General features: G+C 40.1%; 99 protein-coding genes (1 of these 99 running past the window's edge). 48 read left to right on the forward strand and 51 right to left on the reverse strand.

The genetic code is table 11. The annotated features are described in order from the left end of the window. Positions 1–98 precede the first annotated feature (98 nt). From hemE to hemA, 8 genes are all read right to left on the reverse strand, one after another. On the reverse strand, positions 99–1,124 hold the full coding sequence (gene hemE / locus OC25_RS15880) for a uroporphyrinogen decarboxylase (protein ID WP_039477974.1): 1,026 nt from the start codon (positions 1,122–1,124) through the stop codon (positions 99–101). A 192-nt stretch (positions 1,125–1,316) separates the two neighbouring features. Beyond that, positions 1,317–1,832 (reverse strand): hypothetical protein, encoded by a 516-nt coding sequence (locus OC25_RS15885; protein ID WP_039477977.1) that lies wholly within the window; start codon positions 1,830–1,832, stop codon positions 1,317–1,319. Continuing rightward, complete coding sequence (locus OC25_RS15890; RefSeq protein WP_039477978.1) at positions 1,832–2,536, reverse strand: response regulator transcription factor; 705 nt, start codon at positions 2,534–2,536, stop codon at positions 1,832–1,834. The genes OC25_RS15885 and OC25_RS15890 overlap by 1 nt, the downstream gene beginning before the upstream one ends. An 8-nt stretch (positions 2,537–2,544) precedes the next feature. Then, entirely contained in the window at positions 2,545–3,411 is an 867-nt protein-coding gene (locus tag OC25_RS15895; RefSeq protein WP_039477979.1) for a sensor histidine kinase, read from the reverse strand. Positions 3,412–3,610: 199 nt separating this feature from the next. After that, positions 3,611–4,981, reverse strand: coding sequence for a glutamate-1-semialdehyde 2,1-aminomutase (hemL, locus tag OC25_RS15900; RefSeq protein ID WP_052266261.1), 1,371 nt, complete (start codon positions 4,979–4,981; stop codon positions 3,611–3,613). 146 nt (positions 4,982–5,127) lie between these two features. Continuing rightward, on the reverse strand, positions 5,128–6,096 hold the full coding sequence (gene hemB / locus OC25_RS15905; RefSeq protein WP_039477981.1) for a porphobilinogen synthase: 969 nt from the start codon (positions 6,094–6,096) through the stop codon (positions 5,128–5,130). A 221-nt stretch (positions 6,097–6,317) separates the two neighbouring features. Continuing rightward, positions 6,318–7,898, reverse strand: coding sequence for a hydroxymethylbilane synthase (gene hemC, locus OC25_RS15910; protein ID WP_209435606.1), 1,581 nt, complete (start codon positions 7,896–7,898; stop codon positions 6,318–6,320). Positions 7,899–8,222: 324 nt separating this feature from the next. Further along, positions 8,223–9,449 (reverse strand): glutamyl-tRNA reductase, encoded by a 1,227-nt coding sequence (hemA, locus tag OC25_RS15915; protein WP_039477987.1) that lies wholly within the window; start codon positions 9,447–9,449, stop codon positions 8,223–8,225. 385 nt (positions 9,450–9,834) lie between these two features. Here hemA and OC25_RS15920 point away from each other — a divergent pair, with 385 nt between their 5' ends. Together OC25_RS15920 and OC25_RS15925 are read left to right on the forward strand one after the other, a co-directional pair. Beyond that, positions 9,835–10,662, forward strand: coding sequence for an alpha/beta hydrolase family protein (locus OC25_RS15920; RefSeq protein ID WP_039477990.1), 828 nt, complete (start codon positions 9,835–9,837; stop codon positions 10,660–10,662). A 27-nt stretch (positions 10,663–10,689) separates the two neighbouring features. Then, positions 10,690–11,214, forward strand: a complete 525-nt coding sequence (locus OC25_RS15925) for a hypothetical protein (protein WP_039477994.1) — start codon at positions 10,690–10,692, stop codon at positions 11,212–11,214. Between the two features lie 14 nt (positions 11,215–11,228). Here OC25_RS15925 and OC25_RS15930 read toward each other — a convergent pair whose 3' ends face one another. The 6 genes from OC25_RS15930 to OC25_RS15955 form a co-directional block, all read right to left on the reverse strand. Further along, positions 11,229–12,503, reverse strand: coding sequence for a mechanosensitive ion channel family protein (locus tag OC25_RS15930; RefSeq protein WP_039477996.1), 1,275 nt, complete (start codon positions 12,501–12,503; stop codon positions 11,229–11,231). Positions 12,504–12,594: 91 nt separating this feature from the next. Beyond that, on the reverse strand, positions 12,595–14,574 hold the full coding sequence (gene ispG / locus OC25_RS15935; protein WP_082018622.1) for a (E)-4-hydroxy-3-methylbut-2-enyl-diphosphate synthase: 1,980 nt from the start codon (positions 14,572–14,574) through the stop codon (positions 12,595–12,597). A 348-nt stretch (positions 14,575–14,922) separates the two neighbouring features. After that, complete coding sequence (locus OC25_RS15940) at positions 14,923–15,537, reverse strand: RDD family protein (protein ID WP_039478000.1); 615 nt, start codon at positions 15,535–15,537, stop codon at positions 14,923–14,925. A gap of 131 nt (positions 15,538–15,668) precedes the next feature. After that, positions 15,669–16,655, reverse strand: a complete 987-nt coding sequence (locus OC25_RS15945; RefSeq protein WP_039478003.1) for a LiaF transmembrane domain-containing protein — start codon at positions 16,653–16,655, stop codon at positions 15,669–15,671. A gap of 5 nt (positions 16,656–16,660) precedes the next feature. Continuing rightward, on the reverse strand, positions 16,661–17,353 hold the full coding sequence (locus tag OC25_RS15950; RefSeq protein ID WP_167335403.1) for a PspC domain-containing protein: 693 nt from the start codon (positions 17,351–17,353) through the stop codon (positions 16,661–16,663). Between the two features lie 20 nt (positions 17,354–17,373). Continuing rightward, on the reverse strand, positions 17,374–18,063 hold the full coding sequence (locus OC25_RS15955; RefSeq protein ID WP_039478295.1) for an SDR family oxidoreductase: 690 nt from the start codon (positions 18,061–18,063) through the stop codon (positions 17,374–17,376). A 148-nt stretch (positions 18,064–18,211) separates the two neighbouring features. On the opposite strand from OC25_RS15955, the gene OC25_RS15960 reads away from it, so the two are divergent. The 7 genes from OC25_RS15960 to msrA all read left to right on the forward strand — a co-directional run bounded on the left by OC25_RS15960 (position 18,212) and on the right by msrA (position 23,143). Then, positions 18,212–18,946 carry an MlaE family ABC transporter permease gene (locus tag OC25_RS15960; protein ID WP_039478005.1) on the forward strand — a complete coding sequence of 245 codons (735 nt, stop codon included), beginning with the start codon at positions 18,212–18,214 and terminating at the stop codon, positions 18,944–18,946. Continuing rightward, positions 18,946–19,698: an ABC transporter ATP-binding protein gene (locus OC25_RS15965; RefSeq protein ID WP_039478008.1), complete on the forward strand. Its 753-nt coding sequence runs from the start codon at positions 18,946–18,948 to the stop codon at positions 19,696–19,698. Before OC25_RS15960 ends, OC25_RS15965 begins: the two co-directional genes overlap by 1 nt. Before the next feature lie 19 nt (positions 19,699–19,717). Then, positions 19,718–19,960 carry a type II toxin-antitoxin system VapB family antitoxin gene (gene vapB / locus OC25_RS15970; protein ID WP_039478010.1) on the forward strand — a complete coding sequence of 81 codons (243 nt, stop codon included), beginning with the start codon at positions 19,718–19,720 and terminating at the stop codon, positions 19,958–19,960. Beyond that, on the forward strand, positions 19,960–20,343 hold the full coding sequence (locus OC25_RS15975) for a type II toxin-antitoxin system VapC family toxin (protein WP_039478013.1): 384 nt from the start codon (positions 19,960–19,962) through the stop codon (positions 20,341–20,343). Before vapB ends, OC25_RS15975 begins: the two co-directional genes overlap by 1 nt. Positions 20,344–20,346: 3 nt before the next feature. Then, positions 20,347–21,228: an RsmD family RNA methyltransferase gene (locus tag OC25_RS15980; protein ID WP_039478016.1), complete on the forward strand. Its 882-nt coding sequence runs from the start codon at positions 20,347–20,349 to the stop codon at positions 21,226–21,228. Between the two features lie 97 nt (positions 21,229–21,325). Further along, entirely contained in the window at positions 21,326–22,375 is a 1,050-nt protein-coding gene (locus tag OC25_RS15985) for a hypothetical protein (RefSeq protein ID WP_039478018.1), read from the forward strand. Positions 22,376–22,600: 225 nt separating this feature from the next. Then, complete coding sequence (gene msrA / locus OC25_RS15990) at positions 22,601–23,143, forward strand: peptide-methionine (S)-S-oxide reductase MsrA (protein WP_039478021.1); 543 nt, start codon at positions 22,601–22,603, stop codon at positions 23,141–23,143. On the opposite strand, the gene OC25_RS15995 is transcribed toward msrA, so the two are convergent. From OC25_RS15995 to OC25_RS16015, 5 genes are all read right to left on the reverse strand, one after another. Further along, positions 23,144–24,232 (reverse strand): acyl-CoA dehydrogenase family protein, encoded by a 1,089-nt coding sequence (locus tag OC25_RS15995; protein ID WP_039478023.1) that lies wholly within the window; start codon positions 24,230–24,232, stop codon positions 23,144–23,146. A gap of 12 nt (positions 24,233–24,244) precedes the next feature. Continuing rightward, a complete protein-coding gene (gene pnuC, locus OC25_RS16000; RefSeq protein ID WP_039478026.1) occupies positions 24,245–24,871 on the reverse strand; it encodes a nicotinamide riboside transporter PnuC in 627 nt (208 codons plus the stop codon). 331 nt (positions 24,872–25,202) lie between these two features. Continuing rightward, on the reverse strand, positions 25,203–28,025 hold the full coding sequence (locus OC25_RS16005) for a DNA gyrase/topoisomerase IV subunit A (protein WP_039478029.1): 2,823 nt from the start codon (positions 28,023–28,025) through the stop codon (positions 25,203–25,205). A 584-nt stretch (positions 28,026–28,609) separates the two neighbouring features. After that, positions 28,610–30,295, reverse strand: a complete 1,686-nt coding sequence (locus OC25_RS16010) for a PNGase F N-terminal domain-containing protein (protein WP_039478031.1) — start codon at positions 30,293–30,295, stop codon at positions 28,610–28,612. Between the two features lie 390 nt (positions 30,296–30,685). Next, on the reverse strand, positions 30,686–31,174 hold the full coding sequence (locus OC25_RS16015) for a cytidine deaminase (protein WP_039478033.1): 489 nt from the start codon (positions 31,172–31,174) through the stop codon (positions 30,686–30,688). Between the two features lie 148 nt (positions 31,175–31,322). Between OC25_RS16015 and OC25_RS16020 the strand changes: the two genes are divergently transcribed. From OC25_RS16020 to OC25_RS16030, 3 genes are read left to right on the forward strand one after another with little or no spacing between them, the layout of a single operon-like run. Then, a complete protein-coding gene (locus tag OC25_RS16020) occupies positions 31,323–36,314 on the forward strand; it encodes a translocation/assembly module TamB domain-containing protein (RefSeq protein ID WP_039478298.1) in 4,992 nt (1,663 codons plus the stop codon). Beyond that, entirely contained in the window at positions 36,298–38,610 is a 2,313-nt protein-coding gene (gene tamL / locus OC25_RS16025) for a translocation and assembly module lipoprotein TamL (protein WP_039478035.1), read from the forward strand. The genes OC25_RS16020 and tamL overlap by 17 nt, the downstream gene beginning before the upstream one ends. A 7-nt stretch (positions 38,611–38,617) precedes the next feature. Further along, on the forward strand, positions 38,618–39,643 hold the full coding sequence (locus tag OC25_RS16030) for a YihY/virulence factor BrkB family protein (RefSeq protein ID WP_039478037.1): 1,026 nt from the start codon (positions 38,618–38,620) through the stop codon (positions 39,641–39,643). A gap of 196 nt (positions 39,644–39,839) precedes the next feature. Here OC25_RS16030 and OC25_RS16035 read toward each other — a convergent pair whose 3' ends face one another. Next, complete coding sequence (locus OC25_RS16035) at positions 39,840–41,711, reverse strand: DNA topoisomerase IV subunit B (RefSeq protein ID WP_039478039.1); 1,872 nt, start codon at positions 41,709–41,711, stop codon at positions 39,840–39,842. 386 nt (positions 41,712–42,097) lie between these two features. On the opposite strand from OC25_RS16035, the gene OC25_RS16040 reads away from it, so the two are divergent. The 5 genes from OC25_RS16040 to OC25_RS16060 all read left to right on the forward strand — a co-directional run bounded on the left by OC25_RS16040 (position 42,098) and on the right by OC25_RS16060 (position 47,924). Then, complete coding sequence (locus OC25_RS16040; protein WP_039478041.1) at positions 42,098–43,432, forward strand: APC family permease; 1,335 nt, start codon at positions 42,098–42,100, stop codon at positions 43,430–43,432. Positions 43,433–43,628: 196 nt separating this feature from the next. Then, positions 43,629–44,963, forward strand: a complete 1,335-nt coding sequence (locus OC25_RS16045) for an MFS transporter (protein ID WP_039478043.1) — start codon at positions 43,629–43,631, stop codon at positions 44,961–44,963. A 187-nt stretch (positions 44,964–45,150) separates the two neighbouring features. Next, entirely contained in the window at positions 45,151–46,446 is a 1,296-nt protein-coding gene (locus tag OC25_RS16050; RefSeq protein ID WP_039478045.1) for a DEAD/DEAH box helicase, read from the forward strand. A 111-nt stretch (positions 46,447–46,557) separates the two neighbouring features. Next, the gene (locus OC25_RS16055; protein ID WP_039478048.1) at positions 46,558–47,079 is read left to right on the forward strand and encodes a helix-turn-helix domain-containing protein; all 522 of its coding nucleotides are present in this window, start codon (positions 46,558–46,560) and stop codon (positions 47,077–47,079) included. Next, complete coding sequence (locus tag OC25_RS16060; protein WP_245222031.1) at positions 47,079–47,924, forward strand: IS3 family transposase; 846 nt, start codon at positions 47,079–47,081, stop codon at positions 47,922–47,924. The genes OC25_RS16055 and OC25_RS16060 overlap by 1 nt, the downstream gene beginning before the upstream one ends. 96 nt (positions 47,925–48,020) lie before the next feature. Here the strand turns inward: OC25_RS16060 and dapA are convergent, their stop codons facing one another. From dapA to OC25_RS16080, 4 genes are all read right to left on the reverse strand, one after another. Next, positions 48,021–48,908 (reverse strand): 4-hydroxy-tetrahydrodipicolinate synthase, encoded by an 888-nt coding sequence (dapA, locus tag OC25_RS16065; RefSeq protein ID WP_039478050.1) that lies wholly within the window; start codon positions 48,906–48,908, stop codon positions 48,021–48,023. 237 nt (positions 48,909–49,145) lie between these two features. After that, the gene (ligA, locus tag OC25_RS16070; protein ID WP_039478053.1) at positions 49,146–51,158 is read right to left on the reverse strand and encodes an NAD-dependent DNA ligase LigA; all 2,013 of its coding nucleotides are present in this window, start codon (positions 51,156–51,158) and stop codon (positions 49,146–49,148) included. A 117-nt stretch (positions 51,159–51,275) separates the two neighbouring features. Then, positions 51,276–52,466, reverse strand: a complete 1,191-nt coding sequence (locus OC25_RS16075) for an ATP-binding protein (RefSeq protein ID WP_039478056.1) — start codon at positions 52,464–52,466, stop codon at positions 51,276–51,278. Between the two features lie 89 nt (positions 52,467–52,555). After that, positions 52,556–53,227, reverse strand: coding sequence for an ACP phosphodiesterase (locus OC25_RS16080; RefSeq protein WP_039478058.1), 672 nt, complete (start codon positions 53,225–53,227; stop codon positions 52,556–52,558). Between the two features lie 119 nt (positions 53,228–53,346). Here OC25_RS16080 and OC25_RS16085 point away from each other — a divergent pair, with 119 nt between their 5' ends. Beyond that, a complete protein-coding gene (locus OC25_RS16085) occupies positions 53,347–54,639 on the forward strand; it encodes a patatin-like phospholipase family protein (RefSeq protein WP_039478060.1) in 1,293 nt (430 codons plus the stop codon). A gap of 61 nt (positions 54,640–54,700) precedes the next feature. Next, complete coding sequence (gene tyrS, locus OC25_RS16090) at positions 54,701–55,987, forward strand: tyrosine--tRNA ligase (RefSeq protein ID WP_039478063.1); 1,287 nt, start codon at positions 54,701–54,703, stop codon at positions 55,985–55,987. Between the two features lie 409 nt (positions 55,988–56,396). Here tyrS and OC25_RS16095 read toward each other — a convergent pair whose 3' ends face one another. After that, positions 56,397–57,605: a GTP-binding protein gene (locus tag OC25_RS16095; protein WP_039478064.1), complete on the reverse strand. Its 1,209-nt coding sequence runs from the start codon at positions 57,603–57,605 to the stop codon at positions 56,397–56,399. Positions 57,606–57,691: 86 nt separating this feature from the next. On the opposite strand from OC25_RS16095, the gene OC25_RS16100 reads away from it, so the two are divergent. The 8 genes from OC25_RS16100 to OC25_RS16130 are packed head-to-tail and all read left to right on the forward strand — an operon-like array spanning position 57,692 to position 61,880. Next, positions 57,692–58,087 (forward strand): MerC domain-containing protein, encoded by a 396-nt coding sequence (locus OC25_RS16100; protein ID WP_039478066.1) that lies wholly within the window; start codon positions 57,692–57,694, stop codon positions 58,085–58,087. A 19-nt stretch (positions 58,088–58,106) separates the two neighbouring features. Next, positions 58,107–58,271 (forward strand): hypothetical protein, encoded by a 165-nt coding sequence (locus OC25_RS27960; protein WP_156131496.1) that lies wholly within the window; start codon positions 58,107–58,109, stop codon positions 58,269–58,271. Further along, positions 58,264–58,890, forward strand: a complete 627-nt coding sequence (locus OC25_RS16105; RefSeq protein ID WP_039478069.1) for an ABC transporter ATP-binding protein — start codon at positions 58,264–58,266, stop codon at positions 58,888–58,890. Before OC25_RS27960 ends, OC25_RS16105 begins: the two co-directional genes overlap by 8 nt. After that, the gene (locus OC25_RS16110; RefSeq protein WP_039478072.1) at positions 58,890–60,098 is read left to right on the forward strand and encodes an ABC transporter permease; all 1,209 of its coding nucleotides are present in this window, start codon (positions 58,890–58,892) and stop codon (positions 60,096–60,098) included. Before OC25_RS16105 ends, OC25_RS16110 begins: the two co-directional genes overlap by 1 nt. Positions 60,099–60,100: 2 nt before the next feature. Beyond that, on the forward strand, positions 60,101–60,538 hold the full coding sequence (locus tag OC25_RS16115; protein WP_039478074.1) for a hypothetical protein: 438 nt from the start codon (positions 60,101–60,103) through the stop codon (positions 60,536–60,538). A 1-nt stretch (position 60,539) separates the two neighbouring features. Continuing rightward, positions 60,540–60,974: a hypothetical protein gene (locus OC25_RS26975; protein ID WP_052266250.1), complete on the forward strand. Its 435-nt coding sequence runs from the start codon at positions 60,540–60,542 to the stop codon at positions 60,972–60,974. Next, the gene (locus tag OC25_RS16125; RefSeq protein ID WP_039478076.1) at positions 60,971–61,423 is read left to right on the forward strand and encodes a hypothetical protein; all 453 of its coding nucleotides are present in this window, start codon (positions 60,971–60,973) and stop codon (positions 61,421–61,423) included. Before OC25_RS26975 ends, OC25_RS16125 begins: the two co-directional genes overlap by 4 nt. 19 nt (positions 61,424–61,442) lie before the next feature. Beyond that, entirely contained in the window at positions 61,443–61,880 is a 438-nt protein-coding gene (locus tag OC25_RS16130; RefSeq protein ID WP_039478079.1) for a Fur family transcriptional regulator, read from the forward strand. On the opposite strand, the gene OC25_RS16135 is transcribed toward OC25_RS16130, so the two are convergent. The 3 genes from OC25_RS16135 to OC25_RS16145 are packed head-to-tail and all read right to left on the reverse strand — an operon-like array spanning position 61,881 to position 65,679. Further along, positions 61,881–62,864 carry a LuxE/PaaK family acyltransferase gene (locus tag OC25_RS16135; RefSeq protein WP_039478081.1) on the reverse strand — a complete coding sequence of 328 codons (984 nt, stop codon included), beginning with the start codon at positions 62,862–62,864 and terminating at the stop codon, positions 61,881–61,883. 19 nt (positions 62,865–62,883) lie between these two features. After that, on the reverse strand, positions 62,884–63,243 hold the full coding sequence (locus tag OC25_RS16140; protein ID WP_039478083.1) for a hypothetical protein: 360 nt from the start codon (positions 63,241–63,243) through the stop codon (positions 62,884–62,886). A gap of 6 nt (positions 63,244–63,249) precedes the next feature. After that, complete coding sequence (locus tag OC25_RS16145) at positions 63,250–65,679, reverse strand: penicillin acylase family protein (protein WP_039478086.1); 2,430 nt, start codon at positions 65,677–65,679, stop codon at positions 63,250–63,252. Between the two features lie 195 nt (positions 65,680–65,874). On the opposite strand from OC25_RS16145, the gene OC25_RS16150 reads away from it, so the two are divergent. The 8 genes from OC25_RS16150 (at position 65,875) to OC25_RS26980 (ending at position 79,846) form a co-directional block, all read left to right on the forward strand. Then, positions 65,875–68,784, forward strand: coding sequence for a TonB-dependent receptor (locus OC25_RS16150; protein WP_039478088.1), 2,910 nt, complete (start codon positions 65,875–65,877; stop codon positions 68,782–68,784). Positions 68,785–69,024: 240 nt separating this feature from the next. Further along, positions 69,025–71,487 (forward strand): glycoside hydrolase family 31 protein, encoded by a 2,463-nt coding sequence (locus OC25_RS16155; protein ID WP_039478092.1) that lies wholly within the window; start codon positions 69,025–69,027, stop codon positions 71,485–71,487. A 61-nt stretch (positions 71,488–71,548) separates the two neighbouring features. Further along, positions 71,549–73,513 (forward strand): 1,4-alpha-glucan branching protein GlgB, encoded by a 1,965-nt coding sequence (glgB, locus tag OC25_RS16160; protein WP_039478095.1) that lies wholly within the window; start codon positions 71,549–71,551, stop codon positions 73,511–73,513. A gap of 702 nt (positions 73,514–74,215) precedes the next feature. After that, complete coding sequence (locus OC25_RS16170) at positions 74,216–76,312, forward strand: immunoglobulin domain-containing protein (protein WP_156131498.1); 2,097 nt, start codon at positions 74,216–74,218, stop codon at positions 76,310–76,312. A 29-nt stretch (positions 76,313–76,341) separates the two neighbouring features. Further along, positions 76,342–77,031, forward strand: a complete 690-nt coding sequence (locus OC25_RS16175) for a hypothetical protein (RefSeq protein WP_039478098.1) — start codon at positions 76,342–76,344, stop codon at positions 77,029–77,031. A gap of 30 nt (positions 77,032–77,061) precedes the next feature. Then, positions 77,062–78,006 carry a T9SS type B sorting domain-containing protein gene (locus OC25_RS16180; RefSeq protein WP_082018624.1) on the forward strand — a complete coding sequence of 315 codons (945 nt, stop codon included), beginning with the start codon at positions 77,062–77,064 and terminating at the stop codon, positions 78,004–78,006. 21 nt (positions 78,007–78,027) lie between these two features. Next, positions 78,028–79,008, forward strand: a complete 981-nt coding sequence (locus OC25_RS16185) for a PorP/SprF family type IX secretion system membrane protein (RefSeq protein WP_039478101.1) — start codon at positions 78,028–78,030, stop codon at positions 79,006–79,008. Between the two features lie 265 nt (positions 79,009–79,273). Continuing rightward, positions 79,274–79,846 (forward strand): Crp/Fnr family transcriptional regulator, encoded by a 573-nt coding sequence (locus tag OC25_RS26980; protein ID WP_167335404.1) that lies wholly within the window; start codon positions 79,274–79,276, stop codon positions 79,844–79,846. Positions 79,847–80,324: 478 nt separating this feature from the next. Here the strand turns inward: OC25_RS26980 and OC25_RS16195 are convergent, their stop codons facing one another. Further along, a complete protein-coding gene (locus OC25_RS16195) occupies positions 80,325–80,885 on the reverse strand; it encodes a 5' nucleotidase, NT5C type (RefSeq protein ID WP_039478112.1) in 561 nt (186 codons plus the stop codon). A 96-nt stretch (positions 80,886–80,981) separates the two neighbouring features. Here OC25_RS16195 and OC25_RS16200 point away from each other — a divergent pair, with 96 nt between their 5' ends. Further along, the gene (locus tag OC25_RS16200) at positions 80,982–81,731 is read left to right on the forward strand and encodes a DeoR/GlpR family DNA-binding transcription regulator (RefSeq protein ID WP_039478118.1); all 750 of its coding nucleotides are present in this window, start codon (positions 80,982–80,984) and stop codon (positions 81,729–81,731) included. A 149-nt stretch (positions 81,732–81,880) separates the two neighbouring features. On the opposite strand, the gene OC25_RS16205 is transcribed toward OC25_RS16200, so the two are convergent. From OC25_RS16205 to pfkA, 4 genes are all read right to left on the reverse strand, one after another. Further along, positions 81,881–83,104 (reverse strand): GAF domain-containing sensor histidine kinase, encoded by a 1,224-nt coding sequence (locus OC25_RS16205; protein WP_039478120.1) that lies wholly within the window; start codon positions 83,102–83,104, stop codon positions 81,881–81,883. A gap of 841 nt (positions 83,105–83,945) precedes the next feature. After that, positions 83,946–84,944 (reverse strand): type I glyceraldehyde-3-phosphate dehydrogenase, encoded by a 999-nt coding sequence (gene gap / locus OC25_RS16210; RefSeq protein WP_039478121.1) that lies wholly within the window; start codon positions 84,942–84,944, stop codon positions 83,946–83,948. An 8-nt stretch (positions 84,945–84,952) separates the two neighbouring features. Continuing rightward, entirely contained in the window at positions 84,953–85,795 is an 843-nt protein-coding gene (locus OC25_RS16215) for a hypothetical protein (protein ID WP_039478128.1), read from the reverse strand. Between the two features lies 1 nt (position 85,796). Further along, positions 85,797–86,783: a 6-phosphofructokinase gene (gene pfkA, locus OC25_RS16220; protein WP_039478134.1), complete on the reverse strand. Its 987-nt coding sequence runs from the start codon at positions 86,781–86,783 to the stop codon at positions 85,797–85,799. Between the two features lie 113 nt (positions 86,784–86,896). Here pfkA and OC25_RS16225 point away from each other — a divergent pair, with 113 nt between their 5' ends. Further along, the gene (locus OC25_RS16225) at positions 86,897–87,586 is read left to right on the forward strand and encodes an NUDIX hydrolase (protein ID WP_052266252.1); all 690 of its coding nucleotides are present in this window, start codon (positions 86,897–86,899) and stop codon (positions 87,584–87,586) included. A gap of 137 nt (positions 87,587–87,723) precedes the next feature. On the opposite strand, the gene OC25_RS16230 is transcribed toward OC25_RS16225, so the two are convergent. Continuing rightward, entirely contained in the window at positions 87,724–88,584 is an 861-nt protein-coding gene (locus OC25_RS16230; protein ID WP_039478141.1) for an N-acetylglucosamine kinase, read from the reverse strand. A gap of 222 nt (positions 88,585–88,806) precedes the next feature. On the opposite strand from OC25_RS16230, the gene OC25_RS16235 reads away from it, so the two are divergent. From OC25_RS16235 to OC25_RS16255, 5 genes are all read left to right on the forward strand, one after another. Then, positions 88,807–89,829 carry a threonine aldolase family protein gene (locus OC25_RS16235; RefSeq protein WP_039478144.1) on the forward strand — a complete coding sequence of 341 codons (1,023 nt, stop codon included), beginning with the start codon at positions 88,807–88,809 and terminating at the stop codon, positions 89,827–89,829. Positions 89,830–89,963: 134 nt separating this feature from the next. Then, positions 89,964–91,451 carry an acetyl-CoA carboxylase biotin carboxylase subunit gene (gene accC, locus OC25_RS16240; RefSeq protein ID WP_039478146.1) on the forward strand — a complete coding sequence of 496 codons (1,488 nt, stop codon included), beginning with the start codon at positions 89,964–89,966 and terminating at the stop codon, positions 91,449–91,451. Between the two features lie 167 nt (positions 91,452–91,618). Then, positions 91,619–92,203 carry a riboflavin synthase gene (locus OC25_RS16245; RefSeq protein ID WP_039478148.1) on the forward strand — a complete coding sequence of 195 codons (585 nt, stop codon included), beginning with the start codon at positions 91,619–91,621 and terminating at the stop codon, positions 92,201–92,203. A 167-nt stretch (positions 92,204–92,370) separates the two neighbouring features. Then, a complete protein-coding gene (locus OC25_RS16250; RefSeq protein WP_082018625.1) occupies positions 92,371–95,019 on the forward strand; it encodes a glycoside hydrolase family 78 protein in 2,649 nt (882 codons plus the stop codon). A gap of 179 nt (positions 95,020–95,198) precedes the next feature. Continuing rightward, positions 95,199–95,660, forward strand: coding sequence for a DUF4268 domain-containing protein (locus OC25_RS16255; RefSeq protein ID WP_039478149.1), 462 nt, complete (start codon positions 95,199–95,201; stop codon positions 95,658–95,660). On the opposite strand, the gene OC25_RS16260 is transcribed toward OC25_RS16255, so the two are convergent. Then, on the reverse strand, positions 95,657–96,805 hold the full coding sequence (locus OC25_RS16260; protein ID WP_039478151.1) for a tetratricopeptide repeat protein: 1,149 nt from the start codon (positions 96,803–96,805) through the stop codon (positions 95,657–95,659). The genes OC25_RS16255 and OC25_RS16260 overlap by 4 nt on opposite strands. Before the next feature lie 144 nt (positions 96,806–96,949). Here OC25_RS16260 and OC25_RS16265 point away from each other — a divergent pair, with 144 nt between their 5' ends. The 3 genes from OC25_RS16265 to OC25_RS26985 all read left to right on the forward strand — a co-directional run bounded on the left by OC25_RS16265 (position 96,950) and on the right by OC25_RS26985 (position 98,658). Beyond that, positions 96,950–97,246: a hypothetical protein gene (locus OC25_RS16265; RefSeq protein ID WP_039478153.1), complete on the forward strand. Its 297-nt coding sequence runs from the start codon at positions 96,950–96,952 to the stop codon at positions 97,244–97,246. A 12-nt stretch (positions 97,247–97,258) separates the two neighbouring features. Then, complete coding sequence (locus OC25_RS16270) at positions 97,259–97,846, forward strand: porin family protein (RefSeq protein ID WP_039478154.1); 588 nt, start codon at positions 97,259–97,261, stop codon at positions 97,844–97,846. Between the two features lie 71 nt (positions 97,847–97,917). Then, entirely contained in the window at positions 97,918–98,658 is a 741-nt protein-coding gene (locus OC25_RS26985) for a DUF6794 domain-containing protein (RefSeq protein WP_156131499.1), read from the forward strand. A 41-nt stretch (positions 98,659–98,699) separates the two neighbouring features. Here the strand turns inward: OC25_RS26985 and OC25_RS16280 are convergent, their stop codons facing one another. The 5 genes from OC25_RS16280 to OC25_RS16300 all read right to left on the reverse strand — a co-directional run bounded on the left by OC25_RS16280 (position 98,700) and on the right by OC25_RS16300 (position 101,910). Continuing rightward, on the reverse strand, positions 98,700–99,623 hold the full coding sequence (locus tag OC25_RS16280; protein WP_039478156.1) for a YihY/virulence factor BrkB family protein: 924 nt from the start codon (positions 99,621–99,623) through the stop codon (positions 98,700–98,702). A gap of 74 nt (positions 99,624–99,697) precedes the next feature. Beyond that, positions 99,698–100,096 (reverse strand): META domain-containing protein, encoded by a 399-nt coding sequence (locus OC25_RS16285; RefSeq protein WP_039478162.1) that lies wholly within the window; start codon positions 100,094–100,096, stop codon positions 99,698–99,700. Positions 100,097–100,151: 55 nt separating this feature from the next. After that, positions 100,152–100,676 (reverse strand): GNAT family N-acetyltransferase, encoded by a 525-nt coding sequence (locus OC25_RS16290; RefSeq protein WP_039478163.1) that lies wholly within the window; start codon positions 100,674–100,676, stop codon positions 100,152–100,154. Positions 100,677–100,779: 103 nt separating this feature from the next. Further along, positions 100,780–101,322, reverse strand: a complete 543-nt coding sequence (locus OC25_RS16295) for a DUF4199 domain-containing protein (RefSeq protein WP_039478165.1) — start codon at positions 101,320–101,322, stop codon at positions 100,780–100,782. 114 nt (positions 101,323–101,436) lie between these two features. After that, positions 101,437–101,910 (reverse strand): LuxR C-terminal-related transcriptional regulator, encoded by a 474-nt coding sequence (locus OC25_RS16300; RefSeq protein WP_039478166.1) that lies wholly within the window; start codon positions 101,908–101,910, stop codon positions 101,437–101,439. A 181-nt stretch (positions 101,911–102,091) separates the two neighbouring features. On the opposite strand from OC25_RS16300, the gene OC25_RS16305 reads away from it, so the two are divergent. Further along, a complete protein-coding gene (locus OC25_RS16305) occupies positions 102,092–102,886 on the forward strand; it encodes a hypothetical protein (RefSeq protein WP_039478168.1) in 795 nt (264 codons plus the stop codon). 32 nt (positions 102,887–102,918) lie between these two features. Continuing rightward, on the forward strand, positions 102,919–103,662 hold the full coding sequence (locus tag OC25_RS16310) for a hypothetical protein (protein ID WP_039478170.1): 744 nt from the start codon (positions 102,919–102,921) through the stop codon (positions 103,660–103,662). Positions 103,663–103,721: 59 nt separating this feature from the next. On the opposite strand, the gene OC25_RS16315 is transcribed toward OC25_RS16310, so the two are convergent. The 5 genes from OC25_RS16315 to OC25_RS16335 all read right to left on the reverse strand — a co-directional run bounded on the left by OC25_RS16315 (position 103,722) and on the right by OC25_RS16335 (position 106,619). Further along, positions 103,722–104,330, reverse strand: coding sequence for an alpha-ketoglutarate-dependent dioxygenase AlkB family protein (locus tag OC25_RS16315; protein ID WP_039478171.1), 609 nt, complete (start codon positions 104,328–104,330; stop codon positions 103,722–103,724). Positions 104,331–104,336: 6 nt separating this feature from the next. Next, positions 104,337–105,185 carry a methylated-DNA--[protein]-cysteine S-methyltransferase gene (locus OC25_RS16320; protein ID WP_039478172.1) on the reverse strand — a complete coding sequence of 283 codons (849 nt, stop codon included), beginning with the start codon at positions 105,183–105,185 and terminating at the stop codon, positions 104,337–104,339. Positions 105,186–105,317: 132 nt separating this feature from the next. Continuing rightward, positions 105,318–105,857 carry a MepB family protein gene (locus tag OC25_RS16325; protein WP_039478174.1) on the reverse strand — a complete coding sequence of 180 codons (540 nt, stop codon included), beginning with the start codon at positions 105,855–105,857 and terminating at the stop codon, positions 105,318–105,320. Between the two features lie 10 nt (positions 105,858–105,867). Next, positions 105,868–106,206 (reverse strand): avidin-fold protein, encoded by a 339-nt coding sequence (locus OC25_RS16330; protein ID WP_039478175.1) that lies wholly within the window; start codon positions 106,204–106,206, stop codon positions 105,868–105,870. Between the two features lie 47 nt (positions 106,207–106,253). After that, positions 106,254–106,619, reverse strand: coding sequence for a hypothetical protein (locus tag OC25_RS16335; RefSeq protein ID WP_039478177.1), 366 nt, complete (start codon positions 106,617–106,619; stop codon positions 106,254–106,256). Between the two features lie 244 nt (positions 106,620–106,863). Between OC25_RS16335 and OC25_RS16340 the strand changes: the two genes are divergently transcribed. Next, positions 106,864–107,211 carry a single-stranded DNA-binding protein gene (locus tag OC25_RS16340; RefSeq protein WP_039478179.1) on the forward strand — a complete coding sequence of 116 codons (348 nt, stop codon included), beginning with the start codon at positions 106,864–106,866 and terminating at the stop codon, positions 107,209–107,211. Positions 107,212–107,256: 45 nt separating this feature from the next. On the opposite strand, the gene OC25_RS16345 is transcribed toward OC25_RS16340, so the two are convergent. The 6 genes from OC25_RS16345 to OC25_RS16370 all read right to left on the reverse strand — a co-directional run. Further along, complete coding sequence (locus OC25_RS16345) at positions 107,257–109,311, reverse strand: TonB-dependent receptor (protein WP_052266254.1); 2,055 nt, start codon at positions 109,309–109,311, stop codon at positions 107,257–107,259. An 81-nt stretch (positions 109,312–109,392) separates the two neighbouring features. Next, positions 109,393–110,715, reverse strand: a complete 1,323-nt coding sequence (locus tag OC25_RS16350) for a PQQ-dependent sugar dehydrogenase (RefSeq protein ID WP_039478182.1) — start codon at positions 110,713–110,715, stop codon at positions 109,393–109,395. 317 nt (positions 110,716–111,032) lie between these two features. Beyond that, entirely contained in the window at positions 111,033–111,596 is a 564-nt protein-coding gene (locus OC25_RS16355) for a hypothetical protein (RefSeq protein ID WP_143009608.1), read from the reverse strand. Between the two features lie 31 nt (positions 111,597–111,627). Beyond that, positions 111,628–112,719 (reverse strand): tetratricopeptide repeat protein, encoded by a 1,092-nt coding sequence (locus OC25_RS16360; RefSeq protein ID WP_039478185.1) that lies wholly within the window; start codon positions 112,717–112,719, stop codon positions 111,628–111,630. Positions 112,720–112,846: 127 nt separating this feature from the next. Further along, positions 112,847–114,193 carry an ankyrin repeat domain-containing protein gene (locus OC25_RS16365; protein WP_245222029.1) on the reverse strand — a complete coding sequence of 449 codons (1,347 nt, stop codon included), beginning with the start codon at positions 114,191–114,193 and terminating at the stop codon, positions 112,847–112,849. A gap of 8 nt (positions 114,194–114,201) precedes the next feature. Next, positions 114,202–115,343 carry the 3' portion of an ankyrin repeat domain-containing protein gene (locus OC25_RS16370; protein WP_052266255.1) on the reverse strand. The gene runs 94 nt beyond the window's last position, so the window shows 1,142 of its 1,236 coding nt (coding positions 95–1,236); the start codon falls outside the window, past its right edge — the gene reads right to left on this strand; its stop codon occupies positions 114,202–114,204.

Consider the following 115,343-nt stretch of genomic DNA (forward strand, 5'->3'; position numbering starts at 1 on the left):
CGTCATGCTGAACTTGTTTCAGCATCTCATTCTAAAAGAGACCATGAAATAAATCCGATAGTTATCGGATCAGAGTGACGCATTTATAAGTAATTTGGTTAGTACCTAAACTCCTTCACTACCTCAATCGCATATTTTACATTATCGAAAGGAATATCAGGCATAATGCCATGACCCAAGTTAAAGATAAAGCCTTCGGTACCGCGCATACGCTCGAATAATTTGTGAATCTGCGCTTTAATCACCGCTTTATCCGCATATAAAATGTGTGGGTCTAAATTACCTTGTACGGCAATACCTTTTGGTAAAGCATTTTTAATATTCAATAAATCAGCATTCCAGTCAACCGAAATTACATCTGGCTTAGCTTCGGCCATAATTGGGGCAAAAACCGAACTGCCTTTACAGAAAGAAATAACCGGAATGTCTTTTCTGTTTAAGTTGGCAATAATTTCCTGAATGTAACGGTGCGAAAACTCCTGATAATCGTTCCATGATAAAGCCAAAGCCCAGCTGTCGAAAATTTGAAGTGCATTTACACCAGCAGCAATCTGCAGGTTAAGATAATCGGCAGTTACTTTGGCAATTTTAGCCAAAAGTTTGTGCGCCAGCTCAGGCTGGTTGTGTATAAAAAGCTTGGTTAACTTAAAATCTTTAGATGAACCACCTTCAATTAAATAGCTCATTACGGTAAAAGGAGCACCGGCAAAACCGATTAACGGAATCCTGTTATCCAAACGTTGCTGAATCACTTTAATCGCATCAGCTACATATTGTAATTCGCTTAAACAATCTACATTCAGGTTTTCGATATCCTGAGCGGTACGTACCGGGTTGGCAAATTTTGGTCCAACGCCCTGGGTAAAACTTAAGTCGCCACCCATGGCCTCGCCTGTTACCAAAATATCACAGAATAAAATTGCAGCATCAATATCCAGTAAATCAACAGGCAACATCGTTACATCTGCAGCAATTTCTGGGGTTTTACACATCTCTAAAAAAGAGTATTTGTTTTTAATCTCCCAATATTGCGGCATAAAACGGCCTGCCTGGCGCATCATCCACACGGGTGGACGTTCTGTTTGTTTTGAAAATGCTGCGTCTAAAAATAAATTATTCTTCATGATTTGTATTTGGTACTTCATTTATCGTCATGCTGAATTTATTTCAGCATCTCTGTTTAGCTAGATCCTGAAATCGCTCAGGATGACGATTGAGCTAAAATTTTAATTTTGCAAAGGTATAAATAAAAAAAAAACGAAGTACCTTTTTATTGCTAAACTGGCGCTTCGTTGTTCAAAATGACAATAGTCCTATTATATTTTGCTGATTTCCTTTTCTATTTTTACAATAATATCTTTCGACCTTTGTGTTTCGGCCAGTTCTTTGGCTAATTTGGTATAAGCTTCAGCCCTTTCCCTGTCTTTTTTACGCAGTGCCAGGTTAGCCAGATGAATCAGCACATAAGCTTTCTCATTCTTTCCTCCTATCGGAAAACGGCTGGCCAATTGAAAGTGATACTCGGCTTTATCCCAGTCTTGTTCTTTCAATGCCATGTTGCCTTGCATAAATTCGTAGTAACCTCTGCGGCTTTTGGCTAAACGTTCTGGTTTGGTTACTTCGGCCAGCAAGACTTTGGTTTTACCAAATTCGTTGTTTTTGAAATGCTTCGAAGCCATTAAAACAGAACTGTGTTTAAAGTGGCTCCATATCACAAAGGCCAGTAAAAGTGCAGAAAGTGCTGCTAACTGGTATTGATGGTAAAAAACACAAACCAAACCTGCCAGCAGAAAAACTGCCATTAAAGCATACCTGCCGTTATTATTGTACATTAATGACTATCGGTAAATTTATAACCTACCCCACGGATAGAGTGAAAATAAACTGGATTTTTTTGATCCGGTTCAAAATACTTACGGAAAGTTAAAATGAAGTTATCGATCGTTCTGGTTGAAGGATAAACATCATAATTCCATACGGTTTCTAAAATCTGCTCTCTCGAAACGGCATCGTTTTTACGCTCAATTAAGAGTTTCAACAACATGGTTTCTTTTTTGGTTAACGGTGTAATGGTACCATCATCGTGTTTCAATTCAAAAGAGTTAAAATAGATGGTTTTATCGCCAATTTTGTAAGAGTTTAATTCTTTTAAATCGTCAGATTTTAAACTGCGTTTAACCAAAATACCCACACGAAGAATCAATTCTTCTAAGTTAAATGGTTTAACCAAATAATCGTCGGCTCCTTTTTTTAGCCCTAAAACACGGTCTTCTGAAGTGTTTTTAGCTGTTAAAAACATAATCGGAACTTCTGCATTTTCTAAACGTATGGTTTCGCAAACCTGGAAGCCATCCATTTCGGGTAGCATTACATCTAATACGATCAGATTAAAACGTTCTTCTTTAAATACTTTAAGAGCGGTTTTGCCATCTTTAACGGCATGAACTTTATATCCTTCAAGTTCGAGGTTTAATTTAATAGCATCTAACAAGTGATCCTCGTCTTCTACCAATAGAATTCTTAATTTTTGTGACATAATTGAGATTAACTAAATGTTACTTCAAAAATACTTCCCTGGGGCAGATTGTCTTTTACTGTAATATCTGCATCATGGTATTGTAAAACCTCTTTCACAATAAACAAGCCTAAACCTGTTCCTTTCGCTTTTCTGACATTCTCGTTACCAACGCGGTAAAACTTATCAAATATCAACATTTTTTCGGCATCTGAAATACCTGGCCCTTTATCCATTACACTGAGGTGAATATGCCCGTCCATTTCGTTTAAATGCACATTTATCTCATCGCAAGGGTTAGAATACTTAACCGCATTTTCGATTAAATTGGTCACTACTGACGATAAGGCAAATTTGTCACCCACAAGCTGCAAATTTGGCTGAATTTTAGCATTAATGATCTGCTCACAGCCGCACGAGTGTACTTGTAAACGGTCGGTAATTTTAGCCACCAGCTCCGAAAAGTTAAATGGCTCTTTTGGGAAACTATACGAACGGTTTTCGATCTTGGTTGCCAGCAGCATATTCTCGACCAAATCATCCAAACGTTCAATATCTTTTAACGAATTATTGAGCAAAGAAACCTGTCTGGCTTTATCCAAATCGCGCTTAACAATGGTTTGTATAGAAAGCTTAATGGCTGCCAGCGGCGATTTTAACTCGTGTGTAATCGACATGAGGAAATTTTGCTGCTGTTCCCGCAACTTATCTTCACGTTTTAAGGATTGGTGTAAAAAATAACCACCAAAGCATAACAAAAATAAAAATACCGACCCCTCGCCCATAATCATTGTCATGCGGCTTGGTTGCAAACGCACCACCAAAGTACCCCACGAAATGAGCTGAATTAATGCGTAAAGCAGTAATGCGTAAAATATGATTATAGATTTCTTCATTTATTCCTTCGGATTGATTCCACAGATTTGTTTGATTACACCGATTTGTTCTTCTTACCAACCATAGCAAATAGCATTAAGATTGCCCGCCTATAATCAGCAGGCTTTGTCGTTCCTCTTCGCAATGACGGTTCCCGAACAACCTCTCTGTTCTCTATGAAAACTCTGCGTTCTCTGTGGTTAAACAATAAAGCCTCTTTTATTTCTTAAACACTAAATCTAAAGCCTCAAATATTGCACGTTTCGCTTTCTCCAGCTCAATCTTGGTATGTGCTGAAGATACGAAACCAACTTCATATCCCGATGGGCCTAAATAAATTCCGCGGTTTAATAATTCGCGATGCATAATTTTAAATTTCTCCATGCTGCCCGCGTCAATATCATCGGCCGACTGGATTTTATCTTTATCAGTAAAGGCAAACCAAAAGATAGAACCAATGGTAAACACTTTAAATTTATAGTTACGCGCAGTGGCAAAACGTTGAATGCTGGCCACAAATTCCTGTGCTTTGTTATTTAAATCTTTATAGAAGCCAGATTTGCTCAGCTCGGTCAAAGTAGCAATTCCTGCCGCCATGGCTACGGGATTACCAGATAAAGTTCCGGCCTGGTAAACACCTCCATCAGGAGAAATATGTGCCATAATTTCGGCACGTGCACCATACATACCCACAGGTAAACCACCGCCAATAATTTTTCCGTAAGTTACAATATCAGGGGTAATGCCATAATGTGCAGCAGCACCTTCAAAACCAACCCTGAATCCGGTAATTACTTCATCAAAAATTAAAAGCGAACCATTATCGGTACAAATTTTACGCAAGAATTGGATATATTCTTCATCCTGCATAATTAAGCCGTTATTGGCCGGAATACCTTCAATAATTACTGCAGCAATCTGATCTTTAAACTGCTCAAAAGCCTGTTCAATGGCTGTTTTGTCATTCAACGGAACAACGATGGTTTCTTCAGCAAAAGATTTAGGTACCCCTGCCGATGAAGTTTCGCCAAAGGTTACCAGGCCCGAACCAGCCTTTACCAGCAACGAATCGCTGTGACCATGGTAGCAACCTTCGAACTTTAAAATTTTATCGCGACCGGTAAAACCACGGGCCAAACGAATGGCCGACATTACGGCCTCGGTACCTGAGCTGGTAAAACGGATTTTTTCTACAAAACGGTTGTTTTTGATAATCAACTCTGCCAGTTCATTTTCTAAAGCCGTAGGTGCACCAAAGCTCATACCATTCTGCATTACTTCGGTTACTTTCTCTCTGATTTTCGGATTATTGTGTCCTAAAATCAGTGGCCCCCAGCTGCCGCAGAAATCGATAAACTGATTGCCATCGGCATCCCAGATAAAGCAGCCATCACCTTTCTCGATGAAAAGCGGTGTGCCATAAACAGATTTAAAAGCCCTTACAGGCGAGTTTACCCCACCCGGGAAATACGTTTTTGATTTTTCGTACAATTCGGCAGATTTTACCCTCGAAATATCAGGTTTGCTGCCCGTATTTACCGGAATATCGGCTTCGTTACCTGAAAACATTTTTTTTAATGAATCTAACATCTTTTTAAGGTATAAGGTAAAAGGCTTAAGGTTTAAGGCAAAAGCCAAAAACTTATAAAGCACCAGGTACCTATGTATTATTTATAAAAATGGAAATATGGGATTTGCAGGAAAACCTTAAGCCTTAAACCCTCAACCTTCCACCTCTATAGCCAATTATTATTTAAAATATCTTTAATGTGGTAAGTAGTAATAATACTTGCTCCGGCTCTTGCGAAGGCGTGCATGGTTTCCATAACCACTTTTTGTTCGTCAATCCAACCGCGTTCGGCTGCTGCTTTTACCATCGAGTATTCGCCCGAAACATTGTAAACGGCAATTGGTAAATTGGTGTCTTGTTTTAAGCGCTGAATGATGTCGAGATAGGCTAATCCGGGTTTTACCATTAAAACATCGGCTCCTTCCTGCTCATCTAATTGCGCTTCGCGTAAAGCTTCCAACGGGTTTCTGAAATCCATCTGGTATGCTTTTCTGTCGCCTTTGCTTGGCGCACAATCGGCAGCCTCTCTGAAAGGGCCATAATAAGCAGAAGCAAACTTGGTTGCGTGGCTCATGATAGCAGCATTTACAAAACCATTTTCATCTAAAAGATTGCGCATGGCAGCAATCCTTCCATCCATCATATCCGAAGGCGCAAACATATCAGCACCAGCCTCTGCATGCGTTAAGGCCATTTTGGCAATCACTTCAACCGTTTTATCGTTCTGCACGTAATCGTTCTCCAAAATGCCGCAGTGCCCATGCGTGGTGTACGAACACACACAAACATCGGTTACAACATATAAATCTTCGCCAAATTGTTTTTTAAGCTCACGAACTGCAGTTGGTACAAGCGAATGATCGTGATAAGCCGATTTGGCATCAGCCGACTTTTCGTCGCCAACCCCAAATAACATAATTTTGTTGAGCCCTTTTTTTAATCCGGCTTCTACATCTTGCACCAGGGTATCAACCGAATAATGGTTAACACCTGGCATGGCATCAATAGCATGGGTAACATTTTTACCAGGCACCACAAAATAAGGGTACACAAACATATCTTTTGATAACCGGGTTTCGGCCACCATCTCTCTCACTAATGGATTTTTTCTTAATCTACGCGGACGATGTAACATTTTTTGTATTATTAGTATCAAGTATCATGATTTTAGTATCAAGACCTGAATATTTTATTGTATTTAGTATCAAGACTTGAGATTCGGGTATCAAGACTTGAGTATCTTTTTACTCCCTTGCGGGATGCTCAAACGGATCTTTGGATGATATTTGGATAAATTATTACAGAATAAAAATCTTTTAGCTTAAAAAACCTTACACCCTATACCTCAAACCCTTCCTATCTCATCTCTATCCCAAACACCGCTTCGGCCAATCCAATTTCATCGGGCGAATAAGGCAAAGCATATTTCACCCCCATTTCGTCGAATTTCTTACCAGTAGAGTTACCAATGGCAATTACCTGCTGACCAGGCTCCAATAAATTATCGGCGAAATAAGCATCCACGTTCGATGGGCTGGTAAAAATCAGCACATCGGCATAGCTCTGGTCGATATCATCTTCAATTACCGTTTCGTAAATCGGTAAGTCGATAATTTTAGCATCTGCCGGCAACGACTTCTGGATTGATTGTAGTGAATCCTGTGCACGTGGGAATAAAATTTGCTGTCCGCCAACCAATTTTGCAAAATCTTCAGCAACTTCGGTAATATCGCCACTTGCACCAACAAAATCGGCAAAATGGTTAAACTTACGTAAAGCATCTTCTGAGCCTCTGCCTACCACACCAAACTTGGTTTTCTTTGGCAGCACTGGTTTCAGGTTGAAAAAGTATTCGACACTGTTTCGGCTGCTGAAGAAAATCCAATCTACATGACGCAGAATAAACTGATCTAAAACGGTAACAATCGGGAACGTACGGATTAATGAACGTCCTTCAATTTCAATATCATTATTTTCTAATGCACGGCGGAAATAACTGTGTTCGCCAATTTCGCGGGAAATGAAAACCTTTGCCGGTTTTTTTCTTTCTGCATTGAACTTGGCCACAATTTTTTCGGCCAGGCCTTCTGTTGTTTCGGCACGTAAAAACAAACGTTCAGGAAAATGATCGGCAGTTTCGGCCTTTGCAGTCCACACTTCAAACTGGCCGTTTTCCTTTTTACAGTAACAGCCCAAAGGCATGTGACAGCCCCCTTCAAAAAGATTTAGTACTTTACGTTCAACGCCCACTTCTTCGGCAGTAGCCGGATCGTGCAGTTTTTGTAATGCATCGAAAAGTTCGGTATCATTTTCCCTGATCTGAATGGCCAGGGCACCTTGTGCAGGTGCAGGTATAAATTCGGTAGTTTCGAGTTCTTCGATGTGTAAATCGCTTACATCCAAACCTAAGCGCTTTACACCGGCCTTAGCAATTAAAATCGCATCATAATCCTCATCGCGCAGTTTACCAATGCGGGTAGGCACGTTTCCGCGCAGATCTTCTACTTCTAAATCCGGACGTAAACCCAAAAGCTGGGCTTTACGGCGGTTAGATGAAGTACCTACCATGGCACCTTTTTTAAGCGATAGTTTCTGCGAAACATCTACACAATCTTTTAAAATTAACAGATACTCGCTCGCTTCTTCGCGTGGAGGCAAAGCCGCAATGGTTAATCCTTCAGGGTGTGTTGTAGGCAAATCTTTAAGGCAGTGTACAGCCAGATCAATTGTTCCGGCCAAAAGCTCTTCTTCCAGTTCTTTGGTAAAAAAACCTTTGCCTTCCAATTTGTCCAATCTTAAATTCAGGATTTTATCGCCCTGCGTTTTAATGATTTTTATCTCTGCTTCTATTCCAATAGCTGCCAATTCATTTTGAATATGATTAGCCTGCCATAAAGCCAGGTCGCTACCGCGTGTTCCGATGGTTAATTTCTTCACTATTAAGATTAAATGAGCTGCAAATTTAAATTAAATAGTGGTTTATACCATGATTTGTTTAAAAATGAGACAGTGAGGTTACAGAGGGCGTAATTAAGGGGATTTCTATGACATTAGGTGATAAGCTTTGTCATTCTGAGTATAGCCGTGGTGTAAGATGTTACCATCTTACACTTAATCAATTTAATCAATTGTATTGAAAAACTTATTTACAATGAGATTCTTCACTGTGTTCAGAATGACAGCAAAGGGAAAATAGTAACAATAAAAAACAAATAGCTTTGCGCTCTTTGCGCCTTGGCTTTGCGTACTTTGCGGTTAAATTTAAGATTGATTAACCAGAATTTCTTTGGCCATAACCATTGGTACACTGATGTATTTTTTCTCCATGTAGTTCATTACACGTTCTAAAACCTCGCGTGATGCTTCATCCATCTGACTAATTTCTTCGGCAAAAATACCATTGATAGCGGTGTTTTTGATTTCTTTAATCTTTCTGGGCACCTCTTGCATGGCAATTTCGATGCGGCGTTGTTTTAAAACTGAGAAAAACTCGGTGATGTTGTTGCTGATAATATCTTCGGCGTGAACAAGTTCGTTATAACGCTCCTGGATATTTTTACGGGCCACTTCTTTTAAAGATTCGACCTCGATATAATGAACCGGGTTGTTGTGGATTACCGCAGGGGCAACATCGTTAGGTATAGCTAAATCTACAATTACTTTTTTACTGGTATCGCCGTTAAGCAATTTAGCATAAAGTTTTTCGTCGATAATGGCCTCAGTAGCACCTGTACAGGTAATAATTACATCAAATCCTTCTTTAAAATCTTCGAGCGCAGTAAGTGGATAGGCTTTACCGTTTAACTCTTCGGCCAACGACTCGGCTTTAGACAAAGTACGGTTGAAAACAGAAAAATTAGAGTATTTATGTTTATTCAGGTATTTGGCAATATTCTGATTGGTTTCGCCGGCGCCAATAATTAAAACACGCGAGTTACCACACATGTTTAACTCTTTTAACTTGCGGTAAGCCAATGATACCACCGAAACCGGATTTTTTGAAATATTGGTATGGGTATAAACTTCTTTGGCCGTCTTAACCACGCGATCCATAATCATACGCATGTAATCGCCTGTAAAACCAGCATCGCGACAGTTCTCGTAAGCCCTGCGGATTTGCGCCAGAATTTCCTTTTCGCCAACCACCAAACTCTCTAAAGAGCAAGAGGTTCTTAATAAATGGTTAAAGGCTTCTTCGTTTTCGTAAACAGTTACATTATCCAGGAAACGCTCCATAAACTCAGGCGGCAAGCCCATGTCTAAAACAGTAAGAAACCTGGTTACAAATTCTTTGTCGGTTTTTTCTTTAGTCAGAAAAACAAACTCTACACGGTTGCAAGTACCGATATAAAAAATTTCGCTTACCGGAAGCTCTGATTGAATATTCTTCAACCTGCTATCCAGACTCTGATCACATATAACTAACTTCCCTAAAGATTTCAGGTCGATGTGGTGATGCGTAAAAGCTATTACTTTTAAATATTCCAATTGCTCCGTTATTAACTATTATCGGGATACAAAAGTAACATGGTTGGTGCATGTCAGCGTCATTAATCTGTAATTTACATTAATTTAGAACGGCTCTAAATAGCTATACAGCGCTGACAATCCTTTTAAAGACCTTAAAAACAAGGCCAGATTTTAAACTTTCAATTCCGTTCTGGCTGGTTTCCAACCCATTTGATCCACTTATTGATATTACGGATTTAGAACTAAATGGTTGCCTGCCCAAGTATTTTAATCTTTAACTTTGTTAATACGGGATTTATTGTGATGCAAAAAATGAAAATAACAGGCAAAACCCGGTACTTTCAAAAACGGACAACAAAATCTTAATTTGCAGGTTTATATTTTATATCAATACCTAAAAACGATGATTACACAAAACGATTTTAGCCTTAGCGGAGCCGATGGAAAACTAATTATTGGCGACATTACTTTCGACGAAAAAAATCCGAACACGCCCATTATCCTTTTTGTACATGGCTTTAAAGGCTTTAAAGATTGGGGCGCACACAACCTGGTGGCCAGGCATTTTGCCAGCAATGGTTACCGGTATATCAAATTTAATTTATCGCATAGTGGCGTACCAACCGATCATCCAAAGGATGTGACCGATCTCGAAACTTTTGCCAGCAATACCGTATCGAAAGAGCTGTTTGATGTAAATGCTGTGCTCGATTACATAGAAAAAGCTTACGGGGCCGACACTAAGGTGAATTTAATTGGCCATAGTCGCGGTGGAGGCTTATCGATTATTGAAGCAGCCAACGATTTAAGAATTAATAAACTGATTACCTGGAGTGCCATTGCTGATTTTAGCAGCCTTTGGAAAAAAGAGCAGGAAGCGGAGTGGAAAAAGAATGGAAAAATCTTTGTAACCAATGCAAGAACCAAAGAGCAAATGCCGTTAAATGTAAGCCTGTTAAAAGATTTTGAGGAAAACGCGGCTACACTAAATATTTTAGAAGCTGCCAAACGGGTTAATATTCCCTGGTTAATTGTGCAGGGCGATGATGATGTAAATGTTCCGTTTGAAACTGCACAGCAACTTGCAGATGCCAACCCGGCGAGCAGACTGGTAAAAATTGAAGGTGCCAACCATGTTTATGGCGCATCGCAACCTTATAGCGGTGAAAGTTTACCGCCACATTTGTTTAAAGTTTGCGAGAAGGTTTTGATGTTTTTGGAGGAAGCGTAAATTACTTATCTTGAGCCATTATATTTTATGGCTCAAGATCGAATTAACCTTTCAGATTCCAACAAAACGATATTAAAGCAGGCCACAATTGCCTTAACTTTATTTTCATGTCTGATTATTTTTCTGGATAGTAATTTTTCTCCGGTAAAATCAAAGTCAGAATTTATTAATGATTTTTGGGGTGGTCGTTCAAGCAACGGAAGGACATATATTTTCAACGCTCAAACTCCAACTAAGACATACAAAATCCCGGCCCTGCTTTTCAATGAGACAAACCATAACGACTCATTGTTAATTTACAGATCAAAAATAACAGGTTTTATCCTGTATTACGGTCTAAAGAAACCTAATAAGATCATTATCTGCAAATCCCGTCTAATTAACGAAGAATTATTGGGCCTGATTACTACAATCATTGGCATTGTGATTGCGACAATACTTTACTTCAACAAAAAATTAGCACAAAACACCACCCTACAGGGAATTTTGGTCTTTTTAATTATTATTTCATTGATTTTCTTACGAAATTACTTCGGCAGGAATTATTTTTAGCGTATCAGCCAATATTAATCATCCCCTCTCCTCACCAAATTACGCATATCGCTGCCACTTGGGCTTTGGAAAATTTCGAGGTCGAAATAAGGTACAGCAGCCAGCAAATGATCGAAGATATCGGCTGCTACTTCTTCAAATTTCTTGAGGCCTTTCTCTTTCGAAAACACATAAATTTCGATGGGAAGGCCATTTTCTGTAGCCTGTAACTGCCTCACCATAAAGGTTAAATCGGTATTGATGTATGGGTTGCTTTGCAGGTATTTTTCGGCATAAACCCTAAAAGTACCTATATTAGTCATGTGGCGACCGTTTACCAGGTTATTCGGATTTACAGTATGCTCGGCATTAAAAGTAGCGATGTGTTGCTGGGTTTCTTTTAAATAATCTTTTAAAAAATCGATACTCTGCAAGCGCCCGATCAGTTCTTCGTCGCAAAATTTAATACTCGAAATTTTAATGTTAATGTGCCGTTTAATCCTCCGCCCTTCGCTTTCTTCCATGGCCCGCCAGTTTTTAAACGATTCGCTTACAATAGCATAACTCGGCACAATGGTTACGGTTTTATCCCAGTTGCGCACCTTAATGGTAGTTAAATTAATTTCGGTTACCTCGCCATCGGCACCATATTTTTCGACGGTAATCCAATCGCCCACCCGAACCAGATCAATAGCACTCATTTGAACAGAAGCTACGAAACCTAAAATCGGATCGCGGAAAACGAGGATAAAAACTGCGGTAACTGCACCAAAACCACCAAAAATATACAATGGCGATTCGTTTAACAGAATGGACAGGATAAGTACGAAACCTACGATGTAAAAAACAATTTTAGCTACCTGCTTATAACTCCTGATGGGTTTATCGGCATACTTTTTTGATGATTCCATAATAGAAACCACCGCATTGAGAAAAGCATTTACCGCAAACATGACGGCCAAAACCATGTAGATTTTAGCAAAAATGAGTGCATAAAAAAGCCAGTTCTTAAAATAAACAAATACATGAGGAACGGCATTGTAAATGATATAAGCGCCAAAAATTAAAGCAAAAGCCCTGAATACCCTAAATTCGAATAAAGCTTTTTGCCAGTCGGATTTGGTTTTTGCACTTTTAACCACGCCAATAAAAATTTGCCTGGTTAAGAAAATAGTGATGAATAAAAACAATACTACCCCGATAATGCCTATGAAAAAATAGGCATACACCAGCTCGTTGCCTGAAAGGCCTTTGCCACTGAGCCAGTTTCGAAGTTCGTTAAAAAGAGAATGAAACTCGGGAATATTCATCAAGGCAATTTAGTATTTATTGGGCAGAAAATTAAATGATGATAGTGGGCCTTATTGTGGTCTGTGAGGACACAGACCTCGGCGCAAAAAATTAGTTTTTCTCTACCCAGTTGCCGTCACCTTTAATGATATCGATCAATTCATCTAAGGCATAAGCCGTAGTTACATTTTTCTTTACCACTTCTTTACCGCGATATAAGGTAATTTTATCGGGTCCGGTGCCTACATAACCATAATCGGCATCGGCCATTTCGCCAGGTCCGTTTACGATACAGCCCATAATACCGATTTTAATGCCTTTCAAATGGTCGGTACGCGAACGAATGAGTTGTGTGGTTTCCTGCAGATCGAAAAGTGTACGACCACAGCTTGGGCACGAAATATATTCGGTTTTACTGATACGGGTACGCGTAGCCTGTAAAATACCAAAACTTGTTGAATTGATCAGTGCAAGATTTTGTCCTTGCGCATCAATCCAAACCCCATCACCGAAACCATCGGTAAGCAAAGCGCCTAAATCGGTTGCAGCATAAAGCATTAAATTATCGGCATCTGCATCCTCATAGCTTCGTTTAATGATTACGGGAACCTGAATATTTTGTGCTTGCAGGGCTGTAAAAAATGTACGCTGTTCGGCCATGCCATGTACAGCTGATGTCTTTAAAATTAAAACAACATTAGGTTGCAATGTTTGAAGGTTGGAAGGTTGGAAAGTTCCGGCATCTACCTCAACAAAGTTTAACAGTTCGTCCTTAATCTCTGCCTGGACAAATTCTTCAAGTGAAAATAAGGGATGGCAGTTATTTTTGTCTTGCAGTTTTAACCAGGTTGAGTAATTGTACACCTGTTTTAAATTGCCTGGAAAAGAAAAAGAAGGCAGATTATCGCCCAAATAAGCTAAATCGCATGCCTGATCGGCCAAATTGTATTTATCTAAACCTGCACTGTAATTGTAACCTACAGCACTTAAGAAATAAGGATCTTTTAAATTTTCTTTCGAAACATCGATCATCACTACCGGATGATGATGCCCGCCAATGTGCTGTACAGGGGCAGTAACGCGGCGGTTGTACTCGTAAGGAGAATAAGTTTGGCGCTGAGCGCTAAGCGTAGGGCGTAGACTGGTCGACTCCGGACTCCCGACTTCTGACTTCTGACTCCTCAAAGTATACCGATCTGCTAAAGCTTTGGCTACGGGAGCTTCAAATTCGGGATCTTCGGTTAAAGAAACGCGAATGGTATCGCCTAAACCATCTTCAAGCAAGGTACCAATACCAACAGCCGATTTAATGCGGCCATCTTCGCCATCGCCCGCTTCGGTTACACCCAGGTGCAAAGGATAATTCATGCCCTCTTTAGCCATGGTTTCGACCAGCAAACGATAAGCCTGCACCATTACCTGCGTGTTACTGGCTTTCATAGAAATAACCAGATTATAATAATTCTGGTCTTCGCACATGCGGATAAACTCCATTGCCGATTCGACCATTCCACGAGGTGTATCCCCGTAATGGCTCATAATCCGGTCGGAGAGCGAGCCATGATTGGTGCCAATGCGCATAGCCGTACCGTATTCTTTACAGATTTTAACCAGCGGGATAAACTTCTTGTAAATCCGGCTCAGCTCGGCATTGTAAGCGTCTTGTGTATACTCTATGTTTTCGAATTTCTTTTTATCTGCGTAATTACCTGGGTTTACGCGCACTTTTTCTACAATCCGCGCAGCCATTTCGGCAGCATTGGGTGTAAAATGGATATCGGCAATTAAAGGCACATTATAGCCCCTGTAACGCAGCTCTTTCTTGATATTGGCCAGGTTTTCGGCTTCTTTAATGCTTGGTGCGGTAATACGAACATACTCGCAACCCGACTCAACCATGCGGATTGTTTGCTCAACCGTGGCCAGAGTGTCCATGGTATCAGTAGTCGTCATCGATTGGATACGAATGGGATTGTGACCGCCTAAAGCGATATCGCCGATATTTACCTCGCGGGTTAAATACCTCGAATAAGTTGTTAAACTATTGCAATATCCTCCTGCCAAATCGTGTTTTGCCAATATTTTTTCCATTTGCATGCAAAGATAAGGATTGTACGTAGGTTTTAATGTTGGAAAGTTGTAATTAAATCAACCGGATTATAAAGACAAAATTATTTTTTTTGGAAATGAAAGCGCAGTATCATTTGGCAAATACGGCCCCGCTCCCGCTTCTGCCGATGAAAAAACCTGCATCTCGCTTTGATCGGGTTTATTTTTTAACGCTGGGTGGGTTTGGCCACTTTGCACCGCCCTAAGTTTCATAAACGGGATGGAAGCGGCATACTTTGGCTGTAGGCCTGAGTGTTGTGGAAGGATAGCCAAAGATATAGCGAACAGCCCGGCTAACAGTAACAGGACTACTGCACCTGCTTTTCTAATCTAAATCAACCTGTCTTTTATTACCAAAGTATTGGCTGCAATATCATGCCAGCACTGGTTTTTCTTATTCAAAAAGCTATAGAGGTAGCCAAAAAACACCGGAATTACCGATAAGATTTTAGATAAATTACGGACCAAAGAAATACCAAAAGATACCCGGCTCCCATCCATACGTGTTACTTTAATGTTCAACAGTTTTTTGCCTATGGTAGCCTGGCTTTGCGTTGCCTCGGCAATGCTGCCATAAATGAGTTTAACCAAAAATATAATTGGAAAAGGAATTAAAAAAGCCATAATCCGCTGGTCTTTCCCCTCGATAAAAATATAACTGGTTAAAATAATGACGGTATAGAAGCCGAAAATGATGAAATGATCGATTACCGAGGCCAACAAACGTTGATCAAAAGCAGCAAAATACTGCGGGGCGGTTCGCTGGTAGCTGAAACCCAAAAGCTCACGCAATTCGGGAATCGCGTGAGCTTCTTTATAGTCATCCATCCCTGGTTTACGGATAAATGTATTTGCTTTAATGTCTAAATCTTTAAGTTCGGTTAAGCTATAAGGCCCTTGCGGCTTACCATTAACTACAACTACATATTCTTTATCAGGATTCATTTAAAATCAGGATTGTTGGTTTTTTAGAATTGCAAGGTTAGGTTTTTTTTAAAAGATTTCTACTAACGAATTTCGGCCTTACGCCTTAAACCCTACACCTTCTACCTTCAATCCCTCTACCTTCCGTCTCCCTAATATCTGCTCACCTCAAAGTTACTCAATCCGCCATCTAAATTGATAAAGATTTTTTTCGTCGAGGCTTTATAGTTAGCAGTCTCGTAAACACCATCGCTCAGTTTTATAAATCCATCGAAATCTTTAGCCGATAAACCGGTTTTGGTTTTAATTCTGCAACCCGAGTTGGTTGGCACTTTAATTTTCACATCAGCAACGCCCGATTTTACTACCACGTCGGTAATTGGCAACAAATCGCCAAAAGTAATGTCAAGGGCTGCAGCACCGCCATCAAAACGGAAAGTACGTACTTTATAATCTTTGAAATCAAAGTTAGCTTCGCCTGCGCCCAGTTTCATGATCACATCCCAGTTAGCGGCTTTGTTTAATTTAAAGTTCACATCGTTACCACCATCGCCAAAATTCCATTTACCTTTTTTATCGTCCATTTTGAAGGTAAGCACGGTAGCACTATCAGTCAGTACTTTTTTTAGCGAAAAGTTACCATGTTTTTTGGTAATATCTGCATTAATCAGTTCGGGTGTTTCGCCATCCAGGTTAAACGAAATCCCACCTCCCGAAATATTTAAAACCGTTTTCTTCGCATTATCGGCCTCAACAAAAGGTTCGCTCAGTTTTAACTGGTTAAAAGCAGTATCACTATCGTTGTCATGGTCGTTATCATCATTGTTGTCATTATCATTTAGATTAATGTCAACGTCTTTCTTAAATTGATGGCCCCACCAGTTGCCCCTTTCGGGCACTTGCTGTCCTTTATAAAACAGGAACGATAAAGCAACTACTAAAACCGCAATCGAAATGATGCTTCCGGTTTGTGAATTATTTTTGTTGAACAGGATATTTACACCTGCTATGATTAGGAATATTGGCCAAAAGCTCCAGACACTGCGCCAGTAAAAATCAATAATATTAAAGTTTTCGAGTAGCAGTACACCGCCAATAAAAAGCAGTAAAATACCCCACATTAATCTATCTAGTTTCATTTTGTTTATGCTTGAGGGTTCGTGGTTGTTGAATTATCGTCTTTGTTAACAGGGCTTTCGGGCGTTGGCTCCACAATGGTTTCAGCGAAATCGGCCTTCTTTTGCTGCTCTGCTTCCTGCTGGGTTTGAAAAGCTGCCCAATCGTTTTTTCTTTTTGATTTGGCAATAACAGCAATACCCAATCCAATGAATACTAATGGCCACATGAATTTAAACAGGTTGCGAAAGCTGAACCAATAGGGTATAAAATCCAGTTCGCGCATCAGAAAAAAGCAACCTATTACCAGTAAAATCAATCCGCCAATGGTGCGACCGGTATCGTTCGATTTGTTAAAGCCGCTAAAATCGGCACGAGTTTCGAACGGTGTTTTTTGTGCATTATCAACCGGCTGTGTCCAGTTGGTGTTGCCCGAACCTACAGGACCTGTAAACTGGTCACCCGTACCAAAAGGTGCACCAGGGTTTTGTTTGTTAAAAAAATCATTAAATTTTGAGAATCTTGCTGCCGGATCAGGATTAACCGGAACAATAATCCACATCACTATATAGGCTATTAAGCCACCTCCAGCCATAAATATAGCCGATAGTGCAAACAATAATCTGATTATGGTAACCTCTACCTGCATATAATCTGCAAGTCCCGAAGCTACACCGGCAATCATCTTATCGTGGTCGTTTCTAAAAAGCTTCTTTTCCATAACGTTGTTCATTTTTGTGTTTAAAAATCGAGCGGCGTAATCAAAACCTCATCTACGTTTACCCCTTTACTTAAGTTTAAAATGGTAAATAATGTTTCTGCAATATCTTCTGGCTGTACAAATTTTTCGTCAGGGATGCTTGTTCCTTCCCATGAAGCTGTTTTTGTAGAACCGGGCAAAAACGCAGTAACTTTAACGTTGTGAGGGGCTAACTCTTGCCGCAATACATGATTAAGACTTAACATCGCTGCTTTTGTTACACTATAGCTGCCACCATTTTTTACAGGTGCTTTGCTGGCCACCGAACAAATGTTAAATATATGGCCACGGCCTTCGGTACGCATCTTTTTACCAAAAAATTTACTGGTATAGTAGCCTGCATTTACATTTAGATTTTGCTGCTTTTCAAAGGTTTCATCAGCCTCATCCAACATACTTCCTGGTAAAAAGGTACCCACGTTGTTTACCAGTACATCGATAAACCCTGCTTCTTCATCAACCTGGTTTAAAAATTGATATACACTCGTTTTAACCGAAAAATCGACCGAATAAATGGCTATGCTTCGCCCGGTAATAAATAATTCATCGCGCAGGGCTTCGAGTTCGTTTACGCTTCGTGCTGCAAGCACCAAATCGTAACCATTTTCCCATAATTTAATGGCTATTGCCCTGCCAATTCCTTTAGTTGCACCGGTTATTACAGCTTTCATGTTTTTGTGGTTTAATTTTTGTTGACAAAAAACCATATTTATATTTAAAAGCACGAATATTTTTACAATTAGCAAAGAGCGACAACTTTTTTATCGTTTCTTTGTAGTAGTATAATAATGATCATTAAAATTAAGCAACACCTACGGAATGAATTTTACCAATTTCGGCAGATACATCCTGCTATTAAAGTCTGTATTCAGAAAGCCGGAAAAGCTGAAAATATACCTTAAAGAGATCGCCAAACAGATGGATTATGTTGGCGTCGGTTCACTGGGGCTTATTGCCATCATCTCTACCTTTATTGGTGCAGTTATGACTTTACAGATTGCTTTCCAGCTGGTTAGCGATTTTATCCCTAAAACCATTATTGGTTCGGTAAACCGCGATTCGAGTATCTTAGAGTTAAGTCCAACCATTAGTGCTATTGTTCTTGCCGGTAAAATCGGCTCGGCTATTTCATCAGAAATTGGCTCGATGCGTGTAACCGAGCAGATTGATGCCTTAGAAATTATGGGTATCAACGCACCAGGCTACCTCATCTTACCAAAAATAATCTCAGGAATAACCATGGTACCTATGCTGGTTATCATTTCAATGTTTTTAAGCATTACCGGTGGTTATATTGGCGGTTCAGTTTCTGGCGCTGTAACACCTGCAGAGTATATTCAGGGTATTACTACCGATTTTAACCCTTATACCATTACTGTGGCACTGGTTAAAGCATTTGTGTTTGGTTTTATTATTACTTCGGTACCTGCTTACGAAGGTTTTTACGTGCGTGGTGGTGCTTTAGAAGTTTCGCAGGCCAGTACAAGAGCCGTTGTAATTAGCTGTATTTCTATTTTAGCTTGCGATTATATCGTGACCCAATTGTTATTGTAATGATCGAAATTAAAGATATTTATAAATCGTTCTCTGGAAATGAAGTGTTAAAAGGCATTTCCGGCAAGTTTGAAGAAGGCGTAACCAACCTGATCATCGGAGGTTCTGGCTCAGGAAAAACTACCTTACTGAAATGTATGGTAGGCTTGCACCAGCCCGATTCGGGATCGGTATTGTATGATGGTCGTGATTTTACCCCCATGACCTACGAGCAAAGGATTGATGTGCGTAAAGAAATCGGGATGTTGTTTCAGGGATCGGCCCTTTTCGATAGTATGACTGTTGAAGAAAACATTATGTTCCCGCTGAATATGTTTACCGACCAGAGCCGTAAAGAGAAAATAGAACGCGTAAATTTCTGCCTGGAAAGGGTTAACCTGGCTGGTAAAAACAAATTGTTCCCGGCTGAGCTATCTGGAGGAATGAAAAAACGTGTGGGTATTGCCCGTGCCATTTCTATGAATCCTAAATATTTGTTTTGTGATGAACCCAACTCGGGTTTAGATCCAAAAACCTCTATTGTAATTGATGAGCTAATCAAGGAATTAACGGAAGAATATAAAACAACTACTATTGTGGTAACGCACGATATGAACTCGGTAATGGGCATTGGCGATTACATTTTGTTTTTGCACGAAGGAAAAAAATTCTGGGAAGGCAGCAACAAAGAAATTGCACATACCGACATTAAAGAGCTGAATGACTTTGTGTTTGCCAGCCGCTTTATGAAAGCAGCAAAAGATAAGTTTTAAAAAATTTGTATCTTTGGGCATGACTGCGGCCACGAAAAATATCATTCATAAATTGGAAACCTTACCAGATAGCATGGTAAATGAGGTAGAAGATTTTATTGATTTTTTAAAAGCCAAACATGCCAAAAGCTTTCCTAAAGCTGATGAAGAAGAGGATAAAATAGTTGAAGAGCCAAAAGTTTTATATGGTGCAGCAAAGGGCCTTTTTGTGATTCCTAAAGATTTTAATGCCCCTTTAGACGATCTCAAAGATTATATGTAATGCATTTTTTAATTGATACGCACATATTTATATCATTAATTAATGAGGATAGTAATCTAGATGAACGCACAATTAAAGCTATAGAAATACCAAGCAATCAAAAATTGATTAGTATAGTAAGTCTTTGGGAAATAGTCATAAAAATTAACATCGGAAAACTTAATGTTACCAGAAACTTGCAAGAAATGTACGATTTGATTGAAAAATCAGAAATTTCTGTTCTTGGTATTCAAAAGAAGGATCTTGATATTTACATGCGGTTGCCGCTAATCCATAAAGATCCCTTTGATAGATTAATCATTTCTCAGGCATTGGCAAATGATTTAACTGTGATTACTGATGATCAATACATCAGAAATTACCCAAATTTAAAGTTATTTTAATACATGATACAATTACTAGCCCCCACCCACTGGAAAGATTACGAACTGATTGATTGCGGGGATTTTGAAAAATTAGAACGTTTTGGCAATGTGATTTTAATCCGTCCTGAACCGCAGGCCGTATGGAAAAAAACCTTGTCAGAACAAGAATGGCGCAAAACTGCCAACATTACCTTTAAAGGCCGCTCGGCTACCTCAGGAGAATGGGTTAAGAAAAACCTTTCCATCCCCGATCGCTGGCACGTAGAATATAAAAACAACGAAGTGGCCATTAAACTCCGTTTAGGCTTAACTTCTTTTAAACACGTTGGGGTTTTCCCTGAACAGGCTGTAAACTGGGATTTTATTTCTTCATCTATTAAAAAGTTTAAAACACCACAGCCTAAAGTATTAAACCTTTTCGCCTATACAGGTGCAGCCTCGCTAATTGCCAATGCGGCAGGCGCAGAAACCACACACGTTGATTCGATTAAACAAGTGGTTACCTGGGCCAATGAAAACCAGGAGCTTTCGGGTTTGAAAGATACCCGCTGGATGGTAGAAGATGCCCTGAAGTTTGTAAAAAAAGAACTTAAAAGAGGCAAAAAATATAATGGCATTATCCTCGATCCACCTGCTTATGGCCACGGCCCTAACGGCGAAAAATGGAAACTGGAAGACCATATACAGGAAATGATGCAGGATGTGGTACAACTTTTAGACGAAAAGGAACATTTCCTGATCCTGAATACCTATTCTTTAGGTTTCTCATCTGTAATTGTAGAAAACCTGATCCGCACTTCGTTTCCAAAGGTGAAGAACCTCGAAACCGGCGAACTTTATTTACAAGCCACCGCAGGTGTAAAATTACCACTGGGTGTTTTTGGTAAATTCTGCAATGTGTAAATGTTAATTACTTTATTTTAAACTACCAGATTTCCATCTTACTTTCATCCCAAACAGATTCGGAAAACTGTCTAAACTTTAACTACTTTAATAATCTATGAAATTCCCACAATTAGCGGGCACACTAATACTTGGTTTCGCCGCAATCAGCCTATTTGCCAACTGTAATTCTGATGGCAAAAGCAGCAGCAGTATCGGCAAAATATTTTCTTCCGATTCGACGAAGAAAAAAACCGACTCGACAGAAAATGTAATGAAACCTGTTGACCCGAAATTATACGATTCTTTAGCTAAAAAACTGGCTAACGGCGATACTACAGGCAAATGGCCGGTAAAAAACCAACCCTATCCTTTAGCGGGTGCCATTTTACCATTTAAACGTATTGTGGTTTATTACGGTAATCTTCACTCTAAAAAGATGGGCGCCTTAGGCGAATATGCACCAAAAGAAATGTGGTCGCGCTTAAATGCCGAGGTTAAACATTGGGAAAAAGCAGACCCATCTACACCTGTACAACCAGGCTTACACTATATTGCTGCTGTAGCCAGCGGTACACCAGGTAAAGATGGCAAGTACATTAACAGGATGGGTAACAAACAGATTGATTCTGTATTGAAAATTGCTAAAATGCAACCCAATACCATTGTGTTTTTAGATTTACAGGTGGCATTGAGTAATATCAAAGCCGAATTGCCACACATCGAAAAATACCTGGAGTTACCTTATGTACATTTAGGTATCGATCCTGAGTTTTCGATGAAAGATGGTTCATTACCGGGCAAAAAAATCGGAACTTATGATGCAGCAGATATCAACTATGTATCAGGTTACCTTGCTGATATTGTTAAAAAACACAATTTACCGCCAAAAGTATTTACCGTTCACCGTTTTACCAAGAAGATGGTAACCAACTCGCAAAACATCAAATTGCGCCCTGAGGTACAGATTGTAATGCACATGGATGGATGGGGTGAACCGGAGTTAAAGAAAGGTACCTACCGACACTTTATCCAAAGCGAGCCGGTACAGTTTACAGGTTTCAAACTGTTTTACAAAAACGACCTGAAAAAAGCACCAAACAAGTTAATGACTCCCGAAGAGTTATTAAAACTTACACCAAAACCGATTTACATCCAGTATCAATAAGTAAAATATTACAAAAGGCCCGTAAAATTACGGGCCTTTTGCTTAAACAGCTTTTTTGATGAAATAATCCATTATTTGCAGCGTTTTTTATCAGGTTTGTTGACATATGACAACACATGGTTAAAACTTTCAGGAATATTCGGTAGTCAACTGTAATTAATATCAAAAAATATCGTTTTTTTGATTCAATTAATTAGTCGACTAGATTTTACAACAGGTTAGGATATGCAAACAGCAACATTTGGTGGAGGCTGCTTTTGGTGCACTGAAGCCGTATTTCAGGCCCTGAGTGGAGTAAGCAAGGTTACATCTGGCTATATGGGGGGCGATTTAAAGCATCCGACATATATGGAAATCTGCAATGGCGATACCGGACATGCAGAGGTAATTCAGATCATTTTTGATGAAAACGTTATTTCTTTTGACGAGCTTTTATTTATTTTTTTTAAAACCCACAATCCCACTACACCAAACAGGCAAGGCAACGATGTGGGTTCGCAATATCGTTCGGTAATCTTTTACGAAAATGCTGAGCAAAAAACACAGGTAGAGCAAATTATAGCAGCTTTAAGCCTGCAAAACATTTTTGATAAACCCATAATTACCGAGGTGGTACCCGCAGCTGAATTTTATGAGGCTGAAGATTATCATCAGAATTACTTTAACGATAACCAGGGAAAACCTTACTGTTCTTTTGTAATACAACCTAAATTAAACAAGTTTGCACAAGATTTCAGAAATAAAATTAAACCTGAGCTGCTCGAATAATTAAATCTCGAAAGTAAGCAACCCGTGTTGGCTGGCCGTGTGAATATCTCTCCATACCCGATTAATCTCCGATCCTTTTTTGGCCGCCTCTAAACCACAATACGGAAACAAAATACCTGCATTACGCCAACAGGCATGAGCCAATTTACGACTGATTGCACTGACTTTGCTTAGCCTGGCATCGTTTATTTGACCATTGTCTGTTAACTCGGCCCAGGATTCATCAAATGCTGTATAGAATTGCTCACGCAGCGTTTGTACCTCTTTTTTGCACCGGTTTAACTCGGTTGTAAAGAACTGTATTTGTGGATCGCTAAACCTTCGCATACTGGAGCGCGAATGGAATGATTTTTCTACCAATTTAATAAAATGATTGGTCATACCCAGGCTGTTTACCGTTAAGGTAGTTTCGGCAAGTTGTAAAAAGGGGTAATCAAAACCCGAATCTGCTACCAAGATATCTTTATTGATGGTAAAGGTTCTGTTCTCTGGTACATCAAGGTTTTTTACTTCAAAAGCATGACTACCGGTGGCTATTAAACCAAAGTAAGACCAGCCTGGTAAAATATTAACTTCGGCCTTTTTGAGTATAAATGATTTGATTACGGGTTCTCCGTTTTCATCCAGAATATCATCGCCGTTTTCGGTTTTGAGGGTGCAATTGGCAGTAAACATGGTAGCATGTAATGCACCACTGGCATAATTCCATTGTCCGCTTACACGATAACCTGTTTCGGTTTTAACCGCCTCGCCGCCTACTGCCCCACTCCCGGCAAAACAAACTTCCCTGTCTGCAAAAATTTCAGCTGCCAGTTGTGGATTTAAAAAGCCTGCAAAACAACCGGCACCGGCACATAAGGTAACGGTCCAGCCAAGACTGCCATCAGCTTCTGCAAGTTGTTCTTCTAAACGCAGGATTTCGGGCAACTTTTTATTAGCACCGCCATAAACTTCTGGTACAAAAAGTTTAAACCAGTTTTCCTGGTAGGCCAGTGCTAATATTTCGGGATGCAGCTTGCCCATTTCTTCTGAAATGGCTGCATATTCGGCCACTTTTTCCTGCCAGTTAAGGGTTAAGGTATCTTCCATTATGCTGACAGTTTAAGATTGGGCCAATTTGAGCCTGCTTTTATCGATAATTTTCTTCCAATCGAAAAAGCCGAAAATAGCTACTGTAAATAAAAATGTGGTTAAACAAGCCATTAATGGCAGCTTTTTATGGAACAATAACGGAATAGCTACAATGTTGGAAATGTTAAGAAAAATCCAGTTTTCTATTTTACGTTTGGCCAGTAACCACATACCCGCCCAGGCAGTAGCTGATACAAAAGCATCGAAAAGTGGTACGTCCGAATCTGTAAAATACCTTAATACCAGATACAGCACCCCAAAACCAATTACTGAAATAAGCACAGCAATGGTTAATTCATTGTTACTTGACCACGATACCTGATTTTCGGCATCCTGTTTTCTTTTCTTCCAGATGATCCAGCCATATACGCTCATTACCAGATAATAAATATTTAAAAGCACCTCAGCATATAATTTAACGTCTAGCGATAAAAACATCCACAATAGAACAGAAATTATACCTGTTGGATATAACCAAATGCTGTTCTTTTTGGCCAATAAAACTTCGGAGACCCCGAACCCCAGAGCCAACCACTGGATTAATGAGGTGTGTGCAATCTGCTCCTGAAAAAGCTTAAACCAATCCTGAAAATTCATTTAAAAATAATTGAAAACTGTTTTCGGGGCGAAACAGCATGGTAAAGCTAACCTCCTTCCTACGTCGGTATTATCCGCATCAGGTACATTAAAGGTAGAAGGTTGATGGTGTAGGGTTTAAGGTTAATAACCCTATACCTTAAGCCTTTTACCTTAAACCTCTAAATGGGTGTAATCTCAGCAAACTGGTTGTAAAAGAATTTTAAACCAGTAAGCACCCCTTTGAGCAAGGCAAATATAGGTTTAAAAACGGAAGGTTTTATGAAAAGGAGAAAAGTTGTCAACTTTAATAGCCAGAGGGCAAAAAAGTTGACAACTTTAGTAAATATGGTTAAAACAAACCAATTTGCCCCTTATCATCAATATCGATGTCATCGGGATTGGTAATTTCGAAGTCTACCTTTTTTACAGGTTTATCTTCAGTTTTTTCTTCAGCTTTTGGTGCTTCCTTTTTGGCTTGTTCTGTCGCAGGTTTTTCTGTTTTAGGGGCAGGAGCTTCGGTACGTTCGAATTTTGGTTTTACCTTCTCTGCAACAGGCTCATCGGCCGCCTTTTGCGTTGCTTCTCCAGATTCGTTCGTTTCTTCACCTGCTTCTCCTTCTACATTACCTTCGTTATCATCCTCAGCTGCTGTTTCTTCCACCTCTTCCTCTTCAATCTCCGGTTCTTCTAAAACTACCTTTTGCACATCGTGTGGCGATAAACGGTTACCGTTAGCCTTTAAACCTTTAACATCGATCAACTCGGCCAGTACCAAATCAAGGGTTTCCGGAACCTGCGTTTTACCTTTTAACACGTCGACAATAATTTTAGCAGCCGGGTTAGCGGTTAAGTACAATAATTTCGACTTTGGCTCCTCGCTGATGAAGATTGTTTTCTTGCCATTAGCCTGCAATTCGAATGCAAAACGCTTGATAAAATAGTTCTGTGCTTTACCTTCAAAATGAACTGCGGCAAAAGTCTTTTCGGGATCAAACTTCTGGATCAGCAACAAATTATCGTCAAAGTGGTTGGTTAAATCGAAAGAACTCAACTCGTAGTAACCATCTTTGTGTACCTGTAAAATACGGTCATCGCCATCAAACTCGCCGAGGTATTTACCGCGACCATCAACATTCAGGCGTTTTAACAAATCATCATACCAGATTTTAAGTCCAGATAAGGTAGAAACCCCTTTGCTTTTTAGAATGATCTTTTTAACCGGATATTTCGATACAATATTACCCTGCGAGCCACGACCTTTAATGGCTACTTCGGCAAAATCAAGATCAAACTGTAGCTTACGTAATTTAGAATGCGGTTTTAAGGCTACATTGATTACTTCGGCCTCTCCGTTCGGGTTAGCAGTAAAATACAGCACTTTCGAACCTTTTGATCCTTTGGTTAAATCGTATTCCTTATCGCGGGTTACCCCCACAACCGAAAATCTTTTAATGTACGATGTTCCGCTGGCACCATCTTTATAAACCATGTTATAAACGGTACGCTCGTCGTTTTTCTTAAATACCTGAACATGGATAATGCCTTTACCCACAAAGGTCTTGTCGGCTACTTTGGTAATGATACATTTACCATCTTCGCGGAAAACAATAATTTCATCAATATCCGAGCAATCGGCTACAAATTCATCTTTACGTAAACCCGAGCCCACAAAACCATCGGTACGGTTTACATATAATTTTACGTTGGCCAAAGCAACTTTCGAAGCTTCAACGCGATCAAACAAGCGGATTTCTGTCTTACGCTCGCGCCCTTTTCCGTATTTATCTTTTAGTTTCTGAAACCAGGCAATGGCGTAATCGGTAAGGTGTTTTAAATGGTTTTTAACCACTTTAATTTCATCCTCCAGGTTTTTCATCTGCTCATCGGCCTTTTTCACATCAAAACGGGTGATGCTACTCATTGGCTTATCGATCAGTTTCTTGAAATCTTCGGGCAGGATTTCGCGGTAAAGCGATGGCTTAAAAGGATCAAACAACATGTGCAATACCTCAACCACCGTTTCGAAATTGCTCGAATTTTCGTACTCAGGGTTTTTATACATCCCCTCCTGAATAAATATTTTTAACAGGGAGCTGAAGAAAATTTTCTCCTGCAATTCGTGCAGGCGGATTTCGAGCTCTTTTTTAAGTAAGCCCTTGGTGTGTTTGGTATTTTCGATCAGGATATCGTTCACACTTAAGAAGTGTGGCTTATCTCCCTGAATGATACAAGTATTGGGTGATATGGAAACTTCACAAGCCGTAAAAGCATAAAGTGCATCGATGGTTACATCGGGCGAAATACCCGGTGCCAGGTGCACTACAATTTCTACGTTGGCTGCCGTGTTATCCTCAATTTTCTTGATTTTGATTTTGCCTTTATCGTTGGCCGATAAAATACTATCGATAACCGAACCAGTGGTAGTACTGAAAGGCACCTCACTGATGACCAAAGTTTTCTTATCCTTTTCGGTAATTTTTGCCCTTACCCGGATTTTACCACCTCGCTGACCTTCGTTATAATTCGAAAAATCGGCCATACCGCCCGTAAAAAAATCGGGCATAATGTTAGGGCGTACCCCTTTCAGTGCTTCTATCGATGCATCAAGCAACTCGATAAAATTGTGCGGCATTACTTTGGTGGCTAAACCTACGGCGATACCTTCCGCACCCTGAGCCAGCAAAAGCGGAAATTTAACTGGTAAGGTAATGGGCTCATTGTTACGTCCATCGTAACTTAACTGCCATTCGGTAGTATCTGGATTGAACACCACTTCATTGGCAAATTTCGATAAACGCGCTTCGATATAACGGGGTGCAGCAGCACTGTCGCCTGTAACCGGATCTCCCCAGTTTCCCTGCATATCAATCAGCAGGTCTTTTTGCCCGATTTGTACCATCGCATCGCCGATAGAAGCATCGCCATGCGGGTGGTATTTCATGGTGTTACCAATTACGTTGGCAGCCTTGTTAAAGCGTCCGTCATCCATCTCTTTTAGCGAGTGCATGATACGGCGCTGTACGGGCTTTAATCCATCGTTAATGTGTGGAACCGCCCTGTCTAGAATTACATAAGACGCATAATCGAGAAACCAGTTTTCGTATAAACCGTTAATTGGCGTTATGGTATGTTTGTGTTCTTCGTTGATGTTTGGGTCTAGTTCTTCACTCATTTATATACAAAAATTGGCAGCCGTAAATATAATAAAAATGATGGCACAGAGAGAAGAGAGGTTATTCACATTTTGAAGTGGAAATATGTTTTTATTGATTTGGAAAGCAGGGTTCCGTACGTTTTATGAAGTGTTTCCTCCGGCTTTCCGATCCGATCTTTTTTGCCCTACCCCCCATCCCCCGGCCCAAAAAAGGATCTCCCCTTCAATCCGGTTTAGAAAAAATAGTCCTGAGGTACTATTAAGGGTTGCAAAATGCCGGGAAATTCCTCGCAACCTAACATTCGCAAAAACCCTGTCACGTTAACCATAAGGAATATAATGTCATTGTAGCTTAAATGTCTTATATGGTAAAAACATTAACGCAGGTGCATTTATAATTAATACTTATACAATTATAATTAACGCATGTGCATTTATAATTAACGTAGGTGCATTTATAATTAACGCATATGCATTTATAATTAATGCAGGTGAATTTATAATTAACGCAGGTGCATTTATAATTAACGCAGGTGCATGATCCTATCGGCTGGTGTTCCACCAGCCGACTAAAGAAACATACCTACGCACAGTAACTTATATTATTCCGTACCCAACAACACTCCCGACACATTCCAGGCGCTTGAGCTCGAACCTTCGGGCTTACCCATCGGGATGGTAACTTTAATGGTATGCTGCCCTGCTTTTAAATCGCCGAGACTAATCCAGTTGGGGTTGGTAACCGTTCCGGGGCACCAGTTAGAACGGCTCAGATCGGATGATGATAGTCCGGTTTCAAAATTGCCGGAGGCTGGGTTCGATAAACGGTACGAACCGCAATCTTGTCGCCATGGGGTAAAGGCAAAAGCCTCTTTATCATCCAGCCATATCGTGTTTTTCCTTGGCACAAATTCATCGCCATTTCCCCAGCCTCCATGGCCAGTGGTAATGTAACGTAATCTGGCATCTTTAAGATCTTTATCCAGGGTAAAAGAAACCTCTAACCCCTTTTCGCTGCTAAACATGGTGGCGTATTCTTGTCCGGCCATTTCCATTACGTTAGTAGAATTGAACAATGGCATAATAACTTCTTTTTTGCCTTCGCCACGACCACCATTATGCAGCGTGAGGTTCATCGAAACCTTATGCCCGCCTTTATCGTAATTACCAATAAAAACAGCTACCCAGGCTTCTTTTCCGTTTACCAGAGGAAAAAGCTCTGAAATATCCTGACGGTAGTATACTTTCTCTGCCCAGTTTTTATCTTTTAGTTTTAAAGTATTGTATTTACCCACGCCAAAAGGGGTAAAAAAGCGCATCAGTTCAATTACCGGGCTATAATTGGCTGTAGCTACAACCCCCTGGTATTGCTTTCCGTTTCCATTATCGTAAACAGGCAGTTCTTTAACTGAATTTTTCAGGGCATCCATCAGGCTGATGGTTTTATCTGTCGGGATTACAAAAACAGAGCCCGTTCTGTCGTAAGCATCGCCGTTTGATTGCTCCGTTAAATCGACAAAAACATTTGGACTGCCGGTGTATGCCGGAAATTTAACCTTACGTGCAATCACTGTTCCACCTGCAAAGCGGAAAATAGAATCGGTTGATTGTGGTTTATCAACAAAATTGATGGTTTCATTATTAAACACACTTAAGGTGGTAAACCTGCTTTTCCACAACAAATCTTTATAGGTTAAACCATCGCTCAGGTTTGTGCTTATTTTGGCTAAATCAATAGTATTTACATTTTTTACTGCTTCTATTTTAGTAGCAGTGACATAACTGCTGCCATTGCGCACCTGCTCTAACACCAAACCCAGATTTTGGCCTAAAGCAGTGGGTGCAGCTTTAATGCCGGCATCAGTAGTATACCATAAATCGATGCGGTTGGAGTTAACAACCGTAGTTGCTTTTTTACAGGCATAACCCAATATCACTTTGGTATCGGTACTGTATTCAAAAACCTGCTTCCCAATAGCGGAGCTATCAACCGTTGCAATCTGATTGCCCGCACTTAAATTGGCTACCTGATATAAAAGTAGTGTTGGTTTGGTTACCAGGCTTTGCTCGTAGGGATATTTGGCCTTATTATCAAGAATGCCGGCGTTACTGATTAAATTCTGTTTGGCATCAGCAACGACCACCGTGGCATTCCGGTCTTCTTTGGGCTTGCCATCAGCAGAGCGGAAATAAGTAATTTTATAAGTTGCGTTACTTTTGAGTACGCCCTGGGCCTGCAGGTTAAAAGAAATAAAAGCCGAAAAAATGAGGAGGTATAAATGTTTCATTGTGGTTAAAAAACCAAATATAGCGAATAAAAGTCGGAGGCCCGGGGTCGGAAGTCGGAAGAAAGCGTTGTGCAGTGATTTAGCGGGCATGACCCGCTGTAACATTTAAGGTTTTAGGTAAAACACTTTGTTAACTAAACCCGACAGAGCGATTAGCCCGCAGTGAAGTGCAACGAAACGAGGACTAAAAGTGATGGCGGGACGAAAGCACCTATGAAATACAGACCGTTCATTTTCAAAAAATATCAAATCTACACGATAGGATAAGATGGTACGACGAAGCCAACCTGTGAGAGGCGGGCAATCTATTTTGCTCATAGGTGTTTAAATGAAGATTGCTTCATCCAATGAAAAATTGGCTTCGCAATGACGACCACTGAGCATTTCCACCTAACGCTCCAACCGGTCTTCTGCAAAAGCAAAGGGCAATAAACTCTTTACGCTCGGCACCTTCAATATTTCTCCGTTTAAACAATAAAAAATCACCTCAATAGGCCTCCCCTGTTTGCGTTCAAACTCTATCATAACCTGTAAACAGCCACCGCAGGAAGTAACGGGTTTTAGAATTTCGAAATGATCGGTCTGCGCGGTAATAGCCATACTTTCGATCACTGCATCAGGATATTTAGCACCGATAGCAAAAAGTGCTACCCGTTCGGCACAAAGCCCCGATGGATAAGCCAGGTTTTCCTGGTTGCTACCCAAAATGATTTCGCCCGAAGCCAGGCGGATTGCTGTGCCTACCCTGAACTTAGAGTAAGGCGAATAGGAAGTGGCTAAAGCCTGCTCGGCCTGTTTACATAATAGCTGATCTTTTTCTATTAATTCATCAATACCGCTGTATTGTTCAAAAGATATATTTAGATTTATTGAATTCATTTTAAACTGTTTATTGCACCGCCCATGTTAAATTTTTATAGCGGGCGAACAATTTAAGTTATTTTTTGTATTAATTAGTAAAACGCCGTTTAAATTAATTTAAATGGCCATGCTTTTGGCTATTAACAAACACCAAACACACACCGTTTTGAACAAATACGTCCGCAAAAGTCTCAAAATTTTACTATGGTTCATTGCCTCCATTATTATATTGGTGGTGGGTTTAGCACTGTCTTTAAATATTCCAGCTGTTCAAAACTTTGTTAAGGATAAGGCCATCAACTACCTTAAAACCAAAACCAAAACTGAGGTTAGTCTCGAAAGCATTAAAATTGCACTACCTAAAGATGTTGTACTAAATAAGTTCTACCTCGAAGACCGTAAAGGCGATACCCTCTTATATGCCGAAAAACTGGCAGTTGATATCAGCTTATTTAAACTCTTAAAAAATACCGTTGAAGTAAATAATATTGAGCTAAAAAGTGTGCGGGCCAATGTAAAACGGATTAATCCGGATACTACATTTAATTTTTCCTTTTTGGTTGATGCCTTTGCCAGCGACCAGAAAAAACCTGAGGAAAAAGTTAAAAAAGATACCACTTCAACCCTAAAATTCTCGGTGGATAAGGTTTCATTTGAAGATATAGGCCTCACTTACCGCGATGATGTGGCCGGCAATGATGTGAAACTTTACCTCGGCGCTTTTAAAACCAAAATCAAAGATTTCGACCTTGCTAACCAGCACTATGTTATTAAAGAACTGAGCTTAAACAATACTTCTTTACGCTATCTGCAACAAAAACCCTTAACCCAGCTGGTACAGCACATTACCAATAGTGTAGATAGTACAGAGAAAAAACAGGGTAAGCTGCCTTTAATAGAAGTGCAGAATTTTGTTTTTAGCAAGGTAAAAGTCAATTACGACGATCAGATTTCGACTACTAAAGCAGTTGCTGATGTAAACGATCTCGGCCTGGTTAACCTCAAAGTTGATTTAACCAACAGCCAGTACGCGGTTGATGATGCACATTTAAATCAATCGAACATCCTGTTTGCCTTTAAACCTGCACCCAGCAACGATTTAAAAAAAGTAAAGGATACAGTTTTGCCTGAAAAATCGACCCTTGGGCTCATCATTAAAAACATTAGTCTGGCCGATAACGACGTACAGTTCGATAACCTTGGCGCTAAACCTGCACCAAAGGGCATGGATTTTAACCACCTCAAAATTGCCGGATTAAGTTTGGGTGCCAGCAATGTAACTTATAGTGCAGCCGGCATAAAAGCCAATGTTAAAAATGGTTCGTTAAAAGAAAAAAGTGGTTTTGTATTAAACGAGCTCAAAGGCGATGCGGTGTACAATGACAAACAGATTAAGCTGAGTAATTTTATCCTCAAAACCCCCAATACCACCATTGATAATGCTACCGAGCTTAATTTTACTTCGATGGATGACCTCACCAAACATCCGGAAAGGGTAAAACTTAACCTGGCCTTTAAAAACACTACCATTGGTTTAAAAGATGCGGGCTATTTCAGCAATGCGATTCCAGCCAATTACCGCAATGAAAAAATAAAACTCAATGCTGATGTTAACGGTTATTTAAACAACCTGAATATTCCGCGTTTACAAATCAGCGGCTTAAAAAATACCCAGATTGATATTAGTGGTAAAGCAAAAGGGTTACCTGATATTAAGAAAACCTTTCTCGATTTAAACATTAAGAAACTGCATGTTACCAAAAGCGACATCCTGGTGGCTGTTCCTAAAAAGTCACTCCCTCCTACCATTGAGCTGCCCAATGTAATTGATGCTAAAGGTAATTTTAAGGGATCGATGACCGATTTTAATACCAACCTGAACATCCTGACGGATATGGGAGGCGCCAATGTTGTGGCCGGGATGAAAGGCCCTAAAGGCAAAGAAAGTTACCAGGCCGATATTAGCCTGAACAATTTTAATGTTGGCCGCCTGTTAAAAATGCAGCCAAAACTCGGTCGTGTTTCAGCAAAAGCCCGGGTAGCAGGTACAGGTCTTGATCCAAAAAAAATCAATGCAAAATTTAATGCCAGGGTACTCAATGCCTACTACAATAAATACACTTACCGCAACTTAAATGTGGCCGGCACCTATGCCAACCAGAATATAGCGGTAAAAAGCAGCATGCCCGATAGCAATGCCAACTTCGCCCTCGATGCAAAGGTTAACCTGGCTGGTAAATACCCTGCTGTAAAAGCCGATTTGAATTTAAAACAGGTTAACCTGCAGGCTTTAAACTTTAGTCCGACTGTTTTAAGTGCAGCAGGTATGGTTAAAGTAGATCTGGCAACTGCCGATGCCGATTATTTAAATGGCTCGGTTGATGTTACCGGGCTGCAGGTGGTTAAAGATAAGCAGCGGATTAATGTAGATACCATTTCCGTACGCGCCAAAACTACAGCCACAGAAAATGAACTCACCCTAAATTCGGAAATTTTATCGGCTAAAATTGATGGCAAATACCAGCTGACCAAGGTGAGCAGTGCCATTATCAACGAAATCAATAAATATTATGCTTTCGGTACCGTTACCAAAGTTCCCGACCAGCGTTTAAGGTTTTTTGTACGTGTTTACGATTCTAAACTGCTAAAGAGTTTTGTGCCCGAGTTAACCGTATTTAAACAATCGCAGTTTTATGGTTTAATTGATACCCAAAAAGACAGCCTGCAGATTAAGGGTAATTTCCCACAGGTGGTTTATGGCGATTTTAAGGTAGACACTACAGTTTTAAACATCAATAACGACAACAATAAACTTGATTACAGTTTAACGGTAAAAAGTTTACAAAGCCCGTCTATTGCACTTTTCAACACAGAAGTGAGTGGTAATGCAGCCAACAATAATTTGGGCGTAAATATTTTCTTACGCGACAGGCAGCGTAAAAACAAATATGTAATTGGTGGTAATTTCCAATCGATTAACAAGGATTTTAAATTCACCCTCGATCCGCAGAAACTCCTGCTCGATTACCAGAAATGGGTGGTTTCGCAAGATAATTACATCCAGTTTGGTGCATCAGGCATTTTGGTTAACCAGTTTCAAATCAGCAACAGTGGCCAGTCGCTATCTATCAACAGCAACCCTACCGAGCCCAATGCACCTTTGGCGGTTGAGTTTAAAGATTTCCAGCTGGAAACGCTCACTAAATTTGCCGAAACCGATACCACTTTGGTGGGCGGCCGCTTAAACGGTACAGCCAATGTGAAAGACCTGTCTTCTACACCAAAATTTGAAGCCAACCTGACTATCGATCAGCTGCGTTACCAAAAAGACGAGTTGGGCACTTTGCGTTTAGCCGTAAACAACAATACCGAGAATGCATTTGAAGTGAATGTAGCCTTAACTGGGGTACACGAATTGCGGGCCAATGGTTTTTATTACACGGCTCCTCAAAGCGCACTGGATCTGACCGTAAATATCGATAAGATTGAAATGAAAAACATCGAGAGTTTATCTGCAGGTCAGCTTAAACGGGGCACAGGTACCTTAACCGGTGCACTAACGGTTAAAGGGGCATTAACAGCACCTAAAATTCTGGGCGATTTAACCTTCAACAATGCCGGCTTTAATGTGGCCTATGTAAACTCTTATTTCCGGATGCCGAACGAAAAGATTTCCTTTACCAATGAAGGGATCAGCTTTAACAATTTTACCTTAATTGATTCTTTAAATCAGAAAGCCACCATTAACGGAAAAGTTTACACCAGCGATTTTAAAAACTACCGTTTCGGCCTGGATATTAAAACCGATAATTTCAGGGCACTGAATTCGACCGCAGCCGATAACGATATGATTTATGGAACGGTTTTCTTAACCAGCGATATTAAAGTGCGTGGCGACCTGAACCAGCCTGATGTAAATATGAACATTAGGGTAAACAAGGGAACCAAATTTTTCTTTGCCCTGCCTGCAAACGATCCTTCCATCATCGATCAGGAAGGTATAGTTCAGTTCATTGACGAAGATGCACCACCGTTTAATGGCAAAAAACCACTGAAAGTAGATAGCATCAGCAAAGCACCCATTAAAGGCTTAAATTTAGTTGCAGCAGTAAAAATCGACCCTGAAGCAGAACTCAATGTGGTGGTAGATCCGGCCAGTGGCGATAACCTGAACGTTAAAGGTGATGCCGATTTAAACGTTACCATGGACCCTAGCGGTAAAATCAGCATGACAGGCCGCTACGAAATTGTAGATGGTTCGTACAACCTTACCCTTGCTGTAGTTAAAAAAGAATTTAAACTGGTTAAGGGCAGTACCATTATCTGGACGGGCGAACCAACTTCGGCCACCGCCAACATTACAGCCTTGTACGAAGTAAATGCTGCTCCTATCGATTTGCTTAATCAGCCAGACCTTTACGAAGCCAGAACCAAATTACCTTTTCAGGTTTATTTAATGATGAAAGGCGAATTGCTAAAACCTACCATTTCATTTAAACTCGATTTACCTGAAAACGAACGTGGTGCCTTGAGCGGTCAGGTGTACACCAAGCTAATTAATGTAAACCGCGATGAAAGCGAGTTGAACAAACAGGTATTTGCCTTACTGGCTTTAAACCGGTTTATAGCCAACAATCCGTTCCAGAGTTTGGCTGGTGGTGGCGGTGGGGTTTCTACCCTTGCGCGTTCGAGTGTGAGCAAGCTCTTAACCGAACAGCTCAATAATTTAACCTCCGATTTAATCCAGGGGGTTGACCTCAACTTCGGGGTTAACTCATCAGAAGATTATTCTACAGGTTCAATGCAGCAAAAAACCGACTTAGAAGTCGGCTTATCTAAAAAGCTGCTGAACGATCGCCTAACCGTTACCGTAGGTAGTTCGTTTGCGCTTGAAGGGCCGCAGGCGCCGGGCGAAAAATCGACCAATATAGCCGGAAACGTGAATGTAGAATATGCGCTTTCTGCCGATGGCCGCTACCGCTTGAGGGCTTATCGCCGCAACCAGAACGATGTTATTGTACAGGGTCAGATTATCGAAACCGGACTTGGATTTACCTTGGTGGTAGATTACAATAAATTTAGAGAGATTTTCCAGAAGAAACGAATCAGAAGAATAAGAAACATTGAACAGAAAGCACAGGATGAAAAAACTAACTAGACCGCTTTTATTTGTATTGGCCTGTTTAGTTTGGGCTTGCAGCAGTACCAAATCGTTAAAACCAGGACAGATTTTGTACACGGGTGCCGAAGTAAAGATCAATCCCGATTCTTCGGGCAAAATTGATAACGAAAAGCAGATTAAAAACGACCTTGAAGCTAAAACAAGGCCGCGTCCGAACAGTTCTATTTTAGGCATCAAATTTAAACTTGGCCTTTACAATCTTGCTGGTGAACCTAAAAAGCCAAAAGGTTTCAGGAACTGGCTGCGCAGAAAAGGCGAAGCACCAGTACTGCTGAACGATGTAAAACTGAAATACAACAACGATGTTTTAACCAGCTACCTCATTAGCGAAGGCTACCTGCAAGCCAACGTTACCGGCGATACGGTGGTGAAAGAGAAAAAAGGTAAAGCCATTTATACGGCAGTTACCGGGCAGCGCTATAAAATCAATAAAGTAACTTTCCCACCAGATACGGGTATACTAACCAAAAATATCAACGCCAACAAAGATAAAACCTTGTTAAAAGTTGGCGACTTTTACGATATTGATACCTATAAAAACGAGCGCATCAGGATTGATAACGATCTGAAAGAAATCGGTTATTTTTATTTCAGTCCAGATTATTTAATTATACAGGTTGACAGTACTATTGGCAAAAACCTGGTTAATATCAGGGTAAAAGTAAAAGACATTGCGCCAGATGCCGCACTAAAACCCTATACCATCAAAAATATTAATATCTACCCTAATTATACCTTGAGGAGAGATAGTGCACTAAGAAGACTAAAACCACAGGTTTACAATGATTTTAATATCTACGATAACCGCAACACCTTTAAACCCAAACTTTTCGATCGGCTGGTATTCTTTCAAAAAGGGGAACCTTACAACCGTAAAGACCATAACCAGTCGTTAAACCGGATGGTAAATGTGGGTGCATTTCAGGATGTGCGGGCTGAATTTTTACCTGTAGATAGTTTCAGGAATAATCAGCTTGATCTGAATATTTATTTAACCCCCTTAAAGAAAAACTCGCTTACCTTCTCCGTTACCGGAACCAGTAAATCGAATAATTTTGTGGGTTCTGAGGTTAAGGTTACCCAAACCACCCGTAACCTGTTCAGAAATGCCGAGCAACTCGATGTAAGTGTGAGTGGTGGTTTTGAAACCCAAACTAAAGGAACCTCACTGGGCAAAAATTCACTGTCATTTACAGCCGAAGGAAAGCTAACCTTTCCGCGGTTAATTGTTCCTTTTTACAAACCGAACAGCACCAATGCTTTTATTCCCAAAACCATTACTTCGCTTTCGTACCAAATGCTAAACAGGGGTTCTGAATATACCTTGCATGCGATAAAAGGCGAATACGGATATAACTTTAAAGAAAACCAGTACAAGGAGCACAATTTTAACCCGATTTCTATAAGTTATGTATCTACAAGTTTTCCTTCTGATACCACCGAGCAGCGAATATATGCGCAAAATCCGCTACTAAGATCCACTTTAGAGAATCAATTCATCGTAGGTAGCAACTACAATTTCACCTACACCAACCAGATGGAAGATAGCCGCCGGAATAACACTTACTTCTACGGTGCTTTAGAAACCGGTGGAAACGTTTGGGGATTATTTACGTCAAAAAATAACGAAGGAAAAAGAACCATTTTTAATATCCCGCTAACGCAGTTTATCAGAGCAGAGGCCGATTTAAGGGATTATTATAAGATTAACAAAAATCTGATCTGGGCCAACAGGTTAAATTTAGGTTATGGTTTCGCTTATGGCAATAGCACCTCACTACCTTTTGTAAGACAGTTTTTTGCAGGCGGCAGTAACGATGTCAGGGCCTTCCCTGCCCGTACTTTAGGACCAGGTACCTATAAAGTTCCGGATGATGCTATTTTTGCTGATCAGGGTGGAGATATTAAGTTAATGCTTAACTCTGAGCTGCGCTTTAAAATTGTGAGTATCTTCTATGGCGCGTTATTTGTTGATGCAGGTAATATCTGGCTTAGGAAAGAAGACCTGGGGGAACCCGGCAAACCTGAAACCGCCAGACTTGGTTCTGGCTTTAAACTGAAGAATGCGTTTAACGAACTTGCTGTGGGTACAGGAGCGGGTTTACGGGTCGATGCCAGCATTTTCGTGGTGCGCCTGGATGTAGCCTTCCCGGTACGTAAACCTTATTTACCAGAAGGGCAACGTTGGGTATTTAACGACATCGATTTTGGAAATAAAGACTGGCGCAGACAAAATTTAATTTTTAATATTGGGATAGGATATCCGTTCTAGTTTTTAGATGAAAAGAGTAAGAGTATTACATAAGATCAAATATTTTTTCGTTGCCATTTATCACCTCTTTATAGCTGCAGGTAAAGGCTTTATGGAAGATCGGGTAATGAAATTGAGTGCTTCATTGGCATATTACACTATCTTTTCGCTTACACCACTCATTATTATTGTACTCTCGGCTGCCACGTTGTTTTTTGGCGACAAAATGCAAACAAGAGACAAATTTTTTGTGGAAGTTACCGAATTGGTTGGAAAGCCGGCAGCTACCCAGATACAGGGCTTTGTTGATCATGCGAATAAAACCGGGCAATCTACCATCGGTTTAATTATCGGTATCGGCACCTTAATTATTGGTGCTACTGCTATCTTTATCGAAATACAAGACAGCATTAACCTCATCTGGAAAGTTAAGGCCATGCCCAAAAAGGGCTGGATCAAAATGCTCACCAACCGGTTACTCTCCTTCTCGCTCATTGTATCCATGGGTTTCCTGCTCCTGGTTTCACTCGTAATTAACAGTATTGTAGTTGGGCTTGGCGATAAACTGGTTTCGTTGATTTCGGAAAGTAAGGTAGAAGATGTGATTCCGGTTGCTAATGATACCATGGCCCTGATCATTTACATTTTAAACAATGCGCTAACACTTTTGGCGGTAACAGCGGTATTTACCATTATTTTTAAGGTGCTACCCGATGTAAACATCAAATGGAAATCGGCCATTATTGGCGCATTATTTACTGCAGTGTTGTTTAGTCTGGGCAAATATTTAATCGGTATTTACATCGAAAAAGGAAGTACCGTTTCTGCATTTGGAGCAGCAGGTTCTATTATCATTATCTTGTTGTGGATTTATTACACTTCTATTATCCTCTATTTTGGCGCAGAATTTACACAGGCTTACGCTGAAAAGTTTGATGGCGGTATTTCACCCAGTAAGTATGCGGTATTTACCAAAATTACCATTGTAGAAAAGAAAGTAGATGTTTTGCCACCTCAACATCCTGAAGATACCGTTAACCTGCCGAAAGATTAAAAGTGAATGGTATAATGGCTAAGCTGGTCGGTGCGACACCAACCAGTAGAATGTCTTTATTTAGATTATCCTATCGGTTGGTGTCGCACCGACCGAAACAGGGAACAAATAAGCAGCTAGTCTGGTTGGTGCGACACCAACCAGTAAGGAACGTCCATAACTAAAAAGTCGGGCTTTTAAAACCCGACTCCTTATATTATGCTACTTCTTCTGTAATTACCTTCGGCTCTTCTGCCACCTCATCCTTCTCTATACGCAGGTTCCGGATAATATGCTGCTGCCTGTCTGGTGTATTTTTACCCATGTAATATTCTAAAAGGCTTTTAATGGTCTGATCTTTCAAAATCACAGGATCGAGCCTGATATCTTTTCCGATAAACAAGCCAAACTCATCCGGAGAAATCTCTCCCAGCCCTTTAAATCGGGTAATTTCTGGTTTATTACCCAATTTCTCTATCGCATTTTTACGCTCTTCGTCGCTATAGCAATAAATCGTTTCCTTTTTATTACGCACCCTGAAAAGTGGTGTTTGCAAAATATAAACATGACCTGCTTTTACCAGATCAGGGAAAAACTGCAGGAAGAAAGTCATCATCAGCAAACGGATGTGCATACCATCCACGTCGGCATCTGTAGCGATAACAATATTGTTGTAGTGCAAGCCATCTAAACCGTCTTCAATATTTAAAGCATGTTGCAAAAGGTTAAACTCCTCGTTTTCGTACACCACTTTTTTGGTCAGCTCGTAACAGTTTAGCGGTTTACCCTTTAAACTAAATACAGCCTGGGTATCCACATCACGCGATTTAGTAATCGAACCCGAAGCCGAATCACCCTCGGTAATAAACAAGGTAGTTTCGTAACGTTTTTCGTGCGTGCTGTTAAAGTGTACCTTGCAATCACGCAGTTTTTTATTGTGTAACGAAGCCTTTTTAGCCCTGTCATTAGCCAGTTTTTTAATACCCGCAATATCTTTACGCTCACGCTCCGACTGCATAATCCTTTTTAACAAGGCATCGGCAACATCAGGATTTTTGTGCAGATAATCATCCAGTTCTTTTTTTACAAAGTCGTTAATAAAAGTAGCTACAGAAGGTCCTTCAGGCCCCATGTTCTGAGAACCCAGTTTGGTTTTAGTCTGCGATTCGAATACGGGCTCCTGCACACGGATAGAAATAGCGGCAATAATCGACGAACGCACATCCGAAGCATCAAATTCTTTCTTAAAAAACTCACGAACGGTTTTCACCACTGCCGCCCTGAAAGCCGCCTGGTGCGTTCCGCCCTGTGTAGTATGCTGGCCGTTAACAAACGAATGGTAATCTTCGCCATATTGCTGACCATGGGTCATCGCAATTTCGATATCGGGTCCAACCATGTGGATGATCGGGTACCTGATTTCTTCGGGCTTATTAAATTTAGAAAGCAGATCGTAAAGACCTCTTTCCGAAAAATATTTCTGGTTATTGAAATTTACGGTTAAGCCTGTGTTTAAGAAAACGTAGTTCCAAACCATGCTTTCCACAAAATCAGGGATATAATGGTAATTTCTGAAAATACTTTCGTCAGGGTAAAAAGTAATGGCTGTACCATTGCGCTGTGTAGTATCAATTACCGGATTTTCGATAACAATTTCGCCTTTAGAAAATTCTACTTTCTTGGTTTTTCCATCGCGGTACGATTGAACGGTAAAGCTGGTCGACAATGCATTTACTGCTTTGGTACCCACTCCATTTAAACCTACCGATTTTTGGAAGGCATTACTATCGTATTTACCCCCGGTATTGATTTTACTTACGCAATCGATTACTTTACCCAATGGAATACCACGACCATAATCGCGTACGTTTACCTTTTGCTCAGAAAGTGTAATCTCAATGGTTTTTCCGGTTCCCATCACAAACTCATCAATAGAGTTATCTACAATTTCCTTTAACAAAACATAAATACCATCATCCTGTGCAGAGCCATCACCAAGTTTTCCGATATACATACCCGGACGTAACCTGATGTGCTCTTTCCAATCCAATGAGCGGATACTGTCGTCGTTATAAATTACTTCTGCCATAATGTCTTATCTGTTTATCAATTGAAAACCAATTCAGGTTTATGTCGTAACAAAGCCCGGTGGCTCAGTTACCTTTTAATCAAATTGATAATTGTTGTAGGAATAAATCTGATGCTGTTTTACAGTTTTCAAAAATATTATACAATAATAGATTTATTCTGTGAGGCAAGCAAAAGAAAGTTTCAACATACAAACAATGGAGCAAATGCTTTAGTCGATGGTCAATAGTTTGATAGTTAATAGCCTATTTGCGAAAAAAATGTGTTACAAAATGATTATTAAAAGGTATTGTATTATTATCCAGCCATTAACTATTAACCATCAACTAATATACCTCTCACCTATTACATAATTCCCTATCTTCATCCCACATTAACAAGTTATTCATGCAACAGAAAAAGCAGCTTTCGCTATTCGATTTATCCATGATTGTGGTAAGTCTGGTTATTGGTATGGGGGTTTTCCGCACGCCGGTAAATGTGGCCGCCAAAGCACAAATTCCGGAGTTGTTTTACCTTGCCTGGTTTATAGGTGGTTTTGTGGCCTTTTGTGGGGCATTAACCTATGCAGAAATCGGCTCGCGTTTTCCGGTAACAGGTGGTTATTACAAAATATTCTCAGCGGCCTACCATCCATCCATCGCCTTTGCCATTAATTGTATTGTGATTATTTCGAGTGCGGCATCGGTGGCGGCCATATCTATTATTGGGGCAGAATACCTGAGTAAGATTATTCTGCCACCGGCCATACAAAACGAAACCTACAGGGTGGCCATAGCCATTACTACCATTCTGGTGTTCTATTTTATTAATCTCCTCGGTTTAAAAGCCAGTTCGAAAACCCAGAATGTATTAACGGTTATTAAAATCGGGATGATTTTAACACTCATTTGCGCCGTGTTTTTTGGTGGAAGCACCCAAACTGCCCTGCCCGTTTTTAAAACTACCAGTGGTGCATTACCCAACTGGGCCGATTATGGCAAAGCTCTGGGACTTTGTTTAATTGCCGTTTCATTCTCTTACGCAGGTTATGCGCAAACCATCAATTTTGGTGGCGAAGTTAAAGAACCTAAAAAGGTAATCCCACGGGCAATTATTATTGGTTTAACCATTATTGTTATCCTCTATCTCGCCATTAATTACGTGTATGTTAAGGTTATTGGGTTCGAAGAATTGAAATCGGCAGAAAGTATTGCAGCCATATTGGCCGCTAAAATATTTGGACCAGCAGGTTTTAATGCCCTTTCGGTAATTATTTTTTTTTCGGTAATGGGTTATGTTAACGTAAACCTGTTGAGCAATCCCCGGGCCATGTTTGCCATGGGCGAAGAAGGTGCACTACCCAAAGTTTTTAGCAGCATGAATAAAAAAACAGAGGTAATTACCTTAAGTTTAACCGTTTTTACGGTTATTGCAGTGGTGATTATCTTTTACGCCAAAACCTTTGATAAGATTTTAAACTACACCATATTTTTAGAAAGCATCAGTATGGCAAGTTCTGCAGCCACTATTTTTATCCTGCGCAAAAGAACTGCACATCTTGATAAAAAAACCATCTATACTGTTCCTTTATATCCTATATTGCCTATTATATTTATTGCAGCTTATACTTTTGTGGCACTCAGCATTTATGCCGACGATCCCAATGCTGCACTAAATGGTTTATATATTTTTATTGGCTTTCTGGGAATCTATTTTATCGGAAGGTTATTTAAAAAATAAAACTATATATTTATTTGAAAAGCAGTTACAGTGCTATTCGGTTACAATAGTCCCGCCATTCGTTACAATCTTTTTGGCCCTTTCACTACGTTCGGGGCAAAAAAGGATTTCCACTGCTGTCGGGTTTAATATCGTAAGGCAGACAGAAATAATAAACCTGATTTACAAAACATATAAAGGAATTTAAAAATAATTAATGAACAAAACACTCTCGCCGAAACAAGAAATTGCTTACGCTGCCGGTATGATTGGCTGGAGCACGATGACGAACATTATCATCGTCATGCTTCCTTTTTTCTATCTGCCGCCAAGTAATGCTGGTCTTCCTCCGCTTGTGCCGCAGCTTGTTTTATTCGGAGCTTTTAACATCCTCTCCATCATTGCTGCATCAGGCCGACTGGTAGATGCGCTTTACGACCCATTTATTGCCGCTAAGAGCGATGCCAGCACCAATAAAAAAGGTAGGCGCATGCCTTTCATGAAGTGGGCCATTATACCTGCGATGCTTTTCTGTGGACTGGTTTTTTACCCCATTCAAAAAACAGAAAGCCTGCACAATGCCTGGTGGTTAACCATTACCCTTTGCCTGTTCTTTGTATCGGTTACTACCTACATCATTCCATATAATGCTTTACTGGCCGAAGTAACCAACACACCAAGACAAAAAGTAAAACTTTCGAGCTACCAGCAGGTGGGTTTTGTTATCGGAATTATTTTATCGGCCTGCGCCAATAATTTTGCCGATTTGGTACAAGATCATTTTCAGGTTGCCAACCGTAGCGAAGCTGTTCAAATGGCTATTTGGGGTTTATGTGCACTCTCTGGACTGGTGATGTTGCTACCCGTTTTTTTCATCAATGAGAAAGATTTTTCGGTGGCCAAACCGAGCCATGTGCCGCTTTGGGCAGCCATGAAAAACACCTTTAAAAACAGCAACTTTAAATATTACCTGATTTCTGATTTTGCCTTTTACACTGCGTTGAGCATTATTTCGAGTGGTTTGTTATACTTCTGCACCGTTTTGTTAGGCCTGCACGAATCAGAGGGAGGAAAATTTATGGCATCGATGGTGTTTGCTTCGTTGCTGTTCTATCCGCTGGTTAACTTTGGTTCGGCTAAAATTGGCAAAAAACCTTTTGTACTGCTCGCATTTGGGGTACTGTGCCTCATTTTCGTAACTATTTTTTTTCTGGGCAAATTGCCTTTCGGTCCGCATACCCAAATTTATATGCTCGTTTTATCGGCTTCGTTTCCATTGGCTGCACTGGGTATTTTACCTACCGCGATATTAGCCGATATTGCCCAAAGAGATACTTTAGAAACCGGCGAAAACCACGAAGGAATGTTCTTCGCCGTAAAATACCTGTTTGTAAAACTGGGCCAAACGCTGGGGATTGCCATTTTTGCCATGCTTACTATTTATGGCAAAGATCCGGGTAATGATTTTGGGCTACGCCTCAACGGAATTGTAGGTTTTGGGCTTTGCTTAATTGCATTGCTGTTTTTTAGCAGGTTTAAAGAGGAAAAGTAAATTGGAGTTTAGCGTTTGGAGTTCGCGTTTAGCGTTAGTATTCGCCACAATCTCTGCCATATCACATATTTTACCTATCTTTGCGGCGAAGCAGAATTTCTTTATCATTTAAAGCAATCCGCAAGTTAGTCCTTCAACAAATGATTGTTCTAGCTTCTTCAACACAAAATATTACACAAAAACATACATGTTATTTAAAGAATTAAACCTCATTGAGCCAATTTTAAAGGCGCTTGAGACTGAGGGTTACACACAACCTACGCCTATACAGGAGCAATCTATTCCTACCATATTAAAAGGAAAAGATTTATTGGGTTGTGCGCAAACCGGTACCGGAAAAACAGCGGCTTTTGCTATTCCGATGCTGCAATTACTACACGAAAAACACCTGAATACCAAAGTCAACAAAAACATTAAAGCTTTGGTTTTAACCCCAACCCGCGAGCTGGCTATCCAGATTGAGGAAAGCTTTAAAGCTTATGGAAAAAATCTAAACCTTCGCCATCTGGTAATTTTTGGAGGTGTAAATCAGTTTTCGCAGGTAGAAGCACTAAAAAAAGGAGTTGACATTTTAGTAGCCACCCCAGGTCGTTTGCTCGATTTAATGAATCAGGGCTTTATCAACCTGAATACGATTGACCTATTCGTTTTAGATGAGGCCGACCGTATGCTGGATATGGGCTTTATCCACGATGTGAAAAGAGTGGTGGCTAAATTACCTGCAATGCGCCAGACTTTGTTTTTCTCGGCTACTATGCCTGATGAAATTCAGAAACTGGCCAATACGATTTTATCTAACCCAACTAAAGTTGAGGTTACCCCTATTTCTTCTACTGCTGAAACCATCGTTCAGTCGGTTTATTTTGTAGATAAACCTGATAAAAAGAAATTACTGATTCACCTTTTAGAAGATAAAGATATTCAAACTGCCCTGGTATTTACCCGTACCAAACATGGTGCAGACCGGATTGTTAAAGATTTAGGTCATGCAGGTATTAAAGCGGCTGCCATCCACGGTAATAAATCGCAAAATGCCAGACAAAGGGCACTAACCGATTTTAAAGACCGGAAAATCCGTGTTTTGGTAGCTACTGACATTGCTGCACGTGGGATCGATATCGATCAGTTATCGCATGTTTTCAACTTCGAGCTACCGAATATTCCCGAATCTTATGTGCATAGAATCGGCCGTACAGGGCGTGCAGGAGCAAACGGAATTGCCATATCGTTTTGCGATGCAGAAGAAAACGAGTACTTACTGGATATCCAGAAACTGATTAAAATTACACTTCCGGTTGTTGATGACCATCCTTACCCGCTAACCTGGGAAAAAATGCTGGCTAAAAACCAGGTTAAACGCAAACCTCAGGCTCAATCTAAAGGTGGTGGCGGTAAAAAAGGCGGCGATGGCAACATGAGCGGCAAACCTCGTAACGCCAGCAACAACAGGAGATTTGGCGGCAACAGAAGAAAAAGAGACTAACTTGAGCTGAAAGACCAAAGCATAAAGACTAAAGCTCGATTATATATAAAAAACCCCGAATTGATTACTGCAGTGCCCCCAAAAAGTTAGACACTTTATGGGGGCATTTTTATGAGTAGACAAGTTAAGCACAGCTTAGAATTTAAATTGACTATCGTCAATCAGGTATTAAAAAGAAATAAATCTCTGTCGAGCATCTCAAGAGAAAATGGTCTTGAACAGCGTATGATCCGTCAGTGGATGCAATTCTATAAACGCTTTGGAGAAGCTGGACTTAGACCACATTCGACGGTCTATTCTTTAGAGAATAAACTCGAAGTTATCCGCTACTTTATCGACAATCAAGTATCTTTGAGAGAGGCTTGTCTCCAGTTTAACATTAGATCCAATAGCGTACTATCCAACTGGTTGAGGATATATGCGGCTGGTGGGGCCGAGGGGCTGTCAGAGGAAACAAGAGGAAAAAAACGTCTTATGAAGCCAAAGATTTCGAAAAAAGCACCGGAAAAAACCTTGACAGAGCATGAACAAGTTTTGGAAGAAAACAAGCGTTTACGTGCGGAGGTCGCGTTTTTAAAAAAGTTACGAGCCTTAATCCAGAAAGAAGAATCAAAGAAAAACAAAAAGCTCTGATCGTTCATGGATTAAGGAAGAGGTTTGATCTCTCCATACTTTTGGAGACCGCCAATATTGCGAGAAGTTCATTTTATTACTATATGAAGCGTAATAAGGTGGTTGATAAGTACCAAGCGATCAGGACACGCATCATTGAGCTTTCCAAGCAGCATAAGGGTAGGTATGGCTATAGGCGAATGCTATTTCAACTAAAAAAGGAAGGGTATAAGATCAATCATAAAACCGTATTGAGGCTAACTGGTGAGATGGGGCTGAAAAGTATTATCAGGCTTAAGAAATATAGATCCTACAAAGGAGAAGAAGGTAAGACTGCACCCAACATACTCAAGAGGAAGTTTAATGCAGAGAGACCGTTTGAAAAATGGGCTACTGATGTAACCGAATTCAGTGTAGCTGGTAAAAAACTGTATCTATCTCCAATAATCGATTTATTCAACGGAGAGATTATAAGCTATTCACAGTCTCTCAGACCGAATTTTGAGCAAATTACCGGCATGCTGGACAGGGCATTGAAAAAGGTGCCAAAGAATGCAAAACCGATACTGCACTCGGACCAGGGATGGCAATACAGGATGAAGGATTATCAAGATATTCTGCGGAAGAATCGAATTATTCAAAGCATGTCAAGAAAGGGTAACTGCCTTGATAATGCTGTAATAGAAAACTTTTTTGGTACGCTGAAGTCTGAGATGTTTTATCTCAAAAAGTACTTGTCAGTAGAGGTGTTACAGAATGATATTGATGAGTACATCGATTACTATAACTACAATAGGATTAGGTTGAATCTAAAAGGAATGAGCCCGGTTGAATACCGAGCTCACATCCAAATAATTAATTGTTAAGTTTGTCTAAACTTTTGGGGGCAGTCCAAAATAACTCAAAGGGATTTTTATTTATACCATTCTCAGATTGGATATTTTATCCATTAGAAGGCTTTTTTAAGCTGTAACACTCAGTTTTTCGATTTCTTTAACAATCAACTGTTCAAGTTGCGAAGAAGCTTTAAGTAAAGGTAATCTAACCGTATCACCACAAACACCAATGTGTTTTAATGCAGCTTTAATACCTGCAGGGTTTCCTTCTGCAAAAGCCAGGCGGGTAAACTCAATCAGGTTTAAATGAGCAGGTGTAGCACCTTTAAAATCGCCGGCTAAACATTGGTTTACCATATCAGAAAGTTGTTTAGGTAAAGCATTTCCGATTACCGAAATAATACCCGAGGCACCCAGGGCAATCATAGGTAAGGTAATCGGATCATCACCAGAGATTAAAAGAAAATCTGCTGGTTTATCTCGCATAATCTGATTGAACTGATCAAAACTACCTGAAGCTTCTTTTGTGGCAATGATATTTTTGAAATCGTGTGCCAGCCTGCAGGTGGTTTCCGGACTCATGTTGCTCATGGTACGCCCGGGAACATTGTACAAAATCAAATCTAAAGGAGATACTTCAGCCAGATGTTTGTAGTGCTGGTAAATACCTTCTTGTGTAGGTTTGTTGTAGTACGGACTAACTGATAAAATAGCACTATAGCCAGCAGTATCAAAGGTTTTCATATCTTCGGCTACGGCCAAAGTGTTGTTGCCACCAATTCCGGCAACTAAAGGCAATCTGTTATCGTTAATTTCAGCAGTATAGGCCCACACCTTCTTCTTTTCGTCCTTGGTCATAGTGGCAGTTTCGCCGGTTGTACCTAAAGAAACGAGGTAATCTATCCCTCCGTCTACCAAATGATTAATCAGGTTTTTTAAACCATTATAATCAACTGATCCATCTGTGTTGAAAGGTGTAACCAACGCTACACCAGTACCCTGAAATTTGTTCATTATATAATTTACTTTTTTGTTTTTACCACGGAACCACAAAGGTAGCGAGGTTTTATTCTTTTGTTATAAGTTGTTTTTTATAACATGTTTTTTTACCACTAAGTCACAAAGACACTAAGGTTTTATTTTTTAAAAATAGCCGTTTATAACCCTTTTTATGCCGCCCTTTATTTTTTTAAGCAGTTAGAATGTTTGTTTCAAGAACTTTGTGTTCCTGGTGTCTTTGTGGTAAACTATTTATTTTATCATTTCTAAAAGTTCTGCGTCGCTGATGATAGGCACATTGAGCTTATTCGCTTTTTCCAGTTTCGATGGTCCCATATTGTCGCCCGCTACCAGATAATTTAATTTGCCCGAAATACCACTTAGAATCTTGCCTCCATTGGCTTCAATCATATCTTTTAGCTCATCGCGGCTATAGTTTTCAAAAACGCCCGAAATTACGAATGTTTTTCCAATAAGTCGGTCACTATCAAGTGTAATTACCTTTTCTTCAATTTCAAACTGTAATCCGGCTAATTTTAATAATTCTACCTGCTGTAAATGCTCAGATTTTCCAAAATACTCAACAATACTCTCTGCAATGCGCTGCCCGATTTCATCAATGGCAATCAATTCTTCAACCGTAGCCTTCGATAGGTTATCGATATTTTTAACGCCGGCAGCAAGTTTTTTAGCTACGGTTTCGCCCACATAACGGATGCCGAGGCCAAAAAGTACTTTTTCGAAAGGCATTTCTTTCGATTTTTCAATACCTGCAATCATATTGTCGATGGAGCGCTCACCAAAACGATCGAGGGTTTTAAGCTGATCGGACTTTTGGTAAAGCGCATATAAGTCACTAATGTGGTTTACCAGGCCGTTTTTGTAAAAGGTTTCAATGGTTTCATCTCCCAGTCCATCAATATTCATCGCCTTGCGTGAGATGAAATGCTGCATTTTTCCTACAATCTGTGGCGGACAACCTTCATCGTTAGGACAGTAATGTACCGCTTCGCCTTCTTTTCTAATGAGCTCGGTACCGCACTCAGGGCAGTTGTGCAGATAATTTACTTTAACTGCGTCTGGCAAGCGTTTATCCAGGTTAACCTTTATAATCTTGGGAATAATTTCGCCACCTTTTTCTACAAATACGGTATCGCCCAGGTGCAGGTCTAAACGTTCAATTTCATTGGCGTTGTGCAAAGTAGCGCGTTTAACCGTTGTGCCAGCCAGTAAAACAGGTTTTAAATTCGCTACCGGTGTTACCGCACCGGTTCTGCCCACCTGGTAGGTTACTTTTTCTAAAACGGTTTCAACTTCGGCAGCTTTGTATTTGTAAGAAATGGCCCAACGTGGCGATTTGGCCGTAAAGCCAAGCTCCTGCTGCTGTGCAAAACTGTTTACCTTAATTACAATGCCATCTATATCGTAGCTGAGTTTAAAACGTTCTTCTTCCCAATGATGAATAAAATCGAGCACAGCATCAATATTGGAAACCAATCGGTTGTGCTCACACACATGAAAGCCCCATTCTTTTACCGCATTCAGGCTATCCCAATGGTTTTTAAACTCATGCTTATCGGTGTATAGAAAGTAAATAAAGCCATCCAAAGGACGTTTGGCCACTTCTTTACTGTCTTGCATTTTTATGGTGCCCGAAGCAAAATTGCGCGGGTTGGCATAAGGAATTTCTCCTAATTCCTCACGCGCAGCATTTAAACGTAAAAAGGCTGCTTTGTGCATAAAAATTTCACCACGTATTTCGAAATGCTCGGGTGCAATAACTGATTTAAGCTGATGGGGAATGGTGTGGATCGTTTTAACGTTAGCCGTTACATCGTCTCCTTTGGTACCATCGCCACGGGTAACCGCTCTAACAAGTTTGCCGTTTTCGTAAGTAAGACTGATGGATAATCCATCGAATTTTAGCTCGCAAACGTATTCGAAATTATCGCCGATGGCTTTACGGATCCGCTCATCAAAATCGCGCAGATCTTGCTCGTTATAAGTATTCCCCAGCGAAAGCATGGGATATTTATGGTTAACGGTCACAAAATTTTTGGTCACATCGCCACCAACACGTTGAGTAGGAGAGTTGGGGTCGGCAAACTCAGGGTTTGCTTGTTCAAGTTCCTGAAGGTGTTTTAATTTTTTGTCAAACTCATAATCGCCAATGGTAGGCATGGCCAGTACGTAATAATTATAATTGTGCTGGTTGAGCTCGGCAACCAGGGCATCCATTTCTTTTTGTATCGCTGTTAAGGACATTTACAAATATAAAAAAGGATGAGAGGGTTTTTAGGTTTCGATATACAAAAAAATGACCTCAGCAATTTTTTCTTAAGAATATTGGGTTAATGGTTGAGAATTGATGAATAACCGGTTCTAATACATAAAGCCAAAAAGCCAGACAGGGATGATGTTTCCAAAACCGATTTCAATGCCATCTTTCGCAACATAAGCATTTTCTACGCCGGTAATTTGTTCTTTTGTTTTGTTTTTTCCTCCAATCTCAAATGTATAGATTTTGTCAACAATAAAATCGGCAACTTTCGAATGGTTTATTTCGTGTAAACCTCTGAACTGGTTTAAAAAAAATGTCTCTCTTACATTTCCAATATTGATGTTTTCTTTTGCCAGTGCATACATCAAATTACTGTTGTTCAGGTAGAGTTTTTCTGGTTTGGTTAAAACGCCAATGCCAGATGTATCTTTGTATAGTTCATTAACCAATCCGGCGCGTTCCAGAATTTTTATACCCTGGACAAGTGTATTACGTGAAATACCTATTTTTTCACTCAATTTAGTTATGTTAGGCGTAAATGGCGCACTTGAAGCTACGCTGATAAGTAGTTTTTTTAATTTTATCAGGGTATCATAATTTAAATCCTCAACTGCATTAATGTCTATTTCGATGATGAGATTTATCGTGTTTTGGAGTTTTTGGATATAAAGGTCCTCATTTTCTTTGTAGTAAGGGTAAACTCCTGTTTTTAGATATTTTTCAAATAATGGCAATGGCTTTATATCTTTTAGAAGCTCTGCTACAATGGCATTATGATTTTTTAAAATTTCATGAAAAGAGTAAATCGGAAGTGTTATTTTGGATTCAAAAGCGATAAATTCTCTAAAAGACAATTCTTTCAGATAATACGTTATTGCTCTTCTACTTAAATCAGATTCAGATTTATAAATTTCGAGCATCGAAGACGAAGTAAAAATGAGATTAAGCTCAGGGAAATTGTCATAAATCAATTTTATCTCTCTCGACCAATTGGGATATTTGTGAACTTCATCAAGTAGTAAGTTTGTTCCTCCGAATTGGACAAATTGTTTAGCCAAATTATAAAGTTTATGCTTAAAAAAATAAATATGATCTAAACTTACATAAAGTGTTGATTTTTGGGGTAAATGTAGTTTTGCAATTTGCAAAAGCAAGGTGGTTTTTCCCGCTCCTCTTGCTCCTTTAATGGCAATTAAGCGATTATTTAAATCGATTCTATCAACAAGATAACGTTGCAAATCCAAAGACACACGCATTAAACTGGCTTGGAATTCCAATAATAATTCTTCCATATTGCTTTTTGTATTAAGCAAAAATACTATATTTTGTTAAATATAAAAAGCATTTTTAGTTAATTTTTGCTTTCTGTAAAAAGCGGTTTTTATATTCTGCCCTCAATCTCCTCAAAAATTACCATAAAATCCTTTTGCAAAATTTCTTTAAAAACCACCAGTTCAAAAGTAAGTTCCTGTAGCTGCTTTTCGTGTAAGGTTTCTGGCCATAAACGCATGCAAATCCGGTTTAGGGCATAACTGATATTGTCTAGTTTTTGATAGCTCAGCAAGTACTTACTGCTAATAAAACCTTCCAGAAATTTAAAAAAAACGGTTTGGTCTTTTAAACCGCAATGTCCGAGAAAGCTGGTTAGCGAATCTTTTTTAACTGCATTCAGGTGGTCGTAAAAATGATTTACCTGAATCAAGTTGTGTTCAATCAGCAAATGATCGAGCAATAATTCCAGGCCAATATGTGCCAAAAAGGAAGGGCGGATGGGCGTATTTTCTACAATGGGTTTAATCAGCTGCTTTAGTATTGCCGTTTTTTCAAAGAAGAAAGTAGAGGAGTGGAAATATAAGTCGACTTCTAAATGCCTTTTCCATCCCTTAAGCAGGCTTTCCTCTTCTGGATTACCCTTAAAAAGAAATTCGTTTTTCTGAGGATACAGGTTGGCATCCTTAAGGGCATTTTTAATTAAATCGGGTAAAACCGTTCCCATTACCACATTGGCATCCTGATTTGACCTGTCGAAATAGTAATGGGATAGAAAGTTCATATTGCAAGGTAATATTTTCTGATCTGTTGTAAAACCCGAATTGGAAATATTGACCCTAAAATCATATTGTTTTGCAGGTTAATTATGCCTAGCTTTAAGTGTTCTTAAACTGATGCATCATGCCTAATGCTAAAATTTACAGGATCTTATCGCTTGATGGCGGTGGTTCCTGGGCACTTATCCAGGTGAAATGTTTGCGTAAGCTGTTCGCCGAAACTTTTAACAATCCCGACCCTACCGGACATGAAGTTTTAGCTGAATTTGATCTGGTATCGGCCAACAGCGGTGGCAGTTTGGTAGCAGCAGCAATGGCCGAGAACCTGCGGCTTTCTGAAATTGAAAAGATCTTTGATGATGCAAAACTTAGGAATAAGGTATTTTCGAGGTTAAGTTTTTTTGAAAAAAGTTTATTGTCCAGCATAGCCAGAATATTCAAAATCGGGGCGAAATATGCTACTAAACGAAAGCACCTCGCCCTAAAGGAAATTTTACCCGGAATTGCCAAAATCGATATGATGGATATCCCGGCGCATATTGCATCAAATGGAGCCATTAAAACCCAGTTTTTGATTATTGGATACGATTATTACCGCAACAGGGCAGAACTATTCAGGTCTGATTGTGATAGTATGGCTGCGACATCAGTTATCGAACGTAAGCTGAAAAAACTGCCTGCTCAGCCTGCAAGTCCTTCTGATTGTATGGTAACATTGGTTGATGCCATTCATGCCTCAAGTACTGCGCCGGTTAATTATTTTAATGAGCCCGCTACATTTTTGGTTAACAATAAGCCCAAATACTATTGGGATGGCGGCGTAACGGGTAATAATAATCCGGTTTTAGTTGCCGTTACTGAAGCGATTTGTAACCGCGAGCAATATCAGATTGAGCAGGTTCAGGTACTTTCTATCGGTACCGGATCGGTTTCGCAATTGCAGTATGATGAAGAAATTCCGGTAAAGTACGATGAACTTAAAGCTAAACACGAATCGCCGGGCCTGATTAAAGATATCCAAAAAATGGGTACAAGTATTTTAAACGATCCGCCAGATACGGCTGCTTTTGTGGCTTATATGATCCTGAACCCATCCATGCCGGCTCAGCCGGTTGATTTTATCCGCATGAATCCCGCTTTAAGGCCGGTGTTGATTGACGATGCAACCGGTAAACATTGGGATTTGCCTGCAGGTATTAATCAAGATGAATATGCAAAGCTAAATGCGATGGATATGGACGCGGTTGCAGATGATGAAGTTGCCCTGATTAAAAAGCTTTGCGACAACTGGTTAAATGGGCAAGGGGTTCCAAATCAATCTATTCGCAGTAATTCCAGCCTCAACTGCCTTATCGGTCATGCAAATTTTGAGACCGCAAAGGCCGATTTTAAGAACTGGTTTACCAAAACCAACTAATTTGCTTTAAACTAAGCTAAAATTTTATCTTTGCACGCACAATTATTAAAGTGTTTGTACAATGACGAATTTTGTTGAAGAGTTAAGGTGGCGTGGCATGCTACATGATATTATGCCGAATACTGAAGAAAAGTTAAACGAAGGTATGACCTCTGGTTATATTGGTTTTGACCCTACTGCAGATTCATTGCATGTTGGTCACCTGACGCAAATCATGACCCTTATCCATTTTCAGAATGCTGGCCATAAGCCTTTTGCTTTGGTTGGTGGCGCTACGGGTATGGTTGGCGATCCATCAGGAAAATCTGACGAGCGTAATCTTCAAACGCCTGAAATGATTGAGCATAACCTGAAAGGGATGAAAAAGCAGCTGGCTAAATTCCTGAAGTTTGAAGAAGGCGGAAATGGTGCAGTAATGGTTAACAATGCCGATTGGTTTAAGGATATGAACCTTTTTACCTTTATCAGAGATGTGGGTAAACACATTACCGTAAACTACATGATGGCCAAAGACAGCGTTAAACGCCGTTTAGAAGGTGATTCTGGTTTATCTTTTACCGAATTCTGTTACCAGCTGATACAAGGTTATGATTTTTACCATTTATGGAAAAACGAAAACTGCCTTGTACAAATGGGTGGATCAGATCAGTGGGGAAATATTGTTACTGGTACCGAGTTAATTAGAAGAAAAGATCAGGGAACAGCCTACGCCATTACCACTCAGTTGATTAAAAAAGCTGACGGTACTAAATTCGGTAAAACCGAGAGTGGTGCCGTTTGGTTAGATCCGGAAAAAACTTCTCCATATAAATTTTATCAGTTTTGGCTAAATGCATCAGATGATGATGTGAAAAAATGGATCCGCATTTTTACGCTTAAAAACCAGGCAGAAATAGAGGCACTGGAAAAAGAGCACGATGCGGCTCCGCACCTGCGTATTTTGCAAAAAGCTTTGGCAGAAGATATTACCATTAAAACACACTCAGTTGAGGCTTTGGAAACAGCCATTAAAACATCTGAGTTTTTATTCGGTAACGGATCTTTAGAATTTTTAAAAAGCCTTTCAGAAAAACAGGTTTTGGAAATGTTCGAAGGCATACCGCAATTTAATATTTCGAAATCAGAACTAAGTGCTGGTATTGATGCAGCTACTTTGCTTGCAGAGAAAGCTGCTGTTTTCCCTTCAAAAGGCGAAACCAAGAAGTTGATTCAGGGCGGTGGTGTTTCTGTGAATAAGGAAAAAGTTGCAGATGTGATGCAGGTTTTTAACGCGGAAAGTCTGATTAATGATAAATTTATTGTAGTTCAGAAAGGAAAGAAAAACTATTTCCTTTTAATTGCAGAATAATACTGGAAAATAATAACAAGAAAGCCGCTTTAAAAGCGGCTTTCTTGTTATGGTATTATCTGGTTACGTAAAACTTATTAAAGCATTTATAACACTTGTAGCGCTTAACCGATACCCAAGGCATAAGTATTTTAAACAGAAAACCTCTGGGTACTCTGTATGTCTCGAAATTTTTGCATTTCGGACATGGCGGACAGCCTGTAACAACAGTTTGGTCCTTGGTTGATGTCATAATATTATAGTTTGTTTGGGATTAATCAAACTTACACAATATCCTGATCGCGAATACCATTAATAAACGACCATTTTGTTCATTTAATCGACTAATTATGGCCGGTTTTTATTCTTTCACGCATCCTGAGCATAAAAAAGCGCGATTTCTAATTTATAAGCTGAATTAATCTGATAATTACTGGTATGGAATTACCCGTTCAAACGGATTTTCGAACTTGCCACCAATTTTATAAGCTGCGATCTCTGCCGGGCTAAGTAAACAGGTTTCAAGCGATGCTTTCAATGCTGCACTATTCATTTCCTGACCAATAAAAACCAGTTCGTTTTTGCGGTCGCCGAAATCATTATCCCACTCTGCATGTATCTCTGCTTCGTTCTCCAGGTAATCTGTATATTGCATCCTTTCGCTTTTGCTCATGCTGGCCCACCACACGCCGGCAGGATCTATACGCAGCGAACCACCTGCCTGAGAGAAATTAATGGCTTGGTCTGGCATGGCGGCCAAATAAAAAATACCTTTCGAGCGGATAATATGCTGCGGAAATTCATGATTAATGTAATCCCATAATCTTTGCGGGTGAAAAGGCTTTTTCGAGCGGAAAACAATTGAGCTAATTCCATATTGCTCGGTTTCTGGTTGGTGAACTTCTTCAAGCTCTTTTTTCCAGCCCGCACCTTCAGCTGCCAATTCGAAATCGAATAACCCGGTATTTAAAATTAAAGCCGGATCAAGCTTGCCGAAAAGGGTTTGGTAGATTTTGGCTCCGGGATTTAACTTCGAAATTAAAGCTTTTAAAACCTGGATATCGTTTTCACTTACCAGATCTACTTTGTTTAACAGAATAATATTGGCAAATTCAATCTGGTCGGTAAGCAGGTTTACAATGGTGCGTTTGTCAGCTGCATCATCAGTCATGTTCCGGTCTGCGAGTTTTTCAGCAGAGCCGAAATCCTTATAGAAATTGTAGGCATCTACAACGGTAACCATCGTATCTAGACGGCTAAAACGGCTTAAATCAATACCAGAAGTTTCATCAACGAATGAAAAAGTCTGTGCAACAGGAATGGGTTCAGAAATGCCGGTACTCTCAATCAAAAGGTAATCAAAACGGTTTTCTTTAGCCAGTTTTTCTACTTCAACCATCAAATCTTCACGCAAGGTGCAGCAAATGCATCCATTGCTCATTTCTACCAGTTTTTCTTCTGTTTTAGATAGGGTATGCTGGTTTTTAACCAAAGCAGCATCAATGTTTACTTCGCTCATATCGTTCACAATTACAGCCACTTTTAAGTCCTGTTTGTTTTGCAGTATGGCATTGAGTAAGGTGGTTTTTCCGCTGCCTAAAAAACCGCTTAATACGGTTACTGGTAATTTCTTTATCATGTTAATGCAATTATGTTGCAAATATAACGTTGAATATTTTAAATGCAACTTTATTGCTTTTATATTTGTCGACTAAATTTAAATTGATGAAACAGCGGAGCTATAAAATTAACCTCGACAGGTTGGGGATCACTGCCTCAACACTTTGTGCCATACATTGCGCGGCACTTCCCTTTGTAATTACGGTTTTACCCATGTGGGGGATGGGCTTTTTAGCTAACGAGGCTGTTGAAATTACCATGATTGCCGTTTCGTTAGTGTTGGGTGTGTGGAGCTTAAGCTCGGGTTATAGAAAGCAACATCAGCGTATTACACCCATAGTGGTACTTATTTTAGGTTTTATTTTTATTGCTTTTGGGCATTTCTCGGGCCTGGAGGTATTAGAGCCTGTTTTGATTCCACTTGGCGGATTTACCATAGCATTGGCACATTATCTTAACCTCCGGCTACTCAAAACCTGCCCCGTAAACCATAACCATTAAATCTTTTACCTTTTGCGATATGCTTATGCGCCCTAAATTCCTTTTCATTCCGGCACTGTTGTTTATTTCGGTGCTCAATCCAGCCTGTAAGCATGGTACTAACGATGCCATGACACTATACAGGCACTATGCCATTAAAAACCTGGTAATTAAAAACCTGGAAAAAGTTACCCGTCATGATTAACATTACATCGTTGGCTCATATTTATGAGCAGGGTAGAAGAATTGCATTTCCCGACTGGGAAATTGCCGATATGGAACACTGGCTTTTACTGGGCGCTTCGGGAAGTGGCAAAAGTACCTTGCTTAACATCATTGCCGGATTGCTGAAACCTAGCCAGGGGCAGGTTTTTATCCATGACACCAATTTGTATACCTTGCCTGCACGCAGGATGGACCAATTCAGGGGAAAAAATATTGGTATTGTTTTTCAAAGGCCACACCTCATCCAGTCGCTCAATGTACTCGATAACCTTGAGCTGGCGGCCGTAATGGCAGGTGTACCAATAGATAGCGAACATAACCTGGCGCTGTTAAACGATCTTGGCATTGCCGATAAAGCGCAAAACTATCCTGCTCAGTTAAGTCAGGGGCAGCTGCAAAGGGTATCAGTTGCACGTGCACTGGTTAATAAACCTGATTTGCTGATTGCTGATGAACCTACCTCGAGCCTTGATGATGTAAATGCTGCACAGGTAACTGAAATGCTTACCACTCAGGCCAGGGCAAACGGGGCTTCCCTGGTTATCGCCACACACGATCAGCGGGTGTGTAAATACATTACTAAAACCTATTTACTGTAATGAATATCTTCAAAATAAGTAGCCAAAACCTGTACAGAAATAAGTTGACTACACTTTTAAACATCATTTTGGTGGCCTTTGGGGTAGGTATTTTAACCATACTTTTTTTAGCAGCGAGTCAAATTGGCGATAAGCTTGAAAAAAATGCAAAAGATATTGATTTGGTTGTAGGGGCAAAGGGAAGCCCGCTGCAACTGATTATGAGCAGCATTTATCATATCGATTTCCCAACGGGAAACATTCCGGCGGCAGATGCTTACCGGTTAATGAAAAACCCGATGGTAAAAAGGGCTGTTCCGCTGGCACTGGGCGATAATTACAATGGTTACCGCATTGTGGGTACCGATAGCACTTTTACAGGCTTATATGGCTTGTCGCTTCAAAGTGGCAATTTCTGGAAAAAAGATCTGGAGGTTACTATCGGTAACACGGTAGCATTAACGGCTAAACTGCATATTGGTGATACCTTTTTCGGCGCCCACGGACTTACGGGTAATAGTGATATTCATAAGCAGCATGCCTACGTAGTAAAAGGCATTTTAAAACCACAGGGCAATATAACCGATAACCTGATCTTAACCAATATAGGCAGTGTTTACAAAATGCACGAAGCGCCGGAAGAAGAGCATGAACATTCGGCTACTGAAAGTAAAGAGATTAATAACAAACAGATTACCTCAATTTTAATCCAGTACCGGTCACCTATGTCGGTTATTGTTTTTCCGCGGATGGTAAACCAGAGTACCAATATGCAGGCTGCATCACCAGCGATGGAAAGTGCAAGGTTATTTTCTTTAATCGGAGTGGGCGTAGACACGTTAAAATGGTTTGCTGTTTTGATTATGGGCATTGCAGCGCTGAGCATTTTTATCAGTTTGTACAACGCCATGAAAGAACGTAAATACGATTTGGCTGTAATGCGTTGTTTAGGTGCATCCAAATTTAAGCTGTTTTTGCTGGTGTTGTTGGATGGGTTGCTGGTTACCGCTATAGGTACCTGTTTGGGTTTGTTGATTGGCCATGCCTCACTCGAGCTGATTGGGAGCTATCAGGAATCATCACAGGCCAGGCTTAGCGGAATGCTTATCGTACCACAAGAGTTGTATTTAATTGCTACAGGCTTTTTTACCGGTGTACTGGCTTCGGTAATACCAGCATTACAAATTTACAAAGTAGATATTGCTGATACGCTTACTAAGGCCAGGTAACGATGAAAAAAATAATTGGTTTGGTTGTTTTATGTTTAGGTTTCCAGCTAGTGGCTGCGCAGGTTCGGGTACATACCGACATGCGCACGCCAATCTGGAATGTAATTGGCCTGCGTTACGATGCAGAAATTGCTCCCGGAAAATGGGGAAGCGTTTTCCCGCCGGCACTGAAACGGCTAAACAATAAGGTAATTGAATTGCCAGGTTACATTATCCCAACCAAAGTAGGGCAGCGGTTTAGCGAATTTATGTTTTCTATTGTGCCCATTGCTTCATGTCCATATTGTGGCTCTGGCGATATACCAGCCATGATACAGGTTAAAATGTTAAGCCCTATTCCGATAACAGAAAAACCAATAAAGCTGCGGGGCCTGTTTCTCATTAACGATTCGGGCGATGACAGAAGTGAATTTTTTCTCTTAAATGCTAAACAGTTGTAATATGAGAATGGCGTTGCTATGGGTATTGTTATTCGTTTCTTTTGGAGCAAAGGCGCAGGTTCAGGTGCATGCCGATATGCGTACGGCCAATTGGAATCTGATTGGCTTAAAATTCGATAAACAGGTAAAGCCATTGGTCTGGCAGGCTGTTTTTCCGCCGGCGTTAAAAGCCATAAACCATAAAGTTATTGAATTGCCCGGCTATATTATTCCAACTAGGGTGGGCAACAGTTTTACAGAGTTTATGCTCTCTATTGTGCCCATTGCTTCCTGCCCTTATTGCGGTACAGGCGATATCCCATCTATGGTAGAGGTAAAAATGCTAAAGCCAATTAAATGGACCGATGCACCTGTTTTAATTAAGGGAAAGCTGGAGATTAACGATTCCGGGGATAGCCGGTCAACCTTTTTCCTGTTAGATGCTGTACATAAATGAAAAGACTATTGCTGATTTTTTCTTTGCTTGCTACCTGTTTTGTAGCCAGGGCACAGAACCCAAAACACAATCCTAACGATCAGTTACGTTCGCTTAACTGGGATGTAATTGCCTCAGTTAAATTCGAACTAACAGAAAAGAACGAGCTTTTACCTTTGTTTTCCGAAACCATAAAAAGATTCCAGAATAAAGAGTTTGAATTAAAAGGGTATTTGATTCCCATTAAAAGCGGAGCTAAGCAGCAGCAGTTCCTATTGGCTACATTACCTATTAATCAATGTTACTTCTGCGGCCAAAATGGAATTCCGGTAATGATCATGATTGAAATGGAAAGTGCCATACCTTACAGCGAAAAGCCCATTAAGGTAAAAGGCACGCTGAAATTAGAACAAAAAGATGCCAGCTATGCGCCGCCAATCACAATTAAAAATGCCAAACTCATTATTTAATTGTTAATTTTGTATTGCTATGGAAAACAACACAGAGCGTTTCGAAAAACTTTTGGTTAAAAATGGTTTAAAAAGAACTGCGCCACGTTTGCAGGTGCTTGAGATTTTGAGCAGTCGCGATTCTGCAACTTCACAGCCTTACCTGGAGCAGGTAATGGGTAAAGATGCCGATCGGGTTACGCTTTACCGTGTTTTGCAGGCTTTCGAAGAAAAAGGAATTATCCATAAAGTACTCGATCAGCAGGGCACAGCCAATTATGCCATCTGTTCGGAAGGTTGCAGTGCACACGAACACCATGATGAACATGTGCATTTTAACTGCGACAACTGCCATAAAATTTATTGTTTAGATAGTGTTAAAATCCCGGCGTTAAAGGTGCCGGCCGGTTTTAAAGTAGAACACCTTAACCTGATTGCCACAGGCCTTTGTGCCAATTGTTCTAGTAAAGTAAACTAATTACTGCACCAACAAGTTGCAACCCCTGATATCGGCATGGTCGAACCTGCCCAGCACTTCGAAACTCTGATCGGGATTAATTTTCCCTAAATCCTGCGTAGCGATAAAAGAACAGGAGTTGAGGTTAGCCAGATCAATTACATTAATACCACCGGTACGTCCTTGTGCGATCAGGCTTAAAGGGTCGTTAGTATCCCGGATTAAAACCTGCATCCAGTTTGGACAGTTAAACACACCTTCACCCAAAGAATAAGCCTGCGAAAGCAGTTCAGTCATGCCATATTCACTGTGGATCGATTTTACGCCAAAACCTTTGGTTAACTGCTCATGTAATTCTTCACGTACCATTTCTTTGCGCTTGCCCTTCATGCCACCTGTTTCCATTACAATTAGCTCAGGGAAGTCGATATCGTACTGCTCTATAAAATCGAGTAGGGCATAGGTTACGCCGATTAAAACCGTTTTTTGTTTTTTCGACTTCAGATCGAGCAGGGTTTGCAGCAAATCATCGTGATTATATAAAAAGTAACCACTTTGCGGGTGCCTGCTTTTTTCAATCAGGTCGTTAACCATGTAAATTAAAGATGAACCCGATCGCTGTTGATAGGAAGGTAAGAGTGCAAGGAAACAATATTCCGTTACATCGCCATAAAATTGGGCAAAGGCCTGCAGGTAACTCTGTTCGTATAATTTAACATCGGTTACATGGTGGCTGCTTTGAACCATACCCGTTGTACCCGAACTGCTAAAGGTAATTTCGATAGGCGCTTTACTACTTAAAATGGCATGGGTTTTAAAAAAACTGATGGGTAGAAAAGGAATCTGCTCAATTTCGGTAACATGTTCAACCTTAACACGCAAATGATGGATATACGCACTGTATACTTCACAGTTTTTAGCCTGAAACCTGAAAATGTTTAAGGCTAATGTTTTAAACCCATCACCACGTTGTACAGAAAATATATCTTCAGCTGTTAAATTCACGCCGCAAAAGTACAAAGCATTATGCTATTTTCTTGTCAGTTTTTTTGGCCAGCATAGCCATTCTAAAATGATAACCACAATAACCGCTGATTCCGGCAACCAGGCCACTTAAAATACCGGTAAGCAAAAGCAATATCCACCAGATTTTAACCCCGGTCATTACCGCTACGCGGCCGGCCAGCAAATTATCGTTGGGCAGGCTTTTAAATAAAGCATAACCAATCCACAATAAGAATATGGCGAGGAATGATTGCCAGAAAGCTATTTTCCCTGTTTTGCCAATAATGCCGCAAGTGGCAAAAGAAATTACAATAATTACCCACCATGGAGCGATCATTTGTAAGAAAAAACAGATAACTGCGATAACGATGAAAACCATTTTTGATTATTTAGAAATTTTTAAACGTGAGATAACTGTGCCCGATTTATCATCGGCGCTTTGCATGTAAAACAGATCGTAAAGCTGGCCATTGGCCCAGGTATCGATCATGTTGTCATAAAATTTACTGCCCGGGTTACCCGATTGTCCGCCCGGATAAACGCCATGTCCTTTGGGTTTTTTGCCCAATTCGATCACCATCCGCCATGATGGTCCGTTGGTTTCGCCTAAAGCATTAATGGTGCTTTTAGCTCCGCCTATTTGCAAAATTTTTGAACCAAAGCCAGGTATTTTGGCTAAATGAGGTACATTGCTTTGTTTTACATTGGCCCAGTTCCAGTCTTTATTGATTGGCCCAAATCTTCTCTCCAGACTATCGCAGCTGTATTTAAAAGATTCGTTTACCAAATCTGCCAGGCTTTCTTTTTTACTGGTGTGGATGTTATCATACCATTGGGCATTAGGCTCCTTTAAAATCATTTCTACCATGCGGTCCCTGGATGGATAACGCATCGGGATACCTTTTACCTCAAATTCATCTGCCCAAATATCAAAGCTTAAGCGTTTGGTCCATATTTCGAATACACTGGCTGCAATCTCATTAGCATCATAGTGCTTATTCCACTTGTTTACATAGCTTAATGCTTCTTTCTGCGTGGCGTTCAACTGTTCGTTATTTAGCAGTGGGAGTAAGGCCGGAAGGAGATTTTGCGCCAGAATACTGTAATTGTCGGTCTGCATCAGCCGAATGCTATCCATAGTGGCTTTGCTCATGGCAGTTAAGCGGTCGTTAATCCTTTTTCCCCTTTCGTAAGGTGAAAATTCCCAGTTAATATAGTATGGATAGGTGGTATCGGTTGAAGATTGATTTGCCGAGCTCACAAAACCCCGTGGCGGGTTTTTAACGGTCGGGTTCTGGGCCGCCGGAATCCAGCCTTGCCAGTCGTAAGCCGGGTCGGTACCATCTAAAATAAACTTGCCCTGGTCTTTCCATTTGAGCGGGAATTTTCCGTTTGGCGTAATGGCGATATCATTATCTACACTGGCAAAAACAAAATTCTGTGCCGGGGCGGTATAAAAAGTTAAAGCTTTACGGTAATCTGCATAGTTTTTACCCCGGTTCAGGTAATAAAAAGTCATCAGCTCGTTGGATTGATCGTGTGCAATCCACCTTAAAGCATCGCCAACAGGTACATTATTTGCCCTGCTGTATTTTGGTTTCTGAAAATAAACTACAGGACCATGGTGCGTATAGTAAACGGTATCGATTTCATCTTTAGCACCGCGGATTTTAATCACCTCCATCCGTTTGGTTGTTGCTTTCCATTGGTTGTTGTACCAATATTCATTGTGGCTGCTGTCTTTAAATTTAATCTGGTAAAAATCGAGCACATCAGCTGCAACATTGGTTACGCCCCAGGCAATTTTCTGGTTAAAGCCAATAATTACGCCTGGTGCACCCGGTAAAGAAACGCCATAGGTATTTACACCCGGGGCATGTAATTGAATCTGATACCAGATAGAAGGCAAAGTTAAATCCAGGTGCGGATCGTTAGCCAGGATCGGGTATCCGGATGCGGTTTTTGTGCCCGATAGCGCCCAGTTGTTGCTGCCAATACCTTCAACTTTCTCTTTCGTTTTTACCTCACCCGTTAGTGCCTGAGTAAAACTTTCTGGTGTTTTTGGAATTGGTAGCGGAGTAAAATCCCACTTTGTGCCTACCGGTATAATCGGATCTTCACGGAAAGGATAATCCGGGAAAAGATTTTTGGTTACTTCCGGACCGAATTTTTTGAGGATGTTGGTCATGTAGAACTCGTCAGAACCCATGGCCAAAACAGCCGACATCTGTTTCAACAGCAAAGCACATTTAACCGGAGTCCAGTTTTCGGGTTTAAAATCCAGTATTTTATATTCTAAGGGGTAATTGGCTTTAGATAAGGTTTTGATGTAAGCATTAATCCCTTCGGTATAAGCCTCGATCATTTCTTTCGCTTTAGGATCGGCCATCATCCCTTTTAATGAGTTTTCTGCACCATAAACCATGCCCATGCGGCGCTGGTAGCGGTCTACTTCAATGGCTTTATCGCCAACTACTTCACTTATTCTCCCCGCAGCAAAACGGGTTTGGAAATCCATTTGCCAAAGGCGGTGCATGGCGGTAACATAGCCCTGTGCGAGGTAAAGATCATGATCGTTTTGCGCAAAAATATGCGGGATCATGCGGTCGTCGAAAACGATTTCTATTTTATCGGTTGCGCCTTTAATTTTGGCTTTATGGTTAAACATAAAATGATTGTTTTCGGCATTTTGCCAAAAACCCATAAAAGGATCAAGGAATTTGAGAAGAGGTGGTGTATTGCCTAATTTGGTATTAAATAAAAAAGCTAATGCGATTGGCACAACGACGCAGAACAGGGCTTTAATTTTATTCATAATGGTTAGTAACAAGTCTTTTGCGAAGATAGGGCAAAATGACGGTTTATGTTTACTGCAAAATACAACAAACTGTATATCAATCAAAATTATAATTTGAATTGAAATTATTATGCTTACATAATTTGTTTAATTCAAAAAAAGAATTTAAGTTTATGTAACTAATAATACAAACAACCAAATTAACAATCGCGTATGAGCAGAATTTTTACACAGATCTTTTATGTGTTATTATTTGTGTTTGCTGGTAATTTAGCAGCACAGGCACAGAATACTACGGTAAGTGGAACCGTAAAAGACAAGCAATCTAAAGAAGGATTGGCAGGGGTAAGCATAACCATCAAAGGCCAGTCGGGCGGTACAGCCTCTACAAGCAATGGTAGTTTTACGTTTACGACATCGGCTAAAGTTCCTTTTACACTAGTAGCTTCTTATGTAGGTTATGGTACGGTAGAACAGCAAATTACCGGAAGTACTACTGGTATTAATTTAGAGCTCGAAACTGCGGTTGTACTGGGTGGTGATGTGGTAGTTTCGGCTTCACGTACCCCTGAGCGTATTTTAGAATCGCCGGTTTCTATCGAGCGCATGAGCGCTGCAACCATTAAAGAAATTGCTGCCCCTTCGTTTTACGATGCACTGAATAACATGAAAGGGGTAGAAAGCAGTATGCAGAGTTTAACTTTTAAATCGATCAATACCCGTGGTTTTAATTCAAACGGTAATACGCGTTTTAACCAGTATATTGATGGAATGGATAACCAGGCGCCGGGATTGAATTTCTCGGTAGGTAATATTGTAGGTATAACCGAACTGGATGTAGATAACGTTGAGCTTTTGCCAGGTGCTTCATCGGCACTTTATGGTGCGGGTGGTATTAACGGTACATTGTTAATGACCTCGAAAGACCCGTTCAAATACCCTGGAGCTAGTTTTCAATACAAAACAGGTGTAAACCATGTTAACGACGATAACAGCAATGTACAGCCATTTAATCAGCTGGATGTGCGCATGGCCAAATCATGGAATAATAAATTTGGCGTAAAAGCAGCTTTCTCGTTTTTACAGGCCAAAGATTGGTATGGAAGTAACTATTCGAATTTCGACCGTATTGCAAGAACAGCAAAAGCCGGAGATCGCAACAGTGATACCAATTACGATGGTATAAATGTGTATGGGGATGAGGTAAGCCAAAATATGCGAAACGTTGCTTTAAGCGTGCAGAATGCTACAATTTCGGGTATAAATGCCGGTTCAGGTGGTTTAATTCCTAATATTAAAGCAACCATGGATGGTGCATTTGGTGCAGTTATTCCAAATGCCGCACAACAAGCTGGTTTCCTTGCAAGCTTGCCTGCTGCGCTACGTCCGGCGGTACAAAATTATTTTCCATTTTATGTGGGTTTAAAAGCCAATTTAATTCCTGATCAAAATGTATCGAGAACAGGTTATAATGAAGAAAACCTGGTTGATTACAATACCAAATCACTAAAAGCTTCGGGTGCCTTGTATTACAATATCAGCAACACTGTGCAAGCTGTAGCGCAAGCCAACTGGGGAACAGGTACTTCGGTTTATACCGGTTCTGACCGCTATTCTTTGCGTAATTTTAATATTGGCCAGTACAAACTGGAAATAAAAGGCGAAGATTTCTTTGTTAAAGCTTACACTACTCAGGAACGCTCTGGCGATTCGTATATTTCTTCTATTCTGGGTAGTTATATTAACGAGCTTTCAAAACCTTCTACAACCTGGTTTCCGCAATATATTGGTAATTATGTAGGTGCAAGGGCTGCCGGTCAGAACGATGCTGCTGCACATGCATTAGCCAGAGCTGCCGCTAATCAGGGCCGTTTTGAACCGGGTTCTCCTCAGTTTATACAGGCTAAAGATCAGATCATGAATACGACTATCAGTGCTTCAGATCCTTCAAAAGGTATTTATGGCGCTAAATTCGATGATAAATCAAACTTGTACCACTATGAGGGTATGTATAACTTTACCAATCTTTTTGATAAAGTAGTAGAGTTTCAGGTTGGTGCTTCTTACCGTCTTTATGATTTAAACTCTGCGGGAACAATTTTTAACGATTTACTTAACTCAATCGACATTAAAGAATACGGTGCATTTGGACAGATTGGAAAGAAATTATTTAACGATAAAGTTAAATTTACTGTTGCCGGCCGTTACGATAAAAGCCAGAATTTTGAAGGTAGGTTTACCCCAAGGATCACCGGTGTATTTACGGTAGCTAAAAACAACAACATCAGGGTTTCTTACCAAACCGGTTACCGCAATCCAACTACGCAGAATCAATACATCGATTTATCTGTTGGTGGTGGTTCGCAACGTTTAATTGGTGGTTTGCCTGAAATTATGTTTAGCAAATATCATTTAGATACCAATAAACCCTATACTGATGTAAGTTACCGTGCATTCTTAGCTTCAGCTGCCGCTACAGGAACGCCAAATCCGGCACTGCTGCAACAATATAATTTCGATGCCAAAGGTGTTCGCCCCGAAAGCGTACAATCTTACGAGTTAGGTTACAAAGGTTTATTGCTGCCAAACTTACTGGTTGATGCTTATGGCTATTATAACATCTATAAAGATTTTATCACCGCGGTTGATGTTTACCAGAATGTAGGCGGAAGCTTTGTTAAATTTGGTGTTCCGGTTAATGCCGAAGGCGAAGTAACTTCTTACGGTGGTGCTTTAGGTCTTGATTACCTGGTAGGCAAATGGAATGTAAGTGGTAACGTTTCTTATAACCAGATTGGAGATTTACCTGCTAACTACATCAATGATTTCAATACGCCAAAAATCCGTTATAACCTGGGCTTGGGTAATAAAGAAATTATTAAAAACTTTGGTTTCAACGTTTCTTACCGTTGGCAAGATCAGTTTTACTGGAATTCATCTTTTGCCTCTGGTCAGGTACCTGCATACAGCTCTTTGGATGCGCAGGTAAGTTTGAGAATCCCGTCAGTAAACTCGGTAGTTAAATTAGGTGGTTCGAACGTGTTGAATAAATATTATATCACTTCTTATGGTAACCCTATGGCTGGCGCGATCTACTACGTTGGATTGACCTTCAACCCATAGTAAATTTATTGAGTTTTGAGCGGCCCTCTGTATACAGATACAGGGGGCTTTTTTATGTTTTTTACCTTCGTTGTAAACAAAAAAACAGCATTTTGGTTAATAGTTAGTGTGAAAAATACACTTTAATCAACAGGCCTTGAAAAAAAGCTTGATTTCTTTTAATAAAATATTTGTATTATAGTACTTTCTTAAGCACTATCCCAGTTTAAGAGCTATTAATTTTAAATTATAGATATAAGGATGGAAGCGCAAAATAACAAAACCAACGAAATTAATGAGCTGATTGAGAAGGAGCAAGAGATACAGCACCTCAACAATCCAGTAGATATATCGGTAAAACCAATTGTAAAACAATATCTTGGTGCGGTAAAAAAAGTAAAGAAAGAGGGCAATCGTTTTTATTTCTCTGACGGTGATGCAAGGGTAGAAGTTCGCGTGGTAAGCGACGACATTATCAGGGTGCGTTTGGCACCACATGGAGTTTTTTTAGATGATTTTTCTTACGCTGTACCTGAGGTAGACCAAAAGGTATCGGTATTTAAAATGCAGGAGCACGAAGATCATTACAGCATTTCCACCCATGCTGTAACCTGTAAAATCGACAAGGAGAACTTTCATATTTCCTTTTCAGATAATATTACCAATATAGAAATGGTTGGCGATGCCAACGCGATGCACTGGGAAGAAAACGTAGATTTTGGAGGCTATTACATTTATGCCACCAAAAAATGCCATCCCGAAGAAAACTTCTTTGGTTTAGGCGATAAATCAGGAAATTTTAACCTTCGTGGCCGCCGTTTCGAAAACTGGAATACCGATGCCTATTCTTTTGGCTGGAACCAGGACCCACTCTACCGTACCATACCATTTTATATCGGTTTGCACAATCAGGCTGCCTATGGTATCTTTTTCGATAATACCTTTAAATCGTACTTCGATTTTGGATCAGAAGATGTAAATAAAACCAGTTTCTGGGCCGATGGTGGCGAATTGCAGTACTATTACATTCACGGGCCGCATATTATGGATGTGGTTAAACGTTATGCAACTTTAACCGGTACGCATCCAATGCCTCCAAAATGGACTTTGGGCTATCAGCAATGCCGCTGGAGCTATTATCCCGAAACCAAGGTTAAAGAAATAGCCAGACAGTTCAGGGAACGTAAAATTCCATGCGATGCCATTTACCTGGATATCGATTACATGGATGGCTACCGCTGCTTTACCTGGAACAAAAAATATTTTCCGGATCCGAGGCGAATGATCAAAGAACTTTCTGATGATGGTTTTAAAACTGTGGTGATGATTGATCCGGGTATTAAAGTCGACGATGATTACTGGGTGTTTAAAGAAGGTAAAGAGAAAAGATTTTTCTGTCGCCGCAGCGACGATTATTATATGGAAGGGCACGTTTGGCCCGGCCGCTGCCAGTTTCCTGATTTTACCAACCCGAAGGTACGTACCTGGTGGGGTAATTTATACAAAGAACTGGTAGATATGGGCGTTGCTGGTTTCTGGAACGATATGAACGAACCTGCTGTGTTTGGTTCGGGCACTTTCCCGAACGATGTACGCCACAATTATGATGGTTACCGTGGTTCGCACCGTAAAGCGCACAACGTTTATGGTATGCAAATGGTTCGTTCTACTTACGAAGGATTGAAAAAACTGATGCGCAACAAACGTCCGTTTACCATTACCAGAGCAGGTTATTCGGGTATGCAGCGTTATGCAAGTGTGTGGACTGGTGATAATATTGCTACCTGGGAGCATTTAAAGATCGGAAATATCCAGTGCCAGCGTTTATCGGTTTCTGGTGTGCCTTTCTGTGGAACAGATATTGGTGGCTTTAGCGGCGAGCCCGATGGCGAATTGTTTACCCGCTGGATTCAGCTGGGTACTTTCTCGCCGTTTATGCGTGCACACTCTGCCGGAGATACTGCTGAGCGCGAACCCTGGAGCTTTGGCGAGTTTTTCGAAAATATTAACCGCAAGTTTATTGAATTAAGGTACCGTTTAATGCCTTATTTATATTCGGTTTTCTGGGAGCATCACCGCTATGGTTTCCCGATTTTAAGGCCACTGGTAATGCTCGAGCAGGAGAATATCAGCAACAGTTTCCGTCAGGATGAGTTTTGCTATGGCGATAAGCTTTTAATCTGTCCGGTATTGGAACAGGGAGCTATTTCGCGCAAAGTTTATCTGCCTAAAGGCACCTGGTATAATTTCTGGACTAATGAGATTTTAGAGGGTGGCACCGAATACACTGTTGATGCCAAGATAGACAGTATGCCAATGTTTGTGCGTGCAGGTTCTGTTTTACCAGAATATCCGGTGATGCAGTACGTAGATGAAAAATCGATTACAGAAGTAGTATTAAATATCTACCATACCGATTACGAAGTAAACTCGTACATGTATGAAGACCATGGCGATACTTTTGCCTACGAGCAGGATATTTACCTTGAAAAGAAATTTACCGTAAAAGGCGATACGCAAGCCATAAAAGTAAAGCAACGTATTGAAGGATTGTATACGCCGAACTACGAGTTTTATGTTTGCAATATTATCGGGGTAAAATTCCAGGTAAGAAAAATCATTATCGATAACAAAGAGGTAACCGATTTTTATACTGATGATCAGCACGTATTGCATTTCAAATGCAATAAAAATTTCTCTGAGATTCAGATTTTAAGTCTGTAAAATTTTCAGCCCCAAATGTTGTTTAACATTTGGGGTTTTATCTATCTAGCCAAAAACATCTATGCCAGCAAACAAAAAAAACACTGCAAAAAAAGCAGCTTTAACCAAAACAGACCACACGAAAGCGGTTTGGGTACACAGTTTATTTACCGATTACGATATTGATCTTTTTCTGGTCGGAAAGCATTTCAGGCTTTACGAGAAAATGGGGTCGCACATGATCAGTGTCGATAATACTGCCGGAACCTATTTTTCGGTATGGGCACCCAATGCCATCAATGTGGCTGTAACGGGTAACTTCAATGATTGGAACAATGTTTCACACAGTTTGTACAAGCGATGGGATAAATCGGGTATTTGGGAGGGGTTTATTCCAGGTATTGCCAAAGGTGAGGTTTACAAGTATTTTGTAAAGGGATTTGATGAATCGGAACATTTAAAAGGCGATCCTTATGCTCGCAGGTGGGAGCATCCGCCGCAAACTGCTTCTATTGTCTGGGATACCGATTATACCTGGAAAGATAAAACCTGGTTAAATAAAAGAGCCAAATTAAATGCTTTAGATCAGCCCATATCGGTATATGAAGTACATGTGGGCTCCTGGGAGCGCGATCCGGATAATCCCGAACGTGTTTTAACCTGCCGGGAAGTTGCGAACAGGCTGGTGCCTTACGTAAAAGAAATGGGTTTTACGCATGTAGAGTTGATGCCGGTAATGGAATTTCCGTTTTTCCCGAGCTGGGGCTATCAGATTACGGGTTATTTTGGCGCAAGTTCGCGTTACGGCTCACCACAGGATTTAATGTATCTTATTGATGCCTTGCATAAAGCCAATATTGCTGTAATACTCGATTGGGTGCCTTCACATTTTCCCGGCGACAGGCATGGCTTGTATGAATTTGATGGAACGCACCTCTACGAGCATGCTGATATGCGCAAAGGATTCCATCCTGACTGGAAATCGTATATTTTTAATTACGACAGGAATGAGGTACGATCTTTCCTGATCAGTAATGCGATGTTCTGGCTGGATCAGTACCATGCTGATGGGTTAAGGGTAGATGCAGTGGCTTCGATGTTGTATTTTGATTTTTCGCGCGAAGAAGGAGAATCGGCCACCAACGAGTACGGTGGAAGCGAAAATTTAGGTGCAATACAGTTTTTGCAAGACCTGAATGTTGCTGTTTATGGCAATTTTGAGGGGATACAAACTATAGCCGAAGAAAGCAGTACTTATCCTGGTGTAACCCATCCGGTACATGCCGGAGGGCTGGGTTTTGGTATGAAATGGATGATGGGCTGGATGAACGATACTTTAAAGTATTTTAAGGTAGATACCCTGGGTAGAAAGCATCACCATAACCAGTTGAGCTTTAGTATGACCTATGCCTTTACCGAAAATTTTATGCTTCCTTTTTCTCACGATGAGGTAGTGCATGGTAAATCGCCAATGTTGTATAAGATGCCGGGCGATGACTGGCAGAAATTTGCTAACCTGAGGGCCTTATATGCTTACATGTTTACCCATCCGGGCGCTAAACTGCTTTTCATGGGCAACGAGTTTGGTCAAACCAATGAGTGGAATTTTACCCAATCACTGGATTGGCATCTTTTGCAGTATGCACCGCACAAAGGGATGCAGGAAACTGTTAAGGCATTAAACTTCCTTTACAGAAAAGAGCCTGCCTTGTATCATTTTAATTTTAGTTACGAGGGTTTCGAATGGTTGGATGCCGATAATGCTAACGAATCGGTATTTGTGTACATGCGAAAAGGACCTAAAGCAAAAGATACTTTGGTAATTGCCATAAACCTTACTCCGGTAGTGCGCGAGCACTATAGAATAGGTGTGCCTTTTAAAACAGGGTGGACTGAAATTTTTAATACCGACGATATTATCTACTACGGAAGTGGCATCAATAATAAAGGCGTTATTACGCCGCATGAGCAAGGGCATAATAACCAAAAATATGCCGTAGATGTTAACCTGCCGCCCCTTGCAGTAATTGTGCTAAAAAGCAAATAACATTGCTTTTTGCCGGTAATTTGATTTTATATCACGCCAAAACCACTTATAAAAATACAGTTTTGGCGTGATATAGGTTTTTATATCACGCCAAAACTACTCGTAAAAACATAGTTTTGGCGTGATATAGGTTTTTATATTGCGCCAAAACTTATTTAATTCACTTCAAAATACCCTTAAATAAGAAAAGCCTCTCATTGCTGAAAGGCTTTCTTAACTCCGGAGTGGAAGCATCCGGAGCGGCTGCAAAGGTACAATAATCTTGTGCACCTGCAAGTATTATTTTTTATTATTTCATTTTTAGAGCTTTAACTTTATACCTGCATTAAAAGTTCTGCCTTCTGTATGTGTCCAGATGTCGTCGAAAGTAGGGTTGAGGTGCGACCCGTTTACTACACTTTTATATTTGCTCTGCCGGGTGTCGGTAAAATTTTCAGTATTAAGAAATACCTGGATCTTACCCAAAACCGGCCAGGAATTGCACTTTTTTTAATTTTTTATAGTATACCAATCCCGGGTAAAGTGCTCTTTATCTTATATCTACTGGTAGATTTTGTTTTGCGGCGAAAAAAAATAATAAAATTCGCGTTTTAAAAAACCGTCCGTTTCTTTTTTACGTAAGGAAGAACAATAACCCTGAATTTTGCTCTCCCAAACAAATTGAAGTGGTTTTTTAGTCTATTCTTATTAATAGGGTTGTTTTTGGCCCTGCCAGGAGCTTCGTATGCACAATTGTGTACGAATCAAAGTCGCGTATACGCTGGTTTTCAGGATTCGCAGGAGGCGGCTGGCCCCCTTGGCTCTTCGGTTTCAGTAACCAATAACAATTTAGCAGTGGATACTGATCCATCTACTGCCGCTACCTTATCGATAAATAGTTTACTAAGTTCATCATCTGTTACGCAATACCTCGAATTTACCACCAACGGAACCCATTCAGGCAAAAGGGTAATAGCTGCAGGTACACCATTTGTGATAAAGGTTTCGATACCAGCCGCTGCCTTAAGTGTAGCCGGTACCATAGAGATAGGGGCTTTTACGGGATTAAATACAAGTACTAAGGCAGCCGTAAGAACTTCGCTCTATTCGGCATCTACAGTGGGTTTGTTAAGTGGTGCCGGAGCCATCGAAATTACATTAACACCTGCACAAGCCTATGAAGGTGTTTATGTTAAGCTTTCTGCAAGTTTAACCATTGGGGTAAAGGCCGAAATTTATGGTGCTTATATTTTAGAAGATAACCCGCTTGATACAGACTGTGATAAACCTATAGATATACTAACAGGAGTAAATGGTGCGGGTTTGTTAAATGCCACTGCAACGGTTACCAATCCGTATGCAGCAATAGATACCGATCCACTTTATGCCACTTATGCTACGCTGAATGTTGGGTTACAGGCTGCAAATGAAGTTTATCTCACTGCTTTGTTTGCTAAGGCCGGTCAGCCGCTCGATTCGGTTAAAATCATTTACGATGGTGGCGGCGGACTAAATCTGCTCAGTGGTTTTAGCATACAACCTTATTTAGGCACAGCTACTGCGGGTGGGGCTTTTAATAATGGAAATGTAACCATTAAACCTGTTGCCGGTACCACAAAATTCGAGGTTTCATTTCCGGTAGCGGCAGCATTTGACCGGGTTAAAATATCATGGGGTGGTTTGCTGGCCATAGGTGCCGAACTGCATATTTATAATGTAACCAAGGTAATTCCAAAGCCTGATCCGCTTATTGATGGGGTGCCATTAAGTTTTAAAAATGTTTGCTCGGGTAATGCTACAACTTTATCCATCAATAACCTGCAGCAATGCACCACGTATAACTGGTATGCCGATAAAACAACAACAACCCCGCTATTTACCGGTAGCACCTATAGTTTAGGGGTGCTGGGGCTGGGCGATCATGTATATTATGTAGAATCGCGGCGCAATAACTGTATTTCATCCATTTCCGAACGTGTAAAAGTAACAATCCGTGTTAATCCACTCCCTGTTGTTTCGGTAAGCAATGTTACTTCCTGCAGTGGTTCTACAGTTAACTTAGCGGTAAATACTCCGCAGAGTGGCATTACTTATAACTGGTACGATGCTTCAACCAATGGTACTTTAATCAGTACCGGCAGCACCTATACTACACCTGTACTTACCTCGGGCACTACTTATTATGTTGAGGCAGTAGATCAGGTAACCGGCTGTGCCAGTAGTAGCCGGGCTGGGCTAGTGGTTAACGTAAATCCATTATCGGTAGTGCCTGCTTCTACAGGTTTAGCCAATATTTGTGTTGGAGAGGTTACCATGCTAAGCAATTTGGCTGCGGGCGGTACCTGGAGCAGTTTAAACCCATTAATTGCAGTTGTAAATGCCGCCACAGGTGAGGTAAGTGCATTAACTGCAGGAACAACCCCAATCAGATACAGCATTCCCGACGGACCATCCCAATGTGCCAATGCTGTCGATTTTAATTTAACTGTAACCGGAAAGCCAGGCTTAACCCTGGGTGCCGATCCAGAAATATGTTCGGGTTTTACCATGGCATCGCTCACATATAGTAATCCTGTTAATGACCCGGTTACTTACAGTATCAGCTGGACTGACAGTGGCTTCACGGCTGTAACCGATCAGCCTTTACCCGCTGCAAGTATTCCACTCACTATTCCGGCTAATGCAGTTTCAGGTGTATACAATGGAACTTTAAGCATTAAGAATGCTAATGGTTGCAGCAGTCAGTTCAATTTTAGTATTAAAATAAATCCAAAACCACCGGCACCGCATGTGCTGGTGCCTACAAACTCACAATATTAACTCAAAAACAAAAATTAAATCCCATCCCCATGAACAGTACCATTAAAAAAACAGTATTTGCCATTGCTATTCTGTTAACCTGCAGTTTTTTGCGTGCATCAGCGCAGGTTACACCAACTACCACTGATGTAAGTTTATTCTGTAAAGGATCTGACCTTACATTTCCTGCACCCGCACCAGGCGAAAACTGGATTGTAAGGTTTAGCACAACAGCAACTACTACGCCATCAACGGTAATTACGCTGGTTGGCGGAAATAAAATTGCCGCTGCCGATTTACAAAACGGGTATTATTACCTGAGCTCAAAAGCAACAGCAGCAGGATCCTGCGAATCGGAAATGCAGCAAATACCCGTATATGTGTTAAAACCGCTTGTGCCCGACTTTGCTGCCGCCAATTTTTGTGTGGAGGCACCTTTAACGCAGGTAGGAACAATTACCAATCCCGAAGATCCAACCATTACTACTTTAGCTTACCAATGGTACACCGTTACAGGTTCTGCTGAAACTGCAATCGCTGGCGCAACCAATAAAGATTATACACCGGTTTCGCCAACAGTAGGTACAACCAAATACCGGTTAAAAGTAGGTTATGTAATTGGTGGTAACAAATATTGCCCGCAAACAGTAGATCATGATGTTGTTGTTAGCGCTAAGCCAACCAAGCCAACGCTTACACCTGCACAAATTTCAGGAACTGCCAATGCAGTTACCTTTTAAGTAATCGACATTTTATTTGTAATTCTATAAATGAGGCTTAGGTTTTACACCTTCCTGTTTATGGCATCCCTGTTGTTTTTATCTGCAACAGGTTTTAGCCAGACCGTACCCAATGGACGGCAGAAAATCACGATCAAAAAAGGGTCGTCGGTTTCGTTGCGCGCAAATTCGGGAGGGGCCAGCACTTACATCTGGTTCAAAGATGGTGTGCTTATACCTGGTCAGAACAAGGCAAGCCTCATTACTGCCACTGCTGGTATTTACAAAGTAGCCTCTGTTAACAGTTTTGGATGTACTTCTGATCTCTCTGATGAAATAGAGGTCGAAGTTATAGCAGTTCCGGTTGCTGATGTGGCCATTACGAAACGATCCGAAAGCCGGAATATACTCAGTAATCAGCTGTTCGATTATTACCTGAATGTATGCAACAACGGAGTCGACGATGCAACCTCGGTACAAGCAAAGGATGTACTGCCGGATAATCTGATTTTTGAAAGCCTGGGGCAGCCCACTGATGGAACAGCTGCCTACGATCCTGTTTCGAGAACCGTGCAATGGGATATTCAACTCCTGCCCAATGGAAGGTTTGCTGAGTTGATTATAAAAGTCAGGTCGAAGCAACCCGGCATGGTAACCAATACGGCTACTGTAAGGGCGTCAGAGCACGATCCGTTGTTAGCAAATAACACTTCAACCGATTTAAAAGAAATTTCGGGCTTAAGGATTCCAAATGTATTTACACCCAATGGGGATGGGAAAAACGATACATTTTATCTGGAAAACCTGGGTTCTTTTGAATTTAACGAAGTAACGGTAATTAACCGCTGGGGCAGTACAGTTTATCAGGCTAATGGTTACCTCAACGACTGGACGGCACCTGGTTTAAGCGATGGAACTTATTTCTACGTGGTTAAAGTTAAAAACGGCTCAGCCAGCTGGATAGAATACAAAGGCTATGTTACAATCATCAGGTAAAATGGAAAACCATAAAGCGATATGATAAGGTTAAAAAAGATCAGCATTGTTTTAGTAATCTGTTTGGCATCGTTACGTACGTATAGCCAGCAGGATGCGCAGTATGGGCAATATGTTTTTAACGGGATGTATATTAATCCAGCTTATACAGGATACAAAGAAGAGCTTTATTTGCAGGCATTTGCCCGCGCACAGTGGACAGGTGTAAAGGGGGCTCCACAGAGCTTATCAGTTTCTGCCGATGAAGCTATCAATGATGAAAGCCTGGGGATTGGTGGCATCATTACAAAAGATAAAATAGGTGCGCAAAGTGCTTTAAACATTTCGGCAAATTTTGCCTATCGAATTAAGTTAGATCGTACCGAAACCAATGTACTCGCATTTGGCCTGGGGGTGGGCGTAATGCAGCTGGGGTTAAACGGCAGCTTGCTTGATCCGATTGAGCAGGGCGATAACCGCATCCCAACCGGGAATGTAAGTCAGATAATGCCCGATATCCGTGCGGGTATCCATTATTCTAACGAAAAATTTTTTATAGGCTTTGCTGCAAACAACCTCTTGTCGAAAACCTTGTCCGTATTTTCTGATTACAGTATGCTGAATGTAAAAGTGCAGCCGCATTTCTATTTAAGCTCAGGCCTTGCGCTGCCGCTTACCGATGATTTTGTTTTTAAACCAACATTTTTGATTAAAGACGACCTGCATGGGCCAACATCTTTAGATTTAAATGCATTTCTTTTAGTAAAAGAGCGATTTTGGCTGGGGGCTGTTTATCGTACTTCAATAAAATTATATCCCAAGCAGAATCTGGAAAGCAACACCAGAGATCGCGCAGCCATCGGTTTAATTTCAGAGCTTTTTGTACGTCAGAATTTACGTATAGGTTATGGCTATGATTATAGCCTGAATAAACTCGGTAATTACGATTACGGATCGCACGAAATTTCAGTAGGATATTATTTAGTTACCAAAAAAAGCAGGAGGCCAAAATGTTATTTTTAATCATATGAATGGAGAAAAAGTTGTTTAATAAACAGAAATAGTCAAAACAAGGGAGGGTAATAATAATGATCCGTATGTTGCTTTAAACAGCCTGAATTGTGCCCCGAAAGTAAAATTGAAGCTTAGTTGTTGACTTTAATCAGCAAATCAGACGCTCCAATGTACTTTATTTTTGTCGTTTAGTTTTATTCGCTATAATTAAAGGTCTAAAGTCTATCCCAGTTATCGTATGCTCGAAACACGTAAAGTTTTTTTGGTAAACACCATGTTAAATTATCTCAGCAATTTAAATCCTGTAACAGCTGGTTTTATTCAGGAGGTAAAGAAACATGCAGCGCCAATTTTGATTAAAAAGAATAAATATATCCTGTCGCCAATTGATAATAATGATTATGTGTTTTTTATAGCCTCCGGACTTGTAAGGGGATTTGTAAAAGACGAGGGTAAAGAAATTACGACCTGGGTGAGCCTGGGTAACGAATTTATCGGTGCCATTCAGCATCCTGAAGATATTCAGCAACCTTCTATCGAATACCTGCAGGCCTTAGAAAAAACAGAAGTAGTGGCCATGTCAAATGCTTTCATCAATAAACTTTACGAAAGCCATATGGAAACCAATATTATTGGCCGGAAAATTCTGGCGTTACAATATTATGCTGCAGCAGAACGTGCAATATTGGCACGCATTCCCTCGGCCGAAAGGCGTTACGAGAAATTTCTCGAACTAAATTCTTTCGAAATCAACAGGGTTCCCTTGCGTTGTGTAGCCAGTTACCTGGGTATGCGTTTAGAAACACTGAGCCGTATACGCAGCAAACTGATTAAGGAATTGGTTTAACCTGCTGTTTCTGGTCATTTACAATAAGGTATTGTACATGTTGATCAGCTTTGAGACATTATGTTTACATAGCATTATACACATTTTACAAGTTGCTGTACAAGATCGTATTTCGGGTTGCACGTGCATAAATAGTGGCTATATTTGGGTAAGTAAAAATTAAATCAACGGGACGATTTAGATTACACTCATAAGCCTCTCTTACAAGGGAGGCTTATTTTTTGCCTCTTTAAAAAAAAAACATCACATATCAAATCTTGCACAAAATTGCATAGCCGGTTAAAGCAGCTGAGGCACATCTCATTTCTTTTGAGAATTATCAAAGAAAAAAGTATTTCTTCATGAAATCTTAATCTTTCTGCCGTAATATTGTAGGCATAAGGGGTGAGAGCCTTATATCAACTTCATAAGTTGAGAGCGTTAATTTAGATAGGGGATGTAACCAATGGTTGCATCCTTTTTTTGTTCAGTACGGACGTTATGCTATGGCCAGGTTTTCCAGTTGCTCCTCTTCCAATCTTTTTAAGAGATCAGGTACTTCATTCCAATGGTTTACCCTTTGATGATGATCTTTTTCCACGTTGTGAAATGCAGTAAACATTAAAGGTTTTCCTTTGCAGAAATCGAGGTTTTTGCAATGATCGTCAATTAAATAATCGGTATCGATAATGCTTTTGTCGCCACAAAAAATAATATTTCTCCAGCCAATAAAAGGGAAGTGTTCTGCCAGCCATTCGCGTTTTTCAAATAACGATAAGGGGAATTCCATTGCAGCCGAAACAATGTAAATTTCATAATCTTCCATTAGTTTCTTTACGGTTTCAACAGCACCTTCCATCAGGGGTAAGTTTCTGAAAAAGCCTGCTTTATTGCAGATTTTCATCACCATTTCGCGGTCTGGAAAAAGTTCTTCTTCCGATTTGCCTTTAATTTCATCGCGGCTAAGTACAATGCCGGTTTCAGCAGCATACGATTGTAATATGTGGTCTTCTATATCCGCGAGTACGCCATCCATATCAATGCCTATTGTTCTTTTCATGATTTGCTATATTTTGCAACAAAAATATTTAATATTGCAATATATTGCAAATTTGTTTTCATTTAAAATGTTATATTTGCAGTATATTGCAATAATATGGTAAAAGAAGAACGCCTGCAGGTTATTATCGATACGCTTGAGAAAGACAATAAAGTACGCCTTGACCAATTGAGTAGTTTGCTCAATGTATCAGAAGATACGGTGCGGCGCGACATTAAAGAGCTCGATACGCAAGGACTACTCAGGGCAGTTAGGGGAGGGGCTATTGTGCGCTCGCCAAGTCCACAGCATTACCGCGAAAGGGAGAAATATAACCAGCAGCATAAACAGGCTATCGCCGCCAAGGCTTTGCAGTTTTTAAAAGACGGCCAGGTGGTGTTTTTTGATGGCGGAACCTCGGTTGTGGCACTCGCTGCAGCATTGCCAAAAGATTTAAAAATTACCATCATTACCAATAGCTTTCCGGTAGCCAATATTTTAGAAGATCACCCGAGTGCAGAAGTTATATTTGCCGGGGGAAAACTGCATAAAACTGCATTTACTACCATGGGGCAGGAAACGGTCGATACTTTTAGAAAAGTACGCGCAGATATTTGTATGCTTGGAATTTGCAGTTTGCACCATAGCATGGGCATTACTTCTATGATTTACGAAGATGCACAGCTGAACAATACGATGATTAGTCAGGCACAGAAAACCATTGCACTTTCTGCTTTAGAAAAAATTAATACCGTAGAGCCTTATTATGTGTGCCCTGTTACTGATGTGGATGTAATTATAACCGAAACCGAGCCGGATAATGCGGCATTGGATGCTTACAGGCATTTGGGGATTGAAGTAGTTTAATTAATAATCTCTTTCTAAACAACCAATCGTCACCCTGAATTCATTTCAGGGTCTTCCCCGTATTAAGACCGATTTAATAGTTCTTAAGGGAGATGCAGAAACACCTGTCCGACCATCTGGGCGGAAGTTCAGCAGGATGATCAGCTACGCTAATCTGTTACCGGCAGGCTTTCCCGTTTGGGTAATGAAATAAAAAACGAACTGCCCAAGTCTTTGCCGGCGCTGGTAGCCCAAACCTTACCGCCATGCAGCTGTACCAGTGTTTTAACAATATAAAGGCCAATTCCGTTCGAGCGCTCCTTTGCAGTTGGCACAGATGATAGTCTGGCAAACTTGGTAAAAAGCCTGGTGATGTCTTCTGCCGTCATGCCTACGCCATTGTCTTTAAATTCAAAAACAATATCGTTTATTTGATCACTGCAATTTACGGTTATTTCTGCCCCAATGTGTGAGTACTTAATGGCATTGCTTAACAGGTTGGTTAAAGCATCGGTAATCCGTTCCTGGTCTACCTGGATATAGCCACCCGTTTGGCAATTTATTTTAAGGGTTTGTTGTTTTTGTTTTAAGGCAAAATCGAAAGTTGCGGCAACGGTATTGAGCAAATCGGTTACTTTAACGGTTTCGAATTTCAGATCAATTGAGGCATTCTCATTTTTGGCTTCGTTTAGCAGGTTATTCATCGTTTGTTCGATGTTCCGGCCCGTTTGTTCAATTTTGTTACCTAGTGATATAAGTTTTTCCTGGCTAAGCAAGCCTTTGCCTAAAAGTTGTCCGTAAGCAACCAGTGAGGTTGCGGGGTTTTTCATGTCGTGGGCAAGGCGATGCAGGCGGTCATCGTAAGCGCGTACCGATACACGGTTAATGAGGCGCGATTCGAGTTTTTCGAGCGTAATGCGCGCCAGCCATTTCAGTATGGTTAACTGCTCTTCTTCAATATCGTAGCGGGGTTTATCGTCCATTACACTTACAGCTCCGATTACAAAACCTTCCATCGTGGTAATGGGTGCAGCAGCATAAAACCTGATTCCGTTATCCATTTCAACGTAGGGGCAATTTTTAGCCTCAACAGAAGTTTCAGTATCTTCGATCAGGGTAATTTCTGCCGATTGTGAGGCGATGGTACATAAGCTGTCTTCTTTTTTAATAACAGTAATCTGTATAGGGCTGGTATTGGCTTTAAAATAAACCTGTTTGTCATCAATAAACGAAACAAATGATCCCGCTGCTTTAAAAGTGATCTTTGCAATTTCTGCAATCAGATCGAAAAGAAGTTCAGGTGGGGTGTCAATAATATCATAACGCCTGAGCTTATTAAGGCGCTGAGATTCGTAATAAGATGTAGTATTTGAGGGTTTGCTAAACTTACTCATGCACGGGTACTGTTTTAAAAATTTACTATAGCTAAGGTCTCTAACAAATATAAAACAAAGAAGTTTTGTTTGCCAAATTTAGCTTAGCCCGATGGGGAATGTGTCGGAATTGTTAATCCAGGTGTGAAGGTTTTACAGTTGGAGTGGCAGTGATATTGAGCAGTGTACAAATTTGGCCTATGTGTGTAAATGTATGGTGAGCTTGCGTTGTTCGCAGTTTAGGGTAATTATCTTCGAAAATAAAACCCCGTATAAAAGAAAAGAGATACTCCATCCAGACGTATCTCTTTTTTCTAACCAAATATAAACCTGTTATGAGCCAGGCTTTGTCTTTAACCTTCTTTCTAAACCTGGGTTTATCCAGAAAGTGATTTATCTTTTTCTATTGATAACAAACATCGTTCCGTTTATTATGATACAAATATAGGAAAAAATTTGATAGTGTAAAAAATACACTAAGAAAATTTTAAGTATTTTTTTTGTCATTTTTTATTTCCTATTCCTTTTCTGTAAGCTTTTAGGATTTAAAATGATCGTACCACAAAGATAAGGCAAAAAAGTGTTAACTAATTGTTAAATATTGTCAATTTATAACGCGATTTTAGTCAAACGTTTGTTTAAACTTTAGTTAATGTTGTGTTTTATTGGAATTTCGGGCTTATTCTTAGTTTTATTTGGTGTGTAAGGTCGATTTCTGATTTTTAAATTAAATAAATTGCTTTTTTAGCTTGGTTTTGAAATAGAATTTATAGGTGAAAATGCTGTTTAAAATAAAAAGGCAGCATTAAATTAATAATGCTGCCTTTTTTTAATATAATGCTGCGCTTAGCGCTTCTTTTTATTATAAACTAGCGTAGTATTCTACGAATTTAGCTAATGCTGAAGAATATCCCCACTCGTTATCGTACCAAGATACCACTTTTACGAAATTATCGTTCAAAGAGATACCAGCTTTTGCGTCGAAAATAGAAGCGTGGTCATCACCAATAAAGTCTGAAGAAACAACTTCATCCTCAGTATAACCTAGTACGCCTTTTAAATCGCCTTCTGAAGCAGCTTTCATTGCAGCTTTAATTTGCTCGTAAGTAGCTGGTTTTTCTAAACGTGCAGTTAAGTCTACAACAGAAACGTCAGCAACAGGAACGCGGAAAGACATACCTGTTAATTTTCCTTTTAATTCAGGAAGTACCATACCTACTGCTTTAGCAGCACCGGTTGATGAAGGGATGATGTTAGAGAAACCACCACGTCCACCTCTCCAGTCTTTAGCTGATGGGCTATCAACAGTTTTTTGCGTTGCAGTTACCGCGTGGATTGTGCTCATTAAACCTTCAACAATACCGAAGTTATCGTTTAATACTTTAGCAATTGGTGCTAAACAGTTAGTAGTACATGATGCGTTAGAAACGATAGTCTGGTCTGCAGTTAATTTATCGTGGTTAACACCCATTACGTAAGTAGGGATGTCGCTATCTTTAGCCGGAGCAGAGAAAACTACTTTTTTAGCACCTGCAGCGATGTGTTTCTCAGCATCAACGCGGGTTAAGAATAAACCAGTTGATTCGATTACCACTTCAACACCTACAGCATCCCATTTTAAATCAGCAGGGTTTCTTTCTGAAGTAACACGGATAGTTTTACCGTTTACTACAAGATTTCCGCCAACAACTTCAATTGTACCATCAAATTTACCGTGTGTTGTATCATATTTTAACATGTAAGCCATGTAATCCGGATCAATTAAGTCGTTAATGGCTACAATATCTAATCCTCTTTTTAATGCGGCTCTGAAAACCAGTCGGCCAATACGGCCAAAGCCGTTTATTCCAATTTTGCTCATTGTTTTTGTTAATTAATGTAATGTTTTAATAAATTTTGTATTGGTTCTTTTATAATGCTTTTAATTTCAAGGTTGTATTTGCCGGCTACCAGCCTTAAGCGGTCTTCGAGCTCAGCAGCTACTTTGCCTACAATATGCAGTTCCTTGTTCGGATATTTTTCTACTGTCGGTAAAATATAGGTTTCTATATATTTTACAAACCCTTCATCAATCAGCTTACGGATGTATTCGTGCTTGCTGTTTTGCGTTACGAAATCGAAAAACGAAGTTAAGAAAATATTCGCCTGGGGCTTATTGTAAATGCGTTCTAAAATTTGAGGGCGGTCCAGATTGTGTGTTAACAAGAATTTGGTTTCGATATCTTTAGGCAGTTTATGGCTTAAAAACTCTCTGAGTATCATTTTCCCAAAGTAATTTGAAGAACCTTCGTCACCTAGTATATAACCCAATCCAAAGTTATTGTTGAGGGGCTTTTTTCCATCAAAGTAGGCACAGTGTGCACCACTACCCAACATGCCTACAATACCCGGCTTGTTATAGCAGGCTGCTTTGGCTGCGCCGAACATGTCGTTTTCAACTACAACCTTGCTGTACTTAAAAAAGGAAGAAAGGGTTTTAGCCAGTTCTTCTTTCCTGTCTGCCGATGATGCACCTGCTGCAAAAAAATAAATTTTCTTTATGTTTTCTGCATTGTTAACCAGCACTACCTTTTTATTGAGGATCTGTAAAATCGTTTTCGGATCAACAAAGCAGGGGTTCAATCCTGTAGTATTGCAATGTGCCACCACTTGTCCATTTTGGGTAATTTTCCAAAATGCCGTTTTCGATCCACTGTAAACAACCGCTATCATATTATATAGAAAGTACTTCGGTCATTTCCAATAAATCGGGTTCGAGTTTGAAGGAATGTGCCGTTAAAGCTTCCTTAATGCTGGTTAATTTAATTTCGTTTCCTTTTAGTCCTACCATTTGTTCAGTTTCTCCCGCAATTAACGCATTTACTGCGGCAAAACCTAACCTGCTGCCCAAAATACGATCATAACTGCTCGGACTACCGCCGCGTTGCAGGTGACCAAGGATGGTAACTTTGGTATCGTAGTGATCAAAAGTTTCTTTTACTTTCTTTGCAATATCGTAAGCACCGCCTTGTTTATGCCCTTCGGCAACAATTACAATGCTCGATGATTTTTTAGTTGCTGCACCCAGAGCAAGTTTATCAATCAGATCAGTTACACTGGTTTCTTTTTCTGGTAATAAAACAGCTTCAGCACCACTGGCAATCGAACTTCTTAAGGCAATACAGCCCGAATCGCGGCCCATTACTTCAATAAAGAATAAACGGTCGTGCGCATCGGCGGTATCCCTGATTTTATCAATGGCTTCAATTACAGTATTAATTGCCGTATCGTAACCCAGGGTAAAATCCGATCCTACAAGGTCGTTATCAATTGTGCCCGGTATACCGATTACCTTTACGCCAAAATTTTCAGAAAAACGTTTGGCACCAGTGAAGGTTCCATCTCCGCCAATCACAACTAAGGCATCGATATCATTTTTCTTTAAATTGTTGTAGGCAATCTGCTGACCTTCGTCTGTTTTAAACTCTAAACAGCGGGCAGTTTTTAATATGGTGCCGCCCAGGTGTAGTATATTACTTACCGAACGGGCATCCATTGGTTTTATGTTGTCGTTAATTAAACCCTGGTATCCTTGCATTACACCATACATGTTAATGCCATGGTAAATACCGGTACGAACAACAGCTCTGATCGCAGCATTCATTCCGGGGGCATCACCACCAGAAGTTAATACAGCTATATTTTTAATATTTGGCTTCATCATTATATTATACGAATATAGTGTGTAATTTTTACACTAAGTAATTTTTTTTATTTTTTTTACTTAATATTGAAAGTCATACCTTTATCTGCTTAAAATAATTAATTTTTACTTTGGAACAAATTTTACCTCACTTAGATTCTGTATTCTCGATAGATTGCGTTTTGTTTGGATTTGATGGTAAGGAATTAAAAATCCTGCTAATTGAAAGGAATGAAGAACCGTTTAAAGACTGGTGGGCCCTGCCCGGTAATATTGTTGGTCCAGACGAGAGTTTAGATCAGTCTGCCTCTCGGATTTTATACGAACTTACGGGTTTGCGCGGCATATATATGGAGCAATATTATGCTTTTGGCGATCCATACAGGCACCCGCAGGGTAGGGTAATTACCCTGGCTTATTATGCATTGATCCGTTTGGGAGGTGATAAAGAATTACGCCCGATCAGTACCTACGCCAAACGTGCCAACTGGTTGCCGATTACCGATTTGCCAAAACTGGCTTTCGATCATCAAAAGATATACGATAAAGGTTTAGAAAAAATAAAACGCCGGATTAAACACCAGCCGATTGCTTTTGAACTTTTGCCCGAAAAATTTACCCTTACCCAGTTACAGCATGTGTACGAACTGGTATTGGGCAAAAAATTAGATAAACGGAATTTCAGGAAGAAGATTGTAAGTTTCGGTGTGCTGAAAGAATTGGATGAGAAACAAAAAGGCGTATCGTACCGCGCAGCTACATTATACCGTTTCGATAAAAGAAAATATGCCAAGCTTTTTGGTAAGGAGATTTCGTTTTAAGCTGAAAGACCAAAGCTAAAAGCCTAAAGCTTGAAATACTTATAAAAGAAAACCCGGATTTGAATTTCAAATCCGGGTTTTTTGTTTTTTCTGGTTTCAGTATTGTTAACTCCGAACTGAAAACTGCCAATGCAAAACTAAGCCTTAGGCGCTAACTCCAGGTGGTAGTGTACCAAATCATCTATAGGTGAGCGGATAATTTTACCCACGCCCATTTCGTAACGATCGGCAACAATACTTAAAATATCGCGGAAACTATAGCCTACAGAACCTACGCAGTTTAATTTGTGGTCTTTGTAGTTTGGATAGTGGATAACCAAAGCTTCGAAAAATGCGGTAAATGCATAATCGATTGTGCTGAAAGCATAATCTTCGTAGTTATCTTTAAAATCGTATAAGAATTTACTAAAGCTTGCGCAAAAACGGTTTGGCAATGGCTTGTTGTAAATGTTATCAAAAATATCTTCGTTGGTTAATGCGTAATTATCGTAAAAAGCTTCACGTAAGCCTTTTGGCATGTAACCTTTCATGTAATCGCTTAAAATACGTTTACCAATGTACGAACCGCTACCTTCATCACCTAAGAAATAACCTAAAGAATCGATGTTCATGGTAATTTCGCTTCCATCATACAGGCATGAGTTGGTACCTGTACCTAAAATAGCAGCAAATCCCGGCTCGTTTCCAAGAAGTGCCCTGCAAGAGGCAAGTAAATCATGACCTACAAAAACGCTCGCATTGGTGAAAACCTGTTTCATGGCATCGGCCACGATTTTTACATTTGCTGGTGTAGAACAGCCGGCACCGTAGTAATAAACCGCTGTTAGTTTTTCTCTTTCCAAGTGGTCTGGAAGAGTCTCATTTAAAGACTTTACAATGTACTCTTCTTTGGAAAAATATGGATTGTAACCTTCAGTGTTAAAGTAAATTTTTCTGCCGGCCTCGTTAATCAGACACCAATTTGTTTTGGTCGATCCGCCGTCTGCAATTACTATCATTTTTATTTATTTTTGGTTTTAGCACGATAAAAGTATAAAAAGTCTTATATTTTGTATCCTTTTTTTTAATAATTTTTTAACAATTTGTTGTTGCTGAAAATTAAGTGTGTAAAAAATACACTATATAAGACGCTTAATGGCCGAAAAACCTTAAAATTATACCAGAAAAGGCATTGGTCTTTTTTTTGAACATCACGAATTTTTTTACAATCGAATAGCGAAATGAACAACAGATTTTTAGATTTCAGGAGTGATACCGTAACCAAACCAACAGCCGGAATGTTGGAAGCCATGATGACTGCGAAGGTGGGAGATGATGTTTTTGGAGAAGACGAAACGGTGCATGCACTGGAGACCAAACTGGCTTCAACTTTTAACATGGAAGCCGGATTATTTTGTCCATCCGGAACGATGACCAACCAGATTGCCATCAAGTGTTTTACCCAACCTATGGATGAGGTAATCTGCGATCAGACTGCACATGTTTATCGCTACGAAATTGGTGGTATTGCTTTTCACTCCGGCGCATCGGTAAGGTTGCTGCATGGCGAGCGTGGCATTTTAACTCCAGAGCTTATCGAACCTGAAATTAACGATGACAATATTCATTACCCCAATTCGAGTTTGGTTGTTTTAGAAAATACGGTAAACAAAGGCGGTGGCAGCTGTTATACCTTGTCGCAAATTGCACCCATCCACCATTTGTGCAACATAAAAGGACTGAAACTGCATTTAGATGGTGCCCGCATTTTTAATGCTTTAGCGGCAACGGGCAATCATGCCAGTGAGTACGGTAAATATTTCGATGGCATTTCGGTGTGTCTCTCAAAAGGTTTAGGTGCTCCTGTTGGATCTGTGCTGCTAGGCACCAAACAAATGATCAATAAAGCGCGTAAAATAAGAAAGGCATTTGGTGGTGGGATGCGCCAGGCAGGTTTTTTGGCTGCAGCAGGTATTTATGCTTTAGATCATCATGTAACCAGGCTAAAAGAAGATCACGCCCATGCTAAAGCTTTGGCTATAGCCCTGGCGCGCACTTCTTATGTAAAATCGATTATGCCTGTAGAAACCAATATTGTGGTTTTTGAAGTAGAAAAAGGCACTGCAGAAAAAATTGTCCACCAGTTTAAAGAAAAAGGTCTTCATTGTAATACTACGAGTGATAGTACCATCCGTTTAGTTACGCATTTAGATCTTATTTCTACGATGATTGATCAGGCTATTGAAATAATATTACATTTGTAAGGATAGTCGGAGGTCCGGAGACGGGAGTCCGATGTCAATAGTTTTATAGTTCATGGTCAATAGTCAGGCGGTTCAAATATCATCTGCATATCCATAAAGTCTAGCCAAAAATGTATAATAACTCTAAATCCATAATGCCAATCTCCAAACTCTTAATTGCTAACCGTGGAGAGATTGCTTTACGTATTATGCGCTCGGCAAAAGAAATGGGCATTAAAACCGTTGCTGTTTTCTCGGAGGCTGATCGCAATGCTTTGCATGTTCGTTATGCCGATGAGGCAGTATGCATTGGACCAGCACCTTCTAACCAGAGCTATTTGGTAGGAGAAAAAATTATCGATGCCTGTAAATTAACCGGTGCCGAAGCTATCCATCCTGGTTATGGTTTTTTATCTGAAAATGCCGCTTTTGCCCAATTGGTAGCTGATGCTGGTTTAATTTTGGTTGGCCCTTCGCCACAAGCAATGGAAACCATGGGCAATAAATTGTCTGCCAAGGCTGCTGCCCTAAAATATAACATCCCCATGGTACCCGGTACTGAAGAGGCCATAACCGATGTAGAAGAAGCCAAACAGCGTGCCATTGAAGTCGGTTTTCCGATTTTGATTAAAGCTGCTGCCGGTGGTGGTGGCAAGGGGATGCGTATAGTAGAGAAGGCAGATGATTTTGAAGAACAAATGCAATTGGCTGTTAGCGAGGCGACCTCTGCTTTTGGCGATGGATCGGTTTTCATAGAGCGTTATGTTACCTCGCCTCGTCATATCGAGATTCAGGTGCTGGGCGATACGCATGGTAATATTGTGCACCTTTTTGAGCGTGAGTGCTCGGTGCAGCGCCGTCACCAGAAAGTGGTAGAAGAAGCACCTTCATCGGTATTAACAGCAGAAATCAGGGAGCAAATGGGCAAATGTGCAGTAGATGTAGCCCGTTCGGTTAATTACACCGGCGCTGGAACGGTTGAATTTATTCTCGATGAAAACCTCGATTTTTTCTTCCTCGAAATGAATACCCGTTTGCAGGTAGAGCACCCGGTTACCGAGCTGATTACCGGAATCGATCTGGTAAAAGAACAGATTAAAATCGCTTCGGGAGAAAAATTAAGCTTTAGTCAGGACGATTTGAAAATTAGTGGTCACGCTATTGAGCTTAGGGTTTATGCCGAAGATCCCGCCAATAATTTTCTTCCGGATATTGGTACGCTTCAAACCTATATTACCCCGCAGGGAAATGGAGTAAGGGTTGATGATGGCTTTGAACAGGGAATGGAAATCCCCATTTATTACGACCCGTTGATTGCCAAACTGATTACTTATGGCAAGGATAGGGAAGAAGCAATGCTGCGTATGGTGCGGGCAATTGAAGAATATGATATTACCGGGATAGAAACTACCTTAGGTTTTGGTAAATTTGTCATGCAACACGAAGCTTTCAAAACCGGAAATTTTGATACGCATTTTGTTGCTAAATATTTTAAACCCGAAAGTTTAAAGGTACAAGACCAAACCGAAGCTTTAATTGCTGCGGTAATGGCTGCTAAGCTGTTTCAAAAAAAGGATGTGCAGCTTAGCGATACTACAAAGCAAAGTACTTCTGACTGGAGGAAAAATAGATTGAAATATTAGATAATTTTGCGTGATCGTCATTGGCAGCTGAGCTCCTCCATATCGTTATTTCGAGCGGAGTGCAACGCAGCCGAGAAATCTATCTCGAGATAGATCTCTCCATTTCGCTTCGCTCCAGTCGAGATGACGGCGATTATGTAAAGACGATGCGATATAAATAAACACCCATGTTCACAGGAATTATAGAAACCCTAGGCGAAGTTACCGCCATCAAAAACGATCATACCAATATCCATTTCACCATTTCATCGGCCATTAGCGACGAGCTTAAAATAGACCAAAGTGTAGCACACAATGGTGTCTGCTTAACGGTTGTGGCTTTAAATGATGGTACACATACTGTTACTGCAATAGATGAAACATTGAATAAAACCAATCTGGATGCGCTAAAAGTAGGAAGTAAAGTAAATTTGGAGCGTTGTATGCAAATGAACGCCCGCCTGGATGGCCACATTGTGCAGGGGCATGTAGACCAAACCGCGGTTTGTGTTAAGCGCGAAGAATTGGATGGCAGCTGGGAATACCGCTTTAAATACGATGCCTCGGCTGGTAATGTAACGGTAGAAAAAGGCTCGGCCTGTGTAAACGGCATCAGCTTAACCGTGGTAAATTCTGCTGCTGATGAATTTTCGGTATTTATCATCCCTTATACTTTCGAGCACACCAATTTACAGGAAGTAAATGTTGGCGATACCGTAAATCTGGAGTTCGATATCATTGGCAAATACGTGGCCCGCTTAATGAACAAATAAAATTATTTTCAAAGTATTGATTTTGTTTTAAGTGCTTGTTAATGAGTGTTTTGTTTTATTTTAGGCGTTGTTGTAACGCTTAATTTTTCATAACAGTGCAGGATAGTTGGGCGGATATAATTGCTGATTATTACTGTGAAACACAAAAAACCTAACACTAACCATTTATGAACAAAATCCCGCGTATGCAAGGCATAGTCTGTACCCTTGCCTTACTATTTTCAATTGTTACCCATACCTTTGCACAGAAAATTTCGGTAAAAGATTTAACGGTAGAGCATTTGGTAAATCCTTTAAATTTGGATACCCCCCAGCCTCGTTTTAGCTGGAAACTGGTTTCAGCAATTAAAAACACACATCAAAATAATTACGAAATCAGATTAGGTACTACGGCCAAAATTGATAAAGCAATTTGGAAAGCCAATGTAAGTGACGATCAATCAGTATTGGTTACTTACAAAGGCCCTCAACTCACATCTAAAACCAGGTATTACTGGCAGGTAAGGGTAAAAGATAACCATGGCAATACTTCGGTCTGGTCGCCGGTTCAGTATTTTCAAACGGGTTTAAAAGCAGAGGACTGGAGTGCTAAATGGATTACGGTTGAAGGAAAAGATACAGCCCTGGCCAGTCCGATGTTCAGAAAGGAAATTAACCTGAAAAAAGCTGTCCGCTCGGCAATGGCCTACATTACGGCAAAAGGACTATATCAGGCCGAGTTAAATGGAAAGCGTATTAGCAATGCCTATTTTGCACCAGGCTGGACAAGCTATAAAAATCATATCCAGTATCAGGCTTACGAACTGGGCCAAACACTAAAAAAAGGTGCCAATGTAATCGGCGTATCGCTGGGGGATGGCTGGTATAAAGGTCGCATTGGTTTTGGCTGGCAAAAGCAGTTTTATGGCGATACACGCGCTTTGTTATTACAACTTGAAGTAGAATATACCGATGGAAGCAAAGAAACTTTTGTTAGCGATAATAGTTGGAAAAGCAACTACGGGCCAATTCGTGCCGCAAATATTTACGATGGCGAAAATTACGATGCCAGATTAGAAATAGCTGGCTGGAATAATATTGGTTTTAAAGAAACGGCAGACTGGAAGCCTGTGCGCACACTCGAGAACGGACCTGAAAAACTGGTTGGTATGAGCGGGCCACAGGTAACCAAACACGAAGAATTTAAAGCTTTAAAGATTTTTAAAACCCCTTTGGGTGAAACCGTTGTTGATTTCGGACAGAACCTGGTAGGCTGGGTAATGCTAAAAGCAAAAGGCCCTGAAGGCACTAAAATTGCCATCAGCCATGCCGAGGTTTTAACCAAGGACGGTAATTTTTACACCACCAACCTGCGTACTGCCAAACAGCAAAACAACTATATTTTAAAAGGAGATGCAGAGCAGGTTTTCGAGCCACATTTCACTTTTCAGGGTTTTAGATATGCTAAAATAGAAGGCTATCCGGGCGAATTGAAGCTGGAAGATTTAACAGCTGTTGCGGTTTACTCAGATATGCAAACCAGCGGAAAGTTTAGCACCTCTAACCCTTTGTTAAATCAATTGCAGCACAACATCAGCTGGGGTCAGAAAGGCAATTTCGTTGATGTACCTACTGATTGTCCGCAGCGCGATGAACGCCTGGGTTGGACAGGCGATGCGCAGGCTTTTGCCAATACTGCCGCCTATAACATGAATGTTTCGGGCTTTTTTACCAAATGGTTAAAAGATGTAGCGGCCGATCAGTTGCCGAGTGGTAGCGTACCTTTTGTAATACCTAATGTACTGGGTAACAACGACGCTGGTTCGGCAGGTTGGGCCGATGTGGCTACCATTATTCCATGGGATTTATATGTGGTTTACGCCGATAAAGGCTTGCTCGAAAACCAATACGGAAGCATGAAAAAATGGGTCGACTATATTTCATCAGTCTCTAAAAATAATTTATGGAACAGTGGTTTCCATTTTGGCGACTGGTTATTTTATCGCCCTAACGATGATAATGATGGTCGTGCGGCCGTGACAGACAAGTACATGATTGCGCAAACATTTTACGCGCACTCTACCCAGTTGCTTATTAATGCAGCAAAAGTTTTGGGTAAAACGGATGACGTAGCTAAATACAGCGATTTGCTGGCCAAAATAAAGGACGCATATATTAAAGAAAACATGACGCCAAGCGGCAAATTGATTTCGAATACACAAACAGCCTATGTATTGGCATTGCAATTTGATATGCTGCCCGAAAACCTGCGCGCGCAGGCGGCACAACGTTTGGTAGATAATGTGCGCGATTACGGGAATCATCTTACAACAGGTTTCCTGGGTACACCATACCTCTGCCATGTATTAAGCCGCTTTGGGCATGAAAATGTAGCTTACGATTTGTTAATGCAAGAAAAATATCCTTCGTGGCTTTACCCGGTAAAAATGGGTGCCACTACCATTTGGGAGCGTTGGGATGGAATTAAGCAGGATGGTTCTTTCCAAACCGCCGATATGAATTCTTTTAACCACTATGCTTATGGCGCTATTGGCGATTGGATGTACAAAAACATTGCTGGCATTAACCCGGTTGTTGCGCAGCCAGGGTATAAAGCGATTTTGATTGCGCCAAGACCTGGGGGTAAATTAACCAGTGCTTCAGCCGAACTGGAAACCGTTTACGGAACCATAAAATCTTCCTGGACTTTAACTGATGGAATCTTTAAGCTAGACGTAGTAGTTCCGGCCAATGCAACAGCTACGGTTATACTACCCAATGGAGGTAAAAAAGAAGAAATTGGCTCTGGAAGTTACCATTTTGAAAGTAAGTATTAATCGCTTAATATTGCAGCACGGTTAAAAGGGTGGCTGTATCATTTATATTGTTTGTCATCCTGAGCCTGTCGAAGGAGTATAGTAAAATATATACCTAAAACATTTCGACAGGCTCAACCTGGCAGATATAAAAAGTTCGATTAAAAGAGTCAGTCTCCTGACCCGGGAGCCAATATTACATGTACAGCAAAGAAGAATCAGTAAGGTTACGCCAACAATTTTGGATCAGTTTCGGACAATATATGAAGCCGGTTCCCTCGGCCAGCGGGTCTACGGTAAACTGGACCAATTATAAAACGGGCGTTAAAAATATCTTCTTTAAAATGGATGTAGACAAGAAGGAAGCCTTTATTAGTATTCAGCTTTCTCATCCCGATGCAGGCATACGTCATTTAATATTCGAGCAGTTCGAAGAGTTTAAAGCCATGTTCAGCAATGAAATGGGCGAAGAGTGGGACTGGATTAAGGATGCAACCGATGATTTTGGTAAAACCGTGAGCCTGATTTCAACGAGGATTACTGGCGTAAGCATTTTTAATCAGCAGCACTGGCCCGAGCTCATTTCTTTTTTCAAACCCCGTATCATTGCACTCGACGAGTTTTGGGACAATGTAAAACCGGTGTTCGAAAGCCTGGTTTAATCGGCCAGGTTCAGTTGTGCTACCCGATCTTTGGCAAACTTAATTTCTTCCTTATCGTCTGTTGCATTTGGCTTGCTTTTTAAGTACAAGTTGTAATATTTTAAGGCATTACTGCTTTGCTTTAAGCGCGTATCGTAAAGTATAGCCAGCCGATAATACAGGCCAGGAGTGGCATCAAATTGCAGCCCTTTTTTGTAGGCGGTATTGGCCAGGCTAAACTGCTTGTTTTCTTCATATACCAATCCAAGCAGCGAGTAGTAATTTGGCGTATTGGGTGAAATGGCCTCATCAATTGTTTTTTTTGTATAAATGGCTGCTTGGGGATAGTTTTTTAAAGCCCGGTAACTTAATGCGGTATAATACAGAGTAGCCTCGTTTTGCATAACCATTTTCTCCAGCATTTTAAATAGATCAATCGCTTTCTGGTATTTTTTGGTGTAATAGTAAGCTTTGGCTACATCTTTTACTACGCCGGCATCGGCACCATCTTTTAATAATTTTTCGCCTGCAGCAATTACTTCATTGTATTTTTTTAACTGATTGGCTACCGGCAATTTTTCTTTTTGTAAAATCAGGTTATCGGAATCTGCTTTGCTGGCAATATCGAGCACTTCATAAGCTTTTTCGTAAGCTTGTTTCAGGGAGTAAATACCCGCCAGGTCTGAGGCAACATCACCTTCTGTTGGGTTAATTTTATTGGCTTTTAACAAATACAACAGCTTAAGCGAATCGGTAGGCAGGGGATAGAGATTGGCCAGGAGCTTATACACATTAAAATTATTACTGTCTATTTTTACTATTTCGCCATAGTACAAACGGGCTTTTTCGGTATTGCCCCGCCTGGTATTAATGCTGCCCAAACTAAACAATATGGGCAGGCTTAGCGGTTGCAGGGTGTAGGCTTTGCTGTAAAATTTTTCGGCCTCCACATTGTTCCCTGCCATTAGAAAGCAGTAACCCATTTGATTAAGTGCCTTAACATCGCTCACATTTTCGCCATAAACCGTTTTCAGGTATTGGCCGGCATCAGCATAGCGTTGGGTTTGGTATAAATCGAAAAGTTTTTCTTTATCTACAGTCACATCCTGACTGTAAGTTACCTTAACAAGGCAGCATAATAAGAATACTAAAAATAGCTTTTTCATAATAAGGAATTATAAAACTAATTTATTAGTTGTTTTTGTCAATTCCAAATTTGTTTTGAAATAAGGTATTGAAAAACCTGAAATAAAAACAAAATAAAGCTTAATGGGTTTATAAGGAATAGTTTAACTTAAAAATAAGAACCTATGAACACTTTAAAAAAGTTTGAATTAATGGAAAAGATTGTGCGTGAATTGGAAGATCTACAAAATTCTCAGCAGGCCCTTATTCAGAAAATTGGTAAAATTGAAGTAGATAACATCGAATTAGGCGATAGCCGTTTGGAAAAAGATTTACCCGATATTCATCAAAATTTAGGCGATAACTTAGATACTATTTCGGGAATTTTAGATTACTTTGCAGGTAAAACACAAAACTTTGGTGATAAAAACAATGTGGAAGCCTTAAAAGAACAGGAAGCCATAAACAATGCCACCAGCTAAATTTAATCGCATATGAAATTTTTATCTTTAACCGTTGCTTTCTTACTTGTTGGCCTGTTCGCCAGTGCACAAGTATTACCTTCATTCCAGCTGGGCATTAAAGCTGGTGCAAATTTTTCGAAATTTGATAGTGAAAACACTTTTAACAGTGAAAACCGCGCAGGTTTTTACGGCGGGCTATGGGCCAGGCTAGGGGCTGCAGGCATTTACTTTCAACCGGAGCTGTATGTTTCTGGTAAGAAAACAAGTTTGGTGAGCAATACGGGAGAGGTAAATAAAGTAACCTTTACCAGTTTAGATGTGCCTTTACTGGTAGGTACCAAGTTTGGTGCTGCAGGTGTTGGTTTACGTTTAAACACCGGACCTATGTTTTCGTTAATTTTAGATGAAAACCAAAGCTTTAGTCAGGCCGCAGGAAGCGTTTTCAGGGCCGATTTTAAAAATCAGGCAGTTGCCTGGCAATTTGGTGCAGGTTTAGACCTTAAAAAGTTAAGCTTCGATGCACGTTACGAACTTGGTTTATCTAAAATCAACAAAGCAGGTTATCCGGGCACTAAGTTAAACTTATTTACAGTTGGCTTAGGGTATAGGATTTTGTAATAAAAATTATCTAGATTTAAAGAGGTGTTTATTGTTAAAATGGACACCTCTTTTTGTATATGCCTAAATCTATGTTAAATGTGAAAGCTAATTTCTTTTTGTTAATGGCTATTTGTGTGATGATTGCGTGCAATGCTCAACAAGAGCATGCCCGACCCAAAAATTTGAATGAAGCCATATCATATTTAAAGGTAAACAATTCGAAGGCTGAATTGGATGATTTTAAAAAGACTGATGAGACGGAAGCTGTGTTAAGATTGCACTTTACCAAAGGGATGTGGATAAGAAATAAATGGCTTTGGGGAAATAGAAATCCTCCTTTGATTCTTTATTTTAAATCTATTGGGATCAGCCGTCCAGATGATATTTCGTCAATAATCTTAACATCATTGCACCGGGATTTAAATGGGAAAAAAATTGATCTCGAAAGTCAGGTAAAGGAATATTTGGATTATACTAAAACCATATCCGATTGCGAGACCAGGCTTAGTAACAGGGCGCTTTCTGCCTTTGAAAAGTTTAAAGTTGGGGATATAATTTCTGTTTACATGCCTGTTCCGGATTATATTGAAGGCCGCAATGCAGTGTATTACATGTGCCCTAAGGAAGATTGGGATTTTAATCCAAAACAAGACTTGAAAATTAAAGGCATACTCGTAAAAAAGTATAATATCAATTCAGTAAAAAATGTATTTTTCAAAATAAAAATAACATCACTCAACCGGACTGACACGCCAATTCTGATGGAAAAAGTTAATGTTGGAGATAAACATGATTTTTCACTACAAGGACTTAGAGTAGAAGCGCATTGATGCTGCGAGCTGATAATAATTTATAAATCCCTTGCCACTTTCTATTCCCCTTTTTCCAGCTCCACCTCGGTAAGTTCGTAAGCAAACGATCCTTTTTTAGGTACAATAGGTGTTGCCCTGCCAATGCTGAGTGCTTTAATAAACGAAGCACCAAAATAAAAAATCAGCGAAGAATAAAACACAAAAAGCATAATTACGATAATGGAACCAGCCGAGCCGTAAATATTGCTGATATTACTCAGTGGTAATAAAATTCTTAAAATATATTTACCAGCAGTAAATAAACAACCGGTTAACAAACCACCCGAAATGGCTGCGCGCCAGGTCGGCCTTCCATTTGTTAAAAACCTGAACAGCATGGTAAACCAGGTGGTTACAATAATTACAAAAACCAACTGGTTGATAATGGAAGTTAAAACCAGTCCGAAAGAAGGTGAATTTGTTTTTAAATATGCGCCAATAAGCGCCTGTACACTATCGGCCAGTAAGCCAATAAAAAACAAGATGCCCGCCAGCAGGATAATGATAACCGATATGGCCCGTGACTTAAGGGTATAAATAAGACCCTTTTTATCTTTCTTGCCAATGTTCCAGATTTGCTCTAAGGAGTTTTTAATTACGTTGAACAGGGTAGTGGCTACGAAAAGAAAAAATATAAAGCTGAACAGCGTAACATACCAGGCCTGATCAATCCCTCTGATGTTCCTTAAAGTAGTTCTGATTTGCGTAATGCTGTCGTTATCCAAAATGTTGGCCAACCGTTCAAACAAATGGGTTACAAACAGCCTTCTATCCGTAAACATGCCAAATAACCTGATCAGGATAATGAGGATAGGGGGCAAAGCAAAATTGGTGAAAAAAGCAGTAGCGCCGGCTAAGCGTAGCGGATCATTTTGCTGAAATAAATTAAATGCTTTTCTTATGGTAGAGAAAAAAAACTTCAGGTCTTCTATTGTCGATGGCATCGCTACTGCGTTAAACTAAAAGGCGCGAAATTAGCAAAAATACTTTGTTGGCGCCTTTTGTATCGTTAAAGTTTCTAATTTGTTTTGGTAAAAACAAGTAGTGTTTTTTCGCCATTTAACAGATAAAGCTTGTTATCAGTTACTTTTGCACTGTTTACCTGGTTTAATGCATGCAAATAAGCCCGTTCTGCCGCATCAGTTTCCTGACAAAACATTTTGGTGCTGAAAACATTTTTTACCGAGATTTTATTGTCGGCAACTTCAGCCTGCCCGCCATAACTATTGCAAAACGATTTTCCGCTAAGTTTTAAGCTATCAGCAAAATTTAGGGTTGCCTTTGCAGCTGCCGGAAGCGTTAATCCAGGTAATTCAGTTAATTCCCATTGGGTATTTGTAAATTTTGCGGGATCTATTTTTTCGTTGCAGGCACTAAATAGCAAAAGGAACAGGCCAATAAAGATCAGATTTTTCATGTTTTCTAGTTTTTAATGATTTGCTTTTTAACATCAAAAACTAAACCAATTGTATTTAAAAAGGATTTTTCATTTCCATCCAGTGGTGTTTTATCCCCTGATAATCGAAAAGCGAAATGCGTTTTAGTCCTGTTTTTTCTAAAACATGGATGGAACCGAGGTTATTCACATCCGCTATGCCGATAATTTCTGATAGTTTTAAGACATTGAAAGCGTAATCTCTCGCTGCCATAGCCGATTCGGTAGCATAGCCCTTTCCCCAGTATTTTTTGCTAAACCTGTAGCCCAAATCGTGATAATTAACACGGTTATTGATGGGCTCAGTAATCAGTTTCAAACCTGCCCAGCCTACAAAGTTTTGGCTTGCCTTTTCAATCACTGCCCAGCGGCCAATACCATTTGTTACATATTGCCGGCGGATAAATTCGATATTGGCCTCGCTCTCTTCAATGGTATTGAAAGGTTTATTTCCCAGATAAAGGTGTACTTCCGGGTCGCTGTCCATTTCGAACATGCCAGCAGCATCGGTAGGTAATAACTCTCTTAATATCAATCGTTCTGTTTCGGCAAAAATCTTCATTGTCAGTTTAAAATTGTGGAGTTAATCTACATATTTTCGATTAAAGTTGCCACAGATCTCCTAAATCTGTTAATCTGTGGCTTAATGAGTTTAATAATCGTTACTAAATTGCCTGTGCAGTGAATGTTTGCTGCGGCTTCCTTTTTAGAATTAACGCCGCGATTAACGACACCAGAATGCCTACAGGTAAAATTTCCATGTAGGTAAACAAAATCACCATTATCGGGTTTTTGTACAGTTTCTGGTTGTAAGCCAGCTCTTTGGCTTGTTTGGCCAGCTCTGCAGCCGATGCACCACTATCTTTCGCTTCTTTTAGCATGTGGGCCACATACTTATCCATAAAATCGGGGATAAATACATAATAATCAACCAGCCAGGTTAAAACGTACATGGTCGAAGCAATTAAGCTAATGTAAAGTCCGGTTTTAAAGGCTTTACCAAAGGTAATTGAACCATTGTTATACTTATCGCGGTAGTTCTTTATGCCTACAAAAATAAAGGAGAAGGCCAGCACCATTGAAGCATAGCCAATGAGCATGCTGTGCTCAAAATTGGCATCGCTGTTACATCTGGCCATCGAAATTACCATTAATACGGATGCTATTACGCCGGCAATTAATCCGAATACAATTACATTCTTTTTCATCTTTTTAAGTTTAAGGGTTTATGCCTCAAAGTTGGTTTGATTATTTGTTTTCCTCCTCATACTTTAGGGTGATTTTGAAATCAGGCCGTTTTTTAATACTAAAGTTGTATGCAATTAGGGGATGAGGCTCAATCTCTTTGCGGTTTCTATAGCCTGTGTCCGGCGCTTTACTTCCAGTTTTTCGAAAAGCCTGGCATTGTGTGTTTTTATGGTGTTTAGCGAAACAAATAATTTTGTTGCAATTTCCTGATTGCTCAACCCTTCCGACATAAGCTGCAAAACTTCCAGTTCCCTTTTGCTGATGTTTAAATTGTTTAGTTCTTTTTCGTTTAATACAAAAGTTGACGGCTTTTCGGTAAAAATCTCTTTTTCGATCAGGATGGTTTTGGGTTTGCTTAATTTTAGTGCCAGCCAGATGCCCAGGGCTGTAAAAAGTACCGCTATTGCCCCTACATAAATTTCGAAAGCGTGGTTAATGATGATGAAACGCAGTTCGAGCCATTTGAGTAAAAAAAGTAATGCCGCCAGGAAAACGCCATAAAGAATGGTGCTTTTATTCTTCACTAAAAAATTAACTGCGTTTGGCATGGAAATGATTCTTCAGATCAAAAATAAGGAATTAAGCCGTAAGTGCGGAAGTTCAGGCGAAACGTATTGGAAGCCATGCGATTAATAGTTAATTTTTAGTTAAAGTGGTAATTTTCTGGTGACTTTGATAAATTAAACGCCCGAAAGATTTTAAATTCGCAAAAAATAAATTGCTATATCTATGAAAATTACGCTTTATGCACTCTTTCTTACTGTTGTACTGTTTGGCTGTAAGACCGAAAATCCTGAAAAAACTTACAAAGCCAGATCAATTACTGCCAACGATGATTTTAATGTTTTTCCTGAATCGAAGAAAAATATTCTCAACATTGTAAAAACCGATTCGGGCGCCTTGGCCTACGCCGATCGTTTTGCCATTCGGTATAAAGATACTACCATTAACATTGATGATGCACCAAACCCTGCCACCAAGAAATTTTTGGATGCCATCTACATCAATACGCAGAAAACTGCTGTTTTGGTGCAGGTAGCTAACGAAAAGGGAAGAAAAGCTCCTTTTTATATTATTGCGGTAAATAATGGTATAACTGAAGTGGTAAGCTTAAATAAACCTTCAAATGGAGCCAATGATAAAAAAAATACCGTTGGTGCTGAGGCGATTAAACTGACCAGTTTGCTAATCAATAACGATTATTTTATCAATACAGTTAACTCGAAGGTTTACGAGGTTAAGCGCCAAAACGAAGCAGAACGCATTCAGGGTAGGTTTTTTATGTACTCAAGAGATAAAAGAACACTTGTTTTTTTAGTTAAAAGTACTTTGTATCAGGTTAATGTGGCCACAGGCGAAACTTTTATACAACCACTACCAGAAGGGCTTATCAACGAACCGGATACCTTAATTCGTACTGTACAAAGTGATTATAGCTGGGTGCCGAGCGCTAAAGGAACACTGTTTTTAAAGAAAAATGCCGATGATAACCGCATTGTAGATATTAAAGAATTTAAGCATTAAATTTTACTGCATTATCTTCAATTTAGGTATTAATGACCTTTTACGATAGGTATATAAGTGGCGAAACAGAAGGTGTTTACGCCGATATCGAAAAATTAGGAGAGGAAGCATTCTCTCCTGATTATTATGCTGATATTGAAAAGGTACTGACTGAGACATTTCATCGGGTAAAGTTTAATCTTGATATCATATACAAAGCACTGCTAGATATTGATTACGTTTTTTGGAAGGATGAGTTTGGAAATGATGAAGCATATCAGCATCCGGTTTTGGATACTAAGGAATTATTAGGCATACTGGAACAGCAAATTAATCCAATAGGAAAATTACCTATGTCAATCAGAATGTTTTATGAGATTGTAGGCTCTTGTAATTTGGCATGGAATTACAATGAGGATGCGAACATTCTATGGGAGATGGCTGATCCACTTCAAATTGCTCCTTTAACTGATTGTATTGCTCAGGTAACTGATGAATATTGGCCTGAAGAAATGGAAGATTATATCCAGGATCAGGATTTTGGATACGCTTTTCTGGAACTTTCGGCTGATAATCTTCATAAAGATAATATTAGTGGAGGCGCCCCCTATGCTTTACAATTAAAAAAAGAAAAAAGTATAGATAGTAATTTCTTAAATGAGCCAAATAATACCACATTTATTAATTATCTGAGAATATGCTTTGAACATTGCGGATTCCCAGGTATGTCTGAAAATGACAACCCACGGTTTAAACAATTTTTTGATCGTGTAAAGCCCCAGTTGCAAAAGATCTAAGGTTAATTAACTTTAGATCTTTAGTAATATCTGAAGGACATTTTATCCGCTTTTTTCTTCTAAACATCCATTGTCCTAAAAGTTAGGTTTACCCTTGGCCGCGTTATCTTTTTGGTTGGTGGTAGCCGGTGTAGCCAGTTTGTTTGGGTCTCATCCTTCATTACCAGTAAGCTGCCATGTTCTAAAAACAGGGTAACGGTTTCTTTGCTTTGTTTGTGTTTAAAAAGAAAGCGCCTTTCTGCTCCAAAACTTAACGAGGCTATGGCCGAATCTTTAGCTAAAGCTTTTTCATCATCACTGTGGTAAGCCATACCTTCGTCGCCATTGTGGTAAAGGTTAAGCAGGCACGAATTATAGCTGTGGCCCGTTTGCTTTTCGGCTATTGTTTTTAACTGCAGTAATTCCGGTGTCCAGGGTAAGGCCAGTTTAGAGCGGTTAGAATAGGTGTAAGAATAAGCTTCGTTACCATACCAGGCTACTTTTCTCTTGGTTATAATGTGTTTGCCCATAATAAAGGCCTCATCGTTTTTCCATTCAATGGTATTCATTAATACCTCGAAGTAATTATCGGCTTCCTGCCTGCTAAATAATTTCCCATAATAATTTACAGTTCCGCCATAAGGAAGCAGGTTTTGGTCAATGTTAAGTTCTGTGCTGAATAAATCCATGGTTACTTATTTAAACTCTATATCCATTTTTGCTGCTTCCCAACCAATCATCGCCGTTTTTCTGTCAAGCCCCCAATGGTAACCGCCTAAAGCGCCGCTCGATTGGATTACGCGGTGACAAGGAATCAGGAAAGCCACGGGATTATCGCCAATAGCGGTGCCAACAGCCCTTGATGCATTAGGGTTTTGCATTTGTTTGGCCAGGTTGCCATAAGTAACCAGCTTTCCCATCGGGATTTTTAACAAGGCTTCCCAAACCTTTAGCTGAAATTCGGTTCCCTTTAAATGCAGTTTAACCTGGCTGAGCTTGCTCCAGTCGTGGCTGAAAATGTATAAAGCATTCTGCTGCTGCATATCGAACATCTGCTGATATCTCGCTGCCGGGAATTTGGCTTGCAAATTAGCCAGTGCAGCCGGTTGATCGTCGTAAAAAGCCATGTGGCAGATTCCTTTTGGTGTTGCTGCTACAATAATATTCCCAAAAGGACTCTCTGCAAAGCTGTAATTGATCTGCAGGTGCTCGCCTCCGTTTTTATATTCGCCGGGAGTCATCCCTTCAATGTTTATAAATAAATCGTGTAAACGACTGGTTCCCGATAAACCGGTTTCTAAAGCGGTGTTAAATAAACTCTGGTTATCTTTAAGCATTTCTTTGGCATGGCCAATGCTAATGTATTGCAAAAAACGTTTTGGAGTAGTTCCTGCCCAATCGCTAAATAAACGCTGAAAATGGAAAGGACTTAAATTTACCGTTTCGGCAATTTCTTCTAAACCAGGCTGTTTTTTATAATTGGCCCTGATATAGCTTATCGCATCTGCTATGCGGTTGTAATTAATTTCTTCTTGTGCTTTCATGGTTTTGAATAATTATATCCAAAAGTACCTGGTAAAGAAAGGGCAAACTACCCGAAACTTGCTGAGTTTAATTTATTGATCACGACAAAGATGGAGCTTTGCTGTAATTGTTAGTAGTTATAAGAGCAAAACTTATGGAATTAAAAGTTTTTTCGCCGATGAAATAGCCAGAGGATGCTGATTTGAAACGAACAAAAAATAGGATGTTTGCCATTGCTGCGATTTCAGCGCCTGTTTGCTGGATACCATATCCCAGGGCGGATAAACCCTGATTCCTCTTTTTCCTGTATTTTTATCTTGGGTTACAATTTTTTGCGCAATCAAAACCTTTTTCGGGAAAATAAATTGGCCCTGTAGCTCTCCGTTACAGACAGAAATAATCAACAGATCGAAATCGTCTGAAGCATCGAAAGGTTCGGTAATTCCTTTTTCACTGCGTTTCCAGATGGTTACAAACTGCCCCGTTTTGGCTGGGGTAATTTTAGCCTGCCGGTGTTTAATCTTTAACTCGTTCAGCTCAAAAGTTGCGGCATAATATTCCTGACTTTCCGGTTCCTTCTGGTAGTTTTTAATCTGGTAGCCTGAAGGATGGTAGCAATTTTTTATTGCAGCCAGTAATACGGGTGGTATATCTGCTAAATTTTGAGGTAAAACTGTGGTTGATTCAGACATCCCTGATTTTTTACTGCTCTTCAATAACAGATTCGCCTCTGGATTGGTCGCCGGAAGTCCATTGCCAGGTTTCATGCAGCCTGATTTTACCATTTGGTAATTGCTCGGGTTTCGAATTGCAAATACCTGTCATTAATATACCCGCATCATTTATTTGATGATAACGCATATCAATATTCCCATGGTCATCAACCAAACCGATTAAATGGCCATAGTTAATCTTTCCTCCGCTATATTCGGCAGTTAACAGATTACCCTCTTGTTTGTATCTAAAGATAGTTTCATCCGATGTTTCGCCGTTTTCCGTATTGCTAACTGGTTTAAAAGTTTTATCGTTGTAGTTTATCATAAGTTATAAAACTAGCAATCTCTTTCACAATAACGAAATTCAGTACATCAGGACAGCCAAAGTTTCTCCTCCCGTTTTACGAGCAGGTAACTATTTTCATTTAGCACCAGATAACCATATTCATAACAGAATACATACACATTCCCGTTCTGGGTAACGTAGCTAAAGGTATGGTAATCGAAATTAAAACCAGCATTAATTAGCTTCTTCCTGCTAACTTTTGTTTTTCCTTTAGGGGTTAACTTTGCTAAAATTGACCTGTTTTTTCTTAAAATGCTGTTTATACGCCGAAGAACAAAGTTTTCTTCAACTTTTAAACGGTTGTTGTGGTTGTTGCGACAAGAATCGTCGCAAAATTTTTTATCGGCTCTTCCCTTTATAGAATTGCCGCAATCCAGGCATAAACGTTCCATAATAATTTTCTTCTTTTTATTATGGGATGATTGATCCTAATTTATAAAATAAATCGTGGGAACAAAAAAAATAAAAAATGCTGTTTGGAGGCGTTGAGCGCATATTATCCGTGTATAAACGTTTATAATCGACTATAAATATTTAGATTCCGACTAATTTTCCATTTCGACTGCAATTTTGTGTTGTCGGTTGCCGCGGTGGCAGCTGTTCGTTAAAAGATTAGAAACTTAAATTTTAAAGATCATGGAAAATGTAATTAACAAAGTTGTATTGAGTGGCTATGCTGGTGCTGATGCCGAGGTGAAAACATTTGGTAGCCAAAAATTAGCGAGAGTTAGTTTGGCTGTACACGATGCATATAAAAATGCAGCAGGAGAAGAGGTTAAAAATACCAACTGGTTTACTTTAACTTTTTGGAATGCGAATGCTGATCTTGCAGAAGAGCAGATTAAAAAGGGTACAGGCTTATCAATTGGAGGCCGGTTGCGTCAAAGCAGTTACGATGCTAAAGATGGTTCGAAACGTTATAGTACCGACATCATTGTAACAGAGCTGGCTATTAAAGACACAGGTGCAAAAACTGCATTTTAATCATGGATTTCCAATTAGCATCATGTAGTGATACATGATGCTAATTTATTGCAATTTTAAGGATAAACCCGTATAGAAGTTAATGCCAGCCGCTGGATTGAAATATCTTCCATTAGCGGCATTTAAGTCATTACCCAGGCTGTACTTTACATTTAGCAGGTTATTTACTCCGCCAAATACTTCAAAACGGGTTTTGCCTATCTTTAAATTTCTGATGCCTGCTTTTGTTTCAAGCAGGTGATACCTTTTTGCAAATACTGTATTGGCATCGTTTAAAGGAATAGCGGAAGTATAGTTGTGTTGCACAAAAAGATAAAATACTTTCGGAAAGTTAAGCTCCAGGCTGTTTATCAGGACATGCTCAGGTACACCTGTGAGTTTATTGTTGCTGTAATCTGATGTACCACTGATAAAATTTTCGAACCGGAAATGACTGAATGTATAATTGCTTCTGAGTTGTAAACCGCTTAAAAATGAAGTTTGGTTTTTGATTATCCAGATTGCTGTTTCCAATTCAATTCCCTGTTGTTTTGTACCACCGGCATTAATAAAGTATTCTGCATCGTTCTGGTTCAGCCTGCGCACAATTGCATCCTGTAATCGATAGCTGAAGATATTACCATTGGCATAAAAGCGGTTGTTTTTGGTTTGATAACGGAGGCCAAGCTCATAGTTCCAGCCACGTTCGGCCTGTAAGTCATTATTGATGTTATTGTCTGATGAGCGCACTTCTGCAATTGTGGGTGGCGAATAGCCCTTGCTAACCGAAGCCCGTGCAGAGAGGTTTTCGCTGATTAAGTAGGATAAAGCCAACTTAGGCATAAACTGCGGATCAAATTTCCGGCTTTTAGCTGCAATTGCTACAGGAAAATAACTTTCGTAATTGTAATTGAAGAAATTTAAACTCGAAGCAAGCTCAAGCAATAATTTATTGTTGAGGTCGAAATTTAAGCGGAGGTAAGCAAAATCCTGATTTGCTTTTAACCGGTCGGAAGCTTGCATGGCAGCGGGTTCTCCGGCATTATTATTGAAATTTTTGATCTGGCTCTTTGTACCCGAACTTTCTAGTCCGATTTGCGCCCCGAATTTGAAATCTTGTTTTACCTTATCGTAAGCTAAAAAGGTTCTTAGCCCCAGGGTGCTTTCGTAACGTTGTTCGTAATTGGTAATAAACGGATTCTTAAAGTCGGTATAGGTGGTGAACAATGCGATTACATGTTTTAGTGCGGGTGTAATCTGGTAGGTATTAGACAGGCCTCCAAAAACTGTTTTGTTATATATGGCGGCTTGCTGGGTAATGGCTCCAGGTAGGGTAGGCGTTGCCGGCCGGGCCAGTTGAGGATCTTGTTCCAGTTGCGCAGCTGTTAAACCTCCGGGCGTTTTGTAGCTCAGATCGCTGTAAAAAATAAAAGCTTTTAAACTGCCAAAAGCATTATAATTCCACTGTTGTTGTGTTTGGATATATTTCCGGTTTAAGGCACTATTCTGTCGGAAACCGTTACTTTTTTGGTATCCTTCGCTAATACTAAAACTGTAATTTTTAAAGCGGTGCTGAATGGCTGCTGTTTGATGGAAAAGACCGTATGAGCCTGCCTGCACAGTAGCATTAATTTCGTTGGTTTTAATATCCGGAGGTGTAATGAGTAATGCACCGCCTGTATTTGCGCCAAATATGCTGGCCTCAGGACCTTTATAGATCTCCATGTTGCCTACAGCAGCTACATCCAGCGCATTTAAATAGGTATTGCCTCCAGCATCGGTTAAGGGAAAATCATCGACATAAATTTTAATGTTGCGGATGCCGAATGGCGAACGGAGTAAACTACCGCGGAGTGATAAACGGTAGCTGCCGGGCGAGCGCTCTTCCATGCGTACACCTGTAACGGTATTTAAGGTGCTTACCAGCGAATTTGCTGATTGATTTTTAATCAGGTTGCTGTCAATCAGGCTCACTGCCGATACAGATCTCAATAAAGGTTGGTGGTTGTAATAACCTTTAACAGTTATTTCGTTAAGTTTTTGGCTTGTATCTGGTTTTAAGGTTTGTGCCAGGCTGGCAAAAGAAATTAAGCTTAGCAATAAGATAAGGTTCAGTTTCAATGGGATCGTTGCTTGAATGTTTAGCCACAGAAGGCAGATAAATTTACGGCATATTCTGCTAATCTGTGGCTATTTTATAAACTATTTTGCAGCAACTCTCCAGATAATTCCGCTTACATCATCAGCTACGAGTAAGGCGCCATCGGGTGTTAAGGTAACCCCAACCGGACGACCATAAACTTCAGCTTTATCGGAATCGGCTACAAAGCCAGTTAAAAAATCTTCTGGTTTTCCAGCCGGTTTTCCATCTTTAAAAGGTACAAATGCAACTTTATAACCCGAAATTACCGATCTGTTCCACGAACCATGCTGCCCGATAAACGCACCACCCTGATATTTTTGCGGGAACTTAGTGCCACTGTAAAAGGCCAATCCCAGCGAGGCGGTATGTGCTCCAACTGCTACATCCGGAGCAATTGTTTTTTTAACCATTTCAGGGTTTTTCCCTTTTAAACGGGGATCTTCATTCTGACCGAAGTATGAAAAAGGCCAGCCATAAAATGCGCCTTGTTTTACACTGGTAATGTAATCGGGCACTAAATCATCGCCCAAACCATCGCGTTCATTTACGGCCGTCCATAAAATGTTGGTAACGGGTTCCCAATCTACTCCTACGGGGTTACGCAAGCCACTGGCATAAATTTTTTCACCTGTTCCATCCAAATTAACTTCTAAAATATTTGCCCTGCGCACTTCATTTTCCAGTCCATTTTCGCCAACATTACTGCCAGAACCAACGGTAATGTAAATTTTGCTTTTATTGGTATTGGTTGTCAGGTTTCTCGTCCAGTGGTTATTATAGCCTCCAGCTGGCAAGCTTAATATTTTCTTTCCGGTTGCTGTAATTTTGGTATCGCCCGTGTGGTAAGGATATTGCCATAAACCATCGGTATTGGCCACATAAAACGATTGGCCAATAATGAGCATGCCATATGGTTGGTTAAGCCCGCTTAAAAAAGTGGTAACACTTTCAGGTTTGCCATCGTGGTTTGCATCACGGTACAATAAAATGGTATTGGCACTTTTACCGGGTACTTCTGATTTGGCTTTACCGGTAACAGCATTGGCAACAGCTTCTACACTGCTTCTTTCTGAGTTTGAAAGTGCTACCAGCACATCGCCATTAGGAGCAATATAGGTATTGCGTGGACTTTTAATATTTGCAGCAAACCTGGTAACTACAAATCCTGCAGGCGCCGTTGGGGTTTTACCTTCAGGCCAGTCTATTACCTTACTGAATTTAGTTTTAGAAGCTGTAGTATCTGGTGCAGGCAGTTCTACTGCACCATTTTGGGTTGTTACAGTACTGTCTGTACCTTGCGGTTGGTTTTTAGATGAATTAGACTGACAGCCTAAAAAAACGAAAGCAGCAAGTGTTGCGGTATAGAAAAATCTGTTTTTCATGTTAACTGGTTTTTGGTGTAGCAAATCCTTTCAGGAAAATATAACATCAAAAACAGACAGAAGTTTTCAATAACCCTGTAAACAAAAAAGGAAAGCATCGTGAGATACCTTCCTGTGAGCGCGTATTTATAGTATTTAGATATGGTTTGTACGAATAAACTAACTATTTACTGGTGTATTATAACTCAAAACGGCTGAATTGATTGACTGTTCAGGTGCGTAAACGATTAGTTAAACTAAATTATGGCTTATAAACCAAATATTTAGTTAACGAAATGTTAAAACTCCAATTTTAGTTTAAATACCAGAAACTTATGTTATTTCACCAGGTTTTCGAGCACTTTTTTTTCTATATCCTTATCGTTTAGTAAAAGTGCCGAAAACTGCGGATCGGATTTCACCAGCAGGAATTTTCCGGTAGGAAGGATAATGGCAGAGGTACCGCAGGTTGTTACCTCTTTAAAGAACATCTTTTTTAAAAAGCCTGAATCGGTTTCTATTTCGAGGCCTTTCGATTTTACCTGACTAAAGTTTTCGCCCACCTGGCGGTATTGGTATATGGCCACTTTAGGCCTGGCCTGTGCTTTTTCCTGGATGTTTTTTTGGAAAGTCCACCTTACATTGTTTAAAAACTCGGCATTTTGGTAACTCAAATCTCTCCAACAGGCATCATTATTAAAATCGTATTTAATAATGATGGTGTCTTTAAGGGCTACACGCTGGTTTTCTTTAAGGTAAAGGTGTAGTGAATCTACCTGAGCATCGGTTAATGATCCGGCTTCGTAACGTTTACTTTCATCTACATAGAGCTTGGGTGAACAGCTGTAGATAAACGTAAGCAGAGAAAAAAATACAAATATCGACGATTTTAAGGATTTCATTGATGTGGGTTTAAAGATTATGGAAATTATTTTATTGGTATTGCAGGCGATAAAATTTATGGCCATCGTCAATTAAAAGGGCATTACCACTAAACCATTTTAAAAAGTTGTTCCAGCTGGCAGTATTTGCAAGTTTCCATTTATTAAAAGCTATTTCATCTCCCTTCATTAAGATCCAGTAATTGTAAGGTTCCAAAAAGTCTAAACTGCTTAACTTCTGCTGGTAATCGAAAAGGATATTGGGATATTTTTTTTCATTCCCAGCTCCTAAAAAAGCCTGGAGGAACTTGGTTCGGATATCATTTACAGCACTCAGTGTTATTTCTTTTTGCCCTGCCGATGCTAATGTGAGATCCAATTCATAAACCATTGTAAAGGGCAGTTTAAAATTCTTTGGGTCTTTAATAGCATCTATAGAAAGATTATGGTTCTTTGCAAAAGAGAGCTTAACCGAATCTCCTTTGATCTGGATTCCGTTCTGATACGTGTCAAACAGAAGTTTGCTGATTTCGGCAGTGCGTTTGGAGTTTCTTTCCAGGTTCATGAAGATTTCACCATAGAGCATTCCCCATACTTTTTCTGAAGAGCCTAGATAGAGTTTAGCTGCGCGGTAATAATTTGAAGAAAAAGTTGGCTCTACTTCTATACCTTTTTCGTAGTATTTGATGGCATTGTCAAAGTCTTTTTTATTCAATTGCATATTTCCTAACTCCACATAGATTTTTCCTGAATTGGGGAATTTTTTTATCCCCTTTTCGTATGCTTCTATTGCTTTGTCGGGCTTGCCCATGTAATCGTAAGCATTGCCAAGTGCCTGAAAAACCAAATCATAAACAGCTTTGTGTTTTGTGAGTTTTTCTAAAATTTCAACTGCTTTACCATAATCTTTTTTGGCGGTGTAAGAGTAGGCAATTTCGTAAGTATAAGCGATGTTTTCAGGATCTAATTTTTGCGATTCTTCCAGTAATTTAATGGCTTCGTCGTATTTTCCTTCTTCATCTTCAAGTTTAAATGCTTCTTTTGCTTTAGTTTTTGCCAGCGCTTTATCTTCATTGCTTTGAGCAAAAGCAGTGTGGGTGAAGCAAAATAAGAGGATTACGAATAATTTAGAAATAGTTTTCATTTGATTAGCGTTTTTATGGTACTACCTCAAGATGCAGAACTAGAGCCGAATCCATAGATAATACCATAAAAATAGAACTAAAAACTTAAGCACTTGCTATTCCATGAAATTTTTACCTGAAATGTGTTTAGCTTTTTAAAATTTTGGCTTTTTCAGTATCAAACTCCTCCTGCGATAAAATCCCTGCATCAAGCAGATCTTTTAAATCCAGTAAGGCCTGTTTTTTCGTGGCGATATCATTTTGCGGAGCAGCAAGGGTTGCTGTTGGTGGGGTATTTGCCTGACTGCTTTGACTGGTTTGGTTTGAAGACCCAAATTTGAGCAAAAGCTCCGTAATTTCGTTATAACCTTTAATGTTGGAATAATCTATAGCTTTCTGCTCTTTCACATTCACAATGTTAGCATCGGCTGATTTTTCAAGCAGGAACTTTACCGCATCTTTTTTCCCATTCGCAGCAGCATAATGCAGGGCAGTATTACCACTTTCATCCTGAACATTCACGTTTGCGCCCTTTTCCAGCAGCATTTTCAGCATACTTAAATGCCCGCTTTTTGCAGCCACATGCAACATGCTTTCGCCGCCATAATTGTAACTGTTATCGAAAGAGAAACTGGCCGAAATGGAAATGTTATTGGCGGTTTCAACCCATTCCAGGTACGAATACATAGAATCGTCTTTACCTGAAAGCGGCTTGGCATAATTTACATCTACGCCGTTTGCTAAAAATAAATCAACAATTTCTTTCTGGTTATTGGCGCAGGCATACCATACCGGCGATAAACCATCTTTTGATGAAACTAACACATCGGCACCTTTTTCGACTAAAGTTTTGGTAAGCATGCGGTTGGCATCGTAGCAGGCAATGAGCAGTGCCGATTCTCCTGCATGGTTAATGTGGTTAATGTTGGCACCCTTATCCAAAATGAGCTCAACCATAGGGCTGTTTTTAGATTTAACAGCAAAAATCAACGGTGAATCGCCGTGTTTATTGGTGGTATTGACATTGGCCCCAAATTCGATTAATTTTTCTACCACTTCCTTGTTTCTCCAGCCGGCAGCAATTAATAAAGGGGTTTCGGCTTCGTTATTTTCGCCATCTACTTCCAATCCTTTCTCCAGCAATTTTTCAAGTACTTCAATTTGCCCGTTTTGCGCAGTTAAGTGTAGGAGGCTATTGCCCTTAAAATCTTTAATGTCGGTTCGGGCACCTTTATTTAACAGAAATAGCGCGGTTTGTTTTTGCTTTTGCAAACAGGCAAAATAAAACGGGGTTTCGCCGGCATGGTCTTCATAATCCAGATCGGCACCTTTATCAATTAATATTTCTACAAGATCCAAATAACCCCGGTGCGCAGCATAATGTAATGCAGTGCGTCCCTTTTCATCGGTATAACCTACTTCTACTTCCTGGTTGGCCAGCAACAGCTCGGCTATTTTCCGTTTGCCGCTTTCGCAGGCAATTATAAATGACATCGACATATTTAAGCGTTTTTCATCAAAAGTTCAACAGTTTTTATTTTCAGGTTATCGTCTGATGCGAGCATTAAAGCAGTCTGGTCCTTATCGTTCGTAGCAGCAAGGTCTGCTCCGTTTTCGATCAGCAGTTTTACCTTCCTGTAGGTTTCTTTAGCTTTATTGGCTTCGTAGTTTACATTATAGGCACATACTTTATGCAGCAGGGTATTGCCCTGGTCGTCTGGCCGGTTTACATCTATTTGTCCGGTAGCCAGAACGGCTTCCAGAATGTCGGCATCCTTTTCAGCAATTAAATCTAAGGGAGTAACCTGCCGACTGTACCATTCGCTACCTTCGTATAGGTCGGCACCATCTTCAATGAGTTTTTTAAGAAAATTAATGCCTTTTTCACTATTAGACATCATGCGTACATATTCGAATAAAAGCGTGCTGCGGTCTTTACTGAGCTGATCGAATTGTGGAGCGGCAAAATTGCGTAGGGCATCATATATTTCTTCGCTTTGCAGGTTTGCTACTGCATAAAAAAAGGCCGATTTCCCCGTGCGGTCGGTATGGTTCGGGTCTGCGCCATTTTCGAGTAAGTGGGTAATTAAATTTTTCTTGTTAAAGTTTATGGCCATAATTAAAGGCGTTTCGGCTACAATGTTGCCCTCATTAATATCAACACCTTCATTTACGAGGATATCGATATAACTTTTTAACAGGTTGGTAGTTTGTTCGTCATTTAAATTATACCGCCGGAAATTACTTTTAACCACCCGGTGGATGTAATTCTCGTCTGCATTATTTTTAAAATTAGTAGTGCAACCGGCATCAATACAGGCTTTAATGGTAGCTAAATCTACCCCGTTTTCGAAAAGATAACCCAGTAGCGTTTGGGTATTAACCTCATCATTCAGGTTATCGAAACGGGTAATAAATTCGTTAAAGAAACTGATGTCGGCATCTTCATTACCAAGGTTTCGAACAATGCTTTGAAATATACTTTTGTCAAAACTGTCGAATTCGTAAATGTCGGTTTCGATGGTTTTATCTTTCACCATCATGTTGATAATTTCGTATTGTTTTTCCCTAACCAGGTTATCCAAAATCGATGATTTTTGATGTTCCTGAATGTTTTTCGAGAGTTTTTCGCCGTTCAGCATGG

Source organism: Pedobacter kyungheensis (assembly GCF_000812965.1).
GTDB lineage: Bacteria > Bacteroidota > Bacteroidia > Sphingobacteriales > Sphingobacteriaceae > Pedobacter > Pedobacter kyungheensis.

Bases quoted from the DNA above. Each gene is read 5' to 3' on its own strand.
- hemE (WP_039477974.1), bottom strand. From the start codon at position 1,124: ATGAAGAATAATTTATTTTTAGACGCAGCATTTTCAAAACAAACAGAA.
- OC25_RS15885 (WP_039477977.1), bottom strand. From the start codon at position 1,832: ATGTACAATAATAACGGCAGGTATGCTTTAATGGCAGTTTTTCTGCTG.
- OC25_RS15890 (WP_039477978.1), bottom strand. From the start codon at position 2,536: ATGTCACAAAAATTAAGAATTCTATTGGTAGAAGACGAGGATCACTTG.
- OC25_RS15895 (WP_039477979.1), bottom strand. From the start codon at position 3,411: ATGAAGAAATCTATAATCATATTTTACGCATTACTGCTTTACGCATTA.
- hemL (WP_052266261.1), bottom strand. From the start codon at position 4,981: ATGTTAGATTCATTAAAAAAAATGTTTTCAGGTAACGAAGCCGATATT.
- hemB (WP_039477981.1), bottom strand. From the start codon at position 6,096: ATGTTACATCGTCCGCGTAGATTAAGAAAAAATCCATTAGTGAGAGAG.
- OC25_RS15920 (WP_039477990.1), top strand. From the start codon at position 9,835: ATGATTACACAAAACGATTTTAGCCTTAGCGGAGCCGATGGAAAACTA.
- OC25_RS15925 (WP_039477994.1), top strand. From the start codon at position 10,690: ATGGCTCAAGATCGAATTAACCTTTCAGATTCCAACAAAACGATATTA.
- OC25_RS15930 (WP_039477996.1), bottom strand. From the start codon at position 12,503: ATGAATATTCCCGAGTTTCATTCTCTTTTTAACGAACTTCGAAACTGG.
- ispG (WP_082018622.1), bottom strand. From the start codon at position 14,574: ATGGAAAAAATATTGGCAAAACACGATTTGGCAGGAGGATATTGCAAT.
- OC25_RS15940 (WP_039478000.1), bottom strand. From the start codon at position 15,537: ATGAATCCTGATAAAGAATATGTAGTTGTAGTTAATGGTAAGCCGCAA.
- OC25_RS15945 (WP_039478003.1), bottom strand. From the start codon at position 16,655: ATGAAACTAGATAGATTAATGTGGGGTATTTTACTGCTTTTTATTGGC.
- OC25_RS15950 (WP_167335403.1), bottom strand. From the start codon at position 17,353: ATGGAAAAGAAGCTTTTTAGAAACGACCACGATAAGATGATTGCCGGT.
- OC25_RS15955 (WP_039478295.1), bottom strand. From the start codon at position 18,063: ATGAAAGCTGTAATAACCGGTGCAACTAAAGGAATTGGCAGGGCAATA.
- OC25_RS15960 (WP_039478005.1), top strand. From the start codon at position 18,212: ATGAATTTTACCAATTTCGGCAGATACATCCTGCTATTAAAGTCTGTA.
- OC25_RS15965 (WP_039478008.1), top strand. From the start codon at position 18,946: ATGATCGAAATTAAAGATATTTATAAATCGTTCTCTGGAAATGAAGTG.
- vapB (WP_039478010.1), top strand. From the start codon at position 19,718: ATGACTGCGGCCACGAAAAATATCATTCATAAATTGGAAACCTTACCA.
- OC25_RS15975 (WP_039478013.1), top strand. From the start codon at position 19,960: ATGCATTTTTTAATTGATACGCACATATTTATATCATTAATTAATGAG.
- OC25_RS15980 (WP_039478016.1), top strand. From the start codon at position 20,347: ATGATACAATTACTAGCCCCCACCCACTGGAAAGATTACGAACTGATT.
- OC25_RS15985 (WP_039478018.1), top strand. From the start codon at position 21,326: ATGAAATTCCCACAATTAGCGGGCACACTAATACTTGGTTTCGCCGCA.
- msrA (WP_039478021.1), top strand. From the start codon at position 22,601: ATGCAAACAGCAACATTTGGTGGAGGCTGCTTTTGGTGCACTGAAGCC.
- OC25_RS15995 (WP_039478023.1), bottom strand. From the start codon at position 24,232: ATGGAAGATACCTTAACCCTTAACTGGCAGGAAAAAGTGGCCGAATAT.
- pnuC (WP_039478026.1), bottom strand. From the start codon at position 24,871: ATGAATTTTCAGGATTGGTTTAAGCTTTTTCAGGAGCAGATTGCACAC.
- OC25_RS16005 (WP_039478029.1), bottom strand. From the start codon at position 28,025: ATGAGTGAAGAACTAGACCCAAACATCAACGAAGAACACAAACATACC.
- OC25_RS16010 (WP_039478031.1), bottom strand. From the start codon at position 30,295: ATGAAACATTTATACCTCCTCATTTTTTCGGCTTTTATTTCTTTTAAC.
- OC25_RS16015 (WP_039478033.1), bottom strand. From the start codon at position 31,174: ATGAATTCAATAAATCTAAATATATCTTTTGAACAATACAGCGGTATT.
- tamL (WP_039478035.1), top strand. From the start codon at position 36,298: ATGAAAAAACTAACTAGACCGCTTTTATTTGTATTGGCCTGTTTAGTT.
- OC25_RS16030 (WP_039478037.1), top strand. From the start codon at position 38,618: ATGAAAAGAGTAAGAGTATTACATAAGATCAAATATTTTTTCGTTGCC.
- OC25_RS16035 (WP_039478039.1), bottom strand. From the start codon at position 41,711: ATGGCAGAAGTAATTTATAACGACGACAGTATCCGCTCATTGGATTGG.
- OC25_RS16040 (WP_039478041.1), top strand. From the start codon at position 42,098: ATGCAACAGAAAAAGCAGCTTTCGCTATTCGATTTATCCATGATTGTG.
- OC25_RS16045 (WP_039478043.1), top strand. From the start codon at position 43,629: ATGAACAAAACACTCTCGCCGAAACAAGAAATTGCTTACGCTGCCGGT.
- OC25_RS16050 (WP_039478045.1), top strand. From the start codon at position 45,151: ATGTTATTTAAAGAATTAAACCTCATTGAGCCAATTTTAAAGGCGCTT.
- OC25_RS16055 (WP_039478048.1), top strand. From the start codon at position 46,558: ATGAGTAGACAAGTTAAGCACAGCTTAGAATTTAAATTGACTATCGTC.
- dapA (WP_039478050.1), bottom strand. From the start codon at position 48,908: ATGAACAAATTTCAGGGTACTGGTGTAGCGTTGGTTACACCTTTCAAC.
- ligA (WP_039478053.1), bottom strand. From the start codon at position 51,158: ATGTCCTTAACAGCGATACAAAAAGAAATGGATGCCCTGGTTGCCGAG.
- OC25_RS16075 (WP_039478056.1), bottom strand. From the start codon at position 52,466: ATGGAAGAATTATTATTGGAATTCCAAGCCAGTTTAATGCGTGTGTCT.
- OC25_RS16080 (WP_039478058.1), bottom strand. From the start codon at position 53,227: ATGAACTTTCTATCCCATTACTATTTCGACAGGTCAAATCAGGATGCC.
- OC25_RS16085 (WP_039478060.1), top strand. From the start codon at position 53,347: ATGCCTAATGCTAAAATTTACAGGATCTTATCGCTTGATGGCGGTGGT.
- tyrS (WP_039478063.1), top strand. From the start codon at position 54,701: ATGACGAATTTTGTTGAAGAGTTAAGGTGGCGTGGCATGCTACATGAT.
- OC25_RS16095 (WP_039478064.1), bottom strand. From the start codon at position 57,605: ATGATAAAGAAATTACCAGTAACCGTATTAAGCGGTTTTTTAGGCAGC.
- OC25_RS16100 (WP_039478066.1), top strand. From the start codon at position 57,692: ATGAAACAGCGGAGCTATAAAATTAACCTCGACAGGTTGGGGATCACT.
- OC25_RS27960 (WP_156131496.1), top strand. From the start codon at position 58,107: ATGCTTATGCGCCCTAAATTCCTTTTCATTCCGGCACTGTTGTTTATT.
- OC25_RS16105 (WP_039478069.1), top strand. From the start codon at position 58,264: ATGATTAACATTACATCGTTGGCTCATATTTATGAGCAGGGTAGAAGA.
- OC25_RS16110 (WP_039478072.1), top strand. From the start codon at position 58,890: ATGAATATCTTCAAAATAAGTAGCCAAAACCTGTACAGAAATAAGTTG.
- OC25_RS16115 (WP_039478074.1), top strand. From the start codon at position 60,101: ATGAAAAAAATAATTGGTTTGGTTGTTTTATGTTTAGGTTTCCAGCTA.
- OC25_RS26975 (WP_052266250.1), top strand. From the start codon at position 60,540: ATGAGAATGGCGTTGCTATGGGTATTGTTATTCGTTTCTTTTGGAGCA.
- OC25_RS16125 (WP_039478076.1), top strand. From the start codon at position 60,971: ATGAAAAGACTATTGCTGATTTTTTCTTTGCTTGCTACCTGTTTTGTA.
- OC25_RS16130 (WP_039478079.1), top strand. From the start codon at position 61,443: ATGGAAAACAACACAGAGCGTTTCGAAAAACTTTTGGTTAAAAATGGT.
- OC25_RS16140 (WP_039478083.1), bottom strand. From the start codon at position 63,243: ATGGTTTTCATCGTTATCGCAGTTATCTGTTTTTTCTTACAAATGATC.
- OC25_RS16145 (WP_039478086.1), bottom strand. From the start codon at position 65,679: ATGAATAAAATTAAAGCCCTGTTCTGCGTCGTTGTGCCAATCGCATTA.
- OC25_RS16150 (WP_039478088.1), top strand. From the start codon at position 65,875: ATGAGCAGAATTTTTACACAGATCTTTTATGTGTTATTATTTGTGTTT.
- OC25_RS16155 (WP_039478092.1), top strand. From the start codon at position 69,025: ATGGAAGCGCAAAATAACAAAACCAACGAAATTAATGAGCTGATTGAG.
- glgB (WP_039478095.1), top strand. From the start codon at position 71,549: ATGCCAGCAAACAAAAAAAACACTGCAAAAAAAGCAGCTTTAACCAAA.
- OC25_RS16175 (WP_039478098.1), top strand. From the start codon at position 76,342: ATGAACAGTACCATTAAAAAAACAGTATTTGCCATTGCTATTCTGTTA.
- OC25_RS16180 (WP_082018624.1), top strand. From the start codon at position 77,062: ATGAGGCTTAGGTTTTACACCTTCCTGTTTATGGCATCCCTGTTGTTT.
- OC25_RS16185 (WP_039478101.1), top strand. From the start codon at position 78,028: ATGATAAGGTTAAAAAAGATCAGCATTGTTTTAGTAATCTGTTTGGCA.
- OC25_RS26980 (WP_167335404.1), top strand. From the start codon at position 79,274: ATGTTAAATTATCTCAGCAATTTAAATCCTGTAACAGCTGGTTTTATT.
- OC25_RS16195 (WP_039478112.1), bottom strand. From the start codon at position 80,885: ATGAAAAGAACAATAGGCATTGATATGGATGGCGTACTCGCGGATATA.
- OC25_RS16200 (WP_039478118.1), top strand. From the start codon at position 80,982: ATGGTAAAAGAAGAACGCCTGCAGGTTATTATCGATACGCTTGAGAAA.
- OC25_RS16205 (WP_039478120.1), bottom strand. From the start codon at position 83,104: ATGAGTAAGTTTAGCAAACCCTCAAATACTACATCTTATTACGAATCT.
- gap (WP_039478121.1), bottom strand. From the start codon at position 84,944: ATGAGCAAAATTGGAATAAACGGCTTTGGCCGTATTGGCCGACTGGTT.
- OC25_RS16215 (WP_039478128.1), bottom strand. From the start codon at position 85,795: ATGATAGCGGTTGTTTACAGTGGATCGAAAACGGCATTTTGGAAAATT.
- pfkA (WP_039478134.1), bottom strand. From the start codon at position 86,783: ATGAAGCCAAATATTAAAAATATAGCTGTATTAACTTCTGGTGGTGAT.
- OC25_RS16230 (WP_039478141.1), bottom strand. From the start codon at position 88,584: ATGATAGTAATTGCAGACGGCGGATCGACCAAAACAAATTGGTGTCTG.
- OC25_RS16235 (WP_039478144.1), top strand. From the start codon at position 88,807: ATGAACAACAGATTTTTAGATTTCAGGAGTGATACCGTAACCAAACCA.
- accC (WP_039478146.1), top strand. From the start codon at position 89,964: ATGCCAATCTCCAAACTCTTAATTGCTAACCGTGGAGAGATTGCTTTA.
- OC25_RS16245 (WP_039478148.1), top strand. From the start codon at position 91,619: ATGTTCACAGGAATTATAGAAACCCTAGGCGAAGTTACCGCCATCAAA.
- OC25_RS16250 (WP_082018625.1), top strand. From the start codon at position 92,371: ATGAACAAAATCCCGCGTATGCAAGGCATAGTCTGTACCCTTGCCTTA.
- OC25_RS16255 (WP_039478149.1), top strand. From the start codon at position 95,199: ATGTACAGCAAAGAAGAATCAGTAAGGTTACGCCAACAATTTTGGATC.
- OC25_RS16260 (WP_039478151.1), bottom strand. From the start codon at position 96,805: ATGAAAAAGCTATTTTTAGTATTCTTATTATGCTGCCTTGTTAAGGTA.
- OC25_RS16265 (WP_039478153.1), top strand. From the start codon at position 96,950: ATGAACACTTTAAAAAAGTTTGAATTAATGGAAAAGATTGTGCGTGAA.
- OC25_RS16270 (WP_039478154.1), top strand. From the start codon at position 97,259: ATGAAATTTTTATCTTTAACCGTTGCTTTCTTACTTGTTGGCCTGTTC.
- OC25_RS26985 (WP_156131499.1), top strand. From the start codon at position 97,918: ATGTTAAATGTGAAAGCTAATTTCTTTTTGTTAATGGCTATTTGTGTG.
- OC25_RS16280 (WP_039478156.1), bottom strand. From the start codon at position 99,623: ATGCCATCGACAATAGAAGACCTGAAGTTTTTTTTCTCTACCATAAGA.
- OC25_RS16285 (WP_039478162.1), bottom strand. From the start codon at position 100,096: ATGAAAAATCTGATCTTTATTGGCCTGTTCCTTTTGCTATTTAGTGCC.
- OC25_RS16290 (WP_039478163.1), bottom strand. From the start codon at position 100,676: ATGAAGATTTTTGCCGAAACAGAACGATTGATATTAAGAGAGTTATTA.
- OC25_RS16295 (WP_039478165.1), bottom strand. From the start codon at position 101,322: ATGAAAAAGAATGTAATTGTATTCGGATTAATTGCCGGCGTAATAGCA.
- OC25_RS16300 (WP_039478166.1), bottom strand. From the start codon at position 101,910: ATGCCAAACGCAGTTAATTTTTTAGTGAAGAATAAAAGCACCATTCTT.
- OC25_RS16305 (WP_039478168.1), top strand. From the start codon at position 102,092: ATGAAAATTACGCTTTATGCACTCTTTCTTACTGTTGTACTGTTTGGC.
- OC25_RS16310 (WP_039478170.1), top strand. From the start codon at position 102,919: ATGACCTTTTACGATAGGTATATAAGTGGCGAAACAGAAGGTGTTTAC.
- OC25_RS16315 (WP_039478171.1), bottom strand. From the start codon at position 104,330: ATGGATTTATTCAGCACAGAACTTAACATTGACCAAAACCTGCTTCCT.
- OC25_RS16320 (WP_039478172.1), bottom strand. From the start codon at position 105,185: ATGAAAGCACAAGAAGAAATTAATTACAACCGCATAGCAGATGCGATA.
- OC25_RS16325 (WP_039478174.1), bottom strand. From the start codon at position 105,857: ATGTCTGAATCAACCACAGTTTTACCTCAAAATTTAGCAGATATACCA.
- OC25_RS16330 (WP_039478175.1), bottom strand. From the start codon at position 106,206: ATGATAAACTACAACGATAAAACTTTTAAACCAGTTAGCAATACGGAA.
- OC25_RS16335 (WP_039478177.1), bottom strand. From the start codon at position 106,619: ATGGAACGTTTATGCCTGGATTGCGGCAATTCTATAAAGGGAAGAGCC.
- OC25_RS16340 (WP_039478179.1), top strand. From the start codon at position 106,864: ATGGAAAATGTAATTAACAAAGTTGTATTGAGTGGCTATGCTGGTGCT.
- OC25_RS16350 (WP_039478182.1), bottom strand. From the start codon at position 110,715: ATGAAAAACAGATTTTTCTATACCGCAACACTTGCTGCTTTCGTTTTT.
- OC25_RS16355 (WP_143009608.1), bottom strand. From the start codon at position 111,596: ATGAAATCCTTAAAATCGTCGATATTTGTATTTTTTTCTCTGCTTACG.
- OC25_RS16360 (WP_039478185.1), bottom strand. From the start codon at position 112,719: ATGAAAACTATTTCTAAATTATTCGTAATCCTCTTATTTTGCTTCACC.
- OC25_RS16365 (WP_245222029.1), bottom strand. From the start codon at position 114,193: ATGTCATTTATAATTGCCTGCGAAAGCGGCAAACGGAAAATAGCCGAG.